The 112,789-nt window shown below is 68.2% G+C and carries 106 protein-coding genes (1 of these 106 cut by a window edge); 62 read left to right on the forward strand and 44 right to left on the reverse strand.

Annotation, left to right across the window (positions count from 1 at the left end):
• Positions 1 to 459 precede the first annotated feature (459 nt).
• Positions 460 to 1,218, forward strand: a complete 759-nt coding sequence (locus CH42_RS16085; RefSeq protein ID WP_075205391.1) for a carbonic anhydrase — start codon at positions 460 to 462, stop codon at positions 1,216 to 1,218.
• Between the two features lie 145 nt (positions 1,219 to 1,363).
• Here CH42_RS16085 and CH42_RS13000 read toward each other — a convergent pair whose 3' ends face one another.
• Positions 1,364 to 2,188, reverse strand: a complete 825-nt coding sequence (locus tag CH42_RS13000; RefSeq protein ID WP_053353642.1) for an aldo/keto reductase — start codon at positions 2,186 to 2,188, stop codon at positions 1,364 to 1,366.
• A 46-nt stretch (positions 2,189 to 2,234) separates the two neighbouring features.
• Positions 2,235 to 3,446, reverse strand: coding sequence for an MFS transporter (locus CH42_RS13005; RefSeq protein WP_053353643.1), 1,212 nt, complete (start codon positions 3,444 to 3,446; stop codon positions 2,235 to 2,237).
• Positions 3,447 to 3,615: 169 nt separating this feature from the next.
• Here CH42_RS13005 and CH42_RS13010 point away from each other — a divergent pair, with 169 nt between their 5' ends.
• Positions 3,616 to 4,077 (forward strand): MarR family winged helix-turn-helix transcriptional regulator, encoded by a 462-nt coding sequence (locus CH42_RS13010; RefSeq protein WP_053353751.1) that lies wholly within the window; start codon positions 3,616 to 3,618, stop codon positions 4,075 to 4,077.
• Positions 4,078 to 4,513: 436 nt separating this feature from the next.
• On the forward strand, positions 4,514 to 5,131 hold the full coding sequence (locus CH42_RS13015; RefSeq protein WP_053353644.1) for a TetR/AcrR family transcriptional regulator: 618 nt from the start codon (positions 4,514 to 4,516) through the stop codon (positions 5,129 to 5,131).
• Positions 5,132 to 5,175: 44 nt separating this feature from the next.
• On the opposite strand, the gene CH42_RS13020 is transcribed toward CH42_RS13015, so the two are convergent.
• On the reverse strand, positions 5,176 to 5,745 hold the full coding sequence (locus CH42_RS13020) for a helix-turn-helix domain-containing protein (protein ID WP_053353645.1): 570 nt from the start codon (positions 5,743 to 5,745) through the stop codon (positions 5,176 to 5,178).
• A 117-nt stretch (positions 5,746 to 5,862) separates the two neighbouring features.
• Between CH42_RS13020 and CH42_RS13025 the strand changes: the two genes are divergently transcribed.
• Positions 5,863 to 7,263 carry a DHA2 family efflux MFS transporter permease subunit gene (locus CH42_RS13025; RefSeq protein WP_053353646.1) on the forward strand — a complete coding sequence of 467 codons (1,401 nt, stop codon included), beginning with the start codon at positions 5,863 to 5,865 and terminating at the stop codon, positions 7,261 to 7,263.
• 36 nt (positions 7,264 to 7,299) lie between these two features.
• On the opposite strand, the gene CH42_RS13030 is transcribed toward CH42_RS13025, so the two are convergent.
• From CH42_RS13030 to CH42_RS13050, 5 genes are all read right to left on the reverse strand, one after another.
• Complete coding sequence (locus CH42_RS13030; protein ID WP_053353647.1) at positions 7,300 to 8,307, reverse strand: putative FMN-dependent luciferase-like monooxygenase; 1,008 nt, start codon at positions 8,305 to 8,307, stop codon at positions 7,300 to 7,302.
• 140 nt (positions 8,308 to 8,447) lie between these two features.
• Positions 8,448 to 9,656, reverse strand: a complete 1,209-nt coding sequence (locus CH42_RS13035) for an ABC transporter permease (protein ID WP_053353648.1) — start codon at positions 9,654 to 9,656, stop codon at positions 8,448 to 8,450.
• Positions 9,644 to 10,369 carry an ABC transporter ATP-binding protein gene (locus CH42_RS13040; protein ID WP_053353649.1) on the reverse strand — a complete coding sequence of 242 codons (726 nt, stop codon included), beginning with the start codon at positions 10,367 to 10,369 and terminating at the stop codon, positions 9,644 to 9,646. Before CH42_RS13040 ends, CH42_RS13035 begins: the two co-directional genes overlap by 13 nt.
• Entirely contained in the window at positions 10,366 to 11,430 is a 1,065-nt protein-coding gene (locus CH42_RS13045; protein WP_075205392.1) for a peptidoglycan-binding protein, read from the reverse strand. Before CH42_RS13045 ends, CH42_RS13040 begins: the two co-directional genes overlap by 4 nt.
• 40 nt (positions 11,431 to 11,470) lie before the next feature.
• Positions 11,471 to 11,953, reverse strand: coding sequence for a hypothetical protein (locus CH42_RS13050; RefSeq protein ID WP_053353651.1), 483 nt, complete (start codon positions 11,951 to 11,953; stop codon positions 11,471 to 11,473).
• 125 nt (positions 11,954 to 12,078) lie between these two features.
• Between CH42_RS13050 and CH42_RS13055 the strand changes: the two genes are divergently transcribed.
• The 3 genes from CH42_RS13055 (at position 12,079) to CH42_RS16615 (ending at position 14,689) form a co-directional block, all read left to right on the forward strand.
• Complete coding sequence (locus CH42_RS13055; protein WP_053353652.1) at positions 12,079 to 12,753, forward strand: response regulator transcription factor; 675 nt, start codon at positions 12,079 to 12,081, stop codon at positions 12,751 to 12,753.
• Positions 12,750 to 13,976, forward strand: coding sequence for a sensor histidine kinase (locus CH42_RS13060; RefSeq protein WP_204374551.1), 1,227 nt, complete (start codon positions 12,750 to 12,752; stop codon positions 13,974 to 13,976). The genes CH42_RS13055 and CH42_RS13060 overlap by 4 nt, the downstream gene beginning before the upstream one ends.
• 62 nt (positions 13,977 to 14,038) lie before the next feature.
• A complete protein-coding gene (locus CH42_RS16615; RefSeq protein WP_053353653.1) occupies positions 14,039 to 14,689 on the forward strand; it encodes a GntR family transcriptional regulator in 651 nt (216 codons plus the stop codon).
• Between the two features lie 34 nt (positions 14,690 to 14,723).
• Here CH42_RS16615 and CH42_RS13070 read toward each other — a convergent pair whose 3' ends face one another.
• From CH42_RS13070 to CH42_RS13085, 4 genes are all read right to left on the reverse strand, one after another.
• Positions 14,724 to 15,647, reverse strand: a complete 924-nt coding sequence (locus tag CH42_RS13070; RefSeq protein WP_053353654.1) for an ankyrin repeat domain-containing protein — start codon at positions 15,645 to 15,647, stop codon at positions 14,724 to 14,726.
• An 86-nt stretch (positions 15,648 to 15,733) separates the two neighbouring features.
• Positions 15,734 to 16,918 carry a MarP family serine protease gene (locus tag CH42_RS13075; protein WP_053353655.1) on the reverse strand — a complete coding sequence of 395 codons (1,185 nt, stop codon included), beginning with the start codon at positions 16,916 to 16,918 and terminating at the stop codon, positions 15,734 to 15,736.
• Positions 16,919 to 17,040: 122 nt separating this feature from the next.
• A complete protein-coding gene (locus tag CH42_RS13080; protein ID WP_053353656.1) occupies positions 17,041 to 19,287 on the reverse strand; it encodes a heavy metal translocating P-type ATPase in 2,247 nt (748 codons plus the stop codon).
• A gap of 2 nt (positions 19,288 to 19,289) precedes the next feature.
• Positions 19,290 to 19,502: a heavy-metal-associated domain-containing protein gene (locus tag CH42_RS13085; RefSeq protein ID WP_053353657.1), complete on the reverse strand. Its 213-nt coding sequence runs from the start codon at positions 19,500 to 19,502 to the stop codon at positions 19,290 to 19,292.
• A 305-nt stretch (positions 19,503 to 19,807) separates the two neighbouring features.
• Between CH42_RS13085 and CH42_RS13090 the strand changes: the two genes are divergently transcribed.
• Positions 19,808 to 20,617, forward strand: coding sequence for a hypothetical protein (locus CH42_RS13090; protein ID WP_156322564.1), 810 nt, complete (start codon positions 19,808 to 19,810; stop codon positions 20,615 to 20,617).
• A gap of 390 nt (positions 20,618 to 21,007) precedes the next feature.
• On the opposite strand, the gene CH42_RS13095 is transcribed toward CH42_RS13090, so the two are convergent.
• Positions 21,008 to 21,643 (reverse strand): Pr6Pr family membrane protein, encoded by a 636-nt coding sequence (locus tag CH42_RS13095; RefSeq protein ID WP_239684058.1) that lies wholly within the window; start codon positions 21,641 to 21,643, stop codon positions 21,008 to 21,010.
• The gene (locus CH42_RS13100) at positions 21,640 to 22,812 is read right to left on the reverse strand and encodes an AAA family ATPase (RefSeq protein WP_053353660.1); all 1,173 of its coding nucleotides are present in this window, start codon (positions 22,810 to 22,812) and stop codon (positions 21,640 to 21,642) included. The genes CH42_RS13095 and CH42_RS13100 overlap by 4 nt, the downstream gene beginning before the upstream one ends.
• Before the next feature lie 169 nt (positions 22,813 to 22,981).
• On the opposite strand from CH42_RS13100, the gene CH42_RS13105 reads away from it, so the two are divergent.
• The 7 genes from CH42_RS13105 (at position 22,982) to CH42_RS13135 (ending at position 31,008) form a co-directional block, all read left to right on the forward strand.
• Entirely contained in the window at positions 22,982 to 24,010 is a 1,029-nt protein-coding gene (locus CH42_RS13105) for an LLM class flavin-dependent oxidoreductase (RefSeq protein WP_053353661.1), read from the forward strand.
• Entirely contained in the window at positions 24,007 to 25,047 is a 1,041-nt protein-coding gene (locus CH42_RS13110; RefSeq protein WP_053353662.1) for an LLM class flavin-dependent oxidoreductase, read from the forward strand. The genes CH42_RS13105 and CH42_RS13110 overlap by 4 nt, the downstream gene beginning before the upstream one ends.
• Before the next feature lie 65 nt (positions 25,048 to 25,112).
• Positions 25,113 to 25,601: an Lrp/AsnC family transcriptional regulator gene (locus CH42_RS13115; RefSeq protein WP_053353663.1), complete on the forward strand. Its 489-nt coding sequence runs from the start codon at positions 25,113 to 25,115 to the stop codon at positions 25,599 to 25,601.
• Between the two features lie 146 nt (positions 25,602 to 25,747).
• Positions 25,748 to 26,863 carry a histidinol-phosphate transaminase gene (gene hisC, locus CH42_RS13120; RefSeq protein ID WP_053353664.1) on the forward strand — a complete coding sequence of 372 codons (1,116 nt, stop codon included), beginning with the start codon at positions 25,748 to 25,750 and terminating at the stop codon, positions 26,861 to 26,863.
• Positions 26,860 to 28,278, forward strand: coding sequence for an amino acid permease (locus tag CH42_RS13125; RefSeq protein ID WP_082309444.1), 1,419 nt, complete (start codon positions 26,860 to 26,862; stop codon positions 28,276 to 28,278). Before hisC ends, CH42_RS13125 begins: the two co-directional genes overlap by 4 nt.
• Positions 28,279 to 28,429: 151 nt before the next feature.
• Positions 28,430 to 29,830, forward strand: a complete 1,401-nt coding sequence (locus CH42_RS13130; RefSeq protein WP_075205393.1) for a M20/M25/M40 family metallo-hydrolase — start codon at positions 28,430 to 28,432, stop codon at positions 29,828 to 29,830.
• A 185-nt stretch (positions 29,831 to 30,015) separates the two neighbouring features.
• The gene (locus tag CH42_RS13135; RefSeq protein ID WP_053353665.1) at positions 30,016 to 31,008 is read left to right on the forward strand and encodes a PLP-dependent cysteine synthase family protein; all 993 of its coding nucleotides are present in this window, start codon (positions 30,016 to 30,018) and stop codon (positions 31,006 to 31,008) included.
• Between the two features lie 78 nt (positions 31,009 to 31,086).
• On the opposite strand, the gene CH42_RS13140 is transcribed toward CH42_RS13135, so the two are convergent.
• Positions 31,087 to 32,268, reverse strand: coding sequence for a MalY/PatB family protein (locus CH42_RS13140; RefSeq protein WP_053353666.1), 1,182 nt, complete (start codon positions 32,266 to 32,268; stop codon positions 31,087 to 31,089).
• On the reverse strand, positions 32,265 to 33,455 hold the full coding sequence (locus CH42_RS13145; protein WP_053353667.1) for a pyridoxal-phosphate dependent enzyme: 1,191 nt from the start codon (positions 33,453 to 33,455) through the stop codon (positions 32,265 to 32,267). The genes CH42_RS13140 and CH42_RS13145 overlap by 4 nt, the downstream gene beginning before the upstream one ends.
• 273 nt (positions 33,456 to 33,728) lie before the next feature.
• Here CH42_RS13145 and CH42_RS13150 point away from each other — a divergent pair, with 273 nt between their 5' ends.
• The 4 genes from CH42_RS13150 to CH42_RS13165 all read left to right on the forward strand — a co-directional run bounded on the left by CH42_RS13150 (position 33,729) and on the right by CH42_RS13165 (position 38,152).
• Complete coding sequence (locus CH42_RS13150) at positions 33,729 to 35,102, forward strand: MFS transporter (RefSeq protein WP_053353668.1); 1,374 nt, start codon at positions 33,729 to 33,731, stop codon at positions 35,100 to 35,102.
• Between the two features lie 316 nt (positions 35,103 to 35,418).
• Entirely contained in the window at positions 35,419 to 36,366 is a 948-nt protein-coding gene (locus CH42_RS13155; protein WP_239684059.1) for a proline iminopeptidase-family hydrolase, read from the forward strand.
• A 149-nt stretch (positions 36,367 to 36,515) separates the two neighbouring features.
• Positions 36,516 to 36,914, forward strand: a complete 399-nt coding sequence (locus tag CH42_RS13160; protein ID WP_053353669.1) for an ArsR/SmtB family transcription factor — start codon at positions 36,516 to 36,518, stop codon at positions 36,912 to 36,914.
• Positions 36,911 to 38,152 carry an MFS transporter gene (locus tag CH42_RS13165; RefSeq protein WP_053353670.1) on the forward strand — a complete coding sequence of 414 codons (1,242 nt, stop codon included), beginning with the start codon at positions 36,911 to 36,913 and terminating at the stop codon, positions 38,150 to 38,152. The genes CH42_RS13160 and CH42_RS13165 overlap by 4 nt, the downstream gene beginning before the upstream one ends.
• 62 nt (positions 38,153 to 38,214) lie before the next feature.
• On the opposite strand, the gene CH42_RS13170 is transcribed toward CH42_RS13165, so the two are convergent.
• Together CH42_RS13170 and CH42_RS13175 are read right to left on the reverse strand one after the other, a co-directional pair.
• Positions 38,215 to 39,504 carry an MFS transporter gene (locus CH42_RS13170; protein ID WP_053353671.1) on the reverse strand — a complete coding sequence of 430 codons (1,290 nt, stop codon included), beginning with the start codon at positions 39,502 to 39,504 and terminating at the stop codon, positions 38,215 to 38,217.
• Positions 39,501 to 40,283 (reverse strand): TetR/AcrR family transcriptional regulator, encoded by a 783-nt coding sequence (locus tag CH42_RS13175; protein ID WP_075205394.1) that lies wholly within the window; start codon positions 40,281 to 40,283, stop codon positions 39,501 to 39,503. The genes CH42_RS13170 and CH42_RS13175 overlap by 4 nt, the downstream gene beginning before the upstream one ends.
• A gap of 178 nt (positions 40,284 to 40,461) precedes the next feature.
• Here CH42_RS13175 and CH42_RS13180 point away from each other — a divergent pair, with 178 nt between their 5' ends.
• Genes CH42_RS13180 through CH42_RS13200 form a run of 5 tightly spaced genes read left to right on the forward strand, consistent with a single transcriptional unit; the run spans position 40,462 to position 46,939 of the window.
• Complete coding sequence (locus tag CH42_RS13180; protein WP_053353672.1) at positions 40,462 to 42,243, forward strand: ABC transporter ATP-binding protein; 1,782 nt, start codon at positions 40,462 to 40,464, stop codon at positions 42,241 to 42,243.
• Complete coding sequence (locus CH42_RS13185) at positions 42,240 to 44,018, forward strand: ABC transporter ATP-binding protein (protein WP_053353673.1); 1,779 nt, start codon at positions 42,240 to 42,242, stop codon at positions 44,016 to 44,018. Before CH42_RS13180 ends, CH42_RS13185 begins: the two co-directional genes overlap by 4 nt.
• Positions 44,015 to 44,707: an MptD family putative ECF transporter S component gene (locus tag CH42_RS13190; RefSeq protein ID WP_082309446.1), complete on the forward strand. Its 693-nt coding sequence runs from the start codon at positions 44,015 to 44,017 to the stop codon at positions 44,705 to 44,707. Before CH42_RS13185 ends, CH42_RS13190 begins: the two co-directional genes overlap by 4 nt.
• Entirely contained in the window at positions 44,700 to 45,470 is a 771-nt protein-coding gene (locus CH42_RS13195) for an energy-coupling factor transporter transmembrane component T (protein ID WP_239684060.1), read from the forward strand. The genes CH42_RS13190 and CH42_RS13195 overlap by 8 nt, the downstream gene beginning before the upstream one ends.
• A complete protein-coding gene (locus CH42_RS13200; RefSeq protein ID WP_053353674.1) occupies positions 45,467 to 46,939 on the forward strand; it encodes an ABC transporter ATP-binding protein in 1,473 nt (490 codons plus the stop codon). Before CH42_RS13195 ends, CH42_RS13200 begins: the two co-directional genes overlap by 4 nt.
• A gap of 115 nt (positions 46,940 to 47,054) precedes the next feature.
• On the opposite strand, the gene CH42_RS13205 is transcribed toward CH42_RS13200, so the two are convergent.
• Complete coding sequence (locus CH42_RS13205; RefSeq protein ID WP_053353675.1) at positions 47,055 to 47,636, reverse strand: TetR/AcrR family transcriptional regulator; 582 nt, start codon at positions 47,634 to 47,636, stop codon at positions 47,055 to 47,057.
• Positions 47,637 to 47,751: 115 nt separating this feature from the next.
• Here CH42_RS13205 and CH42_RS13210 point away from each other — a divergent pair, with 115 nt between their 5' ends.
• Positions 47,752 to 48,762, forward strand: a complete 1,011-nt coding sequence (locus CH42_RS13210) for an NADP-dependent oxidoreductase (RefSeq protein WP_053353676.1) — start codon at positions 47,752 to 47,754, stop codon at positions 48,760 to 48,762.
• A 197-nt stretch (positions 48,763 to 48,959) separates the two neighbouring features.
• Here the strand turns inward: CH42_RS13210 and CH42_RS13215 are convergent, their stop codons facing one another.
• A complete protein-coding gene (locus CH42_RS13215; RefSeq protein WP_053353677.1) occupies positions 48,960 to 49,634 on the reverse strand; it encodes a fasciclin domain-containing protein in 675 nt (224 codons plus the stop codon).
• Positions 49,635 to 49,899: 265 nt separating this feature from the next.
• Between CH42_RS13215 and CH42_RS13220 the strand changes: the two genes are divergently transcribed.
• The gene (locus CH42_RS13220) at positions 49,900 to 51,033 is read left to right on the forward strand and encodes a calcium:proton antiporter (RefSeq protein ID WP_204374552.1); all 1,134 of its coding nucleotides are present in this window, start codon (positions 49,900 to 49,902) and stop codon (positions 51,031 to 51,033) included.
• Positions 51,034 to 51,127: 94 nt separating this feature from the next.
• A complete protein-coding gene (locus CH42_RS13225) occupies positions 51,128 to 51,343 on the forward strand; it encodes a hypothetical protein (RefSeq protein ID WP_156322565.1) in 216 nt (71 codons plus the stop codon).
• Positions 51,344 to 51,408: 65 nt separating this feature from the next.
• On the opposite strand, the gene CH42_RS13230 is transcribed toward CH42_RS13225, so the two are convergent.
• Entirely contained in the window at positions 51,409 to 55,611 is a 4,203-nt protein-coding gene (locus CH42_RS13230) for a family 78 glycoside hydrolase catalytic domain (RefSeq protein ID WP_053353680.1), read from the reverse strand.
• Between the two features lie 213 nt (positions 55,612 to 55,824).
• Here CH42_RS13230 and CH42_RS13235 point away from each other — a divergent pair, with 213 nt between their 5' ends.
• From CH42_RS13235 to CH42_RS13255, 5 genes are all read left to right on the forward strand, one after another.
• The gene (locus CH42_RS13235) at positions 55,825 to 57,540 is read left to right on the forward strand and encodes a cytochrome c biogenesis protein DipZ (RefSeq protein WP_053353681.1); all 1,716 of its coding nucleotides are present in this window, start codon (positions 55,825 to 55,827) and stop codon (positions 57,538 to 57,540) included.
• 77 nt (positions 57,541 to 57,617) lie between these two features.
• Positions 57,618 to 58,217: an ECF RNA polymerase sigma factor SigK gene (sigK, locus tag CH42_RS13240; RefSeq protein ID WP_239684061.1), complete on the forward strand. Its 600-nt coding sequence runs from the start codon at positions 57,618 to 57,620 to the stop codon at positions 58,215 to 58,217.
• Positions 58,214 to 59,050: an anti-sigma factor gene (locus CH42_RS13245; protein ID WP_053353682.1), complete on the forward strand. Its 837-nt coding sequence runs from the start codon at positions 58,214 to 58,216 to the stop codon at positions 59,048 to 59,050. The genes sigK and CH42_RS13245 overlap by 4 nt, the downstream gene beginning before the upstream one ends.
• A gap of 180 nt (positions 59,051 to 59,230) precedes the next feature.
• Complete coding sequence (locus CH42_RS13250) at positions 59,231 to 59,788, forward strand: hypothetical protein (RefSeq protein WP_053353683.1); 558 nt, start codon at positions 59,231 to 59,233, stop codon at positions 59,786 to 59,788.
• A 2-nt stretch (positions 59,789 to 59,790) separates the two neighbouring features.
• Complete coding sequence (locus tag CH42_RS13255; RefSeq protein ID WP_053353684.1) at positions 59,791 to 60,384, forward strand: TetR/AcrR family transcriptional regulator; 594 nt, start codon at positions 59,791 to 59,793, stop codon at positions 60,382 to 60,384.
• 61 nt (positions 60,385 to 60,445) lie between these two features.
• Here CH42_RS13255 and CH42_RS13260 read toward each other — a convergent pair whose 3' ends face one another.
• The 3 genes from CH42_RS13260 to CH42_RS13270 all read right to left on the reverse strand — a co-directional run bounded on the left by CH42_RS13260 (position 60,446) and on the right by CH42_RS13270 (position 63,686).
• A complete protein-coding gene (locus tag CH42_RS13260) occupies positions 60,446 to 61,492 on the reverse strand; it encodes a hemolysin family protein (protein WP_053353685.1) in 1,047 nt (348 codons plus the stop codon).
• Positions 61,489 to 62,865, reverse strand: a complete 1,377-nt coding sequence (locus CH42_RS13265; protein ID WP_053353686.1) for a hemolysin family protein — start codon at positions 62,863 to 62,865, stop codon at positions 61,489 to 61,491. The genes CH42_RS13260 and CH42_RS13265 overlap by 4 nt, the downstream gene beginning before the upstream one ends.
• A gap of 119 nt (positions 62,866 to 62,984) precedes the next feature.
• Positions 62,985 to 63,686, reverse strand: coding sequence for a GntR family transcriptional regulator (locus CH42_RS13270; RefSeq protein ID WP_053353687.1), 702 nt, complete (start codon positions 63,684 to 63,686; stop codon positions 62,985 to 62,987).
• A 67-nt stretch (positions 63,687 to 63,753) separates the two neighbouring features.
• Here CH42_RS13270 and CH42_RS13275 point away from each other — a divergent pair, with 67 nt between their 5' ends.
• From CH42_RS13275 to CH42_RS13310, 8 genes are all read left to right on the forward strand, one after another.
• Positions 63,754 to 64,527, forward strand: a complete 774-nt coding sequence (locus CH42_RS13275; RefSeq protein WP_053353688.1) for a DsbA family protein — start codon at positions 63,754 to 63,756, stop codon at positions 64,525 to 64,527.
• A 2-nt stretch (positions 64,528 to 64,529) separates the two neighbouring features.
• A complete protein-coding gene (locus CH42_RS13280; protein WP_053353689.1) occupies positions 64,530 to 65,378 on the forward strand; it encodes a cytochrome c biogenesis CcdA family protein in 849 nt (282 codons plus the stop codon).
• 171 nt (positions 65,379 to 65,549) lie between these two features.
• The gene (locus CH42_RS13285) at positions 65,550 to 66,143 is read left to right on the forward strand and encodes a short chain dehydrogenase (RefSeq protein WP_053353759.1); all 594 of its coding nucleotides are present in this window, start codon (positions 65,550 to 65,552) and stop codon (positions 66,141 to 66,143) included.
• A 126-nt stretch (positions 66,144 to 66,269) separates the two neighbouring features.
• Positions 66,270 to 67,646, forward strand: coding sequence for an NAD-dependent succinate-semialdehyde dehydrogenase (locus CH42_RS13290; protein WP_053353690.1), 1,377 nt, complete (start codon positions 66,270 to 66,272; stop codon positions 67,644 to 67,646).
• Between the two features lie 194 nt (positions 67,647 to 67,840).
• Positions 67,841 to 69,286 carry an APC family permease gene (locus CH42_RS13295; RefSeq protein ID WP_075205398.1) on the forward strand — a complete coding sequence of 482 codons (1,446 nt, stop codon included), beginning with the start codon at positions 67,841 to 67,843 and terminating at the stop codon, positions 69,284 to 69,286.
• Between the two features lie 80 nt (positions 69,287 to 69,366).
• The gene (locus CH42_RS13300; RefSeq protein WP_053353692.1) at positions 69,367 to 71,064 is read left to right on the forward strand and encodes an amidohydrolase; all 1,698 of its coding nucleotides are present in this window, start codon (positions 69,367 to 69,369) and stop codon (positions 71,062 to 71,064) included.
• Between the two features lie 55 nt (positions 71,065 to 71,119).
• On the forward strand, positions 71,120 to 72,454 hold the full coding sequence (locus tag CH42_RS13305; protein ID WP_162231093.1) for a helix-turn-helix transcriptional regulator: 1,335 nt from the start codon (positions 71,120 to 71,122) through the stop codon (positions 72,452 to 72,454).
• A gap of 24 nt (positions 72,455 to 72,478) precedes the next feature.
• Complete coding sequence (locus CH42_RS13310; protein ID WP_053353694.1) at positions 72,479 to 72,955, forward strand: hypothetical protein; 477 nt, start codon at positions 72,479 to 72,481, stop codon at positions 72,953 to 72,955.
• Positions 72,956 to 73,228: 273 nt separating this feature from the next.
• Here CH42_RS13310 and CH42_RS13315 read toward each other — a convergent pair whose 3' ends face one another.
• Positions 73,229 to 74,197, reverse strand: a complete 969-nt coding sequence (locus CH42_RS13315; protein ID WP_053353695.1) for an NADP-dependent oxidoreductase — start codon at positions 74,195 to 74,197, stop codon at positions 73,229 to 73,231.
• A gap of 189 nt (positions 74,198 to 74,386) precedes the next feature.
• Here CH42_RS13315 and CH42_RS13320 point away from each other — a divergent pair, with 189 nt between their 5' ends.
• A complete protein-coding gene (locus CH42_RS13320; RefSeq protein WP_053353696.1) occupies positions 74,387 to 75,166 on the forward strand; it encodes an alpha/beta fold hydrolase in 780 nt (259 codons plus the stop codon).
• Between the two features lie 223 nt (positions 75,167 to 75,389).
• On the opposite strand, the gene CH42_RS13325 is transcribed toward CH42_RS13320, so the two are convergent.
• Genes CH42_RS13325 through CH42_RS13335 form a run of 3 tightly spaced genes read right to left on the reverse strand, consistent with a single transcriptional unit; the run spans position 75,390 to position 79,521 of the window.
• Positions 75,390 to 77,540, reverse strand: coding sequence for an iron ABC transporter permease (locus tag CH42_RS13325; RefSeq protein WP_075205395.1), 2,151 nt, complete (start codon positions 77,538 to 77,540; stop codon positions 75,390 to 75,392).
• Between the two features lie 17 nt (positions 77,541 to 77,557).
• Positions 77,558 to 78,616, reverse strand: a complete 1,059-nt coding sequence (locus CH42_RS13330) for an iron-siderophore ABC transporter substrate-binding protein (RefSeq protein ID WP_053353697.1) — start codon at positions 78,614 to 78,616, stop codon at positions 77,558 to 77,560.
• Positions 78,613 to 79,521 (reverse strand): ABC transporter ATP-binding protein, encoded by a 909-nt coding sequence (locus CH42_RS13335; RefSeq protein ID WP_082309450.1) that lies wholly within the window; start codon positions 79,519 to 79,521, stop codon positions 78,613 to 78,615. The genes CH42_RS13330 and CH42_RS13335 overlap by 4 nt, the downstream gene beginning before the upstream one ends.
• Positions 79,522 to 79,895: 374 nt before the next feature.
• Here CH42_RS13335 and CH42_RS13340 point away from each other — a divergent pair, with 374 nt between their 5' ends.
• Entirely contained in the window at positions 79,896 to 80,291 is a 396-nt protein-coding gene (locus tag CH42_RS13340; RefSeq protein ID WP_053353698.1) for an MmcQ/YjbR family DNA-binding protein, read from the forward strand.
• Between the two features lie 346 nt (positions 80,292 to 80,637).
• On the opposite strand, the gene CH42_RS13345 is transcribed toward CH42_RS13340, so the two are convergent.
• The 4 genes from CH42_RS13345 to CH42_RS13360 all read right to left on the reverse strand — a co-directional run bounded on the left by CH42_RS13345 (position 80,638) and on the right by CH42_RS13360 (position 87,300).
• Entirely contained in the window at positions 80,638 to 81,165 is a 528-nt protein-coding gene (locus tag CH42_RS13345) for a hypothetical protein (protein ID WP_053353761.1), read from the reverse strand.
• Positions 81,166 to 81,280: 115 nt separating this feature from the next.
• Positions 81,281 to 83,479 (reverse strand): HtaA domain-containing protein, encoded by a 2,199-nt coding sequence (locus tag CH42_RS13350; protein ID WP_053353699.1) that lies wholly within the window; start codon positions 83,477 to 83,479, stop codon positions 81,281 to 81,283.
• Between the two features lie 334 nt (positions 83,480 to 83,813).
• Positions 83,814 to 84,743 (reverse strand): methyltransferase family protein, encoded by a 930-nt coding sequence (locus tag CH42_RS13355; RefSeq protein ID WP_239684062.1) that lies wholly within the window; start codon positions 84,741 to 84,743, stop codon positions 83,814 to 83,816.
• Between the two features lie 7 nt (positions 84,744 to 84,750).
• Positions 84,751 to 87,300 (reverse strand): helix-turn-helix transcriptional regulator, encoded by a 2,550-nt coding sequence (locus CH42_RS13360; protein ID WP_053353700.1) that lies wholly within the window; start codon positions 87,298 to 87,300, stop codon positions 84,751 to 84,753.
• 285 nt (positions 87,301 to 87,585) lie between these two features.
• Between CH42_RS13360 and CH42_RS13365 the strand changes: the two genes are divergently transcribed.
• Genes CH42_RS13365 through CH42_RS13375 form a run of 3 tightly spaced genes read left to right on the forward strand, consistent with a single transcriptional unit; the run spans position 87,586 to position 90,301 of the window.
• Positions 87,586 to 88,485, forward strand: a complete 900-nt coding sequence (locus CH42_RS13365; protein ID WP_053353701.1) for an ABC transporter substrate-binding protein — start codon at positions 87,586 to 87,588, stop codon at positions 88,483 to 88,485.
• 11 nt (positions 88,486 to 88,496) lie between these two features.
• The gene (locus tag CH42_RS13370) at positions 88,497 to 89,525 is read left to right on the forward strand and encodes an amino acid ABC transporter permease (RefSeq protein WP_053353702.1); all 1,029 of its coding nucleotides are present in this window, start codon (positions 88,497 to 88,499) and stop codon (positions 89,523 to 89,525) included.
• The gene (locus CH42_RS13375) at positions 89,522 to 90,301 is read left to right on the forward strand and encodes an amino acid ABC transporter ATP-binding protein (RefSeq protein WP_053353703.1); all 780 of its coding nucleotides are present in this window, start codon (positions 89,522 to 89,524) and stop codon (positions 90,299 to 90,301) included. Before CH42_RS13370 ends, CH42_RS13375 begins: the two co-directional genes overlap by 4 nt.
• Positions 90,302 to 90,491: 190 nt before the next feature.
• Here the strand turns inward: CH42_RS13375 and tagD are convergent, their stop codons facing one another.
• Positions 90,492 to 90,890, reverse strand: a complete 399-nt coding sequence (tagD, locus tag CH42_RS13380; protein WP_053353704.1) for a glycerol-3-phosphate cytidylyltransferase — start codon at positions 90,888 to 90,890, stop codon at positions 90,492 to 90,494.
• On the reverse strand, positions 90,887 to 91,459 hold the full coding sequence (locus CH42_RS13385; RefSeq protein WP_053353705.1) for a TetR/AcrR family transcriptional regulator: 573 nt from the start codon (positions 91,457 to 91,459) through the stop codon (positions 90,887 to 90,889). The genes tagD and CH42_RS13385 overlap by 4 nt, the downstream gene beginning before the upstream one ends.
• A gap of 58 nt (positions 91,460 to 91,517) precedes the next feature.
• On the opposite strand from CH42_RS13385, the gene CH42_RS13390 reads away from it, so the two are divergent.
• Entirely contained in the window at positions 91,518 to 92,348 is an 831-nt protein-coding gene (locus CH42_RS13390) for an SDR family NAD(P)-dependent oxidoreductase (RefSeq protein WP_053353706.1), read from the forward strand.
• A 135-nt stretch (positions 92,349 to 92,483) separates the two neighbouring features.
• On the forward strand, positions 92,484 to 92,648 hold the full coding sequence (locus CH42_RS16400; protein WP_156322566.1) for a hypothetical protein: 165 nt from the start codon (positions 92,484 to 92,486) through the stop codon (positions 92,646 to 92,648).
• A gap of 67 nt (positions 92,649 to 92,715) precedes the next feature.
• Here CH42_RS16400 and CH42_RS13395 read toward each other — a convergent pair whose 3' ends face one another.
• Genes CH42_RS13395 through CH42_RS13405 form a run of 3 tightly spaced genes read right to left on the reverse strand, consistent with a single transcriptional unit; the run spans position 92,716 to position 94,798 of the window.
• Entirely contained in the window at positions 92,716 to 92,931 is a 216-nt protein-coding gene (locus CH42_RS13395; RefSeq protein ID WP_053353707.1) for an SCO4848 family membrane protein, read from the reverse strand.
• 9 nt (positions 92,932 to 92,940) lie between these two features.
• The gene (locus CH42_RS13400) at positions 92,941 to 94,128 is read right to left on the reverse strand and encodes an MFS transporter (RefSeq protein ID WP_053353708.1); all 1,188 of its coding nucleotides are present in this window, start codon (positions 94,126 to 94,128) and stop codon (positions 92,941 to 92,943) included.
• Positions 94,115 to 94,798: a FadR/GntR family transcriptional regulator gene (locus CH42_RS13405; protein WP_053353709.1), complete on the reverse strand. Its 684-nt coding sequence runs from the start codon at positions 94,796 to 94,798 to the stop codon at positions 94,115 to 94,117. Before CH42_RS13405 ends, CH42_RS13400 begins: the two co-directional genes overlap by 14 nt.
• 110 nt (positions 94,799 to 94,908) lie before the next feature.
• Here CH42_RS13405 and CH42_RS13410 point away from each other — a divergent pair, with 110 nt between their 5' ends.
• From CH42_RS13410 to CH42_RS13440, 7 genes are all read left to right on the forward strand, one after another.
• A complete protein-coding gene (locus CH42_RS13410) occupies positions 94,909 to 95,961 on the forward strand; it encodes an amidohydrolase family protein (protein WP_053353710.1) in 1,053 nt (350 codons plus the stop codon).
• Positions 95,962 to 96,080: 119 nt separating this feature from the next.
• Positions 96,081 to 97,733 (forward strand): ABC transporter substrate-binding protein, encoded by a 1,653-nt coding sequence (locus tag CH42_RS13415; RefSeq protein ID WP_053353711.1) that lies wholly within the window; start codon positions 96,081 to 96,083, stop codon positions 97,731 to 97,733.
• A gap of 4 nt (positions 97,734 to 97,737) precedes the next feature.
• Complete coding sequence (locus tag CH42_RS13420) at positions 97,738 to 98,688, forward strand: ABC transporter permease (RefSeq protein WP_239684063.1); 951 nt, start codon at positions 97,738 to 97,740, stop codon at positions 98,686 to 98,688.
• On the forward strand, positions 98,685 to 99,569 hold the full coding sequence (locus tag CH42_RS13425; RefSeq protein ID WP_082309454.1) for an ABC transporter permease: 885 nt from the start codon (positions 98,685 to 98,687) through the stop codon (positions 99,567 to 99,569). Before CH42_RS13420 ends, CH42_RS13425 begins: the two co-directional genes overlap by 4 nt.
• Positions 99,566 to 100,423, forward strand: coding sequence for an ABC transporter ATP-binding protein (locus CH42_RS13430; protein ID WP_239684064.1), 858 nt, complete (start codon positions 99,566 to 99,568; stop codon positions 100,421 to 100,423). Before CH42_RS13425 ends, CH42_RS13430 begins: the two co-directional genes overlap by 4 nt.
• Positions 100,420 to 101,241, forward strand: a complete 822-nt coding sequence (locus CH42_RS13435; protein WP_053353712.1) for an ATP-binding cassette domain-containing protein — start codon at positions 100,420 to 100,422, stop codon at positions 101,239 to 101,241. Before CH42_RS13430 ends, CH42_RS13435 begins: the two co-directional genes overlap by 4 nt.
• On the forward strand, positions 101,238 to 102,803 hold the full coding sequence (locus CH42_RS13440; protein ID WP_239684065.1) for a chlorohydrolase family protein: 1,566 nt from the start codon (positions 101,238 to 101,240) through the stop codon (positions 102,801 to 102,803). The genes CH42_RS13435 and CH42_RS13440 overlap by 4 nt, the downstream gene beginning before the upstream one ends.
• A gap of 37 nt (positions 102,804 to 102,840) precedes the next feature.
• Here the strand turns inward: CH42_RS13440 and CH42_RS13445 are convergent, their stop codons facing one another.
• Positions 102,841 to 104,262 carry an APC family permease gene (locus CH42_RS13445; RefSeq protein WP_082309455.1) on the reverse strand — a complete coding sequence of 474 codons (1,422 nt, stop codon included), beginning with the start codon at positions 104,260 to 104,262 and terminating at the stop codon, positions 102,841 to 102,843.
• Positions 104,263 to 104,508: 246 nt separating this feature from the next.
• Here CH42_RS13445 and CH42_RS13450 point away from each other — a divergent pair, with 246 nt between their 5' ends.
• Positions 104,509 to 105,192: a GntR family transcriptional regulator gene (locus CH42_RS13450; RefSeq protein ID WP_053353713.1), complete on the forward strand. Its 684-nt coding sequence runs from the start codon at positions 104,509 to 104,511 to the stop codon at positions 105,190 to 105,192.
• A gap of 30 nt (positions 105,193 to 105,222) precedes the next feature.
• Entirely contained in the window at positions 105,223 to 105,624 is a 402-nt protein-coding gene (locus tag CH42_RS13455; RefSeq protein ID WP_053353714.1) for an acyl-CoA thioesterase, read from the forward strand.
• 24 nt (positions 105,625 to 105,648) lie between these two features.
• Here the strand turns inward: CH42_RS13455 and CH42_RS13460 are convergent, their stop codons facing one another.
• Together CH42_RS13460 and CH42_RS13465 are read right to left on the reverse strand one after the other, a co-directional pair.
• Entirely contained in the window at positions 105,649 to 106,101 is a 453-nt protein-coding gene (locus CH42_RS13460) for a GNAT family N-acetyltransferase (RefSeq protein WP_053353715.1), read from the reverse strand.
• Complete coding sequence (locus CH42_RS13465; protein WP_053353716.1) at positions 106,098 to 106,433, reverse strand: cupin domain-containing protein; 336 nt, start codon at positions 106,431 to 106,433, stop codon at positions 106,098 to 106,100. The genes CH42_RS13460 and CH42_RS13465 overlap by 4 nt, the downstream gene beginning before the upstream one ends.
• 188 nt (positions 106,434 to 106,621) lie before the next feature.
• Here CH42_RS13465 and CH42_RS13470 point away from each other — a divergent pair, with 188 nt between their 5' ends.
• Both CH42_RS13470 and CH42_RS13475 read left to right on the forward strand, forming a co-directional pair.
• Complete coding sequence (locus CH42_RS13470) at positions 106,622 to 107,200, forward strand: HdeD family acid-resistance protein (RefSeq protein WP_053353717.1); 579 nt, start codon at positions 106,622 to 106,624, stop codon at positions 107,198 to 107,200.
• Between the two features lie 72 nt (positions 107,201 to 107,272).
• Complete coding sequence (locus CH42_RS13475) at positions 107,273 to 107,911, forward strand: hypothetical protein (RefSeq protein WP_053353718.1); 639 nt, start codon at positions 107,273 to 107,275, stop codon at positions 107,909 to 107,911.
• A 22-nt stretch (positions 107,912 to 107,933) separates the two neighbouring features.
• Here CH42_RS13475 and CH42_RS13480 read toward each other — a convergent pair whose 3' ends face one another.
• The 4 genes from CH42_RS13480 to CH42_RS13495 are packed head-to-tail and all read right to left on the reverse strand — an operon-like array spanning position 107,934 to position 110,571.
• Entirely contained in the window at positions 107,934 to 108,395 is a 462-nt protein-coding gene (locus tag CH42_RS13480; RefSeq protein WP_053353719.1) for an SseB family protein, read from the reverse strand.
• Between the two features lie 9 nt (positions 108,396 to 108,404).
• Positions 108,405 to 109,166: an energy-coupling factor transporter transmembrane component T family protein gene (locus CH42_RS13485; protein WP_075205396.1), complete on the reverse strand. Its 762-nt coding sequence runs from the start codon at positions 109,164 to 109,166 to the stop codon at positions 108,405 to 108,407.
• Positions 109,163 to 109,903, reverse strand: coding sequence for an energy-coupling factor ABC transporter ATP-binding protein (locus tag CH42_RS13490; RefSeq protein WP_053353720.1), 741 nt, complete (start codon positions 109,901 to 109,903; stop codon positions 109,163 to 109,165). The genes CH42_RS13485 and CH42_RS13490 overlap by 4 nt, the downstream gene beginning before the upstream one ends.
• A 53-nt stretch (positions 109,904 to 109,956) precedes the next feature.
• On the reverse strand, positions 109,957 to 110,571 hold the full coding sequence (locus CH42_RS13495) for a biotin transporter BioY (RefSeq protein WP_053353721.1): 615 nt from the start codon (positions 110,569 to 110,571) through the stop codon (positions 109,957 to 109,959).
• Positions 110,572 to 110,681: 110 nt separating this feature from the next.
• On the opposite strand from CH42_RS13495, the gene CH42_RS13500 reads away from it, so the two are divergent.
• The 4 genes in view from CH42_RS13500 to CH42_RS13515 are tightly spaced (at most 49 nt apart) and all read left to right on the forward strand, a layout consistent with a single transcriptional unit that may run on beyond the window.
• Positions 110,682 to 111,305, forward strand: a complete 624-nt coding sequence (locus tag CH42_RS13500) for a TetR family transcriptional regulator (RefSeq protein WP_053353722.1) — start codon at positions 110,682 to 110,684, stop codon at positions 111,303 to 111,305.
• A gap of 9 nt (positions 111,306 to 111,314) precedes the next feature.
• A complete protein-coding gene (locus tag CH42_RS13505; RefSeq protein WP_053353723.1) occupies positions 111,315 to 112,103 on the forward strand; it encodes an alpha/beta fold hydrolase in 789 nt (262 codons plus the stop codon).
• A gap of 49 nt (positions 112,104 to 112,152) precedes the next feature.
• Complete coding sequence (locus CH42_RS13510; protein WP_053353724.1) at positions 112,153 to 112,449, forward strand: hypothetical protein; 297 nt, start codon at positions 112,153 to 112,155, stop codon at positions 112,447 to 112,449.
• On the forward strand, positions 112,446 to 112,789 hold the 5' portion of the coding sequence (locus CH42_RS13515) for an SRPBCC family protein (protein ID WP_053353725.1). The gene runs 100 nt beyond the window's last position; the window shows 344 of its 444 coding nt (coding positions 1-344); its start codon is at positions 112,446 to 112,448; the stop codon falls past the right edge of the window. Before CH42_RS13510 ends, CH42_RS13515 begins: the two co-directional genes overlap by 4 nt.

Consider the following 112,789-nt stretch of genomic DNA (forward strand, 5'->3'; position numbering starts at 1 on the left):
TGCGGCTACGGCTGATGCGTCTTCGGATGCAAACACAGCGGCGCAGGCGAGCGCTTCGGCTGAGGGCAGCGCCTCAAGCACCGGCGGACATAAGTGGAACGGTGCGAAGGGATTGGCAGTGACAGGTGCCAATGGTGCGATGAGTATCACTGCCGCTCTTGCTGCGACTGTACTCGCTGCATTTGGGGGGCTCCTGGCCTTCACGGCGCGTCGCCGTAAGCGAGACGTCGAAGAAACGCCATTCAACAACTAGACCGGTTGTAAAAGCAGAGCGCGGGCTCGGACTATGGAGTCCGCGCTCTGCTTCCCCCGCGAAGTCCTTGTTTTTCTTTCTGGCGAGTAACTGATCCATGTCGCCACGTATAGATGGTTTCGCCAAGACGATGGCCAACAACATGATTTGTGGACACTGCTAAAAATATGAAATTCAGACGACGTCGTGCTTCGCTTACTGCCGCGATGCTCATTGCCCTTATAGGGGTGGGGGGTTGCTCTCTGCCCCACACTCAACCAGATTCGACGATAGCCCGAGAACCACATTGGGACTATGGCAAAACTGATGGGCCTGACAAGTGGTCGAGCCTTTCCAGCGACTTTTCAGCTTGTTCGGCAGGGAAGCAGGAGTCACCCATCGATCTCCCAGAAGCAGTTCCGACATCCACTGAGGGAGTCGCCCTTGAAATCGATAGCGCCACAAGGGGCACCGTGACCGATTCAGGGCATGCGATGCAGTTCACTGCAGAGATCAGCACAACAACGACAGTATTTGATAACAAGAGCTTTGGCTTCGTTCAAATGCATTCTCATATGCCGTCGGAGCATACAGTTGCTGGTGTTCATTCCGCCGCGGAATTTCACTTTGTTTTTCAGTCACAAGATAAGGAACACCTCGTCGTCAGCGTCTTTGCTAACGTTGGCCCTGCTTCAGAAGCCTGGGAGAATACAGCTCAGGCTTTTGAACAGGGCAATGAAACGCCCTTGTCAATCGATATCGCGGCTCTGATGCCTTCGAGTCTCAACTTCTATGGCTATGACGGTAGTTTGACAACGCCTCCCTGTACCGAAGACGTGAAATGGGCCGTGTTCTCTACCCCGATCACCATCTCACAAGAGCAACTTGACGATCTCGCGTCATTGCACTCTGGAAATGACCGCCCAACGCAGCCGCTTGAGGGTCGAACGATTCACGGTGGGCGACTGACAATACTCGGTGAGTGATTTCTTGAGTTGAATGGGCGACTTCACACCGCAAGCCCCTTGGAATCTGAACTGCAATTTTAGCGCGGTGCTGAATTGCCGGCGATTGAAGATCTCCGTGCGCACGGGAGGTCCGAGCCGACTGCAACCCTGGCTCGACCCCGCCTCAGCCGTTGAACTGATCCGGGTGCGGACCCGTGCGACCGTCGCGCTCCAGCCCGTCGATCGCCGCGAGATCTTCGCCCGACAGTGCGAACCCGAACACGTCAAAGTTCTCGGCGATGCGCGCGGGCGTCGTCGACTTCGGAATCACCACGCGGCCCTGCTGCAGGTGCCAGCGCAGCACGACCTGGGCGGGGGTCTTGCCGTGCCGGGCGGCGATGTCGAGAATCGCCGGATCTCGGAGCACGGCCCCTTGAGCGAGGGGGCTCCAGGCCTCGGTCGCGATCCCGCGCGCCGAGTTCGCGGCGACGACGGCGCGATTCTGCAGCGCCGGGTGCAGTTCGACCTGGTTCACGGAGGGCACGATGCCGTGCGCGCTTGCGATGCGGTCGAGATGATCCGGCTCGAAATTGGAGACGCCGATGGCCCGCACGCGACCTTCGGCGAGCAGCCGTTCGAGCGCGTGCCAGGTATCGGCGTAGGTGCCGCGCGCCGGCGTCGGCCAGTGAATGAGGTAGAGGTCGAGCGCGTCGAGGCCGAGTCGCTCGAGCGTCGCGTCGTAGGCGCGCAAGGCGGCGTCGGTGCCGTGGTCGTCGATCCAGACCTTCGAGGTGACGAACAGTTCGTCGCGGGCGATGCCCGACGCGGCGAGGGCCCGGCCGACGCCGACCTCGTTGCCGTAGATCGCGGCGGTGTCGATGCTGCGGTACCCGGTCTCGAGCGCCGCGGTGACGGCGGCGGTCGTCTCATCGTCGGGAACCTGGAAGACGCCGAAGCCGAGCTGCGGCATTTCGATGCCCGAGTTGAGGGTGATAGTGGGAATGGTCATGGGGTCTCCTGAAGTTGGGGTGGTGAGTTGCGAGTTCGCGAAACGATCAGCCGACGAGCGCCGGATCAGCGGGCGCAGCCGTGCTCGACGCGTTGGGCTGGGATCGGTCGGCCGAGCGCCGCGCGGCCGCTGCCGCCGCGATGATCACGACGAGTGCGATGGCGGTGAGAGCCGCGCCGATCCAGATGGGTGCGGTGTAGCCGAGGCCGAGCGTGATGCCGACGCCGCCTGCCCAGGCGCCGAGTGCGTTGCCGACGTTGAACGCGCCGATGTTGGCGCCCGATGCGAGGGTCGGCGCTCCACCGGCGTACTGCATGACGCGGCTTTGCAGGCCGGGCACGGTGCCGAATCCGAAGCCGCCCATCAGTACGAGAACCGCGATGGTTGCGGCCGGCGACGACGCGAGCATGCCGAAGAGCACGAGCACCACGGTGAGTGCGGCGATGAAACCGATCAGGCTGCCGTCGATCGACCGATCGGCGAGGCGACCGCCGGCCCAGTTGCCGACGACGAGCCCGAGGCCGAAGAGCACGAGCAGCCAGGGCACGGTCGAGCTCGCGAAGCCCGTCACCTCGGTGAGGGTGTAGGCGATGTAGGTGAATGCGCCGAACATGCCGCCGTAGCCGAGCACGGTGACGGCGAGCGAGAGCCAGACCTGGCCCGAGCGGAATGCTCCGAGCTCGGTGCGGAGGCTGACGGCCGGCGCGTGGTCGCGCGGTGCGCGGACGAGGATCGCGATTCCCGCGAAGGCGACGACCCCGATGGCCGAGATGATCCAGAACGTGGCTCTCCAGCCGAACTGCTGACCGATGAACGTGCCGAAAGGAACGCCGAACACATTCGCGGCGGTGAGGCCGGTGAACATGATCGCGATCGCCCTGGCCTGCTTGCCCGGCGCGACGAGGGAGGCCGCGACGACCGAACCGATGCCGAAGAAGGCGCCGTGGCTCAGCGCGGCGATGATGCGGCCGATCATGGCGAGCTCGTAGTCGCTCGCGAGGGCCGTGGTCGCGTTGCCGATGATGAAGAGCACGATGAGGCCGAGCAGCACGGGCTTGCGGGGCAGACGCGTGGTGGCGGCGGTCAGGCCGAGCGCGCCGACGACGACGGACAGTGCGTAGCCTGAGATGAGCCACCCGGCGGCCGCTTCCGAGACCCCGAAGTCGGTGGCGACCTCAGGGAGCAGGCCCATGATGACGAATTCGGTGAGCCCGATTCCGAATGCTCCAAGTGCGAGGGCGATGAGTCCCAATGGCATGTGGTGTTCCTGAGCTTTCCGAGTAAACTAGTTGCAGACGCGGGATATTGCGTCAGCGCAGATAATGATTGCACACGCAATTAATCGGCGCAAGCAACGAATGCGCTCGCGCTCCGTGCACGCTGCAGTGCGTGTCGGATCGCCTGTGCGCCGAGCACCGGGAGACATCATGGGCATTGCCGACGACGCCGTCGAAATTCGCGCGCACGGGTGGCGCACGCTCGCCGCGCTGCACACGCTAATCGAGGCCGAGCTGGAGCGCGCGCTCGCCGCAGCGGTTGAGCTCTCGGTGGTCGAGTACACCGTGCTCGACGCGCTCAATCGTCAAGACGGGTGGCACATGCGCATGCAGCAGCTCGCCCGGGCGACGGCCCTCAGCGCTAGCGCCACCACCCGCCTCGTCACGCGCCTCGAAGACCGCGGCTTGCTCACGCGCATTCTCTGCGCCGACGACCGCCGCGGCATCTACACCGAGCTCACCGCGGCCGGCCATCAGCTCTACGATCGAGCGCACCCGCTGCACGACGCAACACTCGAGCGGGCGCTCGCCGAGGCGTCTGAGCAGCCCGAACTCGCACCCGTCGTGCGGGCGCTGCAGGAGTCGCACGCGGGGGTTGCGCCGGTCGCCTGACCGTCGCACCAACCGTCGTGCGGGCGCCGCGCCGCCTGCTTGTCGCTGCCCGGTGGGTGGGGGCGGGGTTTGGCGTGCGCACTTTCTTCCGTCGCGCCGGAGAAATTCAGTCACGCGGGCGAAATCGCCGGTTTGGTGCCGCGCTGCGCAATTTCTCCTGCTCGACGGATGGCTCCACGGGTGGCCTCGGTGGCTCGGAGGAGCGGCGGGCATTGCCGCGAGCAAAATTGAGCCAAGCTCACTCAAGGCTGGCACAAAATGCGACAGGTGTTTCACAGGGGATTGGGAATGTGTGAGCACATGTGCACAAAATGCGATAAATTCGAACGGATTGTGCGCCATTGCGCCAATGTGCGGCGAAAACCAAAACTGGGCCGTTATCTTTGACCTATGCCCACCAGAACCGGTTGGGACGAGACGTTCCGAGGAGTCGCCGATGGCACCACATATTGAGGGCGCTGGCACGAAGCAGCAGCGCGGAATCGAGACCCGACTGGCGCTGCTCGAGGCATCGGGTCGCGTGTTTTCGCGGCTCACCTACGACCAGGCGAAGTTGAAAGACATTTCTGACGAGGCCGGCGCGAGCCAGGGCTCGATCTACTTCCACTTCGGCAACAAGTACGACATTGCCGAGGCGGTGCTCACCGTGCAGCAGGATCGCATGAGCGCACTTCTCGAAGAAGAGGTCAAAGTCGGCCGCGCGGCGTACGACACCATCATGGTGATGCTGCCGCGCCTCGCTGAGCTCATGGCGGGCGACACGCTCGTGCAGGCGGGCCTGCAGTTGGTCGACTCGCTTCCCGAAGAGCTCAAGGAGCACGGGCACAACTCGTACACCCGTTGGCAGCAGGCCACGCTCGAGTTGATCGAGCAGGGTGTGGCCGATGGGTCGATCACGACCACCGAGGCTCCCGAGCTGCTCGCGGAGATCATCACAGAGATCTACATCGGTGCGCAGATGATGTCGGGCATGGCCGACCGGTGGGCTTCCTTGCCCGCACGCATCGAACGTGCGCTGCCACTCGTGCAGCGGTTGCTGCGCCCCGCTCAGTAACGGCGAGCCGGGAGCGGCAAGCGACGCTCCGCTCCAAGTACGGCCTATCCGGCGGCGATGCGCGCCACCGCGCGCTCCCCGCGCGGCCCGTACAGGTGCAAGATCTCGACGGCGCGATCATCGGCCGGGCCGAACCAGTGTGGCGTCAGCGATGAGAATTCGGCGGTCTCTCCGGGGGCAACGCGATGCTCGACGTCGTCCAAGATGAGCCGCAGTGTGCCGGCGAGCACGTAGAGCCACGCGTGCCCGGCGTGCGAGCGCATCCGTACCTCCCGTGGTCCGAGTACCTGCTTGAAGACTCTGACGTTGCCCGGTGACTCGGTGAGCGGCACGATCACGCCGCCGCTCTGTGACCGCCGCGGCGAGAGGTGCACGCGCGCGTCGCCGGTCGCCGGCGCCGAGACCAGGTGGTCGAGGGCGATGGCGAATGCAGCGGCGAGCGGCAGCAGCAGGTCGAGCGTCGGCTGGCGGTGGCCGGTCTCGAGCCGCGAGAGTGCGCTGATCGAGAGCCCCGTGCGGGCGGCGAGCTCGGCGAGCGTCCAGTGCCGCGCGCGGCGCAGTTCGCGCACTCGGGGGCCGATTGCCGCGATGGTGTGGTCGACGTTGCAGTCCATGCAGATATTTTTGCAGAATCTGCAAAAACCCTCGGCGCGACGGCAGCGCCCGGGAGACACTGACTGCTGTTCGGTGCGTGATCGCGTGCCGTCGAGCCAGAAAGACCGGTACCGTCGATGACCGCGACCCGCACCCCACTGCCCACGTCCGCAGCAGCCACCACCAGCCGCCAACGCTGGACGATCCTGGCGATCTGCGCGTCAGCGCTCTTCCTGGTCGGTCTCGATACGACGATCGTGACGGTCGGGCTGCCCGCGATCGGCGCCGGGCTCGGGGTCGGGAGCGGCAGCCTCGCCTGGGTGGTCGACGCCTACACGGTGCCGTTCGCAAGCCTGCTCATGACGGCCGGGGCGCTGGCAGATCGGTTCGGCCGACGGCGCGTCTTCCAGATCGGGTTGCTCGTGTTCGGTGCGGCGTCGATCGTGTGTGCGTGCGTGTCGGAACCCGCGGCCCTCATCGCCGCGCGCGTGCTGCAGGGAGTGGGGGCGTCGATGCTCACCCCGGTGGCGCTGTCGATCGTGGTGCAGGTGATGACCGACCCGACCGAGCGCGCGCGGGCGATCGGAGTCTGGGGCTCGGTGTTCGGAGTGAGCATGGCCGCCGGGCCGCTCGTCGGCGGCGCGCTGATCGCCGCATTCGACTGGCGCGCAGTGTTCTGGATCAACGCCCCGATGATCGCCGTTGCGATGATCCTCGTCGCCATCTTCGTGCCTGAGTCGCGCGGACAGCGCGCCCGCAAACTCGATGTGCCAGGTCAGGTGCTGCTCATGCTCATGATCGGCACCGGCGTCGCATTGCTCATCGAGGGGCCGCGCGTGGGGTGGCTCCACCCCGGTGTGCTCGGCGGTGCGGTCGCACTCATCGCGCTGCTGGTGGCCTTCGTGCTGGTCGAACGCCGCACGGCGCAGCCGCTGATCGACCTCGCGCTGTTTCGTGTGCCGAGCTTCGTCGGAGCGGTCGTCGGAGCGATCGCGGTGTTCGTGGGCTTCAGCATCACCCTGCTGACGACGACGCTTCTGCTGCAGGAGTCATTCGGCTGGACCCCGCTCGCGGCCGGGGCGGCCTCGCTGCCGATGGCGATCGCCTCGACGGTGTGCGCGCCGGTCGCCGGGTATCTCGTGGGTCGCTCGGGTGCGCGTCTGCCCCTGGTGATCGCCGCGATCGCCCTGACGCTGGGTGGGGCGCTCTTTCTCGGCGTTGTGTGGGGCGTCGGCCCGGTGTGGTGGGCTCCGGCCTACCTGGCAGTGGGCATCGGGGTGGGGTTCGCGAACGCGCCGATCACGAACACTGCGGTGAACGGGCTTGCACCGGATCGCGCAGGCGTCGCGAGCGGCACCGCATCGACCGCGCGACAGGTCGGCACCGCGATCGGCATCGCGCTCGCGGCGAGCTTCGTCGCGCACGCCTCAGGGCCGCACCTCGTCGCAGCATCGCTGCCGGCATGGATCACCGTGGTGGCGTGCGGGCTCGTGCTGCTCGGCGTCGCCGGCACCGCGGCGCGATCACGACAGGAGTGAGTGTCGCGCCGGGCGTGCGCGAGGCGGGGTGAGTGGTCAGGCGGAGTGCACCTGCCACCCGAGAGCGGGCGCGATCTCGGTTGCGAGCAGCTCGATCGAGCGCAGCGTGAGCTCGTGGGTCGCATCGATCGAGTGCACCTGCGCGGTGACATCGGTCGCCTGCCCCAGAATCTCGTCGGCGCGCAGCGAGGCGATCACTTCGTCGGGAGTGCCCACCTGGGTGTCGGTGATGCGTGCGAGCTCCTCGATCGAGAGCGCATCCGCGTCGGCCCCGTGCATCTGCTGAGCGAGGCGGCGCAGCCCCGCGTCGGCGAGCTCGAGCGCGCGATCCCGATCTGCGGCGTCGACGACAAGGATGGTGCGTGATGCGAGCACGCGCTCGGGGGCTCCGTCGGGGAGTGCCGCGCGGTACGCATCAACGATGGGCTGCTGAATCTCGTGCAGCGGCGCATTCGGTCGCTCGGCCGTGCGCGGCTGAGTGCGCGACAGCATGAGCCCATCGCCCCGGCGCCCCGCACGCGCGGCGCCCTCGGCCGAGAAGGTGCCCTGCCAGATGCGACGTCCGAGGTTGCCGGCCGCCGGGTAGATGCGCGCATCGGTGCCGCGCACCCCGTCGCCCGCGAGCGCGGCGTCGAGCACGGCGAGGTGCTCGTCGAAGATCTCCCGGCGCCGTGCGAAGTCGTGACCGAACGGTGCGAACGAGCTCGGCGTGCCGCCCGAGGCGATGCCGAGCTGCACGCGCCCGCCGCTCAAGGCGTCGAGTACGGCTGCATCTTCGGCCACGCGCAGCGGGTCGTCGATGGGCAGTGTCACGACTCCGGTTCCGAGCTCGATGCGCGTCGTGCCGCGGGCCGCCGCCGCGAGGAGTACGAACGGCGACGGCAGGCCGCCCTCGTGCTCCCCGAAGTGGTGTTGCGCCACCCAGGCCGAGGCGAATCCGTGGGCCTCCGCCGCATCGATCTGCTCGAGCGCGAAGCGGTAGCGGTCTGCGGCCGAGACGGGTTCGAGCAGGCGGGTGAAGAGCCCGAGGCGGGCAGCGGTCATGATGCGACTCCTTGGGTGGCGATCCTGCGTCCAGGCTACTGGTGCGCCGAGTGTGCATGTCGCTCCATGACCTCGGGCGACCACGGCGCTCGGGCGACCTCGGCACGCACAGTGAGCCTGGCTCAGCCCGTGAGCGCGACTCAGCCCGCGAGCGCCGCGGTCGGCGGAGTGCGCGCGGCGCGCACCGCCGGGTACAGCCCGGCGACGGCGCCGATGGCGAGGGTCGAGCCGATCCCGACTGCGATGATGGCGGGGGAAATCGCTACCGGCCAGCCATTCGCGAACGCCATCACTGCGGTGACCCCCACACCGAGCACGGCGCCGAGGATGCCGCCCAGCAGTGAGAGCAGAAGCGACTCGGACAGGAACTGGCGGCGAATATGCGCACGCGTCGCGCCCAGTGCGCGCCGCAGCCCGATCTCGCGCTTACGCTCGAGCACCGAGATGATCATTGTGTTGGCCACGCCGATACCGCCCACCAGCAGAGCGATCGAGCCGAGCCCGACGAGCAAACCAGAGAATGCTTGGTCTGCTGCGTGCTTCGCCGCAAGTGCGTCGGACGGGCGAGAAACCTCGACCTCGGAAGGAGACTGCGGGTTGAGCGTTGGAGCGAGCTTCGACTGCACCTCTCCCACGACGGAGTCCTCAGAACGTTCGTACACAGTGGTCGGGCTGCCGTCGTAATCCAACAGGGAGGTGGCAACCGGTTCGCCGATGAGCGCTGCAGCGTCGAGCTCTGGTGCGAGGGCGACCGGCTCAAGGATGCCGACCACGGTGAACCACTGCTCACCGAGCCACACCTGCGTTCCCGGCGTTGTGACGCCGAGCCGCTCAGCCGCAGTCGTCCCCAGCACCACCGCGGGGTACTCAGCGGTCGCCGGATTCAGCCAATCACCCGAACGAACCTCTCCGCCGGTGACGTCGAGGAGTGAGAGATGCGACGCCAGAACGCTGATGCCGCTCGTCGCACCCGGGTCGGCGAGCTGATTGCGATACACGAATACACGATCGAGCAGCGCCGTGCTTCCCACCTCGTCCACACCTTCGATGAGGGCGACCCTGCCCACCGCATCTTTCGGCAGCGGCACGGGCTTGCCGGCGAAATCGGTGCCGGTTTGAGCCGTGAGCATGTTGGTACCCAGGGACGCGAGTTCATCGTTCAGCCGCGCTTGGCTCGATGCGGAGATGCCGACGACGGAGAGCATCGCGGCAATGCCGATGGCGATCCCGAGCGCCGAGAGTATTGCCCGCACCGGTCGGGCACGCAGCCCAGTCGAACCGAGGCGAAGTACATCTCGCCAGAGCAAACGGGAACGAGGTGGTGCGGAGCCCGGGGTCACGGTGTGCATGGGATCTCCTCGGATCTGGGATCGGTACGGGTATCTGCAACCACTTGGCCGTCGCGAATGGCGATCTGGCGTGGCAGTTCGGCGGCGAGTTCGGCGTCGTGTGTAATCACCACGACCGTGGTGCCCTGACGGTTGAGCTCGTAGAGCAGCTCGATGACCGCGGCTCCCGACGCGCTGTCGAGGTTGCCCGTGGGTTCGTCGGCGAGCAGCAGGGGCGGGCGGGCGACCACGGCGCGGGCAATGGCCACGCGCTGCCGTTCGCCGCCCGACATCTGGTGCGGCTTGTGATCGAGCCGGTGTGCGAGACCGACGCGCTCGAGCGCAATGCGGGCTGCAGCACGACGCTCGCGCATTGGTACACCTGAATAGAGCAGCCCGTCGGCGACGTTGTCGACCGCAGTGACACCCTCTGCGAGGTGGAACTGCTGGAAGACGAATCCGATGCGGGATCCCCGCACCGCAGACAACTCGACGTCGGAGAGGCGCTGCACGTCGAGCCCGTCGATGCGAGCCGACCCTGCGGTGGGGCGGTCGAGGGTGCCGATGAGATTCAGCAGCGTAGACTTGCCCGACCCGCTCGGGCCCACGATCGCAACGAGTTCACCCGTCTCGATCGTGAGAGTGACGCCGGCGCACGCGCGCACCGGGGGCTCCCCGTAACTACGTTCTACCCCATCGAGCTCGATGATGGCGTTCGTCGTCTGCCGGCTCATGACTCGGGCACCGTCACTGTGTCGCCCGCGGCGATGCCATCACCCGTGATCTCTACTCGTCCGCCGGCGAACAAACCGGTTTCGACGGGCACTTGCGCTGTGGTGCCGTCTGCATCGACACGTTCGACACCGAACCCCCCGTCGGGCAGTGCGAGCAGAGCGCTGACCGGCACCGACAAAACGTTCTCACGTCGCTCTGAGGGAAATTGCACCGTGACCATCGCCTCTTGCACCTCGCCTGCGGCGGCCGGGTCGTCGAGGGCGACGATGACGGGAATCACCGTCTTCTTCTCTCCCTGTGCGTCTTCGCGCTCGGTGGGCACGCCAACTGAGCGTACGGTGCCCGTGGCAGTCTCGCCGCCGGGCAACTCGATACTCACGGCCGCACCCACGGTCGCCAGTTTCTGATCGGAGAGCCCGAGGTCGACCAGAACTTGCTGTGCAAGGTCCGTGATTTTGAGCACGGGCTTCTCCGCCACTGCGGCCGAACCGACCGGAGCCGGCACGTCGGCGACGCGCACGTTGCCGGCTTCGAACACGACTTCACCGAGTGCGATCGTTCCGGTGCGTTTCTGATCCGTGGCGTCTTGCCACTCGCGAATCGATTCCCGGGTTACCCAGTCGAAGACCTCATCGGGTTCATCTCCGAAGTAGCCCATCGCCCGCAGGCTTTCTTCGAGTTGCAGTACGTCGGGGCCGCTCTGCATGCCGGTTGTGAACTCGCGCCAGGCGGGCGTTGATCCGTGCATCAGAAAGACGCGGTCGTTGTTCACCGCGTAGAGCGGCTGACCGAGGGCGACTTGGGCACCGGGCTCCGGTGCCCAAGTCAGTACTCCCACAAGGGTCGGGCTGAGCTCTCGCGGGGTGCCGTATCCCAACGAACCGGGGGCGCTGCTCGTGCCCTCGAGCGTGCCTTGCTCGACCTCGGCCGTTCCGGCGTCTGCCTGCTGCTGCTCCGGTGCGGGCGGCGCCGGGCGCATCGAAAGAGCCGCAGCAGCGCCACCGCCGACGAGCGCGAGGCCGAGGATCCATGCCACCACTATGACGATTCTGCGCTTCATGCGAGGTCTCCTTCAGATTGTGTGTGGGGTGGGATTCGGGTTAGTTGCCGCTTGCGGCGAGGCACTCGTCGATCACGTTCTGGGGCGCATCAGGGATCTGGCCTGCCTGCCCCGGCTGCGGATCGGCAACGTCGTAGCCCTTCTCGCGGTAGCACTGCGCCATCTTGCGCATCGCTTCGTTGTTCTCCTCCTCGCTGCCGGCATCACGTCCTGGTGCTGCCCCCACCTTCTCGGTGCACTCCTCGCTTGCCTTGATGTACGGGGCATCCGCAGAGATCGACATGCTCGACTCGGGGGTGTCAGGCACATCGATGCCTTTCTCGCGCATGCACTTCGCGAAGCCGAGGTACCACTTTTCGTACTCTCCCGATGCGTTCGGGCCCGAGCCGGTGCTGCTCGACGAGTTCGGGGTGTTGCTTGACGCATTTTCGTCGGCGGAGGGGCTGCAGCCCGCAAGGCCCGCGAGCAGCAGCGGAATGGCGGCGAGCGCAGCGATCTTGGCGAACTTCTTGGTGTGGTTCATCAGTGTCTCCTGTTCGTGTGGCCGCTCGGTGCGGCGGTGATGCCAGTTCACTCGAACACCCGATTTCGGTGCTCTATCGCCGGCGGATATGGTTTCGACACACCCCCACCGGCGAGAATGGGGCCATGCGCGTACTGGTGGTGGAAGACGAGGAGTTTCTGGCGGAGATGATCGCCGAGGGGCTGCGCGCCGCCGCGATTGCGGTTGACGTCGCCCACGACGGTCTTGCGGCGAAGCGGATGCTGCAACTCGGCGAGTACGACGTCGCCGTGCTCGATCGCGACCTCCCCGGGTTGCGCGGCGATGATGTCTGCCGGTGGATCATCGATGAGCGGTTGCTCACTCGCGTGCTCATGCTGACGGCGGCGACGTCCATTCAGGATCGCGTCGGCGGGCTCGCGCTCGGCGCCGACGACTATCTCTCGAAGCCGTTCGCGCACCAAGAGTTGCTCGCACGCGTGCTCGCGCTCGGGCGACGGGTGCACCCCGCGCAGCCGCCGACGCTGCGCCGCGGCGACGTCTCCGTCGACACGGTCGCACGATCTGCCGCCCGTGCCGGCAGGCAGCTGCAGCTCTCGCCCAAGGAGTTCGCGGTGCTCGAGGCACTCGCTCGCGCCGACGGCGGGGTGGTGAGCAACGAAGACCTTATCGAGCAGGTGTGGGAGTCGGGCACCAGCTACGACACCAACGCCGTGCGCATCACGATGAGCAAGCTGCGCAAGAAGCTCGGCGAACCCGCAGTCATCGAAACCGTGCCCGCGGTTGGGTACCGCATGGTGGTCGACGAGGAGCCATCGTGAAACGGGTGCGAGGGGCCGCCTTCGGCGAACGCGGCAAGCTCACCCTTGTCTACGGCGGGCTGCTGATCGCCGTCTGCGCGATCCTCGTCGTCTCGATGTACGTAGTCTTCCGCTCATCGCTCCCCGATGCGATCTTCGTCGCGCTCGATGATCCCGCTGGATCCGTTGCGCTGATCGACCCCTCAGAGTCGGCGGCGGCGCAACCGTTGCCGACCGACAGCGACGAGGTGCTCGGCACCGGGCCGGGGGAGTTCTCGGCGACGCGAGACATTTCGGGGGTCGCCACGCAAGCCGTGCTCAATCAGTACCTCATCACCGCGATCGCGCTGCTCGTGGTGCTCGGCGCGCTCTCGATGTGGCTCGCCTGGTGGCTCGCCGGGCGCGTGCTCAAGCCCGTCGGCCAGATGGCGAGCGCCGCCCGCTCGATGGCGGTCACCGACCTCTCGCGTCGCATCGAGCTCGACGCCCCGCCCGGCGAGTTGAAGCAGCTCGCCGATACCTTCGACGAACTACTCGACCGCATCGACACGCTCGTCGGGTCGCAGCAGCGCTTCGTCGCGAATGCCGCGCACGAACTGCGCACGCAGCTCGCCGTGCAGCGCAGTGCCGCCGAGATCGGGCTCGCCGACCCGACGCCCGAGAAGGTGGCGCGTATCCGCGAGAAGCTGATCCACGCCGCGGTCGACAACGAGCAGCTGCTCGAAGGGTTGCTGCTGCTCGCCTCGAGCGATCAAGGTTTGCAGCACGAGAAGCCCGTGCCGCTTGACGAAGTGGTGCGCGGCGTGGCCGCTGAGGCTGCTCCGCTCGCCGCCGATCGCGGCATCGCGCTGACGGTATCCGCCCCCGCGGGCCCGACGCAGGTGGTCGGTGACGCTGTGCTGCTGAAGCACCTCGCGCGCAACCTCGTCGAGAACGCGATCTCCTACAACCGGGAGGTCGACGGGTCGGTGTCGGTGACGCTGGTGCCGGCCGGATCGACGACCGCCGGCGCATCACTTGTGGTTTCGAACACGGGTGCCGAGATCGACCCCGCGCTCGTGGAGGGCCTCTTCGAGCCGTTCCGTCGACTGCATCCGCGCCAGCACCGCCCCGGCGAGGGTGCGGGGCTCGGGCTCGCGATCGTCGCGTCGATCACTCGAGCGCATCGCGCGACCGTCTCCGCACGCGCCCTCCCGGGCGGGGGTCTCGAAGTGAAAGTGAAATTTCCCAACCTGAGTTCGTAGACGGTCGGCGTTACCATTGCCATATCCAAATTTCACTGACATAAGTTCGAGAAGGGTGTGCCATGCCGGTTCCCGTCCCCCTGACGCCGACGAAGAAACGACGCACCCTGCGCGGCAAGGCGTACGACTCGCTGAAGGCGGCGATTCTCGACGGCACGTTTACGCCCGGGGAGCGTCTTGACGATGCGGCGCTGCAGGAGTGGCTCGGTGTGTCTCGCACCCCGATTCGCGAATCCATCGCGCTGCTTACCGCTGCAGGGCTGATCGAAACCGAGGCGCAGCGTCACACCCGAGTGGTGCTGCCCGACCCGGATCTCGCGATCGAAGAGATTCAGGCGGTCGGCGCGCTCTCGGCCGGAGTCATCGGACTCGTCGTGCCCGTGATCGATCGCGAGGCGCGAGCACACCTGCAGAGCCGAATCGGCGAGGTCGGCCGGGCGGCGGCGTCCGAAGACGCGGATCGAACAATACCTGCACTGCAGCGGCTGCACGAGATGCTCGTTGAGCTCTGCCCGAACGCGACCCTGCGCCGCATCGTCGGTGAGTCGGTCATCTCGCTGGGATTTCACCTCAGCATCACGGTCACCGGGCAGCTCATCGAGTGGGAGCGCCTGCGCGACACCGCTGCCGCGCTGAGCGATGCGATCGACATGCGCGACGCGGTTGCCGCGCAGCGACTCATCGAACAGATGCACTTCATCGCGGTCGAGTAGCGCTTGCTCGGCACCGACCCGGCTGATGCGCTGCCTACTGCGCGCCGAGTGCGGCGAGCAGCGTGATGGTGACCGGGTGGTTGTTCGCGGCTGCGAGTGCGAGCGCGGTCTGGCCGTTGGTGTCGGGTGTTGAAATGGCAGCGCCGGCGCGCAGCGCGAGCGCCGTGAGATCGGGGTCGCCGGTCGAGGCGGCCCGGAAGAGCATCGCCTGCGCTTCGGCGCCCGGAATCGGGGAGTGAATGGCGCGCGCGATGAGCGACGCCTGACGGCCGAGCCTGTACTGCTCGGCGAGCATCGAGGGGGTCTGGCCGGTGTTGCCGGTCGCGATGCTGAGGTCGGCACCTGCAGCGATGAGCACGCGCGCCGTGTCTTGGTACTGCTGCACCTGATCGGGCTTCGCGTAAATGAGCGCTTCGTGCAGGGCGACGTAGCCGTAGTTGTTGATGTGGTCGATGCTGATGCCCTGCTGAATGAGGGTGCCGACGACGGTGGTGTGCCCGCGCTCCGCCGCGCGAATGAGCCCGGTGCCGTGGTACGAATCGAGACTCGCGAGGTCTGCGCCGTGCGCCAGCGTCAGCGCGAGCAGATCGTCGTACCCCTCGCTCGTCGCGATCAGGTAGGCGCTCTGCACGGTCTCGTCTTGCGCGTTCACATCGGCGCCGGCGGTGATCAGGTCGGTTGCCTCGGCGACGTCGTTGGCCCACGCCGCTGCGATGAGACGGGTGTTCAGTTCAGCGGTGCTGAGGCCCTGCAGGTCTGCGCGTACCTCGGGTGCGGGGTCGGGGGTGGGTTCGGGTGCAGCAGTCGAGGTCGCGGGCGGGGTGCTCGTTTCGCTCGTGGGAGTCGGATCAACCAGAGCCTCGGGCTCGGGGGCGCACCCCGAGAGGGCGATCGCGGCAATCGCGGCTGCGGCGATCGTGGAGGTGAGGCGGGCGGGGAATCGGCTGGGAGCAGGCATGATTCCACGGTAGAAACCCCGGGAGCGAGGTGCGTCAACCGATCGGTTGAACTGCGATCGTGCAAGGAGCAGGCCGCTCCCCGACGTCAGCCCGGAATGCAGGCGCCGGTCGAGACGGGCGAGGTGGCCGAGTCGAGCGTGGCGAGCACCGGCAGCAGCTCGGCGACGGTCATCGCGTATCCCACGTTCTCGCGCTGCGTATCGCGCGCGAAGACGACACCCGCGACCCCGCCCTCGGCAGTGAGCAGCGGGCCCCCCGAGTTGCCGGGGCGCACATTTGCCGAGAGCACGTGAATCGAACGCGGCGACGTGCTCGAGTTGTAGATATCGGCGATCGGAGCGTCGCGCGTCGCCAGCACGCCGGCCGCCACGGTCGTGAACGGCCCGCCGTAGGGGTAGCCCTCGACGGCGCCGGCACTGCCGGGAACCAACGTGTCATCGATGGGCAGCGGCGCGGCATCGACGTCGACGGCGATGACGGCGAGGTCGTCGATGGGATCGAAGTACACGACCTGCCCGTCTCGGGCGGGTTCCCCCGGCAGTTCGACCAGCGGGGTGTCGACGCCGGCGACGACGTGCGCGTTCGTGACCACGCGATCCTCCGCGACGACGAACCCCGTGCCGGTCGGCATCGTCGAGCACCCGTACGCGACGCCTGAAATGCGCGCGACCGACTGCGCGGCCTGCGCGAGCGCGGGGTCATCGGTGTCGATGGCGGCGACGTCGGGGGAGACGCCGAGGTCGCCATCGAGCAGGGCATCGACGGTCGGGATCACCGTGTCGTCGAGCACCGCAGCCTGCAAGCGTGCGGCCGCGTCAGTCAGGGGTGCCGGCGTCCACTGCTGCAGTGTGCGCAGCACCGATGAAGACGCGACTGCCGAAGACACCACGGGTACCCCCGACGAGGCGATGCCGGCGCCGATCAGCGAGACCGCGACGACCGATGCGACGAGGCCGAGCGCCCCACCGAGCAGGCGTTCGGCGAAGCGGAGCTTGAGGCGATCCGCACCGCGCCTGAACCACGACCCGACCAGCGACCCGAGCCCGGCCCCGACCGCGAGCAGCAGCACCGCTGAGCCGACTACGGCCGCACTGCGCCACGCGTTCTCGGGGATCTCGCGCGCAATGATGGGCAGTAGCCAGGGCGACAGCGCGGCCCCGACGACGAGCCCGGCGAGCGCGCCGAGCACCGAGAAGAAGCCGGAGCGGAAGCCCGAGATCGTGGCAGCGATCAGCACCACCAGCATGATGATGTCAGCGATCGGAAGCATCGGGTCTCCTGGGCGGTCGTGCACGGGCCCGCCGCCCGGTGCTTCCCGGAACTGTAGCGAGCGGGCCTGGGAGGGCGGCGCAGGCTCGATGTGAGAACGTCGGTCTTCCGGGAGGAAGCTGACTACACCGCCCGGCTGCGGAACGAGCGCAGGCGCAGGCTGTTGCCCACCACGAAGACGCTCGAGAATGCCATGGCTGCCCCGGCGAGCATCGGGTTCAGCAGACCGAGTGCGGCGAGCGGAATCGCGGCGACGTTGTAGGCGAAGGCCCAGAACAGGTTGACCTTGATCGTAGAAAGCGTGCGCCGCGAGAGCCGAATCGCGTCGGCCGCGCTGCGCAGGTCGCCGCGCACGAGCGTGATGTCGGAGGCCTCGATCGCGGCGTCCGTGCCCGTGCCCATGGCGAGCCCGAGATCGGCCTGCGCGAGCGCTGCCGAATCGTTGACGCCGTCGCCCACCATCGCCACAACCCGACCCTCGCGTTGCAGCCGCGAGATCACGTCGGCCTTGTCTCGCGGCAGCACTTCGGCGATCACCTCGGTGATGCCCACTTCGGCGGCGATCTGTTCGGCCACCGTGCGGTGGTCGCCGGTGAGCAGCATCGGCGTGAGGCCGAGATCGGTGAGCTGGCGGATCGCCTCGGCGCTCGTCGGCTTCACCGCGTCGGCAACGGAGAGGACGCCGCGCACCTCGCCGTCCCATGCCACGAGCACGGCGGTGCGGCCGGCGCTCTCGGCAGTCGCCATCGCCTCGACGAGTGTCGCATCGGGGGTGATTGCCCAGCTCTCCATGAGCGCGCGCCGACCGACGAGCACTGCGTGCCCGTCGACGACGCCGCTGACGCCGAGGCCCTCCAGGTTCTGGAAACCCTCGACGGGCGGGAGCACTGCCCCGAGCTCGGACGTCGCACCGGCCGCGATGGCCTGGGCGATCGGGTGCTCTGAGGCATCTTCGAGCGCGCCGGCGAGGCGCAGCAGCTCGGCGCGATCGGTGCCCGCGCCGGGGATGACGTCGGCGAGTGACATGCGACCGGTGGTCACCGTGCCGGTCTTGTCGAGCACGACGGTGTCGACGCGGCGGGTCGACTCGAGCACCTCGGGGCCGGTGATGAGCACGCCGATCTGCGCCCCGCGCCCGGTGCCGACGAGCAGCGCCGTCGGGGTGGCGAGCCCCAGCGCGCACGGGCAGGCGATGATGAGCACCGCAACGGCGGCCGTGAACGCGCTCGCCGCCGGGAAACCGAGCGCGAACCAGGTCACGAGCGTGCCGATCGCGATGACGAGCACGATGGGTACGAAGACGCCCGAGATGCGATCGGCCAGACGCTGCACCTCGGCCTTGCCCGACTGCGCGTCTTCGACCAGGCGGGCCATCTGTGCGAGCTGCGTGTCCGAGCCGACGCGCGTGGCGCGCACGACGAGGCGACCGCTCGTGTTCACGGTTGCGCCGGTCACGGTGTCGCCCGGGGCCGCCTCGACGGGTACGGATTCGCCGGTGAGCATGGAGGCGTCGATCGCGGAGTGACCCGAAACGATGACGCCGTCGGTGGCGATCTTCTCGCCGGGGCGCACCACGAAGGTGTCGCCGACGGCGAGGTCGCCGATGCCGATGGAGGTCTCGACGCCATCGCGCAGCAGGGCGACGTCTTTCGCGCCGAGCTCGAGCAGGGCCCGCAGCGCGGCGCCGGCTTGGCGCTTCGAGCGCTGTTCGAAGTAGCGGCCCGCGAGCAGAAACATCGTGACCCCGGCCGCGACCTCGAGGTAGATGTTGTTCGCCCCGTCGCTCGGCTGCACGGTGAATTCGAACGCGTGCACCATGCCGGGCATGCCCGCCATGCCGAAGAAGAGCGCGTAGAGCGACCACAGGTAGGCGGCTGACGTGCCGACCGACACCAGGGTGTCCATGGTGGCGGCGCCGTGGCGCAGGTTGATCCAGGCGGCGCGGTGGAACGGCCAGGCACCCCAGACGATGACGGGCGAGGCGAGCGCGAGCGATGCCCACTGCCAGTAGGTGAACTGCAGAGCAGGAATCATGGCGAGCAGGATCACCGGGACCGACAGCACAATCGCGCCGATGAGTCGGTGGCGCAGCGCCGTGAGTTCGGGGTCTGGCTGCTCGGCGGACTGTTCAGCGGATTCGGGGGCCGGCGGCTTCGGGAGTGCTGCGGTGTAGCCGGTCTTCTCGACTTCGGCGATGAGCAGCGCGGGATCGAAGTCCGCGGGCACCTGTACGCGAGCCTTCTCGGTGGCGTAGTTGACCGTCGCCTCGACCCCGTCGAGCTTGTTCAGCTTCTTCTCGATGCGCATGGCGCAGGATGCGCAGGTCATGCCCCCGATCTCGAGTTCGTAGGGGTGCGTGGTCGACGGCATGATCAGGCCGCCTGCGCGGTGTACCCGGCCTCTTCGACGGCGGCGAGCACTGCGGCTGCATCGACGGGGCCTTCGGTGGTGGTGACGGCGAGGTGTCCGGTGGATGCGCTGACGGTGACCTCAGTGACCCCGGTGATTTCGGAGACCTCGGATCGCACCGCGCGCTCACAGTGCCCGCAGGTCATGCCGGTGACGGTGAATTCGGTGGTGGTCATGAGTGTCGCCCTTCGCTGTGGTGCACGATGGAGGTGTTCCATCGCTGCCACCATATACCCATGGGGGGTATCTTTCAAGGGGTCGCGATGCTCTGGCTGTTGACCTGGGGTCTGGGTAAAGGTGGTGATTGGCGTGGCTCATGCGCGCCGAGATTTGGCGGCGATCTGAGTGGGAGCCCTTTTTCGCGGGCGATAAGGAAAAACGCACCCTTATTAATATTTTTGTGTTTTAGGGTTCTTGTGCTTTAGTCTGGCGTTCCTGATTCAATCAACAATGGCCAATGGCGGCCAGGTAGGAAATCTCAATGTCGAGAATTCGATCTGTAATCGCAGGTTCCGCAGCTACTGCGACTTTGGTGCTGAGCAGCTTTACACCGGCATTTGCCCAAGCGGAGCTCGACCTGACATCGGTCGAAGATGTCACCACGCTGGTTGAGGCTGCTGAATTCGCAGCGCTGGGTGAGAACCACGTCGACGCGGAGGGGCAACTCGAAATCGTTGACGCTGATGACGTTCACGAAGTCGGGGAAATCACGATGTCGCCGGAGGAGACGACTGGTGACACTGTGTACACGGCCCAGACTCTTGACGAGACGAGCACCCGATTCACCGCAGTACTTACCGATGGCTCTGAGACCCCATCCTGGGGCTTCGACGGGGCCGACCTGTTTGTCTTGCCTGACGGGCGTGTGTCCATCGCTGATTCCGAGGGCAACTTCCTCGGAGGCATTGATGCTCCGTGGGCGGTCGATGCGAATGGAAACGAGGTGGCGACGAGTTACCGCGTCGAAGGTGATCGACTGATTCAGGACGTCGACGTCACAGAAAGTACGGCTTTTCCGGTCGTCGCTGACCCTCGAGTGCAGGTGTTCCCGGGGTACTACAAGATCATCTTCAACAAGTCAGAGTCAATCACTGTGACAAGCACCGTCGGAGCTTGCGCAACACTTCTGAGCAAGTCAAAGCACCCGGCAGGAAAGGCGTTCTCGATTGGCTGCGGAACACTTGCTGCAATTAGCGCTGCAAACCTTGCGGGAGGCAAATGTTTGACTGCTCATATCGTTGCGGTTCCCCCTGCAATTGGTGGATGGTGGCCGACGTTTCCGAAGTGCTAAGTCCGCTTGAATGACTCGTGTGAAAGGCACCTGATGATCCTGTTCGGTTTTCTACTGGGAATGATCTGCGGAGCAACATCTCGATTGCTCCCGAAGATATCCGGCGCAATTGTTGCCACAATTCCGGTTGCCTGCTGGGTGGCGTATGTGTGTGTTCTTGGGCCCAAAGCTTCTGACGCGATGGTCGGAGGCTCCCTCCTGGGTGCGCTCATGGGTTTGGTCGTGGGTGGAGCAGTCATTGCGATGGGAAGCGTATTCCGTCGTAAGCGGGCTGAGTTCGATCACAAGTCGGAGTAGCTCGGCGGTGAGAGGTGCGAGTGAGGGTGCACGCACCCTCACTCGCACCTGGACGACGATACGTGACGCATCGACGTCCACTGAGTTGGCGTTTCACTGCAAGGCATCGCGCGGAGCGCGGCAGATCGTCCCGCCGAATCGGCTCAGCCCCCACACGCCGGCACCGCTCACCGCCAGCGCGACGAGCAGCCCGACGCACGTGGCCGCCAGCGCGCCCGCTCCGCGTGCGGGCAGCAGAAAGCCGTAGGGCACCCAGCCGTCGGTTGCACCGCGCACGAGCACCACGCCGAGCCAGAGCAGCGGGTACGGCAACACCGCCCACCCGTGTCGCCACGGCAGCACGCCGCGATCGCCGACACAGACCCAGTCGAGCAGCACGATCGCCGGCATAACGATATGCAGCGTCACGCTGACCCAGGGTGGCGCCGAGCCGGTGCCCGGCACCACCACGTTGTAGATCACGCCGACGATGAGCATGCACGCGACGGCGACACCACGAGCTGTGCGCAACCAGAGCGGTGCGGGCCCCGCGGGGCGCCCCAATGTCAGGAGCCCGGTCGTTATCAGCACGATGGCGGTGAACAGGTTCGTCAGGTTGGTGAAGTAGCCCAAGAAGTCGAACGGGTTGACCCCACCCGTGCCGAGCGCATACGTGTAGGCGAGAACCAGGATGACTACGGTGCCGATCGTGAGGCGCGCCCACGCGATTCGGGTGCTGGCTCCAGTCACCGTTTCGGCCATTCCCAGCGGGGCACATCGAGCAGCCCCTGCCCGGCGACCCGAGTGCCCAGGCCGTCTGAGGTCAGTTCGATCATCGATAGTGCCTCACCGCCGGCCGCGGATGCCGCACCAATGCCTGCCTCAGCAAGCGAGCGCTGCAGCACGCGTGAGTGGGTGACGACGATCACTTGCGTGCGCCGAGCGGCCGTCGCGATGAGCTGCCCGAGGGCCGGAATCAGGCTTTCGTGCAAGGACGCTTCGGGCTCGTTGACGACGATGAGGGGCGGCGGGTCAGCCGGCAGCAGCGCCGCGCACAGCAGTAGGTAGCGCAGCGTGCCGTCTGAAAGCTCAGCCGTGGCCATCGGGCGCAGCAGGCCCGGCTGCTCGAGTTGCATGCGAAAGACGCCGTGCGACACCTCGACGGAAACACGTGAGCCGGGGAATGCGTCTGCGACGGCCCCGTTCAGGTCGCGATCTTGCCCCGATTCGATCGCGGTCGCCCACACGGCAGCGAGATCGGAGCCGTCGTCGCTGAGCCACCGTGTGCGCGTGCCCACCTGCGGTGCGCGTGAGGGGGCTTCGGGATCGGTGCGGAAGTGATCGTAGAAGCGCCACTGCGCCATGCGGTGCCGCACGCGCAGGGTGTCGGGCAGCGCGGTCGCGTCTTCGAGATCGAGCAGCACGCTTTGACCGGGGCCGAGCGTCTGCGGCAGCGCACGCCAACCGATGTCGTTGTCGCGCACGCGCACCGCAGCGCGCGTGCGGTCGACCAGCACGGAGGCCGGCCGTGCGAACGGGCCCACGAAGACTTGCTCACGCTTCACCTCCGGGTCTTGCCGGAAAAAGCTGCGCTGGGGGTCGACCTGCGGCAAACCGAGGTCGGTGAGGTAGCCGTACTCGTCCGAGCTGTACCCGAGACGCAGCGATATGGGCCGCGAGCGCGGGCCGCCCTGCCCGCCCGGCACCTCCGGGCCCGCCCAGAGCGCGCTCTCGAGACCGCCCTCGCGCGCAATGGCCCCGACGATGCGGCCCTCCCCGGCCGCGGCGAGCAGCCGAAGCGCGCGATACAGATTCGACTTTCCGGTGCCGTTGGCGCCGGAGACGACCGTGAGCTGAGAGAGCGGCACGATGACGTCGACCAGCGACCGGTACCCGGCGACGGCGAAGGTGGAGAGCATGCGGGCATTCTGACAGTTGCCGCCGACAATGTGCGGTGATCCCGAATCGTCGCCCCTGCGTCACGGGAGGTCACACATCCATTCGGGAATGGGAGAAGCCGCGCGGCGTTTCATACGCTGAGTACCGCGTCGGCTGTGACGACGCCCGGTCGATCCGAAGGAGCACCCCATGACCACTGCACGCCGGCCGCTGCGGCATCTTGGCTTCATCCATCTCGTTCCATTCGACGCGGATGCGCCGGAGGGTGGGTTCCGCGACGCGATCGAGCTCTTCCGCTATGCCGAGGAGCTCGGACTCGATGGCGGGTGGGTGCGCACCCGCCATCTGCAGCGCGGACTCCCGTCGCCGGCGGTCTTCTTCGGTGCGCTGTCGCAGGCGACCGAGCGGATCGCCCTCGGTACGGCGGTGATTCCGGTCGGGCACGAGAACCCGTTCCGCCTCGCCGAAGACCTCGCGACCGCCGACGTGCTCTCGGGCGGCCGCGTGCACGCGGGGCTGAGCGTGCACCCGCCCAAGCCGGGTGACGACGCCGTGAACGACCTCGTGCACGACTCCGGGTGGCGCGAAGAGGATTACGGGTACGGTCGCATCGAGCGGCTGCGGTCGTTCCTCGCGGGTGACGCGGTGCGCGAGGTCGAGGCGTACACCGGCATCGGCGGCGACTTCGATTCGCCGCGGGTCGAGCCCTTCAGTGCGGGGCTAACGGAGCGCCTCTGGTACGGCGGCGGATCGTTGCGTTCGGCAGAGTGGGCCGGGCAGGCCGACCTCAACTGGCTCGTGAGCAACATCAGCTCGACCGAGAACGGCGTCACCGACTTCTCGCAGGCGCAGCGCAATCAGATCGACGCGTTCCGTGCGGCGAGCCCGCGTGGTGATGACGCTCGGGTCTCCGTTGCGCGCGTCATCGTGCCGACCGACGGCGCCACCCCCGAGCAGGCGGCGAAATACCGCGCCTACGCCGAGGCGCGCACCCCGCGCACGAAACAGGTGCACGGTAAGAACACCATCATCGCGCTCGACGTGCTCGGCTCGCTTGACGAGATCGTCGACTTCATCGAGCACGACATCGCGTTCCAGGCGGCCGACGACTACCTGTTCGAATTGCCGTTCGAGTTCGGGCTGGACGACTGGAAGCAGATCCTGCACCAGCTCGCGACCCGCATCGGCCCCGCCCTCGGCTGGAGCCCGGCGGCATGACCGCCGTCGCCCCGCGCCCGCTGCAGCGCCTGAGCTTCAATCACCTCGTCCCGTTCTCGCACACGACCCCGGCGGCAGCGTTCGCCGACGGGATCAAACTGTTCACGATCGCCGAATCGGTCGGGCTCGACGACGGTTGGCTGCGCACGCGGCACCTGCAGACCGGGCTCGGCGCCTCCACGGTGTACTTCGGTGCGCTCTCGCAGGCGACGTCGCGCATCGGCCTCGGCACCGCGGTGACGCCGCTCGAGTTCGAGAACCCGTTCCGCCTTGCTGAAGACCTGGGCACTGCCGACGTGCTCTCGGGCGGGCGGTTGCATCCCGGCTTCAGCCTGCACGCCCCGGGGTATGCCGACGCCGTCAACGACCTGGTGCATGACGCCGGTTGGCGCGTCGAAGACTACGGCCGCGGTCGAGTGGAACTGCTGCGGTCGCTCGTTTCGGGGGCACCCGTGCGCGAGGTCGCCGCGTACGGCGGCTTCGGTGGCGACATCGATTCCCCGCGCGTGGAACCGCACAGCCCGGGTCTTGCGAGCCGCCTCTGGTACGGCGCAGGATCGCTCGAGTCGGTGACCTGGGCCGGCGAAGCGGGTTTCCAGTTGCTGCTCGGCAACATCTCATCGACGCACGACGGCGGCACCGACTTCGCGCGCGAGCAGAGTCTGCAGATCGATGCCTTTCGTGCGGCGCACCCCCTCGGCGACGCGGCGCGGGTCAACGTGTCTCGGGTGATTCTGCCCCTCGACCGGGCCACGCCCAGCCAGGTCGCGAAGTACCGCGAGTACATCGCAGGTCGCGCGCATCGGGTCGGCCGGGTGCACGGCGCGAAGACGATCATCTCGAACGACCTCATCGGCACGGTCGACGAGCTCGTCGACGAGATTCGCGCCGACGCCTCGTTCCAGCGCGCCGACGACTATCAGGTGCATCTGCCGTTCGAGTTCGAGTTCGCCGATTGGAAGCACCTCGTCGAGACCCTCGCCACGCGACTCGGGCCCGCACTGGGGTGGACGCCGGCGGCCGAAAGAGTGATCTGACGCACGCGACATCCGCGTTCTCGCTCGTCGCGTGAGGCAGGCGCGCCAGATCTATGATGGTGCCGATGAACATCGACTCGCTTGACGTGCGCCTGATTACGCTGCTGTGCACCGACACCGGCATCTCAGTGATCGAGAGCGCGCGGCGACTCGGGGTAGCGCGCGCGACGGTGCAGAGTCGGCTCGACAAGCTGCGTGCCAGTGGCGTGATCTCGTCGGAGGCGCCCTCGATCGACCCTTCCGCGCTCGGCTTCGTGCTCCGCACCTTCTGCACGATCCAGGTGCGGCAAGACGTGAGCCACACCACCATTGCCGAGGGGCTCGCGCGCATTCCCGAGATCACGGAACTGCACACGATCACCGGTGACTTCGACATGATGGCGTCGTTCGTGTCGCGATCCACCATCGATCTGCAACGCGTGCTCGACCTCATCTCGAACACCGACGGGGTGATTCGCGTCTCCACGCGCATCGCGCTCGCGACTCATTTCACCAACCGCACGCTCCCGCTCGTGCACAGCGCGCCGCAGTCATCGAGCGCGCCATCTGCGTAATACTGCACAAGTTGTGAGGTGAAAGCGGCGTCGCGGCGACATTTCTGCACAACACGTACAGTCAAAATGAGTGCGATTGTCTAGCGCTCTGCGATTCCCTAACGTGTGTTTGGTCGCATCCGACCGCTCATGTTCACAGGAGAATCATGTCGCTACATCGTCGTACGAGCCTCGCCGCAGTGCCGCCATATCGCCAGGGGCGACCGGCCCCCGCAGGCGCCAGCAAGCTGTCGTCCAATGAGTCCCCGCACCCGCCGCTGCCCTCTGTCGTAGCGGCTGTCGCAGCGGAGCTCGATCGGGTGCAGATCTACCCCGATATGGGCGCGAGCGCGGTGCGCGACGCACTCGCCGAGCGGCACGGGGTGCCCGTCGAGAGCGTGACCGTCGGTGCCGGATCCGTCGAGGTCGCGTCGCAGCTGATCCACGCCACTGCGGGCGAGGGCGATGAGGTCGTCTTCGCGTGGCGATCCTTCGAGGCCTACCCGTCGCTCGTGCGCATCGCAGGCGCGACGCCCGTCGAGGTGCCGCTCGACGCGCACGCGCGCCACGACCTCGACGCGATGCTCGCCGCCATCACCCCGCGCACGCGCCTCATCTTCGTCTGCAACCCCAACAACCCGACCGGCACCGTCGTTCCGGCGGAGGCGCTGCGCGCGTTCGTCGACGCGGTGCCGCGCGACGTACTCGTGGTGATCGACGAAGCGTACGTGCACTTCGATCGCACCCCGAACCGGGCGAATGGGCTCGAGCTGTTCTGCGAGTTTCCGCACGTCGCCGTACTGCATACGTTCTCCAAGGCTTACGGGCTGGCCGGCCTGCGCATCGGATACGCGGTTTCGCCCGTCGAGATCGCCGAGGAGCTGCGCAAAGTGGCCGTGCCGTTCGGCGTGACGAATCTCGCGCAGGCGGCCGCAGTCGCATCGCTCGCGGCCGAGGAGGAGCTCGCCGCGCGCATCACCGAGGTGACCGACCAGCGCGAGCGGCTCTTCGTGGCGCTCGACGCCTGGGGCTACGACCCGGCGCGCTCGCAGGCGAACTTCGTGTGGGTCGCGGCCGGGGCCACGAACGGGCGCACACCCGAAGAAATCGGTGACCTGCTCGAGTCGGGCGGCGTCATTGCGCGCGTCTTTCCGGGCGAGGGGGTGCGCATCTCGTGTGGCATCCCCAGCGACACGGATCGGGTGCTCGCCGCGCTCGCGCCGGCAGGCACGAAGAGTCAGGACGCTGCAGCGCAGCTCGACGCCGAGGCGGTGGCGCGATGAGCGCGCAGGATCTCGGCGTTCGGGCAACGGAGGCGGACGACCGCGAGTTCCTCGACACGGGAACGCTGCGCACCACGCTCACGAGGCGCCAAGTCTCCATGATGGGCCTCGGCGGCGCCATCGGCGCCGGCCTGTTCGTCGGCTCGGGCAGCGCGATCAACATCGCCGGCCCCGCCGTGCTGATCAGCTACATCGTCGCCGGCATCATCGTGGTGCTCGTCATGGCGATGCTCGCCGAGCAGGTGGCGGCGTACCCGAGCTCAGGGGCGTTCAGCACCTTCGCGCACCGGGCGCTCGGGCGCACCGCGGGGGCGACCGTGGGGTGGCTGTACTGGATCCAGCTCGTCGTCGTCATCGCCGCCGAAGCGACGGGCGCCGCGGCAATCGTGGCCGCCTGGTTCCCGGTGGTGCCGCAGTGGGTATGGGTGCTCGTCTTCATCGTGGCGCTCACCACCATCAACCTGCTGGGCGTCGCGAACTACGGCAAGTTCGAGTACTGGTTCGCGTTCATCAAGGTCGGCGCGATCCTTCTCTTTCTCGTCGTCGGCATCCTCGCGATCGTCGGCCTGCTTCCCGGAAATGAGCCGCTCGGCCTGCAGAATCTCGTCGCCCACGGCGGCTTCGCACCGACCGGCTTCGTCGGCATCGCCGGCGCGCTGCTCATCGTGATGTTCGCCTTCGGCGGCACCGAGGTCGTGTCGATCGCGGCGGCCGAATCCGAAGACCCGAGCGGCAACATCCGTCGCACGATGCGCTCCGTCATGGTGCGCATCCTGATCTTCTACATCGGTTCCATCTTTGTCATCGTGTCCGTGCTGCCCTGGGACGACGCCGCCGTGCAATCGGGGCCGTTCGCCGCCGTGCTCGGCGCACTCAAACTGCCCGGCGTCGACCTCGCGATGTCGATCATCGTGGTGGTGGCCCTGCTCTCGGCGATGAACGCCAACATCTACGGGGCCTCGCGCATGGCGTTCTCGCTCGGCGAGCGCGGCATGGCTCCGCGGGTCGTGCGCTCGATCACGCGCAACGGGGTGCCGTGGGCTGCCGTCTCGGGGTCGGTGCTGTTCAGCTTCGTCACCGTCGGCCTCAACTGGGCGTGGCCCGACGCGGTGCTGCCGGCGCTGCTCAACGTGGTCGGGTCGACGCTGCTCATCGTGTGGACGTCCATCGCGGTGTCGCAGATCGTGCTGCGACGCCGGGCCGATCGCGAGGGCCGCGAACTGCCTATCCATTTCTGGGGGTTCCCGTGGCTGTCGTACACGACGCTCGCGCTGCTGCTCGCGGTCATGGTGCTCGTGATGTTCGATACCGCAGCGCGCACCCAGCTGCTGCTGACCTTCGGGCTCACGGCGCTGCTCGCCGTCATCGCGGCGCTGACGCAGCGGGGCGGGCGGGTGTCGGAGCCCGCTGCGTAGCGTGTGTGCGCGGCGGCGCCCCGGCGCCGGGTGATCCGGCACCGTCTCGGCCGATCGTGCCGGTGTCGCATCTCTCCGTGTGACGCCCGCACGACCGGCCGTGCTCGTCGGTTGCCAGAATGAGAGTGCCCCGAGCGAAAGGACCCCGCGCATGACGACGTCCGAACACCAGGCAGAACCGCAGGCCACCGAGCCCGCTCAGCCTGCCGCACCTTCCACCCTCGAAGCCGAGGCGCTGGAGTATGCGCGCGAGCTGATTCGCATCGACAGCGTCAACACCGGTGACCCGTCGACGATCGGCGACGGCGAGACTCGCGCCGCCGAGTTCATTCGCGACCGCCTCGCCGAAGTCGGTATCGCGGGCGAGCTCATCGAGCCGAAGTCCGGTCGCGGATCGTTCGTCGTGCGCATTCCGGGCACGGACCCGACGGCGGGTGCGCTGCTTGTGCACGCCCACCACGACGTCGTGCCGGTCGTGGGGCAAGACTGGACGCACCCGCCGTTCGGCGCCGAGATTCACGACGGCATGCTCTACGGGCGCGGAGCCGTCGACATGAAGCCGTTCGGCGGCGCCGTCGTCGCGGTGCTGCGGCACTTCGCACGTGAGGGGATCCGGCCGCGGCGCGACCTGGTCGTCGCGTTCCTGGCCGACGAAGAGAACGGCGGCCGCTGGGGCGCCGGATGGCTGGTGCAGCACCGCCCAGAACTGTTCGCCGGGGTCACCGAGTCGGTGGGCGAAGTCGGCGGGTTCTCTGCACCGCTGCCCGTGCGCGACGCGAGCGGTGCAGTTGCGTCGGGTGACGCCCGGCGTGCGTACCTCGTGGCCGTAGGCGAGAAGGGCGTCGCATCGGCGACGCTCACCGCGCGCAGCCGCGCCGGTCACGGTTCGCGCCCCGAACCCGACCACGCCGTGCTGGCTCTGGCCCGCGCGGTGACGCGCATCGGCGAGTACCGTTTTCCGCTCGTGCGGAGCGAGGCGCTCGAGGCGTTTCTGGAGGCGTTTGGCATCGCCGGCGAAGCGACCGCGACCGAAGACGGGCTGACGCGGGCACTCGCCGAGCTCGGGTTCGTGGGTGAGACCGTCGCGGCCAGCTCACGCAGCACCGCGACGCCGACCGTGCTGCAGGCCGGATCGAAGGTGAACATCATTCCCGGCATCGCGCAGGCGCAGCTCGACATCCGCATCGCACCCGGGCAGGGCGACGAGGTGCGGGCGCGTCTGGCCGAACTCGCCGGACCCGACGTCGAGGTGACGGAAGGGCCGTGGTGGCCGGCGAACACGGCACCGGTCGTCGGCCCGCTCGTCGGCGCGATTCGCGCGGCGCTTGCGGTGCAGGATCCGGCTGCCGTCGCCGTGCCCTACCTGCTGCCCGCGAGCACCGACAACAAGCACTTCTCATCGATCGGCATCGCCGGCTACGGATTCTTCCCGCTGCGCGTGCCCCTCGACTTCGACGTGTACGGGCAGTTCCACGCCGCCGACGAGCACGTGCCGGTCAGCGCGATCCACTTCTGCGCGCGCGTGACCGCCGATCTGCTGCGCGACGCGTAGGTGCGGGTGCCGGGCGATGTCGATGGCGGCGCCCTGCGGATGGCCCCGCGTTCATCACGATTCATGATGTTGCCGGGTGTGACGCCGCGTGAATCCGCGTGACGCCGACGCTCGCGGGGCCTGGGCGAGGCCTCGTAGTGTGGGCCCACCGCGGAGCCCCGCGGGGCACACCGTGAGGAGCACAGATGACCGCGATCGAGACCGCCGATTCCGTTGACACCGTCGCCAGCCCGATCGCGCACGACATCACGGAGCTCATCGGAAACACGCCACTGCTCGAACTGCATCGCTTCGCCGAGCGCGGGGGAGCGCAGGCGCGCATTCTGGCGAAGGTCGAATTCTTCAACCCGTTGTCGAGTGTGAAGGACCGCATCGCGTGGGCCATCGTTCGCGATGCCGAGGCTCAGGGCGATCTGCGGCCGGGGAAGACGATCGTCGACATCACGAGTGGCAACACCGGGATCGCGCTCGCCGCCATCGCCGCCGCGCGCGGCTACCCGACGAAGTTCACCCTCGGCGACAACACGAGCCCCGACAAGCGCAAGATTTTGGAGGCGCTCGGCGTCGAACTCGTCTCGGTGTCGAACGGCATCTTCATCGACCCCGATGGGCTCGCCGAACTGTTCGAGAAAATCGAGCAAGAGAACCCGGACGCATACATCACGAACCAGCTCTCGAACCCGGTCAATCCGCAGACCCACTACGAGACGACGGGGCCAGAGATCTGGCGCGATACCCGCGGTGAGATCGACGTGTTCGTCGCCGGTGTCGGCACCGGGGGCACCGTCTCGGGCGCCGGTCGGTACTTGAAAGAGCAGAACCCCTCCGTTCGCGTGGTGGTCGCGGAGCCGGGGGAGGCGTCGCTGCCGAGCGAGGAGCAGACCCACCCCGCCGAGATCGACGGGGTGCACCAGGTCGAGGGGCTCGACGAAGATCAGCTGCCCCCGAACTACGACGCGACCGTGCCTGACGAGATTCAGCAGGTCGAGGCCGAGGAGGCGTATGCGACCGCGCGCACCGTGCTGCGCGAAGAGGGGCTCTTCGTCGGCTCGTCGGCCGGTGCGACGCTCACTGTGGCGCTGCGCCTCGCGCGCCTCCCCGAGTACGCGCGGAAGACGATCGTCGCGGTGATCCCGGACACGGGTGAGCGATATTTGTCGGCCGGAGTGTTCGGGTAACCCGAGCCGGTCGACCTCAGGTTCTCACCCATCCCCTCTGCGCAAGCAGCACGTGGGGTGTGGGGATGGGTGAGTCATTCATGGAGGTGCGGGCCCCGCGGGGAGCGCGGCCGCGATGCGCGCGAAAGTGTCGTCGAGGATCGCGCCCGGCGTCGCGAAGTTGAGGCGCAGGAAGCCCCGGAAATCGCGCCCGCAATGCCGGCCGTCGGTCGCGGCCACGTTCGCGTCGCGCAGCAGCAGCCGCTGCAGACTCTCGCGCACCTCGTAGGTGCGGAGGTCGAGCCAGCCGAGGTAGGTCGCCTGCGCCGGCACGAGACGGGCGAGTGGCAGGTGCTCGGCCGCGAGCCGGGTGAAGCGGTCGCGATGCCCCTGGAGGTGGGTCACGAGGTCGTCGAGCCAGTCGCGACCCTCGTCAAATGCGGCGATCGTGCCGAGCACGCCCAGATGGCCGGTGGTGTGCGACGGCCACCTCCCGATCTGCGGCCAAGCCTTCGCGTCGGCAGGGTTCGAGAAGATGACCTGCGAGCACTTGATGCCCGGAATGTTCCACCCCTTGGATGCGGAGGTCGCGGTGATGGTGTGCGCGGCCGCTTCGGGTGACAGGGTGGCGTAAGGAATGTGCTCACGCCCGTCGTAGATGATGGGGGCGTGGATCTCATCGGCCCACACGCGCCCGCCGTGCCGCTCGACGATGTCGACGAGCGGCAGGAGCTGTTCGCGGGTGAACACCGTGCCGGTGGGGTTCGCCGGGTTCACGAGGATCAGCAGGCGCGCGCCCGCTGCGAAGGCGTCGTCGATGCGCTCGTAGTCAAACTCCCAGGTGTCGTCGCGCTGCAGCAGTGGCGTCTCGATGACCTCGCGACCGTGATCGCGCAGCAGTGTGAAGAACGGCATGTAGTTCGGAGTTGGCACGACGACGGGGGTGCCGGGTTCGGTGTAGTGATCGAGCGTGATCTCAAGGGCGGTGAGCACCTCGGGCAGCACGCCGATCTGCTCTGTCGGCACCTCCCAGCCGTGCCGGTGCTGCAGCCACCGAGACAGGGATTCGGCGACGAGTTCTTTCTCGCGCTTCGTCGAGTAGCCGAGCGTGCCGTGCGCGACGCGCTCCTGCAGCACCCGGGTGACGGCGGGGGCGGTGCCGAAGTCACTCTCGGCGATGAACGATCCGATCGCTCCGGGGTGGGTGGTCCACTTCGAGGAGCCGCGCGCGAGGAGCTCGTTGGCGGTGAGCTGCTCGAACGCGGCGAACGTCTCGCTCACGCGCCCGCTCCGGTATCGACGGGCGCGAGGCTCGCGCGGGGCAGATCTTCGGCGTACGCGAAGAGCCCGGGAGCCCCGCCGGTGTGCAGAAACAGCACGTCGGCATCGCCGGGGTGCGCCCCTGCGCGCACCCCGGCGACGAGCGCGGCGGCCGCCTTCGCCGTGTACACCGGATCGAGGAGCACGCCCTCGGTGCGCGCGAACAACTCGATCGCCTCGATGGCGGCAGGCGTCAGCGCTCCGTAGGCGTCGCCCACCTGATCGGGGCTCAGGATCGCCGGGTCTGTCGACGGTACCTCCACGCTCGCAGCGGTAGAGCCAGCGACAGCCGCACCAGCACCCGCACCGAAGCGAGCGAGCACCTCGTCGCGGTGCGCCTCGACCCCGGCCGCGAGCTCGGGAGCGCCGGGCGACACGGCGACACCGTGCACGCGAGGCCGGCCCGCCTCCGGAAACAGCTCGCGCCCGGCCAGAAGCCCGGCCTGGGTGCCGCCACTGCCCGACGCGACCACGATCTCGTGGAATGTGAGGCCGCGCCCAGCGAGCGCGGCGATCTCGGCAAACGACTCGACGTAGCCGAGTGCGCCGGTCGAGGTCGACCCGCCGCTCGGAATGAAGAACGGGGTGCGCCCGGCCGCGCGCAGTCGCTCGAGTGCTGCTGCAGCGGCAGCGCGCTCGGGGTGCGGGTCTTCGGGGGTCTCGTCGACGTACTCGACCGCGGCGCCGAGCAGCTCGTTGAGCAGCACGTTGCCCGAGCGGCGACGCCCCACCGAGATGCCGGCCGGCACGCGCAGCACGAGCAGCGCGTCGAGGCCGGCGCGAGCTGCCGCCGCAGCGGTCTGCCGGGCATGATTCGACTGCACTGCGCCGACCGTCACGAGGGTGTCGGCGCCCGCCGCGCGCGCCTCGGCGACGAGGTACTCGAGTTTGCGCGCCTTGTTGCCGCCGAGGGCGAGGCCGGTCTGATCGTCGCGTTTAATCCAGAGGCGCGGCCCGCCCCCGAGCGCCTCGCGCAGCCGATCGAGCCGGTGCACCGGGGTGGGGCCGAACACGAGTGGCTCGCGATGCCGGCGCAGGTGCGGCAGGGCCGGGTCGGTCGCCGCCGCGAACCAGGGTTCGAGCAGCGTATCGACGGCCCGGTGATCCGGCACCAGCACGAACGGGTGCCGCGAGAGCGATTCGGTCATGCGAGAACTCCGTTCAGGTGAGCGCGGGGACGTGCGCACGATGCTACTGAGCGCCATCGACAATCGCCGGAGTGCTGCGGCGCTCGCGTCACACGGCGTCGCACACCGTCACGAACGGTCATGCTCGCCCGCGAACTTGGGGGCCCGTCTAACCTCGACATCATCGCGGCGATCCGGATGGTTCCGGTGCGCGGGTCATACCGAGGAGTAGCGGGTTCGAATCCCGCCGTCGCGTCGAATGGAACCGGCCGCCTGGAGTCGGAAAGGGAGCCCGTGGAACACCGCAAGGCCGCCCTGCTCAGCTGCGTGGGAGCGGGGTTCGCCACGCTGCTCGACGCCGCCGTCATCGCCTACACCGCGCCGGCACTCGTCTCGGGATCCGGCGCCTCAGCCGCCACCGTGCAGTGGTTTCTCGCCGTGTACTCGCTGACGTTCGGCCTCGGGCTCGTGCCGGGCGGGCGCATCGGCGATGTTCTCGGCCGCCGTCGGCCGCTGCTGCTCGGCCTCGCGCTAATTCTCGTCGGGGCGAGCACCTCGGCCCTCGGCCCCGTCGCCGTTACGCTCATCGCCGGGCGCCTCGTGCAGGGGCTCGGCGCCGGGCTGGTGAGCGCTCAGGTGCTCGGCCTGATCCAAGATCACTTCCACGGCACCGAGCGCATTCGCGCCTTCGGGGCGTACACCGCAGCCGGTGCGGCGGCGGGTATGGCGGGTCCGCTGCTGGCCGGGGCGGTGCTGCTGCTGGCCGCGCCCGACCCCGCCTGGCGCATTGTGCTGCTGCTGCCGGTGCCCGCCATTTTCGCAACGATCTGGATCGTCTGGCGTCACCTGCCCGCCGACCCGGTACGGGCGCGCGGCCCCATCGCGCTCGATCTGCCCGGCATCGCCCTGCTCGGCGGCATCGTCGTACTCATCACGCTGCCGGTGATCGACCCCGGGCTGCCCGTCGCGCTCACCGCCGGGATCTTCGCGATCGTCGTCGTGCTCGCCATCGCGCTCATACTCTGGGAACGTCGCTACGGCCGCCGCGGTCGATTGCCGCTCTTCGCCCCGGCGCTCATGCGCGAGCGCGGCTTCCTCGCGGGCAATGCAGTCGCGATGCTCTGGTTCGGTTCGCTGCTCGGCTCGAGCACGGTGCTCACCATTTATGTGCTGCAGCACCTCGGCACCCCGGCCCTCCTGCTTGCCGCGCTGATGCTGCCCGGAGCCGCCGCGCGCCTCGTCGCCGCCCGGTTCAGCGCCCGGGCGTTCGCCCGGTGGGGAGCGCCGCTGGTGACGGGCGGGGTCGGTGCGGAGAGCGTGGGCATGCTGCTGCTCGCGGGCGGTGCGTTGGTGCTGGATCCCGCACCATTGCTCGTGCTCATCGTCGTGGTGCAGGTCGGCCTCGGCATCTGCAGCGGCGTCTCCGAGCCCATGATTCGTGTGCTCGCCCTCGCCCGAGCGCCGCAGGGCATGGCGGGGGTGGCCGCATCGTTTCTGCAGCTCACCCAGCGTTTGGCGGCAACGCTCGCGGTCGCGCTCGGCACAGGCATTCTGCTCGCCGGCGGCACGTCTGCGGCGTCGCTCGCTACCGCGCTGATCATCTTTGCCGGATGCGCGCTGGTTGCCGCGCTCGCGACGCGGCAACGGGAGTTTCGCACCGCGGTGTGAGGCGGGTGCACGGCCGCCATGGCCCGCGAGTCACCGCCGAGGAGCCGAGTCACCGTCGACGTTGCTGATCTCGGCGGTCGATCGCGAGGTCGACGGTCACTCGGCGGGTGGACGCGGCCGGGACTGGTCGGCGGGGGCTGTTCAGCGTCGCGGCGCGGGGTGCACACGAGCGAGCACGCGTTCACGCAAAAGTGATCGCGGGTGGGCGCGATCCTTCTCTACCGTTGACCCCAGACCGGTCGCGACATTGCGCCGCGCACCGGCCCCGCCATCGGCGCATCGGAGCCCGAGGGCCGTCTGCGAGCAAGGGAGTACCGTGACTGATCTGAACCCGACCGACGCGACCACGACCGCGACCGACGTGACGGTCGCCGAGGGCACCTGCGCGTGGCGGGAGGGCAGCACCTACTTTCGCATCGCCCGGGGCGCCGGCGCCACCGGGTCTGGCGCACGCATTGCGCCGGGTGAGGTGCCGCTCATCGCTGTGCACGGCGGGCCCGGGTGCACGCACGACTACTTGCTGAGCCTGGATGATCTCGCGCAGGATCGCCCGGTCGTCTACTACGACCAGCTCGGCAGCGGGCGCTCCACCCACCTGCCCGAAGCGCCCCGCGACTTCTGGACGATCGAGCTGTTTCTCGAGGAGCTCGACACCTTGCTCGCGCACCTCGGTGTCGAGCAGTACGACCTGCTCGGGCAGTCGTGGGGCGGCATGCTCGGATCGGAGCACGCGGTGCGCCGGCCGCGCGGGCTGCGCCGCCTGGTGATCGCCGACTCGCCTGCATCGATGCCGCTCTGGCGCGAGGCGGCGCTCGGGCTGCGCGCCGAGCTGCCGGAAGCGGCGCGCGACGCGATCGCGCACTTCGAATCCATCGGCGACTTCACGGCGCCCGAGTACCTTGCCGCCTCAGACGTGTTCTACGCCCGCCACGTCTGCCGCGTGCAGCCGCTGCCCGCGCCGGTGCAGCGCACCTTCGATCTGCTCGACGCTGATCCGACGGTCTATCACGCGATGAACGGGCCGAGCGAGTTCATGGTGATCGGCTCGCTTCGCGACTGGAGTGTGATCGACCGGCTCGACCGCATTGAGGTGCCGACGCTCGTGCTCAACGGCGCCCACGACGAGGCGACCGACGCCGTGGTGCAGCCGTTCGTCGAGCGGATTCCGCAGGTGGGGTGGGTGCGCTTCGAAGCGTCGAGCCACATGCCCCACTGGGAGGAGCGCGAGGAGTTCATGCGCGTGGTGGGGGAATTTCTCGGCTGAGAGTCACGTAGCTGCCGAGTGACCGGCCCCGTGCCGAGTCACCGTGCCGTTGAGGATCTGCGGCGGTCACTCGCGAGTTGGGCAGTCACTCACGAGCCGGCGCTCTGGCCCCCTGGCGCCCTCGGGACCGCGAGTGTTACTATCTGCGTATGAACGCGGATAAGAAAGTATGTGGCTTGAACCCCAGCTCGGAGTTCGTCGACCTCGCCGCCGAGGTGCTGGGGCTGCTGGCTGATCCCACGCGCATCCGCATCATTCTCGCCTTGCGGGGCGCGGATGAGCTTCCGGTCAACGCGCTCGCCGAAGCGGTCGGCAAGAAGCCGTCGGGGGTCTCGCAGCACCTCGCCCGACTGCGCATGGCGCGCATGGTCACGACCCGGCAAGAGGGCACCAGCGTGTACTACCGGCTCACCGACGAGCACGCGCTCGCGCTCGTCACCGAAGCCATCAAGCAGGCCGAGCACGCGGTGTCGAACGGCCAACTGCCCCCGCACCATCACGCGCCGCAGGGCGAGGCGATCCCGCACACGGAAGACGGCCGCGCTTGATTGCGGTGCTGCGCAACGCGACCTACGCCAAGCTGTTCGCGGCGCAGATCATCGCGCTGCTCGGCACCGGCCTGCTCACTGTGGCACTCGGCCTGCTCGCATTCGAGATCGCCGGCGGCGATGCCGGCATCGTGCTCGGGATCGCCATGACCATCAAGATGGTCGCCTACGTGGCGGTCGCGCCGGTCATCACCGCGCTGGTGTCGCGTCTGCCGCGACGGCCGGTGCTCATCGCCTCCGATCTGCTGCGCGCCGGCGTCGCGGTGTCGTTGCCATTCGTCACTGAGGCGTGGCACATCTACGTGCTCATTTTCGTGCTGCAGTCGGCGTCGGCGACCTTCACGCCGACGTTCCAGGCGGTGATTCCGTCGGTGCTGCCCGACGAACGCGACTACACCCGGGCGCTCTCGCTGTCGCGGCTCGCCTACGATCTCGAATCGCTGGTGAGCCCCGTGCTGGCTGCGGCGCTGCTCACGGTCGTGGCGTATCACGACCTGTTCGTCGGCACGGTGATCGGCTTCCTGGTATCGGCGGTGCTCGTGATGCTGTCGCGATTCCCGGTAATCGTTGCGCCTGCGCCGGCACCGTTCATCGATCGGCTGACGCGCGGTGTTCGCGCGTTCTGGGCGAGCGCCGAGCTGCGCGGACTCATGGGCCTGAACCTCGTCGTCGCCACGACGACGGCGATGGTCATCGTGAACACGGTCGTCGTGGTACGCGGTGAGCTCGGTCGCAGCCAAGCCGATGTCGCGCTGCTGCTCGCGGCGTACGGTGCGGGGTCGATGATCATTGCGCTCGGCATGCCGAAGCTGCTCGAGTCGCTGCCTGACCGCCGCGTGATGCTCGGCGGAGGCATGGCGTTGCCCGTGCTGTTGCTCGGGGTCGTGGGGGTGCTCGCGGTGCCGGTCGGCGGCGATGCCGCGTGGCGCTGGATCGCGCTGCTCGTGCTGTGGCTGATGCTGGGAGCCGCGACCTCCACGATTCTGACGCCTTCAGCGCGCTTGCTGCGCCGCGCGAGCGACGAGGCGCACCGCCCGGCCGTGTTCGCAGCGCAGTTCTCGCTCTCGCACGCCTGCTTCTTGGTCACCTACCCGCTGGCCGGCGTAGCCGGCGCGGCGTTCGGGCTCCCAGTGGTGGGCGGTGCGCTCGTGGTGCTGGGCGCCGTCGGGGCACTCTTCGCGCGGAGCCAGTGGCGGTCGCAGCGCGTAGGGCGCGCGCACCTGGTGCGATTGGGGTAATTTCGGACCAGTGCGCGGCCCGATAATCCGCGCAGCACTGGTCCGAAGTTACCCCGATCCGATTAAGCGCGCGCGGGGCCAGCGGCAGCGGTCGCGCGGAAGCGCGGGTGCAGCAGCACGAACACGGCGACCACCGCCATGACGCCGGCCCCGAGGATCACCGGCAGCGGCGCCCACACGCCGTAGAGCGCGGTGCCGAGCGTCGGTGCGATCACGAAGGTGAGGCCGTTCGTCGCGCCGATGAGCCCGGCGAGGCCGCCCTGCTCGTCGCGCGCCATGAGCAGTGACGGGCCGGCGGTGTACCCCGGCATCGCGATGCCGAGGCCGAGCCCGATGAGCAAAATCGAGACGAACAGCAGCACCGCCCCCGCGTCGGCGATGAGTGCGCCGAACCCGATGAGTGCGATCAGCGACCCGACGCGCAGCAGGGTGCGCGGCTGCCAGCCGGTGCGCGGCACGATCACGGCCTGAGCGACGACCATGCCGAGGCCGGCCGCGAGCAGCGCCCCGCCGGTGACCAGCCCGGTGGTGCGGGCGTCGAGGTGCAGGCGATCTTGCACGATGAAGCCGGTGATCACCTGGATGAATCCGAGTGCCGTGAACATGCCGAAGCCGGCGAGCAGAAATGGCCAGACGCGTGTGTCGAAGGCACGCACGTGCACGGGCTCGTCGATCAGCGCGGTGCGCGGCTCGCGGCGCAGACGGAATGCGACGAGGATCAGCCCGGCCGTGAGTAGCAGCGGCACGGCGATGAGGGGAGCCATGAGCCCGGCCGTGGCCAGCACGCCGCCGAGCACGGCGCCCGCAACCATGGCGACGCCCTGCACGGCACCGACCCCCGCCATGCCCTTCACGCGAGCGGCCTCGTCGGTGGTGACGTCGGCGATGTAGGCCTGCGCCGTGGGTGGTACGGCGGCCATCGCGGTGCCGAATCCGATGCCGCGCAGCACGATGAAGAGCACGAACAGCGTGGCTCCGGTGACGATGCCGGCCATGCCGAGCTGCGCCAGGCCGGCGAACAGTGCCATGGTCGACGCGGCGATCGCGCTGGCCGCGACGAGCACGGGCTTGCGGCCCCACGACTGCGACCGACGGCCCCAGAACTGGCTGGTGAGCACGACCATGAGCGCGGCGGTGCTGATGGTCACGCCGATCTGCCACTCGGCGAGCCCGACCTCTCGCGAAAGCGGAGCGATGATCGGGTTGAGGGTCATCTGGCCGAGGTAGATGAGAAACACCGAGCCGAGCACGAGCGGAATCTGCGGCTTCGGCGCGGGTGCAGGTGCGGGTGCAGCGTCGGCAACGACGGCATTCTGGCCGGTGGCGGGGTCGACGGCGGGCGTCGCGGTCATGCGCGGGATCCTTCGGGTTCGGTGGCGTCAAGTTCGGCCGAGGGGCTCGCGGCGAGGTGGTCGGCGAGGCGCACGGCGAGGCCGGCGATCGCCGTGTCGACGGCAAAGCGGTAGTACTCGTTGCGTACCTGTTCCGCGGCAGCACCGCCCTCGGCGAATGGGCGCATGAACTCCTGGCCCATCTCGCGCACGGCGCGACTGGCCTGCGGCATCGTTTCGAACTCCTGCATCATGCTCGCGTGATCCCGCGGCCCGTCGCCCTCGTGCTGCAGGCGGTCGTCGGCGATCGAGACGGTGAGCGTGGCGGTGTTGAGTAGTACGGCATAGGCGGAAGGGGCGAGGGGGCCGAAGCCCGCCCGATGCAGGTGAGCCATGCCGCGCTCAAGAATGGGCAGCATGACCGGCAGTGTCGGCCCGTGCATCAGCGCCCACTTCGCTACTCCGGGGAACTCGTGGGCAAGGGGCCCAAGGTCGTAGAGGAGCTCCCGGAACCAGGCTTCCCAATCGAGCGCGTCATTGGGCAGCGGGGCGCGCTCGAGCACGCGCTCGACGACGCGGCGGCACAGCAGATCCTTGCCGCCGACGTGGTGGTAGACGACCGATTGCGAGACGCCGACGCGTCGCGCAAGGTCGCGGATCGACCACACGAAGAGGTGCGACTCGCGGGTCAGTTCGGTAGCGGCGTCGATGACGGCCTCGGGGGTGAGGCCGACGTGGAAGGCGGGCGCGGCGGCCGGCGCGAAGGCGTCGGGGCCGGCACTCGCGGTGGGTTGTGGCATGGTTCTCCTGCGAAATTTCGTACTCGTCCTGCGCGAACGGCAAACATCTGATTAAACTCAGGGTGGCCTAACTTGAGATGCAGATGCGCTCGATTCGAACAGCGTTCGCATCTCCATTAGAACACCGTTCGCTTGAGTATGTGATAATCATTCTCATTAAAGAACTGAAAGGTCTGGGATGAGCCAGAATTCCGATGCCGCGCCCGCGGCGAACCCACCCTCGTTCTTCGCACCCGTGCGCGGCAGCCTCGCGGCGATCATCGCGCTGAGCGTCGTCGGCGCCGTCGGCAGCGTGGTGCCCTACATCGCCATCGTCGAACTCGCCCGCACCCTGATGCCGGCACTCGACGGCAACTCCGTCGACGCGGCCCGCGTGTGGCTCATTGTGGTCATCGCCGGGATCGCGCTCTTCGCGAGCTTCATCGCCGCGTTCCTCTCGGCGCTGGTGAGTCACTTCGCGGATGCCGAGCTGCAGCTCTCGCTGCGGCGCCGCATCATCGGGCATCTGCGGCGTCTGCCGCTCGGATGGTTCGACCAGAAATCTTCGGGCACGGTGCGCAAGCTCGTCGAGAACGACGTCGTCGCCCTGCACCAGCTCGTTGCCCACGCGATCCAAGACGTGATCACCGCGGTGCTCGTGCCGGTGATCTGCGTCGTCTACCTCTGGACGGTGCAGTGGCAGCTCGCGGTCGCCGCACTCGTTCCGCTGATCCTGACCCTCGTCATCTACCCGATCATGATGCGCGGCGGCGCCGAGAAGTTCGCGCAGTACGACGCGGCGACGTCGGCACTTGCGGGCGCGACGGTGGAGTTCGTGCACGGCATCGCCGTGGTGAAGCGCTTCGGTCAGGTCGGCCGCAGCCATGCGCGATATCGCGATGCGACGGGTGCGTACGTGCGCTTCGTCGGCGAATGGACCCGCCAGACGGGACTGCTGTTCACCGTGATCGAGGTCATCACCTCACCGGTGATCGTGCTGCTCTGGATTCTCGCCGTGGGGCTGTGGCTCGTCGGCGCCGGAGTGTCGCAGCCGATCGACATGCTGCCCGGCATTCTGCTCGGGCTCAGCCTGACCGGCCCGCTCATGAAGCTCGGCTCGTCGGGCCAGTTCCTGCGCAACGCAACGAAGGCGCAGCAGTCGCTCGCCGATTTCTTTGCGCTGCCGACCGTGACGCAGCCGGCGGCCCCGCAGCAGGTGCAGGGCAACGGCGTCAACTTTGACGATGTCACCTTCGGCTACGACCCCGAACACCCCGTGCTGCACGAGATCGCCGCGCAGTGCGCCCCGGGAACGGTCTCGGCGCTCGTCGGGGCATCGGGATCGGGCAAGTCGACGCTCGCGAAGCTCGTGCCTCGCTTCTACGACGCCGACGCCGGCACCGTCGCCATCGGCGGCGCCGACGTGCAGCAGGTCGAGATGACCGCGCTCTACCGTGAGGTCGGGTTCGTGTTCCAGGAGGTGCAGACGCTGCGCGCGAGCCTGCGCGACAACATTCGACTGACCCGCCCCGATGCGACGGATGCGGAGGTGGAGGCCGCAGCGCGCGCCGCGCAGATCCACGACCGCATTCTGCGCTTCGAGCGTGGCTACGACGCCGTGGTTGGCGACGACGCGAACCTCTCGGGCGGTGAGGCGCAGCGCGTCACCATCGCGCGGGCGCTGCTCGCCGACGCGCCGATTCTCGTGCTCGACGAGGCCACCGCGTTCGCCGACCCCGACTCGGAGGCGGCGATCCAGCGCGCCCTCAGCACGCTCGCCGCGGGGCGCAGCGTGCTCGTCGTGGCGCACCGACTGCACACCATCGTCGGCGCCGACCAGATCTTGGTGCTCGACGAGGGCCGCGTCATCGAGCGCGGCACGCACGCCGAGCTCGTCGCCCAGGGCGGCCGGTTCGCGACCATGTGGCACGACTACCAGCAGAACCACGACCGCTCACTGCCCGAAGGAGCCCTCGCATGATCCGCCGCCTCTGGAGCTACGCCTCCCCAACAGCGCGCCGCCTCCTCGTCGTCGAGCTGAGCTGCATCGTCGCCACGGCGATTCTGCAGGGCGTCGCCTTCCTCGTGCTCGTGCCGCTGCTGCGCGCACTCTTCGGCGGCGACACGGATACCGCCGGCCGCTGGCTGGTCGGGCTCGCCGGCATCGCGGTGGCGTACGCCGCAGTCTTCTGGGCGGCGAGCCAGGTCGCGATGCGCGCCAGCACCGAGATTCTCGATTCACTCTTGGGTTCGCTGGGCCAGCGCCTCGTCGAAATTCCGGTCGCCTGGTTCGCCGGTAGCCGCACCGGGCTGGTCTCGGGCATCGCCACGCAGGGTGCGATGTTCGTCTCGAACACGCCCTACTCGTTCATTCGCCCCGTGATCACCGGGTTCCTGACCCCGGGCACCGTGCTCGTCGGCATGTACTTCTTCGACTGGCGGCTCGCACTGGCGATGACCGTGATGGTGCCCGTGCTTGTCATCGGGTACCGCTGGCTGAGCGCGCGCATCGGTCGCAGCGATGCGGTGCACAGTGACGCCGTCGCCGACGCGTCGAACCGGGTCATCGAGTTCGCGCGGGTGCAGCCGGCGCTGCGCACGGCGGGCGATGATTCGATTGCTGAGCGATTGGTCGAGACGGCGTTGCAAGATCAGCATCGCGCGTATCGGGGCATGCTCATCTCGGGCGGTGCCGGCATCGCGACCTTCGCCGGCCTCGTGCAGCTCTCACTCACGGTGCTGTTGATCGTCGGTGCGACGCTCGCGATCGGCGGCACGATCGACGTAGCCACACTGCTCGCGCTGCTCGTGCTGGGGGTGCGCTTCAACGAGCCCATCGTCACGGCGGGCGACCTCGGCGGTGGCATCGCCGTCGCGCGTACGACGCTGCAGCAGCTCGACGATCTCGCGTTGCAGGCCCGACTGCCCGAGCCGGCCTCGCCCGCCGTTCCTGCCGACTGGGGGTTCGCGTTCGACGACGTCACCTTCGGGTATGGCGGATCGCCGGTGCTCGACGGCCTCACCTTCACGGCAGAACCGGGCCAGATGACTGCGATCATCGGGCCGTCGGGGTCGGGGAAGACGACGATCACCAAGCTCATGGCGCGCTTCTACGACGCGGAATCGGGCACCGTGTCGATCGGCGGCGTGCCCATTCCCGAACTCGGCACCGCCACCGTCGAGGCCGCGGTCGCCCCGGTATTTCAAGACGTGTACCTGTTCGATGACACGATTCTCAACAACGTCTGGGTCGGCAACCCCGACCTGTCGCGCGACGAGGTGATCGCGGCCGCGTCTCGAGCGCGCGTCGACGAGATCGTCGAGCGGTTGCCCGGCGGGTGGGATGCGCGCGTCGGAGAGGGCGGCACCAACCTGTCGGGCGGTGAGCGCCAGCGCGTGTCGATCGCGCGCGCCCTGCTCAAAGACGCGCCGATCGTGCTGCTCGATGAGGCGACCGCGGCCCTCGACATCGGCAACGAGATCGCGATCGGCGAGGCTATCGACTCGATTCGTCCAGGCCGCACCCTCGTCGTCGTCGCGCATCGTCTGCAGACCATCATGACCGCCGACCGCATTGTCATGCTCGACGGCGCGGGTGGCATCGGCGAGACCGGCACGCACGCCGAACTGCTCGAGGCCGGCGGGGCGTACGCGCGCTATTGGAACGAGCGCGTTGACGCCTCGGGATGGCAGCTCGCCGGCGATCCCGCGCCAGATTCAGACCCCATCACCGCTCACCAGAAAGCGACTCCATGACCGAACCCATCTCATCCACCGCTGCAGCGTCTGCGGCGCAGCCTGCCGCGGAAACGCAGCCCGCCGCGGCGGCCCCGGATCGCCCGGCCGCCGCACGCCGCACCGGCGCCCGCTTCTCGGCGCGCGACCTGCTCAACGTGGCGATCTTCGTCGTGATCTACTTCATCGTGATCGTCGCGATCACGATGATCGGAGCGATCAGCCCGCTCGTAATGCTCATCATCGTGCCGCTCTGCGCGCTCGCCGGGGGCATCCCGTACATGCTGTTCCTGACGCGCGTGAAGCACGCCGGCATGGTGACGCTTTTCGGCACGGTCAACGCGCTCATCTACTTCATGATGGGGCACCCGTGGCAGAGCCTGCTCTTCACGATTCTGTGCTCGGTCGCCGCCGAGTTCGTGCTCGCCGCGGGCAAGTACCGCTCGAAGTGGGCCGCGATCGGCACCTACACCGTGTTCTCGGCCTGGTTCTTGGGTCCGTGGATCCCGCTCATTCTCGACCGTGCCGCGTACCTGCAGTCGGCGGGCCTCACCGAGATGGGCCCCGAGTTCGTCGCCGCGTTCGACCAGATCGTGTCGCTGCCGGCCCTCTTCATCATGTGGGGCGCCACCGTGGTGCTCGGGTTCTTCGGCGGGCTGCTCGGCAGTGCCGTGCTGCGCAAGCACTTCCGCAAGGCCGGTCTTGCCTGAGCTGCGCACCTCGCCGCCGGTCGCGGTCGACCCGTCGCTTGATCGAGCCACCGGGCGCGGCGAGCGACGGGGCCTCGACCCGCGCATGAAAATCCTGCTGGTCGTCGCCGTGAGCATCACCGCGATGAGCCCGGCCGGCCTGCGCTTCGTGCCCGTGTTTCTTGCGCTCGGCGTCGGCCTCGCTCTCTGGGAGGGCGCGCGGCGACGCGCACTCAGCCTCATGGTGACCGCCGCCGTGCTCGCGGTGCTCGGCTGGGGGTTGCCCGCGTGGTGGCCGAACGGGGTCACCGCCATCTTCGCCTTCGGCGGTACGTACTTCCTGCGCTTCACGGTGATCGCTGGCATCGGCATGCACCTGATCGCGACCACCTCGCCGACCGAGCTGTCTGCCGCACTCCGCGCCTGGCACGCGCCGCGCGCGTTGGCCGTCACGCTCGCCGTCATGCTGCGGTTCTTCCCGCTCGTCGCTGCCGAAGCGCGCGCCGTGCTCGACGCGATGCGCCTGCGCGGGCTCGCCGGGGCCGCAGGTTTCGTGCGCCACCCGGTGCGCGCCGTTGAACGGTTCACGGTGCCGATGATCGCCGCGAGTCTGCGGGCGAGTGAAGACCTGTCGGCGTCGGCGATCCTGCGCGGCCTCGGTTCGCGTCGTGCGCCGACAGCGATGCACCCGCCGCGGTTCGGCATCGCGGATGCGGTGCTGGTGCTGGTGGTCGCAGCTCTCGTCGCGGCGACGCTCGTCGGCCTTCCGGGAGGTGCGCGATGAGCGCGCCCGCTTCGGGAGTCGCGTCGGCCGCCGAGGTCACCGAGGCGACGTGGACGTACCCGCACGCCGACACCCCCTCGCTCGACCGGCTCTCGCTGCAGATCGCCCCGGGCGAGTTCGTGGTGCTCTGCGGCGCCAGCGGATCAGGCAAGTCGACCGCGCTGCGCCTGCTCAACGGGCTCGTGCCCCACTTCCACGACGAGGGCGCGCTGACCGGCGAGGTCACCGTGCAGGGCCTCGATACCGTCGCCGTCGAGCTCGACGCGATCGGCCTCGTGACCGGCACCGTGCTGCAGCACCCGCGCCGCCAGTTCTTCACCGACTCCGCGCCCGAAGAGATCGCGTTCGCCATGGAGAACTTCGGCTTTCCGCCCGCCGAGATTCGCACGCGTGTCGGCCGCGCCCTCGCGCGCATCGACGGGTTCGTACCCGTCGGCGAACGCCTGCAGCGACTCTCCGGAGGTCAGCAGCAGCAGGTCGCCGTCGTCGCCGCCACCGCGCACGCGCCGCAGATGCTGCTGCTCGACGAACCCAGCGCGAACCTCTCGACCGACGCGGTGTCGCGCCTCGCGGCAACCCTCGCCGAGCTGAAGCAGCGCGGGGTCACGATCGTTGTCGCCGAGCACCGGCTGCGCTATCTCGAAGAGCTGGTGGATCGCGTCGTCGTCATGCGATCCGGACGCATCGACGCGCAGTGGAGCGCCACAGAGTTTCGCGCCGTCTCCGACGAGACCCTCGCCGCGGAGGGCCTGCGGGGGCGCGTGCGCTTCGCCGAGGTTCCGGTGCTTGAGGCGTCAGGTCGGAGCGTCGCGACGACTTCGATGGGCGCGGATACTCCCGAATCAGAGGGCGCGCTCGTGCTCGACGACGTGCGCGTGCGCTTCGGCGCGCGTACCGTGCTCGACATCGACCGGCTCGCGATTCCGGCGGGATCGGTCACCGCGTTCCGCGGCATCAACGGCTCGGGCAAGTCGACGCTCGTGCGCGCCATCGTCGGGCTGCAGCGGGCCAGCGGCAGCATCTCGCTCGATGGGCGGGTGCTCAGTGCTCGAGCCCGGCAGCGGGCGAGTGCGATCGTCATGCAAGACGTGCAGCGGCAACTCTTCACCGAAAGCGTCTCCGCCGAGCTCGAACTGGCCGCGCAGCTGCGCGACGGCTCCCCGCCCGACGCCGCCGAGCTCGACGCGCTGCTGCGATCCCTCGATCTCGACGCACTCGCCGATCGCCACCCGCTTTCGCTCTCGGGCGGGCAGCAGCAGCGGCTCGTCATCGCGGCGGCGCGTGTCGCCGGGCGGCGCGTGGTGGTGTTCGACGAGCCCAGCTCGGGCGTCGACCGCCGGCACCTGCAGTCGATCGCCGAGCACATTCGTGCCGTGGCGGCGGAGGGGGCGGTAGTGATCCTCATCAGTCACGACGAAGATCTGCTCGCGCTCGCCGCCGACCAGCAGGTGACGCTGCGGCCGCTGTAGGTCGCTCGTCCCATGGCAGCGGGGTCACTTTCGGACAGTGCGGCGCCAACAACACCCTCCAGAAGTGACCCCGCTCGCAGGGGTGCGGGGCTGGGCCGGAGGCCGACCGCCGTCCCTACGCCGCGTCGATGAGCGCGAGTGCCGTGGCGATCGCTGCCCCCGCGCTTGGCGCGTCGATGCGGGCCAGGGCGAGTGCTGCCACGACCTGGCCGGTGCAGGCATCGGCCAGGCGATCCGCCGCCGCTGTTGCGAGCTGGGGCAGTCGTGCGCCGATGCCGCGCGCAATCGCTGCCCGTAACTCGGCGCGGTAGCTCGCGATGGTCGCTGCGACCGCGGTGTCTTCACCGATCGGCGAGCCGGCCGAGTTGATCAGCAGGCACCCGCTGCGGGCCGCGAGCGTGGCGCGGTCGGCCAGGGCGTCGCGGAGCCCGGTGAGGTACTCGGTGATGGCGTCGGGGGCGGCGGGGTCGGCGAGCAGCGGCTGCAGGCGCGGCCGAATGACCGTGTCGAGGTACTGCTGCACCGCGGCGTCGAAGAGCCCGCGTTTCGACCCGAAGCTGTTGTAGATGCTGGATCGGCTCAGCCCCGTCGCCTGCTCGAGGTCGGGGATGGCGGCAGCCTCGTACCCGACGTTCCAGAACACATCCATGGCGGCACCCACGACGGCGTCGCGGTCGAACGAAGCTGTGCGTGCCATGGATGCGCCTTTCGGGAATGGTCGTTCCAGTATATATTGGAACGATCGTTCCCGAAAGCTCGACCACGAGTCGATCGCCGGGGCGCAGGATCGCCCATACCCCAGGAGGACACCCATGACCGCAGCCACCAGCACCCAGATTCACCTCGCCGCCCGCCCGAGCGGCTGGCCGACGCACGACGACTTTCGTACGGTGCAGGTCGAGCTCGGTGAATTGCAGCCGGGTGAGGTGCGCGTGCGCAACGAGTTCGTGTCGGTCGACCCCTACATGCGCGGCCGCATGAACGACGTGCGCAGCTATGTCGCGCCGTACGCGCTCGGCGCGCAGATTCAGGGCGGCGCGATCGGCCGCGTCATCGCCTCGGCTTCTGACGAGGTGCCCGAGGGGGCCGTCGTGCTGCACCAGCACGGCTGGTCAGATCTCGTCCAGGCTGACGCCACGACCTTCCGTGTGGTGCCCGAGATCGAAGGGGTACCGCTGTCGTTGCGCCTGCACATCATGGGCATGACCGGGCTCACCGCGTACGCCGGCCTCACCGCCATCGCCGCACTGCAGCCCGGCGAGACGGTGTTCATCTCGGGCGCCGCCGGCGCCGTGGGCACGGCCGCCGGTCAGATCGCGAAACTCCTGGGGGCGGGCCGCGTCATCGGGTCTGCGGGATCCGCCGAGAAAGTCGCGCTGCTCACCGAGAAGTACGGCTACGACGCGGCGTTCAACTACAAGGATGGCGACGTGCGCGGGCAGCTCGCCGCCGCAGCACCCGAGGGCATCGATGTCTTCTTCGACAACGTTGGCGGCGACCACCTCGAAGCCGCGCTCGACGCCTTCAACGACGGCGGGCGGGCGGCGCTCTGCGGCGCCATCGTCGGCTACAACACCTCGGCGCCGGTGCCCGGCCCCGACAACATGGCCAACCTGATCACGCGCGGGCTCAAGCTCGAGGGCTTCACGATCGGCAAGCACCTGCAGCTCGCCCCCGCGTTCCAGCAGCACATGGGCGAATGGTTCGCCGCCGGCAAGATCGCGTACGACGAGACCATCGTCGACGGCATCGAGCACACCGTTGACGCGTTCCTCGACATGATGCGCGGCGCTAACACGGGCAAGATGCTCGTACGCGTCTGAGTTGGGGGCGTCGTGCGATCCCGCACCTGACGCGCCCTGCACAGCGAAACACCCGCGACCCTCATCCGAGTGAAGTCGCGGGTGTTCCGGTATAGCAACGTGCCCGCCACCCCTGTGCGAGTGACGGACACGTTGGTCGTGCGGGCGATCGGCCGCTGCGATGCGGGGGAGATCGCCGGGTTTTTCAGCCGGTGAGATTACTCAGCCGGGGGCATCAGCACCGAGTCGACCAGGTAGACGGTCGCGTTGGCGGTCTGCACGCCACCGCAGATGACGTTGGCGTCGTTGACCTTCAGGTTGTCGCCCGAACCGGTGACCTCGAGGTCCTGGCCCTCAACGGTGGTGTGCATGCCGTCGATGTCAGCCGGCTCGATCTGGCCGGGGACCACGTGGTAGGTCAGGATCTTGGTGAGCAGATCGCTGTCGGTCTTCAGCGTGTCGATCGTCGCGGCGTCGATCTTGCCGAAGGCGTCATCGACCGGGGCGAAGACGGTGAACTCGTCACCGTTCAGGGTGTCGACGAGGTTGACGTCAGGGTTGAGCTGGCCGCTCACTGCCGAGACGAGGGTCTTGAGCAGCGGGTTGTTCGATGCGGCGACCGCAACCGGATCCTGCGACATGCCCTGCACCGAGCCAGCGCCATCCGGCACTGCTTCAGCGTAGGCCGCGCAACCGGGGCCGACGAGGTTCGCTGCCGGATCGGTCGTCTCCATTGCCGAATCGTCGCTGGGCGTCGTCTCCTGCGTCTCGGTCGTCTGATCCTCAGCAGCCGAGTCGTCAGTGTTGGCGCCCATCGAGCAACCGGTGAGCATGGCGGCGCCGACCAGCGTCAGTGCGAATGCGGCGCCGAGGGTCTTCTTCTTGGTGAACATGGGGTTCCTCCTCAGATGATGTTCCGCAGATTCCCGCGGCTTGTGAACGTCTTCGGAGCCGTCTGCGAGGCGGATGGGAAATTGCTCGAAAAAGTTTTCGCGGGCACCGACTTCCGCGGAATCATGCGGATCCACTCGCCAAAAAATGCAGCGTCGGATAGCATGATGAGGTCTGAACGTGCCGCCTGGACGACCTGTGCGACATCACTTCACAAGCCGGGACGGCCCTGCAGAACTGGTCTCTTCTGTGCCACACACGTCTTCATTGCGAACGGTACTCACCCCCGCGGTCGTCTTCCGCATCGTGCTTGGCTGGGCGGCCTTCCTCGCGCTGACGCTCGCCCAACCGCTTCTGGGTGGGCATCTGCCCACTCCGGTGCTCTTCCTCGTGCTCGCGGCGATTGTCGCGGTGATCATCGTCTGCGCCGGTGGTGTGGTCACCCAGGCCGAGCATCTTGCGCACCGGCTCGGCGACCCCTACGGCACGCTCGTGCTCACTCTCTCGATCGTGCTCATCGAGGTCATCCTGATCTCCGCGGTGATGCTCGGCCCGGGGGAGCACGCTACGATCGCCCGCGACTCGGTCATGGCGGCCACGATGATCGTGCTCACCCTCGTGATCGGCGCCGCGCTGCTCGTCGGTGGCCTTCGACACCACACCCTGCGCGTCAATCGCACCGGTGTCTCGTCGTACCTCTCTCTGCTGGTCGTGCTCATCGCAGTCGCCTTCGCGTTCCCCGCCGTCATCGGCGAGGGCGGGGCGTACACACCCGGCCAGGCGGTACCGATCCTCGTGCTCACGATCCTGCTCTACGCCTTCTTCCTGGTTCGGCAGACCGGCGCCCAGAGCGCCGACTTCCAGGAGGTCGCCGGGTCTGAGTCAACTGCCGGTGCGGTCGGTGCGGTCGAAACGCGTGCGGGCATTGGGAGCGTGCTGCGAGCGCACCGCACGGAAGTCATCACGCGCGTGCTCGTTTTGCTCGTCACGGTCGCCCCGATCGTGCTGCTCTCGCACGACATGGCGGTATTTCTCGATGATGCCCTCGATCGCCTGGGCGCCCCGGTCGCTCTCTCAGGCATCATCATCGCGCTGATCGTCTTTCTGCCCGAAGCGATCACGACGGTCAGGGCCGCATGGCTGGGCGAAGCACAGCGGGTGACCAACCTCGCTCACGGTGCGCTGGTGTCGTGCGTGGGGCTCACCCTGCCAGTCGTGCTCGCGATCGGGCTGTTCACGGGGCAGACAGTGGTGCTCGCTGAAAGCCCGGTGAATCTGCTGCTGCTCGGGGTCAGCCTGCTGCTCAGCCTGACAACCTTCAGCGCCCGGCGCGTGACTGCGCTCCACGGGGCCGCGCACCTCTTTGTGTTCGTGCTCTACGGTCTCAGCGTCTTCTCGTAGCGGCTTTCGGCTTCGGGCAGCTCTGCGGGCACCAGTGCGTCAATGTCGGTGGCTGCCCGTAGCGTGGGCCTCCCCGGAGAAAGAGGTGCTGCTCATGCAAGAGACGAACATCGAGGCCCGCTGGCCAGAACTCTTCACCCCGCTCACGCGTGCAGAGCGTGACGTGGTGCTCGACGGGTGCTGGCAGCTGGTGCGACAGGGGCGTCCGCTCACACGTGCGGCGGTCGTGGAGCTGGTGCGCGGGGTGCATCAGGGCAACGCTCCACGTCGGGCCGGCGGGGTGATGGGCAGGATCGCGCGCGCGGCGTAAACCGAGCGAACGGGCCAACCGGGAGCATACGACTTGCGCTCCCGGTTGGCTTGCTCAACGCGCGCCTAGTGGCGGCGGGCGCCCCGAGTGCGATGCAGTGCACCCAGGCCGGCGACGATGAGCACGAGTGCGAGCGCCCCGACTCCCCATACGGTGCTGCTGCCGGTGCGGCTCAAGGCATTGCCGCGATTCTCGCCGCCTGCTTCACCGGCGGTATCCGTTGCGGTGGAGTCAGGGCCATCCGCGCCGCTCACCGCACCTGCGTCGGCAGCATTCGCATTGGCGCCGTCCGCATCGATGCCATCGGCGCCGGATCCGCCAGCGGCGGTGCCGTTCGAGCCTCCGGTGGCACCGGCTTCCGCACCGGTCGCCGCGCCGTCCGCGCCAGCTCCCGAGCCGTCAGCGCTCGTTGCGCCAGCTCCCGCGTTGCCGTCGGTCGAAGCGCCCGCGGCATCGGCGTCTGCGGTGGCCGCACTCTCTGATTCGGCTTCAGCGTCGTTCACCAGTGTCGGGGTGCACAGCGCAGTGAGATTCGTGTCCGCGAGTGCAGACTTCCCATCATCAAGCGTGACGAGATGGCACCCTGCGGTCACCGAAGGTACGGTCACGTACCCTCCCGATTCTTCGACCTCGCGGGCGACGCCGTCCAGGTATACGGTCGTCGTGCCGGCCGGGGCTTGGATCGAGAGGTCGGCGCGCGTGTTGCCCGGCACCTGCGCGACCAGACGCATCGACGACGCGTCGTCAGTCGCGTGGCTGAAAGCGGCGCCGATGCTGCCCTTCACCGTCGGCACGGTGATGCGAGCGAAGTCGACGCCGCCCGGCGCTGGGCGTACAGAATACGTCGCGTACCCCGCATCGATCGGCTTGATGCCGAAGAGCCCCGATGGAACGTGGAACGCAGGAGAGGCAGCCCACGGGTGCGAGTAGGTCAGATTCGACTTCTGCGACGGATCCCAGGCCTCCGCAGTTGACCCCGCACCGAGGGCGATCATGTTCATCCAGCTTGATGTACCCGTATCTGTGAGCTGCGCCACGGCGGCGTTATCGGCGCCGCCGTTGAAGAGGCCGGTGATCGAGAAGCCAGCGCAGTAGACACTGCACGCCATGCCCTTTGGCGCAACGTATTCGGCGACCCGCGACTGCTGATCGGCCTCGGGGATGCCGAAGGCGAGGGCGAATGCGCTCGCGTGCAGCGCGGAGTGGCCGGTCAGCGTGCCGTCGGCGGCCATGCCGTCGTCATACGCGCCAGTCTCGGCGTTGTACAGTCGCTCATTCATTGCGTCGCGCAGACGATCGGCCTGGGCCGTGTAGGCGGCTGCACGATCGTCGCGACCGATCTCCGCGGCCATCGCGGCCATGTCGCGCATCGCGCGATACGAGAGCGCGTTCACCACGGTGTTCACCTGCCGAAACTGGTACCCGTCACGCTGGCTCGTCGGCCAATCGACGATGTCGCAGTCGGTTTGGCTCGAGCAGCCGTTCGAGCCGCTCGTCTTGCGCACGAGCCCGGTGGCGTCGTCGATCCACTTCGTCGGCATCTTGGTTTCAAGATTGTCGAAGTAGGCCTCGACCTGCTCGGTGTCGCCCGTCTGGCGCCAGGCGTCGTGCACCGCGAGCACCACGTAGAACGGCCACTCCGTGGGCCACGTGCGGTTTGCCTCGAAATAGTTCATCGAGTAACGACCGAGTGAGAGATCGTCCATCAAGTAGAGCGTCGACATCAGCTGCAGATACGCGTCCGCCTCGTAGTTGGTGCGTTCACGGGTCCACGAGTCGGTGTAGAAGTTCACATTTAGCGACTCGATGGTGTTCTTCGAGAGCTTGTACACCTGGTTGAGGTTCGTATCCGACGACACGAAGGTCGAATCCTCGGCGTCGAACGGGTACACCAGCGCGAGCGCCGAGAGGTTCTCAAGAGTGACAGGTTCCGGCGCCCCGACGATCTCGACGTACCGGAACACGCGCATGCCCCACGTTTCCAGGGTCTGCTGCCCATCAGTGAGGGTGGCGACGTCTTGGTAGACGTTGCCGGTATTGAGCTGGTACTTGACGGAGTTTTCCGCCGAGGGCACCTCGCCGAATCTGATGTCGACCTTCGCGCCCGACACACCGTTCGCGATGTCGTAGCGCACGCCGCCGACCCAGGTGCGGCCGAAGTCGACGAAGTAGTTGCCGTTCCCCTTATCGACGATCGACACTGGTGCGGGAGTCTGTTCCACCACCTTCGCCATCGGCGTGGCCTGCAGGTCAGCGAAGGCCGCCGTGGGTACCGCCGTCGCCCAGCTCGAGTCGTCGAACCCGACCTCGGTGAAACCGTGGGGGTAGGCGCGCGCGTCCAAGTTCTCTTTCGGAGCCGAGAAGTACCCGGTGCCGATGCTGCCGGCTGCCGGGAAGGCGAGTGCACCGGGCATCGCCTTCCACGAGTCGTCTGAGCCGAAGACATCGGTGGAGCCGTCGGTGTACTCCACCCGCAACTGCGCAATGAAGCGTTGGCGGCTCGACCCGCTCGTGTAGGCGAGCGCCGACACCGCGTTCGCCTCGCCCGCGGTGACCAGTGAGGTGACGTCGAACCCGTCGTAGCGGTTCTCGGAGTGGATGCGATTGGTGGGGCCGAGCCCGACGAATGCGCCGTTCACGTAGGCCTTGTAGGCGTACTGCAGGTGCGCGCGGAAGTCACCCGCGGTGGCGAAGAGCGTCGCCGAAGCGATCTCTTTCGCCGGGAGCGAGATCTCGGTGCGGAGGAACGCCCAGTCCGTCGAGACGCTGGCGTCGGTCGCGATGACGCAGGATTGGGCGGTGCCCACGATATAGGCACCGTTGTTCAGTGTGCCGCAGGGGAATGGATGCGTTGCAGAGAAATCGTTGGCCAATACAACGCCGCCGCCAGCGCGGGTGATCGTCATGTCGTGCACCCACCCGCTCTCGGAATTGCCGGTGCGGAATCCGACAGTACCGGCGGCGAAGTTTGAGAGGGTGCGCGTGTCGACCTGCACGCCGCCGATTGCGGTCGTCACCGTATTTCCAGTCGCCGAGATGCGAATGGCCGTCTGCTTGCCGGTCTGCAGCGTGCCGGACGGAAGAGTCACGGACGGCAGCGCAGTGAATGTTCCGTTGATGCGGGTGTGCGGCACGAGCGTGTTCGTGTCGGCGCGGAATTGCCACATGTAGGCGTTCTGGTCACTCGCCGCGCGGAAGTACACGCCGAGCGCCGTGCGGTCGATGGTGATGTTCGCGTCGAGCGCGTAATCGGCCCAGGGGTCGGCGGGGAGTGCGCAATCGGTCGAATTGCCGACCTGGAGTACGCCGGCGGCAACGGTGCCGCAGCGGAACGGGTTAGCCCCGGTGAGTGGATCCGAGAAGAGCGCGGTGCCGTCGGCGCCGACGACCGAGAGGTGGGTCACTGAGCCGCTTTCGGACCGGCCGGTGCGGAACCCGATCGTGCCGGTGGCGTGGTCGGAGAGTTCGCGGCGGTCGACCTCGGTGCCGTTGATCGACGTGGTGATCGCGGATCCCGACGTTGAGATTGCGAGGGCGAACGGGACGCCCGTGCGCACCGCATCCGCGGGCAGAGCGATCGGGTCGAGCTGCGTAAACGCTCCGCCGGTCCAGATGTGCGGACGCAGTTCGTTGGTATCGGCACGGAACTGCCACATGTAGCTTTCGCCGGTGCCGGTTGCGCGGAAGTACACCCCAAGAGCGGTCTGTGTCACCGTCACGTCAGCGGTGAGGGTGTAATCGGTCCACGGGTTCGGGGTCGACTCATCATCTGAGCCCGGAAGTTGATTCGAGGTCCAGATCGCTTGCGAGCCTTCCCACGCCGCCCCTGGTGCGGTTCCGAACCAGGTGACTTCCGACCGTGCGGAGGCGATGCCGAGGCCATCGAACGTCTGTACCGTCCAGAAGTAGCGCTTGCCGGCTGCAAGCGCGGGGCCGGCGTACGGAACGCCGCTCTGCTCACTACTCTCGACACGCTCCGAATCCCACACGTCGCCGTCGCCGGCCTCGGCTGCCTGCTCGGAGGTGCTGACGAGCACGCGGTAGGCGCTCTGCTCGGCGCTCGGCACGTACCACGACAGCGCCGGTGATTCGAGATCATCAAGATCGGCCGGACGGTCGAGCCCGTTAATGCGTAGGCCGCTGGGGGCGGCTTCAGCCGCTTGGGCCGGCGCCACGGCGACCGCGCCGAAGCCCGAAACGGCCAGCACGGCGACGAGTGCCATGCCGATGAGTGCGGCGATACGCCGAGAGGTATGCAGAGGCTTCATTGTCTCTTCCCGTGGGGTCGCGTGTCGGCTGCCGACACTGCCCACGAGTATATGAAACGATTCAACCGGTTCGCAATGCTCTCGTCATCGTTCAGACGCATTCGCGTTATCGGCGTGGGGATGATGACCGGTGCGGAAATGCGCAACCGCCCCGCTCCGCTCCCATCCGAACCGGGCTCCGCTCCGAAGACCTCTGCAACAGGAGGGCTTCTCATGGATATTGTGCTCATCGGTCTGCTCGGCGGACTCATCACGGGTATCTCGCCGTGCATTCTTCCGGTGCTGCCGGTCATCTTCCTGACCGCGGGCACGCAGCCCACGGTCGCAGGCAAACTTCCCGAAGTGATTCAGGCGAAGCGCAGCAGACCCTTCTGGATCATCGCGGGGCTCGTGTTGAGCTTCTCTGTGGTGACGCTGCTCGGCTCGGTATTGCTCGGTCTGCTGAACATTCCGCAGAGCGCCATCCGCTGGGCGGGTGTTGCCGTGCTGCTGATCATCGGTGTCGGCATGCTCTTCCCGGGTTTCGAACAGATTCTCGAAAAGCCCTTCCAGCGTCTGCCGCGCCGCAAGGTCGGCGAGGGCGGCAACGGTTTCGGCATGGGTCTCGCGCTGGGCACGGTCTTTGTGCCGTGCGCGGGCCCGGTGCTCGCCGCCATCATCGTGGCCGGCGCCACCGGCCAGATCGGCCCCGAGACCGTGCTGCTCACGGTGTCGTTCGCCATCGGCGTCGCGGTGCCCCTGCTGGTTTTCGCACTCGCCGGCCGCAGCGTCGCGCAGCGCATCCGCGGCTTCCGTAAGCGCGAGCGCACCATCCGCATCGTCGGTGGTGTCGCGCTGATCGCGCTCGCAGTGGGCCTCGCGTTCAATGTGCCCCAGGCGCTGCAGCGACTGCTCCCCGATTACACGGCCGGGTTCCAGAAAGATCTGGCCGAGAGCGACGCGGGCAAGAGCGCCTTGAACCTCGGCGGACTCGTCACCGACGAGAACCGCGACCTCGACAAGTGCACGAACGACGCGACCGAGCTCGAGTCGTGCGGCACCGCCCCTTCGATCAAGGGCATCGACGGTTGGCTCAATACTCCCAATGGTGAAGGCATCGACCTGAAGAGCCTCAAGGGCAAGGTCGTGCTGATCGACTTCTGGGCGTACTCCTGCATCAACTGCCAGCGCTCGATCCCTCACGTGGTCGCCTGGGACAAGGCATATGCCGACGCGGGGCTGCAGGTGATCGGCGTGCACTCTCCCGAGTACGCGTTCGAGAAGGATCGCAGCAACGTCGAGGCAGGGGCCAAAGACTTCGGCATTACGTACCCGGTGGCGATCGACAACAACCTGTCGACCTGGACCAACTACCGCAACCGCTATTGGCCCGCGCACTACCTCATCGATGCCGAGGGCACGGTGCGACACATCTCGTTCGGTGAGGGCAACTACGAGACCACGGAGAAGCTCATCCGTGAGCTGCTGAAGGACGCGAATCCCGACGCGCAGCTCCCTGGCGAGACCGATGTCGAGGATGTGACGCCTGAGATCGGCAGCACCACTCCCGAAACCTTCCTCGGCTCGTCGAAGGATCGCAACTTCGCGGGTGACGAATACCGCGCGGGTGATGGCGACTTCACCTTCCCGAAGCAGCAGAAGGAAGACACCTTCGCGCTCGACGGCAAGTGGACGATCGAAACCCAGTACGCCGAACCCACCACGGACTCCGGCAAGATCCGTCTCGAGTACCGCGGCCAGGAGGTGCGCGCGGTCATCGCGGGCAGCGGCACCATCGACGTCAAGGTGAAGGGCGGAGGCACCCGCTCGGTCGACATTGACGGCACCCCGCGCTCGTACCGACTCGTCGAGGCCGACGACCCCGACTCCGGCACCCTCGAGGTGCAGGTGCCGAAGGGCGTGCAGGTCTACTCGTTCACCTTCGGGTAACCGAAACAACCCGGAAGATCGGCAGGATCATGCGACTCGCACGCAGCAAACGGACGCAGAATGGAGGTGAATGGGGCATGCTGGACACGATGGTCATCGATGGAATCGAAATAGCGGACGACGGCTCGACTGCCGACCCGGCTGACGTGGCGCTTGCGCGCGCGGCCCAGGGCGACCAGCGCGCATTCGCCGAGTTGTACGATCTGCTCTCTGCGCGAGTGTTCGGCCTCATCTTGCGAGTGCTCGTCGATCGGTCGCAGAGCGAGGAAGTGCTGCAGGAGGTCTTCTTGGAGGCCTGGCAGTCGGCAACCTCGTTTGATCCGGATCGTGGCCGGGCGCGCACGTGGCTGCTCACGATCGCGCACCGTCGGGCCGTGGATCGGGTGCGGGCCTCGCAGGCTTCGCGTCGGCGCGATCTCACGGTCGGGGTGCGCGATCTGGCCGAACCTCAGGCCGGGGTCGATGACGAGGTGGAGCTGATGATCGACGGCGCCCGTGCCGTGCAGGGGCTGAACGAGCTCCCTGAACCTCAGCGCCGCGCCATCGTACTCGCCTACTTCGGCGGGTACAGCCAGAGCGAAATCTCGGTGCTCCTCGGAGCCCCGCTCGGCACCATCAAAACAAGAATTCGAGACGGGCTCACCCGACTCAGGAAAGAATTGGAGGCGACGCGATGAATGAGCAACTGTTCCGCGAGCTCTCCGCTGCTCGCGCCCTGCACGTGCTCTCCCCGGAAGAGGAGCAGACGTTCTCGGAGGCGTTGGCAGCGCACCCCGAGTGGCTGCCCGTCGCAGATGAAGATCGAGAGACGGTCGCCCGTCTCAGCGCGTCGATCGCAGAGGTCGCACCGCCGGCAGGCGCGCGCACTGCGATGCTCGATCTCATCGCACGCACTCCGCAGTTCGAAGCTCCCGAGCCCCCGTCCGCGCTGGGTGTGGCTGATCTCGCGCCGGTCGTTGACGAGCCGGTTCGCGCACCCGAGCCCACCCTGCCCCCCGAATTGCTCGGAGCAGATGACGATCAGGATGACGCCGAAGAGTCGTTCACCCGCTCGCGTCGGCGCGCGGGCTGGTTTGGGCTGGCTGCTTCGGTTGCGGTGCTGTTGGCGATCGCCCTCGCGCTTCCGGTTACGGGCATGCTCGCTCCGAAAGATCCGGTGTCGATCGCGCTGCAGCAGGTGGAATCCTCGAACGACGCGCGCACCGAAACCGTTGCGCTTGCCGATGGCGGTCAGGCGACGCTGCACTGGTCGAATTCGTCGCAGCAGGCCGTGTTCGTTGCTGAGGGCATGCGCGCGGCGCCGGCCGACCGCGACTACGAGCTCTGGATCGTGCGCGGTGACGAGCCCATTTCGCTCGGGGTGATGCGCGCGAACAACGCAGGTGGCGCAGCGGTGCTGGCACAGGGCTTCGAGCCCGGCGATGCGCTCGCGGTCACCGTCGAAGATCGTGGTGGATCGCGCTCGGGCCTGCCGACCACCGACCCGATCGCGGTGATCGCCTCGGCCTGACCCTGTCAGGCTCACACGCCACACGTCATTCGGCCCCGGCTCGGATTCCACTGGATCCGAGCCGGGGCCGAGTGCATTGCGCCCGCTGCTCGCCGACTGCCGAGGCGCGCTCGGCGCCGGGCCAGTGACGCAATGCAGTTTTATGAGTACACTCGTACTCATAAACGAGGGGAGTCGGGCATGATCCTGGTGGCAATTGTGGGGTGCGAGGTCGCGTTCTGGGTGGCGATCCTCTTGGGGCTCGCGGCCCGGTACCTGCTGCGCCGACCGCGTCTGGGCGCCGCGCTCCTCCTGCTCGCGCCGGTCATCGATGCGGTGCTGTTGCTGCTGGTCGTGGTCGACCTGCTCGGCGGGGGCACGGCCTCCTGGCACCACGGCCTCGCAGCGATCTACATCGGCGTCTCCATCGCCTACGGCAAGCGCATGGTCGCCTGGGCCGACATCCGATTCAAGCAACGATTCGCGGGCGGCCCGGCTCCGGAACGGCTCTTCGGCGCGCGTTACGCGGCCAAGTGCTGGAAAGACGCGGGGCGCACGTTGATCGCCGTCGCCATCGCAGCGGCAATTCTGGGGGCGATCATCGCGGTGGTCGACGATGCCGCCCGCACTGCAGCCCTCTCCGGTTTCTTCCGCATCCTCGGAATCATCGTCGTGATCGAGTGCATCTGGGCAGTGAGCTACACGCTTTGGCCGAAGAAGCCCAGCGCGTCGCAGCACCCAGCAGAAGTGCGTGCCTGATCATGCCGCGCAGAATCGATGCCGAGCTGCGCATTGAGCAGATCGGCGCAGCAGCGCTGCGCGTGCTCGAGCGCGACGGGTTGAGCGGGCTCTCGGTTCGCGGAGTCGCCACCGAGGCGGCAATCGCTGCGGCCTCGCTGAGGCGTCTGTTTCCCAGTCAGCACGCATTGCGCGTGTATTGCCTGGAACGCATCGAAGCGCGTGCGACGGCGAGAATCGCGGCGCTCGACCTGGAAGGGCGGGAGCTCGCCGAGGGGGTCCTGGCGCAACTCCTGCCGCTCGACGACGTGCGCCGCGCAGAGCTGATCGCTCAAGTGCAGCTCGGCGTGCTCGCGCTGACGGATGACTCGCTGCGGCCCGCCGCGATCAGGCTCAGTGCGGGAGTCGATCGCGCCTGCGCCTCAGCCATTGAGATCATCGCGCACGCGGGAGAGCTGGGCGAGGGGCGCGATCCCTTGGCGGAAGCGCGGCGTCTGCGGGCGCTGCTCGACGGGCTCGCGATGCACGATCTGTGGGGCGGCAACGCCGAGACGTCGACGCAGACGCTGCAGATTCTCGCGCACCACTTCGACGAGCTCGCGCGGCCCGTGGGCTGAACGCGAACGGCCCCGGCCGATTCCCAAGGAACCAGGTCGGGGCCGTTGGCGTGCCTGGAGGCTACAGCGCGTGCGCGGTGTCTTCCACCTCGCCGACGAGCTCCTCGACGATGTCTTCCAAGAAGAGCACGCCGGTAAAGCCGGCCTCGTCTGAGCCGACGCGGGCGATGTGCGCCCCGCGCTCGCGCAGCAGGTCGAGTGCCTCCTCGACCTCGGCGTCGCCCATCACGGTCGGCAGCTCGCGCATGCGGTCGAGCGGGATGGGGGCGTCGATCTCATCTGCGGACGAGAGGTCGAGGATGTCTTTCAGGTGCAGGTAGCGCTCGGGGGTGCCGTCTGCCGACTGCAGCACGTAGCGCGAGTACCCGTGCTCAGACACGGCTTGCTGTACCTGGCGCGGGGTCGCGTCGAGGGGCAGGCGCACGAGCGACGCGAGCGGAACCTCGACGTCGGCGACGCGCTTCTCGGTGAATTCGAACGCCGCCGTGATGGTGCCGCTCGTGTCTTCGAGGGTGCCCTCGCGCGTCGACTGCTCGACGATTGATGCCACCTGGTCGATGGTGAACGCCGTGTTGGCTTCGTCGCGCGGCTGCACGCCGCACATGCGCAGGAAGCCGTTCGCGATCCAGTTCAGCGACTTGATGAGCGGGCCGACGACCTTCGACACGAACACGAGCGGCGGGGCGAGCAACAGGGCGGCGCGATCCGGCACCGAGAATGCGAGGTTCTTGGGCACCATCTCGCCGAACACCACGTGCAGGAAGGTGACGAGCACGAGCGCGACGATGAACGCCGTGATCGAGACGGCCTGGGCAGTGAGCCCGGTCCAGGCGAGCAGCGGAATCTCGAGCAGGTGGTGAATCGCCGGCTCGGAGACGTTCAGGATGACCAGCGAGCAGACGGTGATGCCGAGCTGGCTGGTCGCCAGCATGAGCGTCGCGTGCTCCATCGCCCACAGCGTGGTCTTCGCGGCCTTGCTGCCGGCGGCGGCACGCGGCTCGATCTGCGAGCGGCGGGCGGAGATGACGGCGAACTCGGCGCCCACGAAGAACGCGTTCACCACCAGGAGGACGACGAGCCAGATGAGGCCGGGCAGGTACTCGTTCATCGTGCGGCCTCCTGGTCGATGCCTCGTTCAAAGGTTTCGATCACCCGATCGCGGGTCGCGAAAGCGGGGTCGGTGGTCACATCGTGCGATGCGTAGCGCAGGCGCGTGATGCGGGCGCCCTCAAACTCTTCGACGCGCAGGGTGCCGTGTTCGAGCGGCAGCTCTTCGCCGAGATCGGGGATGCGCTCGAGCGTTTCGAGCACATAGCCGGCGACGGTCTCGTACTCTTCGCTCTCGGGCACGCGAATTGCAAGGCGATCCCACAGCTCGTCGGGGCGCAGTGACGCGGGGAACAGGATCGCATCGCCGTCGATCACCACCTCTTCGTCGAGCTCATCGTGCTCGTCGCGCACTTCGCCGAGCAACTCCTCGACCAGGTCTTCGAGCGTCACGACACCCGCGGTGCCGCCGTGCTCATCGACGACGACCGCGAACTGGTAGCCGCGCTGGCGCAGCACCTCGAGCAGCGACTCGACGCCGGCGGCCTCGGGCACGCGCACGGGCTCCGACATGATCTCGGAGACCGAGGTGTACTCGCGGCGCACGAAGTCGACCCCGTAGGCCGACTTCACGTGCACGATGCCGACGATGTCGTCGACGCTGTCGCCGAACACCGGGAACCGCGAGTGCCCCGTCTCGACGCTGCGCGCTACGACGTCGGCGGCGGTCGAGGTGCGGGGCAGCATCTCGGCGACGACGCGCGGCGTCATCACGTCTTCCGCGGTGCGCGAGGAGAACGAGAGCGTGCGGTGCAGCATGGTGGCGTCGTCGTGGTCGAGGGATCCCTCGAGCGCCGAGCGGCGCACGAGGAAGCTGAGCTCCTCGGCCGTGCGGGCACCCGAAAGCTCTTCCTTCGGTTCGATGCCCATCGAGCGGATCAGACGGTTCGCCGTGCCGTTGAGCAGCGAGACGACCGGCCGGAACAAGAAGGTGAAGCCGATTTGCAGCGGAATCACGACCTTCGAGGTCGCGAGCGGCACGGCGAGTGCGAAGTTCTTCGGGATCAGCTCGCCGAAGATCATCGAGAAGAGCGTGGCGAGCACGATCGCGACGACCGCGCCGACACCGACGACACCCGCCTCGGGCACGCCGATGCTCATGAGCGGCCCGCGCAGCAACGAGCTGATTGCGGGCTCGAACGTGTAGCCGGCGAGCAGCGTCGTCAGTGTGATGCCGAGCTGTGCCGCCGAGAGGTGGGTCGACGTGATCTTGAGCGCCGAGATCGTCGGCCCCAGTCGCCGCTCACCGCGGGCGCGGCGCTGCTCGAGCTCGGGGCGATCCAAGTTCACCAGTGCGAACTCGGACGCCACGAAGACGCCCGTGCCGAGCGTCAAGAGGACCCCCGCAAGGAGGCCCCAGATTTCCCCTGTCATCGCTCACCTCCAACCAACGCTGAAAAGGTGAGCTTCGTACTATGACCGGGTCTGTCGTCCATAGTCATCGAAATTACTGAGGAAAACCGTGAAAGTGCCGTGACGCGCCGTGCGGGTCGTCACGGGTCGAGTCGGTACGTCTCATTGAGGTGATGTCGGAGCAGCGCATCGAATCGCGCGAGCGATGCCTCGACGCTCGCCGCAGCATCGGAATCGAGTGGCGCGTGCGGTGCATCGGAGTGCGCACCCGCGGCCTCGAGGGCGTCGAGCATGGCCGAGTGCTCGGCCAGAATCTCGTCGCTGCGATCAAAGAGTCGCTGCCCGTAACTGAAGAGCAGGAAGCGTTGGCGATCCGCCAATCGGTCGTAGAGCTCGGTGAGCACGGCGTTGCGCGCTGCGGTGACGAATGAGCGATGAAAGTCGATGCTGAGTTCCACGAACGCCGGCAGGTCGCGCGCCTCGAGGCGCTCGCGCTGAGCCGGCAACTGCTCACGAAGTGCCACAGCCGTGCGGCGGCGCAGCGTCGGGCACGCCGAACGCACCGCGCCCGACTCGAGCAGCACCTTCGACTGCGCCAGATCGGCGACCGACTGCGCACTCACCTCGCGCACGAGTGCGCCCCGCTTGGGATAGATGGTGAGCCAGCCCTCGTCTTGCAGCCGGATGAGTGCCGCGCGCACGGGGGTTCTGCTCACGCCCACCGATGCGGCGATGGTGGACTCGCTGAGCATGGTGCCGCCGACATATGCGCCCGTGAGGATGTCGTCGAGCACGGTGCGGTACGCGCGGTCGGCGGCGGAGTCCGTGGAGGCAACGTGCATGGTGACTATTCTCCGCCCTCCCAGATCGAACTCAGTCCGCTCAGGATACATCTTGTATCCTAGATGCGTGTCGCAGCAATCATCCTCCTCACGCACCGCCAACCGTCGCCTGAAATCGTGGCTCTTCCTCGCAGCCGCCGTCATCGTCTTCCTCGGTGTCGTCATCTTCGCTCAAGCGTCAATGAACAACGGCACCGGGTCGTTCGGGGCTGGGGCGAAGCAAGGCAAATCCGCCTCAGACGGAAGCGGCGCGAGCGCGGAAGACGCCGCATCGCCCGCCGGGTTCGAGACCCGAGACCCGGCCGACCCGATGGCGATCGGTGACGTCGATGCGCCCGTCGTGCTCGTCGAGTGGACCGACATGCGCTGCCCCTACTGCGCCGTGTTCAACCAGGAGACGCTGCCGACCATCGTCGATGAGTACGTCGAATCGGGCCAGGTGCGCATTGAAGTGCGCGACGTCGCGTTCTTCGGCGAGGAGTCGGAGATCGCATCGGTTGCCGCCCGCGCCGCCGGCGAACAGGGCAAGTTCATCGAGTACCTCGACGCCGTCTATGCGGCGGCGCCCGCCGAGGGGCACCCCGACCTGCCGGTCGGTCAGCTCATCGGCTTCGCGAAAGAGGTCGGGGTGCCCGATATCGCGAAGTTCAAAGCCGACCTCGCAGATCCGGCACTGCGCGCCGCGGTGCAGCAGAGCACGTCGACCGCGCAGCAACTCGGAGTCACCGGGGTGCCGTTCTTCGCCGTCGGCACCAACGCGCTGTCGGGTGCGCAGCCGATCGACGCGTTCCGCGACTTCCTCGACACCGCCATCGAAGCGGCTCCCGACTCGGCCGCCTGATCGTGGAACTCGGTCTGCTCGGAGCGTTTCTCGGCGGCGTGCTCACGCTGCTGAGCCCCTGCTCGGTGATGCTGCTGCCGGCGTTCTTCTCGTACGCGTTCACCTCACCGGGGGCGATGGTCGCCCGCACCGGCGTGTTCTACCTTGGGCTCATCACCACGCTCGTGCCGCTCGGCGTGCTGGCCGGCACGCTCGGTGCGTTCGTCAACGCGCACCGCGACGGCTTCGTGCTGGTCGCCTCGATCGTCGTCATCGCGCTCGGCGCACTGCTGCTGCTGAACGTGCCGCTGCCGTTCATTCGGGGCCGCGAGGGTGACGGTGGCGGCACGACCGCGCTCTCCGTCTACGCGCTCGGCACGATCTACGGCCTCGCGGGGGTCTGCGCCGGCCCGCTGCTCGGCGCCGTGCTCACGGTCGCCGCGGTCTCGGGCAACGCGCTGCTCGGCGGGGTGACGCTGCTCGTCTTCGCGGCGGGCATGGCCCTGCCGCTGCTGCTGCTGAGCCTTTTGTGGACGCGCCTGCCGTTCGTGCGCCGCATCGTGCGGCCCCGCGAGGTGCGCATCGGGTGGTGGCGCAACACCTGGACCGGCATCATCGGCGGCGTGCTCACCATCGGCATCGGCGTGTTCATGCTGGTGACGCGCGGCACCACGAGCCTCGGCGGGGTGCTCGGCGCCTCCGATCAGGTGCGCCTCGAAGGGTGGGTGCTCGAGCAGTCGCGATCCGTACCCGACTTCGTTGTCGTCGGCGTCGTGCTCGCGATTGCGGCTATCGCGCTGTGGTGGTCGCGGCGTCGTGCGCGGCTCGTGCGGCAGCGCGCTGAGCCCGCTGCGCCCGCATCGCTACGTTGATGCGCTTCGCATTCAGTGCGACGACCGCCGAAGCGATAACGCCGGGGAGCGTCATGGTCAGGATGATGATGGCTTGAGGTTCCATGTGTTCCAGCGTAGAAAATGGACGATGAGGCGGCATCCGCCGCAGGAATGAATCCGATCCGCCGCGAGGCGGAGAGAGCGAGCATCATGCGCATCTTGATCGTTGGAGCTTCGGGCCACGTGGGATCGGCCGCAGCGCGGGCGCTGAGCGCCAAGCACGAGGTCGTCGGGCTCAGCCGCAGCACCGACCCCGCAATTGATCTGCTTGATCCCGAGTCGATTCGCGCCGTCTTCGATCGTCTCGGTCGCTTCGACGCCGTGGTCTCGGCGTTCGGCTCCGCGCCATTCAAGCCGGCGCCCGAGCTGACCACCGAAGACCTCGAGTCTGCCTTCCGGGGCAAGGTGCTCAGCCAGCTCTCGCTCGTGCGCATCGGCCTCGAATTCGTCGAGGATCACGGGTCGTTCACGCTCACCACGGGCATTCTGGCGCGCGAGTCGCTGCCTGCCGGGGCCGCTGCCGCGATGGCGAACGGTGCGGTCGAATCGTACGTGCGCTCGGCGGGCAACGAGCTGCCGCGCGGGATCCGCCTGAACGTCGTCAGCCCGAACGTGCTCGCGTCGGCGACCGGGTACCACGAGGCGTTCGCGGGGTTCGAGCCGGTCTCCGATGAACGCGTGGGTCTTGCTTACGTGCGCTCGGTCGAGGGCAACGACACTGGCCGTACCTACCCCGTCGGCTGAAGCGGGTCGCTCGCCGATCGCCGTGTCGGCTGCGAAGCACCCGGGCGCAGTGGATTTCGGGGCTGGTTGCAGGCATGCTGTTCGTGGTGCACAGCAGCACCATCCCTAACTGAAGGAACGATATTCATGTCCAAGTACCGGGTGCAGAATCCTGCCACGGGTGAGGTTCTCGAGACGTTCGAGGCCGCCACCGATGTGCAGATCGAGGAGGCGCTCGCAAGCGCCGACGCCGTATACCGGGAATGGCGGGAGCGGAGCGTGCAAGAGCGCGCCGCGGTCGTCAAACGGGTCGCCGAGATCTTCATCGAGCGCAAAGACGAGCTCGCTCGTCTGATTGCGCTCGAGATGGGTAAGTCGATCGCGGAGTCGATCGATGAGGTCGAGTTTGCGGCGCAGATCATCGACTATTACGCGGTGTACGGCCCGAGCCTCATCACGGATGCCGAGATCCCGAGCACCATTCCGGGCAAGGCCATCATCGAGCACCTGCCTGTCGGCACGCTGCTCGGCGTGATGCCGTGGAACTTCCCGTACTATCAGGTCGCCCGCTTCGCGGCACCGAACCTGGTGCTCGGTAACACGATCTTGCTGAAGCACGCCGACGTCTGCGCGCGGTCGGCGCTGACGATCCAGGAGATCATGGAAGAGGCTGGCGTTCCCGTCGGCGGCTACCAGAACGTCTTCGCGTCGCACGACCAGATCGCGACGATCATCGCTGACTCACGCGTGCAGGGCGTCTCGCTCACCGGCTCCGAGCGTGCCGGCGCGATCATCGGTGCGCAGGCCGGTTCGAACCTGAAGAAGGCTGTGCTCGAGCTCGGCGGCATCGACGCGATGGTCGTGCTCGACTCCGACGACGTGGCCGACGTCGCGAAGCAGGCCTGGGACTTCCGCGTCTACAACGCGGGGCAGGTGTGCAACTCGAACAAGCGCCTCATCGTGATGGATGACATCTACGACGAGTTCGTCGCCGAGCTCGTGAAGCTCGCCGAGGGCCTCGTGCCGGGCGATCAGCTCGACCTGCAGGAGGGGCAGTTCGTGCCCCTCTCGTCGCGTGCGGCGGCTGAGACCGTTGATGCTCAGGTGCAGAAGGCGGTGTCCGAGGGGGCGAAGCTGCTCGCCGGCGGCGTGCTCTCCGATGGACCTGCGGCGTACTACTCGCCCGCGGTGCTCGTTGATGTGCCGCGCGATTCCGAGTCGTACGGGGTCGAGATCTTCGGCCCGGTTGCCACGGTCTACAAGGTGTCGAGCGACGAGGAAGCGCTTGAGCTCGCCAACGACTGCGCGTTGGGTCTCGGCGGCTCGGTGTTCTCGACCGATGAGGCGCGCGCTGCGCGCGTCGCGTCGAAGCTCGAGACCGGTATGAGCCACGTGAACATCATCGCGGCGGAGTCGGCCGAGTTGCCGTTCGGTGGTGTGAAGCACTCGGGCTTCGGTCGCGAGATGGGCCCGATCGGTATCGGGGAGTTCGCGAACAAGCGCTTGTACTTCGTCGCGAAGTAGGCGTTCGTCGCTGATCAGCGGGCCGCGGGGTGGAAAGCCACCTCGTGGCCCGCTTGTCGTTGGTGGCACGGAACGCAGCGCCGGCGCTCACGCCCGCGTCATGCGACTCGGCCCGAATCGTCATGTTGTCGCGAGCTCAGCCGCCGTACCTTGGCACTGGCGCGATCGTTGCGCCACTCAGCGAGGAGGATCACATGGGCGAGCGCACGGGCAGTTTCAAGCGGGTGCTTTCCCTGCGGCACCTGGTCGCGTTCGGTCTCGCGTATCTCGCCCCGACGGTGGTCTTCAACTATTACGGCATCGCCACGAGCCTGACCGGCGGCATGATGGCGCTCGCGTATCTCGTGACGATGGCCGCGATGTTCTTCACCGCCTATTCGTACGCGCAGATGGTCAAAGCTTTTCCGATTTCGGGATCGGCGTACACCTACGTGCAGCGAGCGGTGAACCCGTGGGCCGGCTTCGCTGCGGGCTGGGTGCTGCTGCTCGACTATCTGCTGCTGCCGATGATTTGCTACCTGCTCTTCGGCGTCTACATGAACGAGTACGTGCCGCAGGTGCCCGTGTTCGTCTGGGTGATCCTCGCCGCCGTCTTCGGCATGGGCATCAACATTCTGGGCGCTCGGGTGTCGGGCCGCGTGAACGTCGTGCTGGTGACGGCGCAGGTGCTGTTCTGCGTGGTGCTGGTCGGCCTCATTATCGGGTTCGTGCTCGGCGGGGGCGGCAGCGGCCACCTCTTCGTGCCCGAGGCCATTCTCGATCTGGCCCGGTTCGACGGCGGCAACCTGCTGTGGGCGAGCTCGATTCTCGCGGTCTCGTTCCTCGGGTTCGATGCCGTCTCGACGCTTGCCGAAGAAGCGCACGAGCCCCAGCGCACGCTGCCCCGCGCCATCATGATCGTGTGCATCGGCGCCGGCATCGCCTTTGCGGTGATCGCCTACTTCCTGCAGATCGCCTGGCCGAACGCCTACGCCGAGATCGTTGACGCCGACACGGGAATCTTCGAGCTCCTGCCGCAGATCGGCGGCGAACCGCTGGCGTTCTCGTTCTTCCTCACCGATCAGCTCGCGAGCATCCTCGCGGGCACCGCAGCGATCACCGCGGTGTCGCGCGTGCTCTACAGCATGGGCCGCGACGGCATCCTGCCGCGGCGGTTCTTCGGGCGCCTGTCGCCTCGCTTCGGCACCCCCGTCGGCAACATCGTGCTCACGGGCCTCATCTCGCTGACCGCGATCTTCTACGCCGAGAACCTGTTCGGAGCGGCGTCGCTCACGAGCTTCGGCGCGATCACCGGGTTCATCATGGTCAACTACGCGGTCTTCAACCATTACTTCGTGCGCGAGGGGCGTCGCGCACTGGCCGACATCGGCAGGTACCTGGTGCTCCCGGCGGTCGGCATCGCGGTCAATGCTGTGCTCTGGTTTAACATCGATGCGCACGCCAAGATTCTGGGCGGCATCTGGCTCGCGATCGGCGTCGTCTACCTCGCGTTCGCGACGCGCGGGTTCAAGACCCCACCCGCCGGCATTCAGTTCGACGAGGCCGCAGACGGTGACGACGACAGCGGCAGTGGTGCGGCTCGTGCAGAGGTGACCAACGTCGACCCAGCTTCGGTGAATGCCCCGGGCGGGCCGCGCTGATCCGGCACCCGCCGCCCGCTACCTCGTTGTCGCGCTGCCCCACGCCACCTCGTCACGTTCGATCGATCGGAGATCTTCCCGTGCTCACCGTGCTCACCAACGCCCGCATCCGCACCCTCGACCCGCAGCGGCCTGAAGCCGACACCCTCGTGATCGACGGCGACACGATCGCGTTCGTCGGCCCCGCTGCCGAGCGGCCCGAACACCCCGGTGCCGCCGTCGTCGACCTCGGGGGGCGCACGGTGATTCCGGGCTTCATCGACAGCCACACGCACCCCGAGATGGTGACGAAGAGCGCCTGGCACGTGCGGTTGCCGTGGACGCACGACGTCGACGAGTTGCTCGACTTCATCCGCGCATACGCGGCGGAGCATCCGAAAGAGGAAGCGCCGTTTCTGTACTTCGAGTACTACCCGAGCACGCTCTTCGCCGGCAGCGCGCCCACGAAAGAACTGCTCGATACCGCGGTCAGCGACCGGCCGGTGCTGTGCCAAGACTTCAGCGAGCACGAGCACTGGGTCAACAGCAAGATGCTCGAACTCATGGAGGTGACGCGCGAGACGCCCGACCCGGTGCCGGGCCTCGAGATGTTTGTGCGCGACGACGAGGGCGAACCCACCGGCCTGCTGCGCGAGATGGTGCACGCGCGCTTCATCGACACGATGTACGCGACGCTCGGGTGGGCACCGCCCGAAGAGATCACGCCTGAGCGCCTGCAAGCGGGCTTCCTCGACTTCATGGCCGAGCGCGGCGTCACAGCCCTGTTCGACGCCATGCTCATGGACGACGACGTAGTGCGCTCGCTCGCAGAGCTCGAAGAGCGCGGCGAACTGCACCTGCAGTATTCGGGCGCCGTGCGGTTCCGCACCCTCGCCGACCTCCCCGAAGCGATCGCGCGGGCGCAGCGACTCGACGCCGAATACGGCAGCGACCGCATCCGAGTGAACGCACTCAAACTCTTTCTCGACGGCACGAACGAGAGCGGCAACAGTGCGGTGCTTGAGTCGCTCTGCGGATCCCATCGGGCCGACGACCGCGGCGAGATCCAAATGGAGACCGCCGAGCTGCAGGCGTGCTTCGAGCTCTGCAGCCGCGAGCGCATCGACGTGCACATCCACCTGGTCGGCGACCGGGCCTTCCGCACCGCCTGCGACGCAGCCGAGGCCGCTCAGCGGGCGCTCGCCGCAGCGGGTGAGGAGTGGGGCACCCGCATCACGCTCGCGCACTGCGAGCTGGTCGACCCCGCAGACATGCATCGCCCCGCCGAACTCGGCATCTTTGTGAACTGGACGCCCCACTGGTCGGGCGCCTATTTCGGTGAGGGGGCCATCGAGCACCTCGGCGAGGAGCGCTGGAACCGCATGTACGATTTCACCGCGATCGCCCGCCACGGTGCCACGGTGACGTTCGCGAGCGACGTCGTCACGGCCTACGAGCTGCACCGGGGCGACCCGCTCTTCGGCATACAGGTCGCGCACACGCGCGTGGATCCGGAATACCCGCTCGCCCCCGAACGCTTTCCGGGCAGCGCCCGCCCGCAGCCCGGGGCACGGCTACCCCTCGAACTGCTGCTCGAGGGCTACACGATCAACGGCGCACGACAGTTGCGCATCGATGATCGCGCGGGATCACTCGAGGCCGGCAAGCGGGCGACCCTGAATGTGCTCAGCGCAGACCCGGCAGACGTCGAGCCGTCGGCGCTCGCCGGGATTCGCTGCGATGCCGTGCTCTTCGAAGGTCGCGTCATTTCGGGATCGCTCGACGCGCGTTCGCAGTAGCGTGCGGTGCGGGGCCGAGCTCGCTGACCGGTTCGGGCGGTCTATGCTGACTGCCATGCGCGCGCACCGAGGAATCGACGGAATCGCCGTCGAAGCCGCCTCGGTGCGCCGCACCTCGGTGCACCGGCACCCCGAAATCATCGAGTTCGTGTACGCGCTGCGGGGCGAGCTCGACGTGCAGGTGAGCAGTGAGCAGTACCTGCTCGAAGAGGGCGATTTCGCGCTGCTGAACGCCGGCGATACGCACGCCTTCGAGGGGCGCCGCGAGTGCACCGTCGTGACGCTGCAGATCGACGTCGCTGCGTTCGCCGATGAGTTCCCTGAGCTGCCGAGCAAGATCTTCGCCTGCGAGTCGTTCGATCTGCCCCGATATTTGGGCACTGAGGCCTACCTGCGCGATGCGTTGCTCACGATTTTCGCGGCGCCGCCCGCAGACCGTCGGCCGCTCGTCTCGGCGCTGCTGCACGACCTGATCGAGTTCTACGGGGTCGAGCAGTACTACGACCGTCGCCGAGTCATCAATCACACCCGCCGTGCGCTGCTGCGCACCATGCTCACGCTGCTGCGCACGCACGCATCCGAGCGCAATGTGCTCGAGCGCATCAGCGACGAGATGAACTACAGCAAGGGCGCGCTCTCCCGGCTGACCCGCGACGCGATGGGCATGAGCTTCAGCGACATCCTCACGAACCTGCGCCTCACGCGGGCCGAGGTGCTGCTGCTCGAGGGCGACGACACGATGGTGTCGATCGCGCACGCCTGCGGGTTCTCGGACGTCAAGTACTTCACGCGCGCGTTCCGCGCCTGGTTCGGGTGCACGCCCGCGGCCTGCCGCACCGCGCACCGCGGCAGAGTGCACGGCGGCGACGACCTCGACCCGCTGGGCGAGCCCCTGCCGCAGCTCGTCGAGCAGCACCGCGCCGTGGCGCTGCCGACCGGCCGCCCGACGCGGCGCAGCGCGACCCCCATCGCGGTCGTCACTTCGGCGGCGGCACCTGACACCTTCGACTCGGGGTCTGCGCTGCCGCAGATCGCCGGGCCCTCTGGGGGGCGGGATCGCCCAACGTTCAACAACGGACCGGCGCCCGCGGAAGCGCCGCACCTGCTGCCGATCCGGGTGCTCGACGATGCTGCGGAGGCCGATGCGGCCGACCGCTGGCGCGACATCTGGAGTGGGGTCGACCGCGAGCTGTACCGCCCAGTGCTCATCGTGCCGGCCGATCGCGGCGCCGACGCAGCGCGTATCGTCGCCGAACTCCGGGAGCACGGCGACGAAACGATCGAGCTCTGGGTGTCGTACCGCTTCGGCGATGCCGGCCTCGCGGAGTCGGTCGCCGCCGACCTGCGCGCGCTGCCCGGAGTCACCGCGACTCCCATGCTCGCGGCCTGAGCCGGTACGCGGCACACTGGGGGCATGCGTATCCGCACCGAGTTCGAAGCCCCCTGCACCGCCGAAGCCGCCTGGCGGGCGCTGCACGACCCCCTCGTGGTCGGCGCGCTCTACGCCCCGCTGCTCGCGATGACGCCGCGCGGCGAGTTTCCGGAGGCGCTGACCACCGGCAGCGAGGTGCGCGTGCGGCTCGCGGCGTTCGGCGTCGTGCCGGTGGGGGAGCAGGCGATCCGGATCACCGATCTCATGCCGACCGACCCCGACGGGTGGCCCCGCACCATGCGCGACCACGGCGAGGCGCTCTCGGGCCCGCTGTCAGGGCTCACCGAGTGGCGGCACGCGATGACGATCTCGCGCTCGCGCGCATCAGCCCACCGCGCCGTCTGGACCGATGAGCTACACATCGCGGGGCCGACCGCGCCGCTCATTCGGCCGGGACTGGCGCTGATGTGGCGCTGGCGCGGCCGCAAGCTGCGCCGCCTCGCCGCCGACTGGCGGTAGGCGGGGTCGGCGCCCGGCCGCCCCGCCCGGCCGCGCCGTGCCCACGCCGCCCGCCCACGCCGCCCTATCTTCCGCCGAGCGCCTCCTTTCTCGCCGAGCCCCTGCGAAATGCGCGCACACATTGGAGGGATTCGGCGAGAAAGGAGGCGCTCGGCGAGGTCGGGGCCGCCCCGGCCCGCCGAGTGACTGCCCAGATCATGAGCCACCGTCGCCACACGCGATATCGGCGGTCATTCGCGACCTGGGCGGTCACTCGACGTGGTCGGAGGTGCTCTACCCCGCCGGGTCGAGCAGCGCCGAGCGCTGCTCCGCGGTCAGCGGCGTCGCGGGGAACTGCAGCACGACCTTGCCGACCGGGTGCTCCTCGATCAAGAAGCGGTAGGCCTCGTGCACCTCGGCGACGTCGAACACCCGCTCGACGGGGGCCTGGATGTGCCCGTACGCGATCGCCTTCGCCAACCAGTCGAGGTCGCCGTGCTTCGCGACGCCGCTGCCGGCAGTGTGCACGCCGTGGCTCTCGGCGGCACCTGGACCGGCCCCGATCGAGTTCGTGCGGTCGGCCGGTACGCCGAGCGACGCGAACAGGTCGAGCTCGTCGGGCCCCTGCGTCGCGAACGCTGCGTGAATGCCGTCGGGCGCGGAGGCGCGGAGGCGATCCGCCAGCCCCTCGCCGTAGGCGATCGGTTCGATACCGAGCGACCGGAGTGCGGCCGCGTTGCGTTCGCTCGAGATGCCGAGCACGCGCGCACCGAGGTTGAGCGCGAGCTGGGCGGCGAGCACGCCGACTCCGCCGGACGCACCCGACACGACGACGGTCTCGCCCTCGGCGGGGCGGATCGCGCGGATACCCGCGATCGCGGTGCGGCCGGTGATGTGCAGGGCGCCAGCGGTGTCGAGCCCGAGGCCGCGCGGTACGAGGTGGAGAGTCGCCGCCGGGTCGGTGACGAGCAGGGACGCGGTCTGCGCCTGCTGCGAGAGCCCGCCGAACACGAGATCGCCGGGCTTGAAGCCTTCGACGCCGTCGCCGACCTGATCGACGATGCCCGCGAAGTCGGTGCCGTTGCCCGATGCGCCATCAACGGGGCCGAACGCGCCGCTCACGATCTTCCAGTCGACCGGGTTGAGCCCGGCATAGCGCACCTGCACCCGCACCTGCCCGGGCCCGGCCTCGGGGGCCGCGATGTCGACGAGCTGCAGCTGCTCGACGCCGCCGTTTGCGCGGTACTGAACGGTCGTGCTCATGTGGTGCTCCTTCGGGTCTGCGTGCGAGCCGCGCCGGTCGGCGGGTTCACCAGCACCAACGACCCCGCCGCCCGCGCTCTTCCCGTGAGGTTGCCGAGCGCGTCACATTCGGCAACCTGCCTCGCAGGTCGCGGATCGCGGCCTGAGCGAGCGCCCCCCCCGCTACCCTGAACCGAGAAGGGTGGGCGCATGGCAACCGTGAGTATCAACGGCATCGAACTGTACGAGCAGGTGTCGGGGTCGGGCGAACCCGTCGTGGTGCTCCACGGCGGGTTCTGCTCGCTCGAATCGCTGGAGCCGATCGCCGACGCGCTCGCCGCAGTGGCCCGAGTGCACGCCTATGAGCGCCCGGGCCACGGTCGCACCGCCGACCTGCCGGGCGACTACTCGTACGAGCGCGGCGTCACCGAGGCGCTCGCCTACCTCGACGCGCACGGACTCACCGATGCCCACATCGTCGGGTACAGCGACGGGGCGATCATCGGACTCATGCTCGCCATGGCGCATCCCAGCCGGGTGCGCTCGCTCACCGCGATCAGCGCGAACCTCGATCCGTCGGCGTACGACCGCGATCTGCCGGCGAACGGCCCGGTGCTGCCCGATCTGCCGCGGCCGTTTGCGGCGGGCGGTCCGGCGCCGGATCACATCACCCCCGAGCGCCGCGCCTACGAGCGCCTGTCGCCCGACGGGCCCGAGCACGCCGACGTCGTCTTCGACAAGTGTCTGCGGCTCTGGATGTCCGAACCCCACATCGCCGCCGCCGAACTCGCCCGCGCGACGTCGCCAACGCTGGTGGTCGGTGGTGACCGCGACACGGTGCGGCCCGCGCACTCGCTGCACATCGCGGCGAGTCTGCCGAACGCGCGCCTCGCGATCGTGCCGGGAACCACGCACGGGCTCGTCGATCAAAAGCCCGAGCTCATCACCGCGCTGATCCTCGACTTCTGGGCCGAGGTCGCGGAGGCCTGAGCGCGGGCACGGTGCTGCCGCACCTGCGCCGACTGCCCCGCCCCTTCCCGCCCCTTCCTGCCCCGCGCTGGGTGCCCTGCCCCGCTGCCCACCACCCCGCCCCGAGTGCACCCTTTTCGCGCGAGTGCACCGGTAAGTGAGGGGTGCTTTCGCGCAAAAGGGGTGCATTCGAGGGGAAAGTTGGGACGCTGCGTGGGCGCGGTCGCGCGCCCGGCAAGAACCCCTACGCCGACCGGCGCAGCAGCCACACGAAGTAGGGCGCCCCGATCAGCGTGAGCATGAGCCCGGCGGGCAACTGCGCGGGCGAGATCAGGGTGCGTCCGAGGGTGTCGGCGACGCAGACGAGCAGCCCGCCGAGCAGCATCGCGACCGGGATGATGCGCGCGTGCCGCGCTCCAACGATCGCGCGGGCGAGGTGCGGGGCGACGAGGCCCACGAATCCGATGACGCCGACGGCGACGACGCTGACGGCGGCGAGCACGGCCGCGATCGCGAGCATCGAGAAGCGCGTCTTCTCAAGCCCGATGCCGAGAATGCGGGGCGTGTCTTCGTCGATGGCGAGCAGGTCGAGGTGGCGGCGCAATCCGATGAGGATCGGCAGCGCGACGACCAGCGCGATCGCCACGGGCAGCACATCGGGCATCGACCGCCCGTAGGTGGTGCCCGAGAGCCAGGTCAGAATGCGGGGGGTGTTCCAGGCGTCGGCGCGCAGCAGCAGGAATGTGGTGAGCGCGCTGAGGCCGTACCCGCAGCCGATGCCGATGAGCACGAAGCGGTCGGGCAGCATGCCGCCGCGCCACGACAGCAGTGCGATGAGCGCGAACGTGGCGAGTCCCATCGCGACGGCGAGGGTGATGAGCAGGGGGCGGCCGCCGCCCGAGGTGACGGCGATGACCGCGCCGAGGCCGGCGCCGGCGGTGATGCCGAGCAGTCCTGGTTCGGCGAGCGGGTTGCGCACGGTCGACTGCACCACGCTGCCCGAGAGGGCGAGTGCGGCTCCGGCGAGCACGGCTGCAGCGACGCGGGGCACGCGCTCGTCGATGGCGCGCGCGACGAGGCCGGGGGCGAGGCCGCGGGCCCAGAGCGCGAGGTCGCCGGTCTGTAACCATAGGCTGCCCGCGAGCAGGCCGACGACGGCCGCCGCGGCGAGCAGCACGGCGGCGATCGCGATGATCACGCCGAGGCGCAGCCGCGTGCGGCGGCCCGGTCGGGCCTGTGGCGGGGTGCGCACCCCGCCGGCGTCGCGCATGCGCAGCGCGAGCACGACGATGACGACGGCGCCGAGCAGGGCGGTGGGAATGCCGGTGGGCACGGAGGTGGCGCCCTCGGCGGTGAGCAGGGCGCGGAGGCCGGCATCGGCGAGCAGGATCAGCAGCGCGCCCAGCAGCCCCGACACCGGAATCAGCAGCAGGTGTCGGGTGACCGGCCGCACGCGCGACGCGATGAGGCGGGCGAGCACGGGGGCGCCGAGTCCGACGAATGCGATGGGACCGGCGAGCATGACGGCGGTGCTCGTGAGCACGACGGCGCAGACCACGGCGATGAGGCGGGTGGAGCGGATCGGCACGCCGAGCGCCGAGGCGGTGTCGTCGCCGAGCCCGAGCACGTCGAGCCGGCGGGTAAGCAGCAGTGCCGCGAGGAGGGCGACGACGATGAGGGGGAGGGCCCGCAGCGAGGCGTCGATGTTGAGCTGCGCCAGCGATCCCGAACCCCAGGCGAAGAGCCCGGTGGTGTTCTCCTTGAACAGGATCAGCAGCATCGCCGTGCCCGCGTCGAGGGCCATCGCGAGCGCTGATCCGGCGAGGATGAGGCGTGTGGTGCCCGCACCGGCGGTGCTGCCGGCGAGCGCGAGAACGAGTGCGGCGGCGAGCAGGCCGCCGATGAACGCGACCGATCCCGAGGCCCAGAGCGGCAGCGAGAGCCCGAACGCGGCGACCGCTGACAGCGCGAAGTAGGAGCCGGCGGTGACGGCGAGGGTGTCAGGCGAGGCCAACTGGTTGCGGGTGATCGACTGCAGCAGTGCGCCGGCAGCGCCCAGCGCGAACCCGACGGCGACGCCCGCGGCGAGGCGCGGCAGGCGGGAGCCGGTGAGCACATCGCCCACCGGCACGCCGCCGACCGATTCACGGGCACCGCCTGCGTAGCGCACGAGGTCCCAGACCCCGACGCCCGAGGTACCTTGGGTGAGGTGCCACGCCCCGACCGCCACGACCGCGATGAGCAGCCCGACGAGCACCGCGATCCCGCTGGCGCGCCCGCGCAACCCGAGGTCGCCGGCGGCGTGCTCGGGCGCCTCGGGCGCGTCAGGCGCACTGAGTGCGGGCCGGGTCGAAGTCGGCGCGACTGCGGGCGTCGCGGTGCTGGTCGGGGTCATGGCGATCCTGCGCGGCGTTACTTCTGGAGAATGACGTCGACGAACGCGTCGACGGCCTGCTCACCCGACAGCGGGCCGCCTGCACCCCAGACGCCCGCGGGGAACGCGTGCGCGCGGCCCTCCTTGACGGCGGGCAGCGAGGTCCAGATCGCGCTCTTCTCGAGCTCGGCGGTGTACCCGCCCTCCTCGTCCTTCGAGTAGAAGAGGTTCGCGTCGCCGACGGCGGTGAGGCCCTCGAGGTCGGTCTGCGCGAGGCCGTACGCGGGGTCCACGCCGCCATTGCCGTAGGCCTTGTCGATGTCGTTCGTCCAGGCCGGGGTCAGCCCGAGCTGCTCGCCGAACGCGGTGAAGAGGGCGCCCTCGCCGTAGGGGCGGATCACGAGGTTGCTGCCCTCGACCCAGCCGTCGAAGAACACGAAGTCCTTCGTGGGCAGGTCGACGGTCGCAACCTCGTCCTTCGCGTCGGCGAGGTGCTGATCGAAATCGGCGAGCACCTGATCGGCGCGCTCGGTGCGGCCGGTCGCCTCGGCGATCAACGTGAACACGTTCTTCATGTTGCCGATCGGATCTTTCGTGTCGGCGCCCACGGTGACGAGCACCGGAACATCGCTCTCCTTCTCAAGCGTCTTCACGATGTCGGCGTCGGCCTCGAACGCTTCGACCACGATCAGGTCGGGCTTCGCGCCGTAGAGGGCATCGAGGTCGGGCTCGCCGCGGGTGCCGAGATCGACGACGCCCTCCGGCAGTGTCTCCGCGCTGACCCAGGTGCCGTAGCCCTCGGGGTCGGAGACGGCGACCGGCGCCACGCAGAGCGTCAGCGCATCTTCGATCTGCTGCCACTCGAGCACCGCGACGCGCTTCGCCGGCTGATCGAGCTTCACCGTGCGGCCGACGCCATCGGTGATCTCGACCGGGCCGGTCGACGTGGTCGTCGTGTCGTTCTGGCACGCCTCCGAGGTGGCCTGCGGCACGTCGCCGCTTCCGGCCTCGACGGTGGTGGTGCCGCAGCCGGCCGCGGTGAACGCGACGGCGGTGACGAGCGCAGCGGCGGCTGCGGTGCGGAGGGAGCGGGTCATGCGTGGGTCCTCTCGGAGGGGTCGGTGGTCTGGTGCGAACGTTCGGAGCCGGGCGCTCGGTGCGCGAGCGGTGCGTGGCGCCCGATCGGGTCGATGCGCACGCGGCCGCTGCGCGGGTGCACCTCGACCTCCGCTTCGATGCCGTAGACCTCGCGGAGGTGCTCGGCGGTGAGCACCTCGGCCGGGATCCCTGCGGCGTGCACGCGCCCGGCATGCATCAGAATCAGCTCGTCGGCGACCCTCGCCGCGTGGTCGAGGTCGTGCAGCACGATGCCGACCGCGACTCCGGTCTCTTCGACGAGATCGCGCACGAGGTCGAGTGTTTCGATCTGGTAGCGCAGGTCGAGGTGGTTCGTCGGTTCGTCGAGCAGAACGACCCCGGTCTCTTGTGCGACGCAGGCGGCAAGCCAGACGCGCTGCATCTCGCCGCCCGACAGCTCACCGACGGGACGCGTCGCCATATCGCGCACGCCCGTCGCGAGCATCGCGTGGTCGATCGCGCGGCGATCATCGTCGGTGAGGCCGGCGAATCGGCGGCGGTGCGGGTGGCGCCCGAACGCGACCACTTCGCCGACCGAGAGGCCCTGTGGGGCGGGGCGCGACTGCGAGAAGAGGGTCACCTCGTGCGCGAATGCGCGAGCGGTCAGCAGCGAGACGGGGCGATCTTCGCGGTCGGCGCCGCCGATGGTGACGGCGTTGCGGGGAGCCGGGTGCAGTCGGGCGAGCGCGCGCAGCAGTGTCGATTTGCCGCTGCCGTTGGGGCCGATGAGCGCCGTGGCGCGGCCGGGCTCGAGTGCGATGGAAACGTCGTGCACGACGGCGCGGGCGCCGTAGGAGAGGTCGAGCCGTGTGCCGCGCAGTGAGGCGGGCACGCGGGAAGAACCGGTGGGGGCTGCTGGGGGCATGCGGAGTTTCTGGTTCGGCGGGCTCGTGGCGGCGGCTGTTCCTCGGGTGCGCATCACGCTGCACGCGTCGCAAGTGAGGGTAGCCTTGCTTACATCAGATTAGTTCGGGATCGCCGACCTCTGCAATTTCCATGAACCCCCTGACCGGGGCGGAGGTGCGAGGGCAGAGCTCCGCCCCTCGCTGCATCACCTCCCGTCGCGCAGGAAAAATCTGCCCCAGCGGTCACGCCCTGGGCATCTCGCCCGCGCGACGCAATTTCTCCTGCGCGACGAGAGACGGCGAGGTGCGAGCGGCCCGGGCAGCGACGCAGTCGCGGGATCGCCCGGCCCCGACCACCCGCGCGATTGTCGGCGGCATGCGTCACAATCGATGCATGGACGCCTACGAGTTGCAGCAGCGCGCCGCCGCGCGCGCCGATGAATTGCCCGGCGCGGTGCTCGAGCACCCGTTCGGGCCCGATGCCGACGTCTACAAGGTGCACGGCAAGGTCTTCATGCTGATCTCGGCGCTGCGCGGCGACGGCATCGTCACGCTGAAGTCGGCCCCGGCCGACGCGAACGTGCTGCGCGAGGCCTACGCCGACATCGCGCCCGGGTACCACATGAACAAGAAGCACTGGATCACGGTGTCGGGTGGCGGGGCGCTCGAAGCTGAGCTGCTCGATGATCTCGTCACTGAGTCATATCTGCTCGTTGTCGAGACCCTGCCAAAGCACGCCCGCCCTGTCGACCCGGCGCAGTTCGGGCGTCGCGCAGAAGAGGTGCGCTGAGCCGGAGTGCGCAGTACTCTGGCTCTGATGATGACCAGTCAGGCCCACGCGGGCCGCTCCCGGATCGGCGACCTGGTTGCTCTCTCATCCGCGCCCCTCCTGGCGCGAGTGTCACTTCACCCACTCGCATCGACCCAGGAGCATCATGACCGCACGTTTCAACCACACCATCATCGCCTCGCGCGATGCGGCCGAAATGGCCGATTTCTACGCGACGCTGCTCGAAGCCGAGCGCGCGCCCGGCTGAGGCCCGACCCGCAGCGTCAGCGAGCCGGCGAGATCAATGACGAGCACGGGGGACGCGGGGTCTACTTGCTCGACCCGTCGGGGCACTACCTCGAGTTAATCACGCGCCCGTATCTGTAGGGCGAGAGATTCCCTGCGAGTCGTCGGTCGACACCACCCGGAACACGTCGCTCAGGTGCTCACCGCGCAGAAAGTCGCCGATGCCGATCATGATGAGGCTGAAGATGATCTGTTCGGTGATCATCCATCCGGGGTAGAGCCCGGGAATCGCCGCCATGACGAGCGTGATGACCGGGAAGATCTGCGCGAAGAGTCGCAGTCGGCGGTACGCCCAGTACCAGCCGCGAGCGGCTCTCCAGGCGAAGTAGCAGAGGGTCGCGGTCATCGCGAGCACCACGAACGAGCGCATCCACACGGCGAGCGGCACGGTGCCACCTGCGGCGGTGATCCACACCGCGGCGACCGCGGCGGCAAGGCCGATCAGCAGCTCGAGCACGAGCAGCCAGGTGATCCAGCGGAATGCGCGGCGCGTCTTCGGGTGCGAGAGGCCGGCGGCGGCCACGCGCACACCGGCCTGACGCCCGCCGGCGATGCGGTCGAGACGGAGCAGCAGCGCGTCGAGTGCCATGCCGTCAGCGTACCGAATCGCGCTGACGTCGCAGGGCGATCGGCGATCGGGGTGCAACGGTCAACATCTGGGTGCAGGATCGGGGTGCGCGGAATGCTCCGCGCACCCCAGACCGTTAGTCCTGCGTGCTTGCGTGCGCGCGGGCGCGCTGCAGGCGGCGCGCACCGCACGCGAGGCCGCCGAGCACGATCAGCGCGGCACCCCCGATAACCCACGGGGTGAGCGACGTGCCACCGGTGGTCGCGAGGCCCGACGCGCTCGTCGCTGCGGGCTGTGCGGCCTCGGTTGCCGAAGATGCCTCGGCGCTCGAGCCCGCTGCTGCCGATGAGCCGGAACCGTTCGCGGCCCCCGACGCGTTCGTGCCCTCGGCGGTGGCCGATCCGGCGCCGGCTGATCCCGAGCCGCCGTCGGCGCTTGCGCTCGCATCGGCGCCCGCTCCATCAGTTCCCGACTCGGCGGTCGCCCCACCGTCCGCGTCACTGACCGGCGTCGTCGCCGCGAGGGTGGCGGCGAATGCGAACGGCAGCGGCGGCTTTTCGGCGTCCATCGACGCGCCCGTCGTCAACCACCAGGCCTGCAGCTGGGGGTCGAGCCACTGCACGAAGTCGGCGGGGTACGAGTTGGGGTACGTGCGCGACTCGAGGGTCAGTGCGCGGTCGAAGAAGTCGGGCTGTGCGGTGAGCGCGTACGCATCGCCCTCGCTCGTCACCGACGCGTTCGAGAACGTGGCGAGCGTGACGCGGCGGTAGCCGTCGCTCTGCAGCGCACCGCTGACCTTCCACGAGACGTCGAAGCTCAGCGACCCGGTTCCGTCGGCGTCGATCTGCAGGCGGGGGTTGCCGAGGATCGTCGTCACCTCGGGTGCGAGGGCCGGATAGTGCTGAATGAAGATGCCGCCCTCCCAGACCAGATCCGCGGCTCCGCTCGCGCGGTCGACCCAGCCGGTGCCGTTCGAGAACCCGTAGTCGGTGCCGGTCTTCACCGCGTCGCCCAGTGCGCGCGGACCCCAGGCCTGCATGTACGTGTTGATCGCCCAGGTGAGTGCACCGTCAGTCGTTGCGCTGGCGCCCGCGGGGGTCGCGCTGGCAGTCGGAGCAGCGGGGCCCTCCCACGGGTCGTTCACCGTCGGCTCTTCGGGGCCGGCCTCTTGGCCGGGAGTGACCTCGCGCTCCGTGACGACGGGGGTGTCGCCGGCCCGCGAGATCTCGCTCAGTCGGTCGGAGTAGGGGTGGCTCGCGAAGATGCGCGACCCGTCGGCGCTGATGCCGAGGCCCCAGGTATCGGCGTAGGGCGATCCGGTGCCGTGGGTGACGCCCGCGGCGGTGAAATCGACTGCGGTTTCCGCCGTCCAGGTGTCGGGGCGGATCACCGAAACCGTATTGGTGAAGCCGTCGGTGGTGACGACCTCGTGCGTCGCGGGGTTGACCGCCATCTCGTAGACGTTCTCGCCGACCTCGACGGGCGTGCCGACGAACCGGCCGTCGGCGACGCGCAGGCTCACGACCTTCGTGCGATCCCACGAATCGCTGATGGTCGGATTGACGGCGATGTGCAGCTCGCCGAGGGTCTCATCCATGGCGAGAGCGGCGGCGCGGCCGCCGACCGGGGTGCCGTCGACGACGAGCGCCGAGACCGGGAACGCGAGCGAATCAACCCACGCGCCGGTGATGGTGCTGTAGCCGGTGATGACCTTCGCGCGGCCCTCGGCGATCCACACCATGTGGTTCGTGGCGTCGTACACCGCATCCTTGATCAGCGGGTAGCGTTCGGTGCTGATCGCGATGGGGGTCGAGACCTCTCCCGTGTTTGGATCGACGCGGGTGAGCGCCGTCGAGTCGAAGACGTAGACCACGCCGCTGTCGGTGTCTTCGACGAGCCCGCTCGGGTATGACGGCGTGCCCGCGAGTTCGCGGGTCTCGAATGTCGGCGACGTGAGGTCGACGATCGCGAGGGTCTGCGACGTGTTGAAGACGACGTAGAGGCGGTTGCCGTCAGCGCTGAGCGCGATGTCGGTCGGGTCGCTCTGCGGCAGCGTGATGGTGCTGCCCGACGGGGCGCCCGTGGCGATGTCGAACCAGGTGATCTGGCCCGGGCCGGAGCTCGGGTCGACGGTGACGTACACCCGACCGCGGGCGTCGTCGACGACCGCATCACGACTGGTCTCGCCCACGGTGGCGGTCGTGGTCAGCGAGAACTGAGAGCTGTCAGCGTGCGCTGAGAGCGGGGTGAGGATGAGCGCGAGACCGGCGAGCAGCAGCGCAACGAGCGCTCCCGCCGCGGCGCGCGCGGAGACGGATGGGTGGAAAGCAGGCACAGCAAAGCCCCTCAATGGCAGGCGGATACAATAAACAATCCATCATACTTAGGATTGCCTTGCCTAAATCGGCCCAATGTGGTCCGCGCGAGTGTCAGGGGAAACGCACAGGCGTGACCCGGAATGCGAGTCGATGGCGCAAGACGGATGTGACTCAGGCTGACCTATACAACATCAGATGTATGGGGCGCAATCGATCATTTCACATGTTGCGTTCGTACATTCAGAGTCAGGAACCGGTCGTTGTCACCGCATGGTCGGCTCCTTGACTCATGAAGTTCGGCTCCTGTCGGGTGTGCGCCCGCCAGGAGCCGAGCTGGTTCTCCGGCCGATGTCAGCCGCGCGGCAGGCGCGGCACCCAGCAGGCGACGCGGGCCGCGTATGCGTCGAACTCCGCGCCGAAGCGGGCGCGCAGGTCGGCTTCTTCGTGCGGGCGCACGACCCAGTTCCAGAACAGCGACCCCGCGACTGCGTAGGCGACGACGAGCCATGATCCGAGTATCAGCCCGACGGCGATTCCCTGCATGACTCCCGCGACCGCCATGGGATTGCGCACCCAGCGATACGGGCCGGCGACGACGAGACGGGTGGCAGTCTGTGACGGGAGCGGGGTGCCGGCTCCGCGGGTCGACATGGTGAACCCCGACCACAGCCCCAGCGCGCTCGCCGCGGTCAGCAGCACGGCGCCGACGATCGGCACGGCGATGGGAACGCCGACGCGCAGACCCCACCGCGACTCGATCACCGTGATGATGACGGGGAGCACAAGCAGAAAGCTGCCCCAGAATACGACGATCTGCTGCGCGGTGCGCGCCACGTGCCGACCCGCGGGCGCGGCGGGGGCCTCGCGGAACGCGAACGGGCCAACGAGCACCCACTCGGTGGGGAGCCGACCGCGCCAGACGAGCAGCCCGGCGCCCACACTGCCGGCGGCGGCGAGCACCATCGCGAGCGCGCCCCAACCGGCGAGCCCGGTAAGCGTCGCGTACCCGCACATGCCCGCGGCGACGAGTGCGGTCCAGGGCACGGCGATCCAGATCGCCCACCGCACCCCGCACGCGACCAGCGCCGAGGCGACCACGAACAGGGGAATGTCGAGTGCGGCAGTCAGCGCGGGATCAAGCCCGCCGAGCGTCGCCGTGCGCACCGAGGGCAGGCTGAACACGCTGATCCACCATGCGGAGCCCGCAATCGCCTGCACCGCGAAGTACGCGCGGCCGAGTGCGGGAGTGAACATGCGATGCGTCGCCGGGTGCGCCGTCATCGTCGGACTAGACCAGCCCCATCTGGCGCGCACGCGCGAGCGCTTCGGTGCGGCTCGACACCTTCAACTTTCGGTAGATGCTGCGCGTCTGCGTCTTGATGGTGTTCGACGAGACGTGGAGGTCGCCGGCGATGTCATCGATCGATCCGCCGCGCGCGAGTTCGACGAGCACGAGCGCTTCGCGCTTCGAGAGCTCCTCGAGCATCACCTCGTCGCCTGCGAACGGGGTGCCCGGGGGCTGGCGCCAGATGTCGGTCGGCACGAGCGAACGCAGCACGGCGATGTCGCCTGCCGGCAGCCACGACAGCGGCAGCCGGTTGTCGAGTCGATCGAGCGTGAGCAGCGCCTGCGTGGCGAGCGTGGTCGCGAACTCGGTGTTGCCGAGGCGAGCGTGGGTGGCAGCGCGCAGTAGCTGGTGCTGCACCGCCTGAGACGGGAAGAGTTCGGACTCGTCGATGGCTTCGAGCTGTGCGAGCGCCTCGTTGGGCTGTGACGAGAGCAGCGCCAGCCGGGTGCGCGCCAGCAGCGTTGCCGTGTTGTCGCCATCGTGGGTCAGCGCAGCACGGGCGCGGATCAGGTCGCCGGTAGCCAACAAGAACTCGCCGCGTAGCGATTGCAACTGTTCGGCCCAGCCGTCGCTGATCGGGAAGTGCTGGCGCTGCGCGAGCGCGGCGTCGAACTCGTGCAGCCCACGAGCGGCCTGGTCGGCCATGAGCCGCGTCGCCCCGCGGGTCCACACGATCGCGGGCCACAGCTCGAATTCGTCGATGCGATCGATCACGGGCTGCAGGGCGTCGAATGCGGCTTCGTGGCGACCGAGGCTCGACGCACGCATCGCGGTCGCGAGGTGCCACCCGATGCTTTGCTGCGACCCCTGCCAGTCGGGGCGCGAGCTGTCGATGGCGCTCAGCTCGCGCTTGGCCGCGCGCAGGTCGCCGAGGCGGCCGTGCGCGAACGCCAGCACCGCATGCAGGTGCGCTCGGCGCCCCGAGTGTGCGTCGTCGCTTGACTCCGCCGCCAACTCGATGGCCGCGGGAATGCGGGCGGCCAGAATCTCAGTGATGATCACCTGCATGCGCGCGGCGAACATGCCGGATCGCCAGCTCGGCGAACCCATCGGCCCGAGACGCAAGAACTCCTCGCCGACCTCGGCGGCCTCGGTGTATTCGCGGTTCACCCGCAGGCCGGCGAATCGCGCCAGCAGCAGCAGGCGCCCGGCGGCCCCCTGCACATCTGCAGCGCGCGAGGCGAGGGTCGGCATGCCGATCTGCAGCAGCTCGCGAATGCGCGGCGTCGGAATCGTCGCCGTTTCGCTCAGCGCAACCGCGATCATGATCGGAATCGTGCCCTCGCGCGACATCCGTTCCGGTGAGATGGTCTCGGCGATCGTGATCAGCTCTTGCGTGCGGCGGCCACTGATCTCCGAGTAGTTCCGCACGAAGTGCGGGAAGATGGCGCGGTCCATGTGGCCGTCAATGAGCAGCTCGAGTATTTCAATCGGATCGGCGAGCTCGTAGAGCTGCTCGAAGGCGAGGCGGCGAATCTCGGCCACGCGATCCTCCGAGAATTCACGCAGTGCGCGAGGGCGCAGCGCCGTGCTCATCAGCGTATGCAGGCGGAAGGTCTTGCGCCCCGCCGCCATCGCGATGCGGCCGATGCCGGCCTGATCGAATCGCTCGAACCACGACCACGCGGCGGCACCGCCGAGTTGTTCAGCCAGGCGCTCATCGACCTCGGGGCTGAGTGCCGAGGCGAGTGCGAGGTCGGTGGCGGCACCACTCTCGAAGGTCGGGGCGAAGTCTGCGAGCAGGCCTTCGACGCCGCTTGCGACCTCGTCGGTCGACGGACGACGCGTGCCCCCGCGCGAGAGCTGCTGCATCACCGACAGCGCGAGGCGCACCGCCAGCGGATGCCCTCGGGTCGCGCGGCGCAGTGCCGTGACCTCAGAATCGGTGAGCCGGTAGGGGAGCGAGCGTGCGACCGCTGCGAGCTCGGTCGCGCTGAACGCCAGGTCGTGCGAGCCCAACACGGTGACGTCAAGGCCGGCGGCGGTCAGCGGAACTTCGAAACGCGTCGTCGACCGTGACGTCGCGAACAGCTGGAGATGCGGCGATCGGCGCAGCAGTGAGACCAACTGATCTTGCAGATCGGCACCGATGAAGTGGAGACCGTCGATCGCGAGCGTGATGGGGAAGGGATCGCGCATCGTCGCGGAGATGACGAGCGAGAGAGCTTCCTGCGGAGGGATGCGCCCACTCATATAGTCGTTGGTCAAGCCGCCGAAGGTCTCTGGGCGGGCCGCAGACAGGGCTTGCAGCATCCGCAGCCAGAAGCTCCGGGGTTCTCCGGCACCCTCGTCGAGTGCGATCCAGGCGACCTGCCGCTCGGCTTGCGTCGAGAGCCACTGCGAGATCAGCTCAGTCTTGCCGGCGCCCTGCTCGGCATTGAGCACGACAATGCGGCCGGCTGCGGCGAGTTGCGCGAGCAGCTCGGCACGCCGCAACTGACCGTTCGCATCGAACGAAGAAACGCCGTCGTCGGCAACGTCTCCCGGCACCGCGCTCTCCTTGTTCCCCCGTGACCGAACCGGGTGCTGTGCGCGAGCACAAGCGCCTTCCGGGTTCAGCCGGCCCTGTGTGGACCCCATGTCAGCTTAACCGGAATGTTATGTCTGGTGCTCGACGTGTTGACGCGGCGACATTCCGCGGCAGCACGGTGCCAGCAACAGTCTGCCTCTGGACCGGGGGAGAGACTCTGTCACAGATTCGACACACGAGCGCAGTATGCTCAGGGGCAAGATTCCGCCGGATCACCCGGCGCCTCAATCGACCTGGAGAAATCAATGAAGATTCGTTACGCGCTCCCCGCTCTTGCAGCGGCGGCCCTGCTCACGCTGACCGGTTGCGTCAACAACGCGGAGTCGGAGGGCGGCGGGTCGGGCAGCACCTCGGCTCCGTCGGCCGACATCACCGCAGACGACGCCGCGGTCGCGCTCCTGCCGAAAGACATCAAGGACTCGGGCGAACTGACGATCGGCACCGACGCCGAGTACCCGCCGAACGAGTTCAAGGATGCCGATGGCAACCCGACCGGCTGGGGCGTCACGCTCGCCGAAGCGGTCTCCGCGAAGCTCGGCCTCGAGCCCAAGTGGGAGATCCTCGGCTTCGACAGCATCATCCCCCGCATTCAGGAGGGCGCGCTAAACATGGGCTCGTCGTCGTTCACCGACAACCTCGAGCGTCAGAAGTCGGTCGACTTCGTCGACTTCCTGAACGCCGGCACGCAGTGGGCATCGGCCAAGGGTGAGAACGTCGACCCCGACGACGCCTGCGGTCTGGTCGTCTCGGTGCAGGCGGGCACCGTGCAAGACACCGATGAGCTGCCCGCGAAGTCGAAGGCCTGCACCGACGCCGGCAAGGAAGCGATTCAGATCCTTCGCTTCGACGGCCAGCCCGAGGTCACCCAGGCCGTCGTCGACGGCCGCGCCGCGGCATTCTCGGCCGATCTGCCCGTGACCGGCGACGCCGTCGCCAAGCTCGGCGATCAGTTGCAGATCACCGGCGAGGTCTTCGATGCTGCACCGTACGGTTTCGCCACGCAGAAGGGCAGCGACACCACCAAGGCCGTGCAGGCGGCGCTGCAGTCGCTGATCGACGACGGCACGTACCTCGACATCCTCAAGGAAGCTGGGATCGAGTCGGGAGCCGTCACCTCCGCCGAGATCAACGCCGGCACGGAGTGATCGCGTAGATCATGACCACCAGCACCACTCCCGGTGCGGGGCCGAACGCCCCGCACCCCGAGTCGGAGGCCATTGAGGCCATCCGACTTCGGCACCCCTGGCGCACCGTCTTCGCCGTCGCACTCATCGTGCTCGCCGGGCTGTTCATCTACGACACCGCCGTCAACCGCCCGGTCTACAACTGGGGAGAAGTCGGCAAGTACCTCTTCGATGTGCGCATCGTCGAGGGGGCCTGGTACACCCTGCAACTGACGGTGTACTCGATGATCATCGCGGTCGTGCTCGGTGTCACCGTCGCCGTGATGCGGCAGTCGCCGAACCCCGTCGTCAAGGCCGTCGCCTGGGTCTATCTCTGGCTCTTCCGCGGCACCCCGGTGTACGTGCAGCTCGTGTTCTGGGGCCTGATCCCGACGATCTACAAGTCGATCAGCCTGGGCATTCCGTTCACCGACGCCGTCGCGACGCTGAACACCAAGGACCTGCTGAGCTACTTCACGCTCGCCGTGATCGGCCTGGCGCTGAACGAGGCCGCCTACATGGCCGAGATCGTGCGCGCCGGCCTGCTCTCGGTCGACAAGGGGCAAGATGAGGCGGCGACTGCGCTCGGTCTCGGATGGTGGCACACCATGAGCCGCGTCATTCTGCCGCAGGCCATGCGCGTCATCATTCCCCCGACCGGCAACGAGGTGATCTCGATGCTCAAGACGACGTCGCTCGTGACCGCGGTGCCGTTCACGCTCGACCTCTACGGTCGTGCACGCGATATCTCAGCGGTCACCTACCAGCCCGTGCCGATGCTGATCTGCGCGTCGATCTGGTACCTGACGGTCACATCGATCCTGATGGTCGGGCAGTACTTCCTCGAGAAGAAGTTCGCGAAGGGCGTCTCGCAGCGCCCCGACGTGATGAAGCCGACCGTTGAAACGCAGTCGGTGCGCGTGATCGGCCTCACGGATGACACCCACCCGACCTACCCCAGTGCTGGTGGAGGCGAGAACATCGTGCCGCCGCACGAGCGACCCGGAGGGGGAGGCGCATGAGCGTCCACGCGACCGATACGCCCATGGTGCTCGCCCAGGGGGTGTCGAAGGCCTACGGCTCGAACCTCGTGCTCAAGTCGATCTCGCTCGAGGTGCAGCGCGGCGAAGTGCTCTGCCTCGTCGGGCCGTCGGGCTCGGGCAAGTCCACGTTCCTGCGCTGTATCAATCACCTTGAAACGGTCAACTCGGGCCGACTGTCGGTCGATGGCGAACTCGTCGGGTACAAGCAGAAGGGCGACAAGCTCTACGAGATGCACCCGCGTGAAGCGGCGGCGCAGCGACGCGACATCGGCATGGTGTTTCAACGCTTCAACCTGTTTCCGCACATGACCGCGCTCGAGAACGTGATGATCGCGCCGACGCTGCTCAAAAAGGGCGATCGGGCGAAGCTGAAGGCGCGCGCGATGGAGTTGCTCGCACGCGTCGGGCTCGCCGAACGCCACGACTACTACCCGGCGCATCTCTCGGGCGGTCAGCAGCAGCGCGTCGCCATCGCGCGCGCGCTCGCCATGGAACCGAAGCTGATGCTCTTCGACGAGCCCACCTCGGCGCTCGACCCCGAGCTCGTCGGTGAAGTGCTCGATGTCATGAAGGGGCTCGCCGAAAGCGGTATGACGATGATCGTCGTGACCCACGAGATGGGCTTCGCCCGCGAAGTCGCCGACAAGCTCGTCTTCATGGACGGCGGCGTCGTCGTCGAGGAGGGCGACCCCACTGAAGTGCTCACCAACCCGCAGCGGGAGCGCACCAAAGCGTTCCTCTCGAAGGTGCTGTAGGGCCTTCTGCGGTGCGTAGGCGAAAGCCCCGTGCCGGCGTTCATTGCGTGATCGCGGTGTGCAAAATCGCACACCGACTCACCCGCAAATACGCCGGCACGGGGCTTTCGCCTGCGCACCGCGCCCACGATCAACCTTCGTTCGGTCGGCGCTCAGGGGTCAGCGCGTGACGAGCGTCAGCGATTCGACGCTATGCGCCCTCGCCAAGGTCGTTCTTGATCTTCGTCGTCGACACGCCTTCGGTGCGATCGAGGTAGATGACCTCGCAGTAGGGGCGCAAGATCTCGAAGCGCTCGTCGCCCTCCCAGTCGCCACCCATCACCACGGCGTCGATCTCGTACTTCTGCACGTCGCGGATCTTCTGATCCCACGCCTCTTCGGGGATGACGAGGTCGACGTAGCGCACCGCTTCGAGCATGTTTTTGCGCGTCTCGAAGTCGTGATACGTCTTCTTGCCCTTGCCGGCGTTGAATTCCTCGGACGACGCGGCGACGACGAGGTAGTCACCGAGTGCCCGCGCGCGACGCAGCAGACGGATGTGGCCCCAGTGCAGCAGGTCAAACGTTCCGTAGGTCAGAATCCGCTTCATCCCTCCAGTGTACGGTTCGCGCCGTGGTGCGTCAGTCCGTGCAGCACGCGTTCCACATGCGCTACGGCCCAGGCGTCGTCGAACGGTCGGCTGCGCAGAAGCCAACGGTGCAGAATTGGGCCGACGAACAGCTCAGCCGCGTCTTCCGGTTCGGTGACCCCGGCTTGGCGAAAACGCTGCGCGATCGCGTCCATTTGCGGGTTTAGCAAGTATTCGCGGTACTGGGCGGCGAGAGCGTCATCGAATTGCAGCTCAGCGGTGACGGTTCGCAGGAGTCGCGACTGCTGAAGATCGGTGAGTTCGGCGATCATGCCCCGAGCGAGTGCGATGAGATCTGCAGACAACTCATCCGTGTGCGGAAGCACGATCCGTCCGTTCGGGTCTGCGCTTCGAGATCGAAGCGCATCGAACAGTATCTCCCCGGTCGAAGACCAGGTGCGGTAGAGCGTCTGCTTGCTCACGGCAGCCCGCGAGGCGATGCCTTCCATCGTCAGCGCGCGCATGCGGCCCTCGGTCATGAGTGCGAGCGCGGCTGCGTGAACCTTGCGGCGGGTGTTTTCTCGGGCCATTCCTCCAAAGTACCCGATAGAACGAGACGTTGCGTCCAGTTTGGGGTATGGTCAAGTGATGACTGAGAAGCAGGTGTGGTTCATCACGGGAGCGAATCGTGGGCTCGGTCGAGCCTTGACGATGGCCGCCCTCGACGCGGGTCATGCGGTCGTCGCGACGGTCAGAGGTTCGCATTCCCTCCCGGATCACCCGCACCTCGAGGTGATGCTCCTCGATGTGCGCGAGCGTGCGAATGCCCAGGCCGCTGTCGCGCAGGTGGTTGAGCGTCACGGACGGCTCGACGTGCTGGTGAACAACGCCGGCGTGGGGCTCGTCGGCGGTATCGAGGAGGTCTCCGAAGCCGACGTCCGTTCGACCGTCGAGACGAATTTGTATGGGCCGCTCTGGTTCAGCCAAGCCGTCATTCCCGTCATGCGACAGCAGCGCGCCGGTCGCATCGTGCAGATCTCGACGGTGGGGGCTGCGGGTACGATGCCGCTGCTGGGCGTGTACAACGCGACGAAATGGGCGCTCGAGGCCTTCAGCGAATCGATGGCCGCAGAGGTGGCTTCGCACGGCATTCGAGTGCTGCTGATCGAGCCCGGATCGCTGGACACGGATTGGGCGGGGTCGAGCATGCGATTCAGCGATCCGATCGATGCGTACGATGCGTTGCGCACCGACGTGTTCGGCGTCGCCGACGTTCCCTGGCCCGAGAGCGACGGTGGTTGGGGGCTGCCGCCCGATGAGGCGGCAGCAGAAATACTCGCCCGCGTCGCCGACGTTGACGATGACCGCCTGCGCGTGCTCATCGGGGACGATGCGCCGGTGCAGGTCGCCACAGCGCTCGAGCAGCGCCGGCGCGACTACGCTCGAGATCCGCGCTGGGAATCTGCGCCGAGAGACTGAGGCTCGAGCGCTCGTTCGCCGCGGTGCTGCCGCAGAGCGGCCACGTCGATCAAGCCCCTGCCCATTGTCACCGGCCAGGCGTACCCTCGAAGCGTGGCCGAAGGGCCACGAGACTCACCTGAACGAGGAGGCACCATGACGCTGACGAACGAGCACCGCACGCCCGATCACGAGTCGGACCCGGCCCACAACGTCGAGGTCGGCCAGGAGTGGACCGACGAGGGCGGCGCATCGCACCTCGGGCCCGCAACGCACACGAAGGCGTCCGACCCCGAGGCGGGCGGAGACGACGAAGAGTAGCCCCGTCGGGGGCGAGTCGCCTGGCCTGCAGCAGATCCCCGCTGCGGGCCGGGCGTTCGAGCGTGAATTACGCGACGAGCACCCAGATGCCCGCGATCGCGGAGACGAGCGCGATGAGCAGGGCGATGCCGATGAGCACCGCGTGCACCTTCAAGAACGTGGTCGCGCGGCCCTGCTCATCGCGTGCGCGGGAGTCTTTCGCCACCCGCGTCCAGAATCGCGGCCACACGACCACGTTGTAAACGGCGTTGATGAGCAGCAGAATTCCTGCGAAGACGGTCATGGCTCCAGTTTAGGCGGCGGCCCCACGCGAGGCCCGCGCACTCGTGACGCCGAAAATCAGCTCGATGACGGCGACGCCGGCGAGCATCAGCAGCACGGCGGGCCATCCGACGCCGGCCTCCACGAGCAGGCCGGGCACCAGGGGCCCGGCTGCAGCGGCGCCGTACCCGATGCCCTGGCTGATCGCGGAGAACGCGGCCGTCTGCGCCACGCTCGGCGCGGTGAAGACGATCAGCGCGATCGAGAGCCCGAAGGCCGAGCTCAAGGCGATGCCGAGCACCGCGATTGCGGCCGGCATGAATGCGACCGGGGCGAACGCGAGCCCGAGCAGTCCGGTGATCGCCAGGGTCGCCGTGACCGTCAGCAGGCCGATGCGCCAGTGCACGCGTGACGCGAGGCTGGGGGCGGCGAGCGATGCGGGCAGCCCGGCGATACTCATCCATGCGAGCAGCAGCCCGGCCTGCGCCGGGTCGGCGCCGCGGTCGACCGCGATCGTGGGCAGCCACGCCGTCAGCGAGAAGTAGATGAGCGCCTGGCAGCCGAAGAACCCGGTCACCGGCCACAGCCCGCGGGCGCGGAAGATCGATTCGCGGGGCGCATCGAGAGCCACGTTGCCGCCGCGCTCACCGCCGTCGATGCGTTTCCCGAAGACGAGTGCGAGGCCGAGGGCGACCAGCAGCGGTACCGCCCAGGCGGCCAGCGACGGGCCGACCCGATCGCCGAGCGCGTGGAAGAGCGGCACCGAGAGCGCGGCACCGGTTGCGGCGCTGACGCCGAACGACGTGGTGTAGACGCCGGTCCAGAACCCGCCACGCGCCGCGAGCGCATGCCGAATGATCTGCGGGGCGAGGATGCCGAGCAGTGCGATCGAGGCGCCCACGATCACGGTTCCGGCGAAGAGCGTGCCGGGTACGAACGGGCGCAGCAGCGTCGCGAGTGCGAGCGCGGCGAGCAGCGCGGCAATCGCGCGCGAGAGGCCGAGGCGCGACACGAGCCACGGGGCGAGCGGGGAGGCGAGGCCGAAGAGCAGCACCGGAATGGCGCTCAGGATCGCGATCGCGGTGTGCGACAGCTCGTAGCCGGCGCCGATCTCGCTGAGCAGCGGGGAGACGCTCGTGATCGGGTAGCGAACGCTCAGCCCGACGGCGATCGTGAGGATTCCTGCGGCGACTCCCTGACGGCGGTCAGGGCTGTTCATCGAGCAGCTGCTCTTGCTGCGACAGTACCCCGAGGGCGGCGTCGCGCGCGAGATCGGCATCGCCTGCGGCGATCGCGCGAAGCAGTGCCTCATGCTGATCGGCCTGATCCGGATCGCTGCCCGCGGCCAGACACGACGCGTCCGAGATCGATTCGCGCAGGGAGGTGTCGAAGCTGGCGTAGATGTCCGAGAGGAGCCGGTTCCCCGAGGCGTCGGCGATGGCGAGGTGGAACGCGACGTCCGATTCGGTGAAGGCGGCGGTGTCGCGATCTCGAATCGCCTCTCGACGCTGCGCGAGCAGCGCTTCGAGGTGCTCCACGTCGCTGTCGTCGCGGGCGGTCGCGGCTTCGGATGCGGCGAGCGCGTCGAGTGCGCGCCGCACGCGGATGACCTCGCGACTGTCGGCGGAGTGCAGTGCTCGGCGCAGGGCGACCTGGGTGGGGTCGGTGGCGATGACGTAGGTGCCATCGCCCTGTCGGGCTTCGAGCAGGCCGAGCTGCACGAGTGCGCGCACGCCCTCGCGCACCGAGGGCCGGCTGACGCCGAGGGCGACGGTGAGCTCGGCTTCGGAGGGAATGCGGGTGCCCAGCACCCACCGCCCCTCGCTGATCTCGCGCTTCAGCTCATCGACAACAGTGTCGACCAGTGAGCGCCGTTGAATGTGTCGCACGTGACCATCCTTGCAGATTGCGGGAGTTGTATGGTTATCATATGTCTTACGTTTACCGGACGCCATCCCAGAGACCGGTTCGAGCGAGATCTTCCGAGAAAGGTTCACCAATGACGGCGACCCCTCCGCCCCTGCTGCGCACCCCCGGCCTCGTCGACGGCCACATTCACCCCGACAAGTCGTCGTGGGGTCGTCCGTGGATGTCGAGGCGCCCGGCGAGCACGCTCGCCGAACTCATCGAAAACGACCGCGCGACGCAGTTCGGCTACGACACCTCGGTCGAGGAGCGGGCCTTTGCGCTCTTCTCGAACGCGCTCGCGAACGGCACGCTCGCGCTGCGCGCGCACGTCGATGTCGCCTCCGAGCTCGGCACGGCAAACGTCGAAGGTGTGCGGGCCGCAGCGGAGCGGTTGCCCGATCTCACCGTGCAGATCGTCGCCTTTCCGCAGTTCGGTCTGCTCACGAACCCGGGCACACTCAAGGTCATGGCTGCGTCGCTCGACGCGGGCGCCGACTTGGTCGGCGGCATCGATCCGGGCGGCATCGAGGGAGACCTGCACGGTCACCTCGATGCGGTGTTCGGGCTCGCTGATCGCGCAGGCCGCGACCTCGACATTCACCTGCACGACGGCGGCGAAGACGGGCTCGCGCAGATCCGCGAGATCGCGCGGCGCACCGTCGCCGGTGGGCGCCAGGGGCGCGTCACCATCGGCCATGCGTTCGCGCTGTGCGATGCATCGCTGCCGAGTCTCGGCGAGACGCTCGACCGGGTCGCGGAGGCGGGCATCTGGATCGCCACGTGCGCGCTCGGGCCCGACCCCGTGCCCGATCTCGATCAGTTCGAACGCCACGGCGTGCGCGTCGTCGCCGGGTCCGATGGCGTTCGCGACTCGTGGAGCCCCTTCGGTACCGGCAGCATGGTCGATCGTGCGCATCTGCTCGCCTATCGCACCGGAGCGATCACCGACGCCGAGCTCGAACGGGCCTTCCGCATCGCTTCGACGCACGGCGGCGAGATGCTCGGCGTGGCCGAGATTGCCGAGTGGACGCCCGAGAGCGGCACCCGGCTCGAGTTCGCTGCCGAGAATGTGGCGCAGCTGGTGACGGATCGCCCGGCCCCGGTGCGCGTGCTGCGCGGCGGGCACGAGGTCGTCGCCCGCTGACTGGCTCGTGGGGTGCTGCGTGACAGCGTCTCCGCGATCCACCCCCCGCGTGTTCTTTACCCTGAACCACCCATCACCCATCACCACCTGATTCACCCCGCTGGAACAAAGGAGTCCCCGTGACCATCAGACGACCTCTCACGCTGATCGGTGCAGTCGCCGCCGCAGCGCTGACGCTCACCGCATGCTCGGGCGGAGGCGGCGGCAGCGCGGGCGGAGGCCAGGGCGGCGCCGCGTTCGATATCGACGCCGCGAGCCTCGCCACCACGACCGACCCGGGCACGCAGCCCGTCGACCGCGTGACCTGGAACCTGCCCTACGAGCCGCTGTCGCTCGACCCGATGCTGACGTTCAACTACGCGGAGAACACGGTCGATGCGAACCTCTGCGAGGGTCTCACCCGCATCACCCCCGACCTCACCATCGAGAACGCGCTCGCCGAGAAGGTCGAGTCGCCGAACGACACCACGTACGTGTACACGCTGCGCAGCGGGGTGACCTTCTGGGACGGCACGCCGTTGACCGCCGCCGACGTCGTGTTCTCGCTCGGGCGCCAGGTCGGCCCCGACTCGGCGACGTACTGGTCCGACTACTTCAAGAATGTGAGCTCGGTCGAGCAGACCGGCGATAATCAGGTCACCGTGACGCTCTCGCAGCCCGACGCGCTCTTCGAGCAGGGCATGTCGAGTGCGGCCGGCGCCATCGTCTCGAAGGCGGCCGCCGAATCCGCGGGCGAGCAGTTCGGCACCCCGAAGGGTGGGCTCATGTGCACCGGCCCGTTCTCGCTCGCGAGCTGGGAGCCCGGCAAGGCGATCACGCTCGCGAAGAACGCCGACTACTGGGATGCGAACCTCGTGCCGAAGGTCGAGGAGCTCTCGTTCAGCTTCATCGCCGACGAGTCGACCGCGGTGAACGCCCTGCGCACCGGTGACGTCGACGGCCAGTTCTTCTACCTGCCGCCGGCCGGGCTCACGCAGCTCGAGAACAGCGATGCGTCGATCACCTTCGGCAAGTCGTACATCTTCTGGTCGCTGCGCGCGATTCAGGAGACGGGCACCTTCTCGAACCCGAAGGTGCGCGAGGCGCTGCTCGCCGCGATCGACACGCAGGCCATCGCCGACGTGGTGTTCCAGGGCGCCGCGATTCCGTCGCCGGTGCTCACCGGGCCTGCCTACTACGGCGATGACGAGGCCGGCAAGCTGTTCCAGGAGGCGTTCGACAGCTACTCCGTGAAGCCCGACATCGAGAAGGCGAAGTCGTTGCTCGCCGAAGCCGGCGACGTCTCGGCTCCCATCGTGCTCGGCGTGCAGGGCTCATCGGCCGTGCATGAGCAGACGGCCAACCTGATCCAGGCCGCCGGCGAGGCTATCGGGCTCAAGATCGAGACCAAGGTGATTCCGGTCGAGCAGTTCGGCAACCTCTACTTCGACCCGAAGGCGCGCGAGGGCCTCGACGGCTTCTTCACGACCTACTACGGCAACGTGACCGACCCGCTCGACGTCTACACGACGTTCACGCCCGACAGCACCAACAACTTCATCAAGTACGACGGTGCGGCACAGGAGCTCGACGACGCTCGCAAGACGCTCGACCCGGTCGAGCGCGCGAAGTACACGATCGCCGCGCAGGAGAAGATCACGCGCGACCTGCCATGGCTGCCGATGGGTGACCTGCCGGTGATCCTGGTGCAGAACAACGGCATCTCGGGGGCGACGGCGTCGTCGGCCTACCTCGGCTACCCCTGGGCGGCCACTATCGGAGGCGTGGAGTAGCACCGTGTCGATTCCCTCATTCCTGCTGAGGCGCGCGGGCGGCCTGCTGCTCGTGCTGCTGGTGACCTCGTTCGTGGTCTTCGGCATGATGTACCTCGCCCCGGGGAGCCCGCTGAGCTTCGTGCTCGGCCCCCGGGGCGGCACGGCCGAGCAGATCGCCCGGGTCACCGCGCAGTACCACCTCGACGACCCGTTCTTCGTGCGCTACTTCGCCTGGATCGGTGATGTCGTGCAGGGCAACCTCGGCGACTCGGTGGTCTACCGCCAGCCCGTCGCCGACCTCATCGGCGGTCGCATCGGCACGACGGTGGCGCTCATCGCGCTCGCCACCGTCATCATCGCGGTCGTCGGCATCGGCCTCGGTCTCTTCGCCTCGCTCAAGGGCGGCTGGGCCGACCAGGTCGTCACCACGCTCGCGACGCTCGGCCTCGCGACACCCGCGTTCGTCGTCGGCGTCGCACTGATCAGCGTATTCGCGGTGGGGCTCGGCTGGTTCCCGACGAACGGCAGCGGCAGTGGCGGCGTCGACACGCTGTACCACCTGCTGCTGCCGGCGGTCGCGCTGGCGGTGGCGAGCGCGGCGTACCAGGCGCGCATCACCCGCGCCTCGGTGCTCGAGGAGCAGGGCCGCGAGCACGTGCAGACGGCGACGGCCCGCGGTCTGCGCTCCGGCATCATCATTCGACGGCACATCCTGCGCAACGCTCTGATCCCGATCACCACCGTGCTCGGACTCACCGTCGCGACGCTCATCGCCGGCGCAGTGGTCATCGAGAATGTGTTCGCGCTCGACGGCCTCGGGTCGCTGCTCGTGCGGGCGATCCTGCAGCGCGACTTCGCGGTCGTGCAGGCCGTGATTCTCGTGCTCGTCGTCGCCTTCGTCGTCATCAACGCGATCGTCGACTTCCTCTACACGATCATCGATCCGCGCATTCAGTTGGGGAGCAAGCAATGACCGCGCCGCGCACCACCCAGATCGCGCTCCGTCGAGCGCGCACCGATGACCCGGGCCGCTTCACGCTCGCGGGTCGCAAGCTCGGGCCGAGCGGCATCACCGCCGCGATCGTGCTCGCCATCATCGTGCTCGCCGCACTGCTGGCACCGTGGATCGCCCCCTACGATCCGGATGCTCCCGACCTGTTCGCCGCGCTCAGCGGTCCGAGCGCACAGCACCTGCTCGGGGCCGATGCCCTCGGCCGCGACCTGCTCTCGAGGCTCATGTACGGTGCGCGCATCACGCTGCTCGGCCCGACCTTCGTCATTCTCATCGCGACCGTCATCGGCACCGCGCTCGCGCTCGTCGCCGCCTGGAACCGGGGCCGCGTCGACACCGCGATCTCGTGGGTGCTCGACGTGCTCTTCTCGGTGCCGGGCATCGTGTTCGCCCTCATCGCTGTCGCGATCTTCGGGCCGAACCTGCCGACCGTCATCGTCGGCCTCTCGATCGGCTACATCCCCTACGTCGCGCGCGTCGTGCGCGGCGCCGCACTGCGCGAACGGGGCATGCCGTACGTGCAGGCCGCGTGGCTGCAGGGGCAGTCGGGCGTGGGCATCAGCCTGCGCCAGGTCTTCCCGAACGTGCAGCCCATCGTGGTCGCCCAGGCGGTGTCGTCGCTCGGCTTCGCCGTGATCGACCTCGCCGCGGTGTCATTCCTGGGGCTCGGCGTGCAGCCGCCCACGGCCGACCTCGGGCTCATGGTGAAGAGCGGGTTCGATTCGCTGCTGCGCGGCCAACCCCTTGAGGCCATTGCCGCGGGTCTCGCCATCGTCGTCATCGTGTGGGCGATCACCGTGCTCGGTGACCGACTCGCCTCGAACGCAAGGAGCATCCGATGAGCGCACCGCTGCTCGAGGTCGAAGACCTCCACGCCAGCCTCGTCACGAAATACCGTCAGCTCGACCTGCTGAACGGGGTCAGTTTCACGCTCGACCGCGGCGAGGCGCTCGGGCTCGTGGGTGAGTCGGGATCGGGCAAGTCGCTCACCACCCGCGCGATCACCCGCATGCTCGCCGAGGGCTTCCGCACCTCCGGTGCCGTGCGCTTCGACGGGGAGTCGGTGCTCGACATGAAGCGCGAGCGGTTGCGCCGATACCGTGCGAGCGATGTGGGCATGATCTTCCAGGATCCCCGTGCGCACGTGAACCCCGTGCACACGGTGGGCGACTTCCTCACCGAGGCGCTCGTGCGCGACCGCGGCGTGAAGCTCGACGAGGCGAAGCGCCGTGCCGTGCAGCTGCTCGACGAGGTCGGGGTGCGGCATGCCGAGCGCCGACTCGCGCAGTACCCGCACGAGCTGTCGGGCGGCCTGCTGCAGCGCGTCATGATCGCGAGCGTGCTGCTCGCCGAACCGCAGCTGATCCTCGCCGACGAACCCACGACCGCCCTCGACGTGACGGCTCAGTCCGACGTCATGGCGATCCTCGACGAACAGCGCAAAGCGCGTGGGCTCTCGCTGCTGTTCATCACCCACGATCTCGAGCTCGCCAACGCCTGCTGCGATCGACTCGCGGTGATGTACGCGGGCGAGATCGTCGAGCAGGGTGCGCACGTCTACACCGACCCGCAGCACCCGTACACGGTGGAGCTGCTGGGTGCGCGGCCCAGCATCGACGAGCGGCTCGACCGCCTGCCGGTGCTCGAATACAACCTGGAGATCCACGAGGCACTGAAAGCGAAGGCCGACGCATGAGCGCACCCATCATCACCGTCAGCGACCTGCGCAAGGTCTTCCCGGCCCCGCGCGGCACGAAGGGCGAAGACGTGGTCGCCGTCGACGGCGTCTCGTTCGACCTGCTCGCCGACGAGTGCCTCGCGATCGTGGGGGAGTCGGGGTCGGGCAAGACCACCGTCGCCCGCATGATCGTCGGGCTCGAAACCGTCACGTCGGGCACCGTCACGGTCGACGGGCAGGATCGCACCGCCGCTCCCCGCAGCCTCGCCGCCCGCCGGGAGCGCGCTCGCGAGGTGCAATACGTATTCCAAGATCCGTACTCGTCGCTCAACGGGCGCCAGCGCATCGGCGACGTCATCATGTCGAACCTGCGGCTGCACGGGCGCGGGCGAGGCGGCACCATTAAACAGCGCGCCCAGGCGATCCTCGACTCGGTGGGCCTGCCGCAGCGCTTCTTCGACCGCTACCCGCGCGAGCTCTCGGGTGGGCAGCGGCAGCGCGTCGCCATTGCGCGCGCGCTCGCCGCAGACCCGAAAGTGATCGTGCTCGACGAGGCCGTGGCAGCGCTCGACGTCTCGATTCAGGCGCAGATTCTGAATCTGCTGGCCGACATCAAGGCCGAGCGTCAGGTGAGCTACCTGTTCATCTCGCACGACCTCGCCGTCGTCAATCAGATCTCTGATCGCATGGTCGTCATGGAGAACGGCGTCATCGTCGACCAGGGCGTGACCGCCGAGCTGCTGGCGCACCCGACCCACCCCTATACGCGCGCGCTGCGCGCCGCGGTGCCCGGGCCGGGGTGGAAGCCGACGCGTCGCGACCAGCTCGCCTCGTGAGTGCGGAGCGAGTGCCGAGCAGCGCCGTGCTCGGTGGCGCTGCGCGCAGCAGTGCCGAGCCGACCACGGCGGTGCGGGCCGCGCACGCCATCGTGCACGACGCGGACCGCCCGGGCGGGCCCGGGTTCGTGCTGGTGCGCGACGCGACCGTGCTCGTGCGGGGCGAGCACGTTGCCGCCGTCGCGTCGGGCGTCGCCGGGGCCGAACTGGCCGCCGGCGCCGACGAGGTGATCGACCTCGGCGAGAGCCTGCTCATGCCGGGTCTCATCGATCTCGAGGGGCTCGTCGACATCGACCACCTGTTACTCGATTCGTGGTGGAGCCCGGAGCACGAGGCCCGTCTCGAGTGGTCGGCGGCCTACGCCGAGGCCCCGCGCGAGGTGCTGTCGCCAGCCGATCGCAGCCTGCTGCGGCGGTACGGTTTGGTGCAGCTGATCCTGCACGGCATCACCACCGCGATGCCGATCTCGACCGAGATCCACGGCGCCTGGGCCGAAACGCACGACGATCTCCTTGATACCGCGCGCACCGCGAGTGCGCTCGGGCTGCGCACGTTTCTCGGCCCGTCGTATCGCTCGGGCGTGCACGTGACGCACCCCGACGGGTCGGCCGGCATCCGCTGGGACGAGGCGCGCGGGGCGGCCGCGTTCGCCGACGCCGTGCGCTTTCTCGACACCGTCGACGAGCTGCGCGATCCGCTCGTCACCGGCGTGTTCGTGCCCTGCCGCATCGAGACGGTGAGCGACGCACTCCTCGCCGAGACCGGGCGCATCGCCGCCGAACGGGGCGTGCTCGTGCGCGCCCACGCGACGCAGGGTCTCGACTCCGAGATTGGGGTGCTCGCGCGCGAACGCGGCACCACGCCGCTCGACCTGCTCGACGCCTCCGGGCTGCTGAACGAGCGGCTGATTCTTGCGCACGGGGTCTACCTCGACGTGCACCCCGATGTGCACGGCGAGGATCGCGGCGACCTCGCCCGGCTCGCCGCCGCGGGCGTTTCCATCGCGCACTGCCCGCTGACGAACGCGCGCTACGCCTTCTGGCTTGAGCAGCTCTCGCAGTACCTCGACGCCGGAGTGAACGTGGGCCTCGGCACCGACTCGTTTCCGCCCGACCTCGTGCGCGCCATCGACACCGGGGTGCAACTCGCGAAGGCGCAGTACGACGACCTCGGCCGGGGCATGCTCGCCGAGTACGTCGAGGCGGCGACGCTCGGAGGATCCCGCGCACTGCATCGCCCCGACCTCGGCCGCATCGCCCCCGGTGCCGCTGCCGACCTCGTCGCATTCGCGCTCGACGACGTGCGCATGGGGGCGGTCGACGACCCGATTCGCACCCTCGTGCTCGCCGGTACCGGGCGCGATGCGACCTTCAGTATGGTTGCCGGGCGAGTGGTGATGCGGGGCGGGCAGATTCCCGGGGTCGACCTCGCCGAGCTGCGACGCGAGGGGCAGCGGGTCTTCGAGCTGCTGCGCGCCGCCTACCCCGAGCGCGATGCGCTGGCCGGGGCGGCGGGGTCGAGCGAGGCCGAGCTGTTTCCGCCGGTGTTCCCGCTGGGGTGAGGAGTCCGCGCGCTGCGCATTGCGCGGACGCCCCGACTCAGTCGCGGTAGGGGAGCGTCGGCATCGTCTCGGTGTCGGCGCCCTCCAGCTGCAGAGCGAGCGGCCCGCCGTGGCGCTTGCGGCGCGCGACGTACACGATCACGCCGATCACCAGCCAGGCGCCGCCGAGTGCGTAGGTGAAGGGTGCGAGTGAGGTCCACAGCCACGCGATCGAGACGAAGCCAATCACTGGCATGATGAGGTGGCGCACGACGCCCCAGCCGCTGCGCAGTCGCATGTCGAAGAACAGCACCTTGATGGTCGCGAGGTTGACCATCGCGAAGGCCACCAGAGCGCCGAAATTGATCATGTAGACGGCCTGGTCGAGCGTGATGAAGAGCGCCACGAGTGCGACGAGCGAGACGAGTGTCGCGGCCACGTAGGGCGTGCGGAAGCGGCGGTGCAGTTTCGAGAGCGCGGGTGGCAAAATGCCGTCGCGCCCCATCGCGAAGAGCACTCGGCTCACGCTCATCTGCGCCGCCGCGCCGCACAGCACGATGCCGACGACGTTGACGATGACGAATACGACCATGAGTACATCGCCGCCGGCGCGCTGCATCAGCTCAGTGCCTGCTGCGTCAAGGTTTTCGAGCTGTGTCCAGTCGGGGGCGATGAGGCTGCCGGCGATCGAGAATGCGAGGTAGCCGAGCCCGGCGAACAGGGTGGCGAGCACGATGCCCTTCGGCACGGTGCGGCGAGGATTGGTGGTCTCCTCGGCGAGCGTCGAGACGCCGTCGAAGCCGAGGAACGCGAAGGCGACGATCGCGGCAGCGGCGAGAATCGGCGCGATGCCGCCGGAGCCGATCGAGAGCGGCGTGGTGACCGAGTCGAGGGTGAGATCGGGGGCATTGAGCACGGCGAGCACGAGGAACGCGAGGATCACCAGGACCGACGCCGAGATGACGACCGTGTTCATGCGTTTGATCCAGTTCACGCCGACGATGCTGAGCGCCGCCACGATGGCGATGCAGATCAGAGTGCCGACCCACGACGGGATCGCGGTGAAGAGGCTGTTGAAGTAGAGGCCGAAGAGCAGGAAGTTGACCATCGGCAGGAAGAGGTAGTCGAGCAGCATCACCCAGCCGGTGAGAAAGCCCGTGACCGAGCCGAAACCGCGCGTGACGTAGGCGTAGGCGCCGCCAGTGATCGGCACGTGCGCAGCCATGCGCCCGTAGCTGTGTGCGGTGAAGAGCATGATGATGATCGCCGCGACGTAGGCCGCCGGCAGGTGCCCGTCGCTGAGCGCCGTTGCCGGGCCGTAGACCGACACCACCGAGAGCACGCCCATCGAGGTCAGGCCGTAGGCGATCAGTGCGGGGAGGCCGAGCTGGCGTTTCAGTGTGCGCGGGCGGTCGGATCCCGAGCCCGACGGGGCGTCGGGCGTCGAGGGGGCAGACGTGTTCGTTGCGGGTGCGGTCATGCGCAGACTCCTTTGCTCTGGTGAATGACCCAGGTCGGGCGCGAGCCCGATCAGCATGGATTGTATGCCAGAATCGCCGCAACTTCGAATCAGTGGGCGGGATTGTGGCGAATTGCGCGTGAGTGAATTACATTTGGAATACCAAGTCGGGCGCAACGCGGCGTCGCCTACACTGGCCGACGTGCCGCACGATGCGGCGGGAACCCCCGCGTCGCCGCTACGTGAGCGCAGAACGGATCGATCGAAATGACCACGAACCTCCCCGTTGCGACGGAGCCGAGCGCGACCCACGGCGATCGCGTCTACGCCTGGGTGCGTGATCGCATCATCGACGGTCGCATGCCCACCGGAAGCCGGGTGCGCGAGCGTGAGGTCGCCGAAGAGCTGGGCGTTTCGCGCATTCCCATTCGCGAGGCGCTGCCGAGGCTCGAAGCCGAGGGGTACATTCGCACGCTGCCGCGGCGCGGCGCCATCGTGGCTCCGATGGAACTCGCCGATATCGAGGAGCTGTTCGACGTGCGGGCCTCGCTCGAAGTGCTCGCCGCGCGCTTGGCCGCGACGCGATGCGCTGCTGGGGAATCGGGCGACTCGTTGATCGCGGCGCTCGATGCCGCAGAGCGCGCGGTCGACGCCTCGCGGGGCGGGGCGATCGCCGATGCGACCTCTGATTTTCATGACGTCGTCGTCGATCTGGCGGGCAATCGCTTGCTGCAAGACCTCATGCTGCCGGTGCGGGGCCGGGTGAAGCGACTTTTCCACATTGCGAGCGAGCGGAACGACCGCGATGTGCACCGCGAGCACCGCGATCTCTGCGATGCCATCGTGCGCGGGCAGGTCGAGCGCGCGGCCGCGTTGGCGCTCGCGCACGTGGAACACAGTCGGGCGGAGACCGTGCCGGTGATCCGCGGCGAGGTCGCCGCAGCCCGGTAAACGCATTGCGCCCGACAGTAGGCTGACCGCATGAGCAGCGACTACCGCCACATCGTCCGCAAGTGGGTCAAGCCCGAAGACCTCAACCAGCACGGCGCCCTGTTCGGTGGCCGTCTGCTGCACTGGGTCGATGAGGAGGCGGCGATCGTGGCCGTCACGCAGCTCGGCACCATCGATGTCGTGACGCGGCATATGTCGGCGATCGATTTCTCGGCGCGGGCCGATCGCGGCGATCTGCTCGAGCTCGAGTACCGCATCGAAGCGTTCGGGCGCACCTCGATCACGCTGAGCTGCCGCGTCGAGAATGCGGTGACGGGTGCCGAGATTCTGACGCTTGAGCGCATCGTGTTCGTGGCGGTCGACGCCGATGGGGCTCCCGTCGCGCACGGTCGCACGGCCGCGACGCCGGGCACCGAGCGCCTGCGCGACTGACGCGCGGCGCGGCGGTGCGTCGCCCTATTCGGCCGGCTTCAGGTCGTAGGTCACCCAAGCGGTCTGATCGGTGACGCGGTCGTAGAGGCGACGCGCGGTCTCGTTACTCTCCGCCGTGATCCAGCGCACCAGCGTGGCGCCCTCGTCGCGTGCGATCTCGGCAAGCCGGTGCAGGATCGCCGTGCCCGCGCCCGTTCCGCGGGCTTCGGCGGCGGTGAAGAGGTCGTCGAGGTAGAGCCCTGTACCGCCGTCGATCGGCCGCGCGAAGGTGCGGTAGTGGCCGATGCCGATCGGGGTGCCGTCGAGCTCGGCCACGAGGCCGCGGGTCTCATGCGTCGCGTCGTGCAGCCACTGCCACACGCGATCGTAGATGGCGTCGTCGTGCGGCTTGCCGTAGAAGTCGCGGTAGCCGCGGTAGAGGTTCTGCCAGGCGTCGCGGTCGCCGGGGGCGATATCGCGCACGATCACGGCGGTCATGCGAGGCGCTCCGTTTCGACGAAGACGATGTCGGAGTCGGATCCGCGGTTCTCGACGCGGTGCACCGCGCCGGCCGGCCGGGTGTAGCTCACGCCGAACTCGAGATCGGCCTGGATCTCGCTGCCGTCGGCGTTGACAACGTGCATGGTGCCGGTGACGAGCGGCACCACGACGTATGGGAAGTCGTGCCGGTGCTCGGGAATCGCGCCACCGGGCGCGATGGTCCAGCGGGTGACGCGGAACAGTTCGGTCTCAAGCTGTACGTCGCCCCGCGAGCCGGAGGCGTCGGTCGCGTTGGTCTCGGAGTCTGCGGGCTGCGGCGATTCGGTCATCGGTTCCCCTTCGGTGTGGCGCGCCTGGGCGGGTCGGCGCTGAGTCCCCTCGCCAGCCTACGCCCGCCCACCGACACCGAACGTTTGCTCGTGGGCCCGCACCCGCTCTCGTGTATTTCCTGAGAATCCGCCATGATAAGAGCAGGCGCGCATCGGCGCTGCCGCACGCACCTGAACAAGGAGTCGACATGGCGTCATCCGCACCCACAACCCCCGAGGCCGCGGCAAGCAGCAACGCGCTCCGCACCGCACTTGGCATCGGCGGCCTCATCGCGATCGTGCTCGGTCTGCTGATCGTTTTCTTCCCGGGTGCATCGGGCGCCGTGACCACCCAGATCATCGCCGCGCTCACCGCGGCGTACGCCCTTGTGGTCGGCGTCGTCTACGTCGGCTCGGCGCTCTTCGGGCGCACGGTTGGCGGTTGGGCGCGCACGGGGCACATCGTGCTCGGCCTGCTCTACGTCATCGGCGGGTTCGTCATGCTCGCGAACCTCAAAGCCACCGGCGCACTGCTCGCGCTCTTCCTGACCATCACCATCGGTGTGCTCTGGATCTTCGAGGCCGTGCTCGCGTTCAGCACGCTGAGCCAGGCGAAGAGCAAGGTGTGGGGCATCATCCACGGCGTCATCGGGCTGCTCGCCGGCCTCACCCTGATCTTCTCGCCCCTGCTCGGCGCGGTCACTCTGTGGCTGCTGCTCGGCATCTCGATGATCATCCTCGGCGTCGCGCAGGCCGTGCGTGCGTTCGGCATGAAGTCTGCGGAATAGCGTTCATCGGGGAGCGGGCGGCGGGCGTGCAGGCGCTAGCGGCAGGAGATTTTGGGCCCTAAAATCACTTTTGTGAGTGATGACATAGGGATCCTGATCTTTCTCGCCGTCGGTGTGCTGGTGCTCGCCGCCATCGTCTTCTTCGGAGTTCGCAGTTCTGCGAAGAAGAAGCGTGCCGACCGCCCCACGTGGCAGGTGAGCACGCAGTGGATCGTCGGGCAGCCGGTGATCGTGAGCAGCGATATCGAGCTTGCGGATCGGCGGCAGGAAGAGCTTTTCCGGCAGACGTATGACATCGGCGGCATCGTCGCGGGGGTGCTCGTGCCGGGCCCCGACGGCACGCCTACTCCAACCGATCTGCGGGTGTCTCGGGTCTCGCGCAGCCTGCGCGCCGGATGGCCGCAGGCGAAGCTGGGCCTCGCCGTCTACTTCGAGCCCTGGGAGCAGGCGGAGTTCCCCGCGAGCTACCCGATCTCGGGTTCGGCGAAGTCGGTGCGTCTGGAGCTCGACGCGAACGGAGTCACCGCCAGCGATGCGGCATCCGCGATGACCTGGGCGGCGCCATGGTCATCGATCCGGGTGTCAAACGGTAACGACATCATTCTCGCCGACGGCGAGAACCGTCGCGTGCAGTTTTCGGTGCCGGCGGAGCACGCCGAGCTCGAAGAGGTCCTCACGAAGTACGCCACCATGCAGCAGATGCACTTCTAGGCGTTGAGGAGCATCGCGCGCTCTAACGCATGCTCTCCAGCATCTCGGCGGTGATCTCGCCCTCGCCCGAGGCGAGCATCACGTATTTGCGCAGCATCACGAGCGCGGCCGACGCCTTGTCGAATTCGGCGGCGACGAACCGGTCGGTGCCGATGAGTGCGAGGGCAGCTCGAGCGGGCATCACTGCACCGCGCACCTCGTCGGCGCGCGAGCTCGGCGCGAGGGCGCGCAGCTCGGCCATCGACGTGAAGATGGGTAGCACGGGCTTTCCGGTGGTCGACCGGATGGTGCGCACCCGGTGCCCCTTCTTCTTTGTCGCCGCGCCGGTGACGTCGACGATGAGGTAGCCCTCGCGAAGCGCGTTCAGGAACGCGGCGAGGTGCGTGTAGTCAGGGGTCGCCTGCAGTGCGTCGAGTGCGGCGCGGGCCGCCTCGTTCACGTAGTCGGCGTGCACGTCTTCAGGGATCGGCGGCTGCTCCGTCATGCTCCCAGACTACGCGGCCGCCGCGCCCCGACCGCGCGTGTGCCCCGAACCACCGGGCTGATCCACATCCTCGTCCTCTTCACCGATGCCCCGCGCCGCGAGCGCCTCGCCGGTGAGCTGTGCCTGGGCGACGGTGCGGATCACCAGCGGCACGACGCGGGCGCGCGGGCTGCGTTCGAGCCCTCGGGCCCGTGCGGCGTCACGGGTCTCGCGTGAGATGCCGATGACATTCGGAATCGCGCGGATGACGAGTGAGAACGCGAGCGCGACGCGCTCGGGCTTGACGCCGAAGCGGTGCAGTGGCCCGATCGCCCAGGTCACGGTGTCGGTCATGTCTTCGATCGCGGTGCTCGCGGTGACGGCGCTGGCGGCGAGGATCAGCGCGAAGAGGCTGCCGACCACCACGTATCCGCGCACTGCGCCGGCGGCCCAGGCCTCGCCACCGGGGAATGCTGCCCCGGCCGCGCCGATGCCGCCCACCGCGGCAAACGCGTCACTCGCGGCGGTGAAGATAAAGAGCAGCACCGCAACGATGGCGAAGCCGCGGGCGACCCGGCCGAAGTCGCGACCGCGCATGCCCGAGAGGATGGCGAGCGCGATCGCGATCCCGAGCCACAGTGTGGTCGTCCAGAACACGGCGACGCCCGTGCCGCGCAGGGCCATGACGACGATTGCGAAGAGGAACAGCCCGAGCAGCTTCGCCCCCGGTCGCACCGCGTGCAGCGGGCCGCGGCGGGTGATGTAGCTGCCGAGCGGAGACGCCTCACTCACCGAAGTGCTCGCTCTCGGTAGTGCGCGATCGCCTCGGCGGGTGGGCCGTCGAACACGACGCGAGCGTCGTCGACCACGAGCGTGCGGCCGGCGCGCGCGGCGAGGTCGAGGTCGTGCGTGACGACGAGCAGTTGCTGCGGCAGCGACATCAGCAGATCGCCGATGGTGCGGGCGTTGCGCAGGTCGAGCAGGGTGGTCGGTTCGTCGGCGACCAGGATCGCCGGGTCGCCCGCGAGCACCGACGCGATGGCGAGCAACTGCTTCTGCCCGCCCGAGAGCGTGTGCACGCTCTGGTCGGCGCGCTCGGCCAGCCCGAAGCGCTCGAGCACGGCGAGGGCCGCCGCGTGACGCTCGCGCTTGTCGGGGTGGCTGCGGCGCAGCGAGAGCGAGACGTCTTCGACGACCGTCGGCATGATGAGCTGCGCCGATGGGTCGGTGAAGACGAACCCCACTGCGCGGCGCACTGCGGCTCCGTCGCGGCGGGTATCGAGCAGGGTGCCGTTCGTTGCACCCGCGTCGGCGCCAATGCCCGAGTCAGAGACGGCGCCGATGTGCACCGACCCCGAACTCGGCGCGATCAGACCGTTCACGAGCCGGGCGAGCGTCGACTTGCCCGAGCCGTTGCCGCCGATCACCGAGATGCGGTGCTCGGCGAGCGTCAGCGAGGTGGGCTGCAGAATCGTCCGATCGCCGTCGGGGCCTGGGGCGACCACGGTGGCGGAGCGGAGTTCGATCACGCGGAGATCCTACTCGGGTGCGGGTGCGGGTGCGGGGCGGTGCCGACGTGCGCTCAACGGGTGCGGGTCGGCAGCAGTGCGGGGAAGGCGCGGTGCACGGCAGTCGCGACGAGCGCCATGAGGATGTTCTTCACAATGTCGCCCGGAATGAACGCGAGGTCGAAGAGGAAGGCGTCGCCGACGCTCATGCCGCCGCGCCACGCGAGGCCGAGTGCGCCGAGCGGGTGAATGAAGATGAGGCTGCTGGCAAAGCCGGCGACGAAGATGAGCGGGATGCTCGCCGCGATCTTGCGGCGGGGCAGGCGTTCAACGATGAAGCCGGTGAGCAGCGCGGCGAGCGGGAACGCGACGAGGTAGCCGACCGTGGGCCCGGCGAACGGTGCAAGGCCGGCCGATCCGCCGGAGAACACCGGCAGGCCGATCGCGCCGACGGCGAGGTACAGCAGCACGGCCAAGAATCCGCGTCGCGCCCCGAGCACGGCGCCCGAGAGCATCACGGCGAAGGTCTGCAGCGTGATGGGTACGAGGCCGCCGATGCTGATGGCGGGAAGCAGTGCGCAGGCGGCGATCAGGGCGGCGAACGCGGCGATGAGCGCAAGATCGGTGGCGACGCGATTGCGGCGCGGGGCGGCGGCGGTCTCGAGCGCGGGGGTGGCGTCGGTGGTCATGGGGGCTCCTCGGTGAGTCGGGCGCTGCGGCGGGGTAATGCCCCGGCCCGGCAGGCCAACCTGAACAGTGTTCTGGTGAACGGTGTTCAGGTTAGCGCTAGGCTGGGGAAATGCGCAACACGCTCGCCGATGTCGTCTCCACGGCGTTGGAGGTACTCGACGATCAGGGGCTCGAGGGCTGCTCGATGCGCCGGGTCGCCGCGGCGCTCGACGTGCAGCCCAGCGCGCTCTACCACCACGTGCCCAATAAGCAGAGCCTGCTTGCGCTCATGGCCGATGAGATCGCCGGCGGGGTGCTGCAGGTCGAAGCGGGCGCGGTGCTCACACGCGACGGTGCTCCGGTCGGGCCGGCCGACCGCGCGCGCTTCATCTGTCTCGCCCTCCGCGGCGCCATGCTCGACATTCGTGACGGTGCCGACGTGGTCGCGACGGCGGCGGCGTTTCGACTCGGCGATTCGGCGGTGGAGGATCGCCTGGCCGAGCTCATCGGAGCCGACGGCGCGCGCACCATCCTGCTCTTCACCTTCGGCCACACGCAGTCCACGCAGACGCACCGGCAGGCCGCAGCGTTGGGCGCCCTCGGGTCGCTGGTCGGCCGGGCCGACGCCGGAGCCGCTCACGGTGCCGGCTCGGATCGGGGCGCGGGCGATGACGCGGCGGCGGATCCCGCACTCGACCTCGATGCCTCGTTCGAGCGCGGGCTCGACATCATTCTCGCGGGGCTCGAGCGCTAGTCTGCTGAGATGGAACCGCGCGATCTGACCTACGAGCACGGGCCGGTCGAGATGGCCTACACCGAGACCGCGGGCCCGACCGATGCGGGCGATCGCGTCTACGTGCTGATCCACGGCATCGGCATGGGGCGCGTCGTGTACGCCGGGGTCGGCGAAGAGCTCTCGGGCAATGGTCGCGTGCTCGCGGTCGACCTGCCGGGCTTCGGTGATTCACCGGAGCCCGGATCCGCCGCAACGCTGGAGCAGACCGCCGAGGTGATCGCCCAGTTCATCCGCGACCGCGTGCCCGACACCGCCGTGCTCGTCGGGCACTCGATGGGCACGCAGATCGTCGCCGAGGTCGCCCACCGGTACCCCGAGCTCGTCGAGGCGCTCGTACTCATCGCGCCCACGGTGAATCGCCACGAGCGCACGGCGATCCGGCAGGGCATGCGCATGGTGCAAGACCTCTGGGGCGAAACCCCGAAGGTGCTGCTGCTCGGGCTCTGGCAGTACGCGAAGACCAGCCCGATCTGGTTTCTCAACAAGCTGCGATTCATGCTCGGGCATCGTATCGAGGCGATCTGCCCGACGATCACGACGCCGACCCTCGTGCTCACCGGTGAAGATGATCGCGTCTGCCCGCCCGACTGGGTGCGCGAGGTCGCCGACGCGCTGCCCGACGGCGTCATGGAGTTGATTCCGGATCGCGGCCATGAAGCCATCATTCGCAGCCCGGAGCCGGTCGCGTCGATGATCCTCGATTTCGCGCAGCGTCGCTCGACGGGTTTTGGAAATGCTACGAACTCGTTAGCGTAGGGGCAACCGGGCGCACTTCTGCTCGCGCCCGGCGCGAAGGAGGGCGACGATGCGCAAGAACCTCAAGATACTGATGTGGAGTGGCCTCGGGCTGGTCGTTGTTTCGTTTCTCACGCAATACGCCCAGCTGATCCCGCAGCCCACCGTGGGCGCGAACGACCTCTACTGGGCGTTCATGGGGTCGCTGAATCTCGTGTCGTATGCCGGCAACATGATCGGCGCGATCCTCTTCGCCGGAGCGCTGCTGATTCACGTCGGCCTCGATCGACGGGGTGCCGACCCGGTGCGTGGTGCGCAGCGAGCCGACGCCGACCTGCCCGAACCCGAAGCGGGAGGGATTGCGTGACGCGATCCTTCACGATCGAAACCTTTGCGGCGGTGCCGCCCGAAGACCTCTTCGCGATCTCTCTCGACATCGATCAGCACGTCGCCTCGATGGCGCAGTCGCAGGAGCGGGCCGTGGGCGGCGTCACGGCGGGGCCCATTGGCCTCGGCGAAACCGTGACGTGGCGGGCCCGGCACTTCGGCATCTGGTTCACCCTGACCTCGCGCATCACCGCGCTCGACGCACCGCGGCGCTTCGTCGACGAACAGGTTCGCGGGCCGTTTCGCATCTTTCACCATGAGCACGTGTTCGTCGCCGAGGGCACGGGCACCCGCATGACCGACACCATCACGCTTGCATC

Source organism: Leucobacter musarum subsp. musarum (assembly GCF_001273845.1).
GTDB classification, from domain to species: domain Bacteria; phylum Actinomycetota; class Actinomycetes; order Actinomycetales; family Microbacteriaceae; genus Leucobacter; species Leucobacter musarum.

Coding starts and splice junctions, on each gene's coding strand:
- CH42_RS16085 (WP_075205391.1), top strand. CDS start 460: ATGCTCATTGCCCTTATAGGGGTGGGGGGTTGCTCTCTGCCCCACACT.
- CH42_RS13000 (WP_053353642.1), bottom strand. CDS start 2,188: ATGACCATTCCCACTATCACCCTCAACTCGGGCATCGAAATGCCGCAG.
- CH42_RS13005 (WP_053353643.1), bottom strand. CDS start 3,446: ATGCCATTGGGACTCATCGCCCTCGCACTTGGAGCATTCGGAATCGGG.
- CH42_RS13010 (WP_053353751.1), top strand. CDS start 3,616: ATGGGCATTGCCGACGACGCCGTCGAAATTCGCGCGCACGGGTGGCGC.
- CH42_RS13015 (WP_053353644.1), top strand. CDS start 4,514: ATGGCACCACATATTGAGGGCGCTGGCACGAAGCAGCAGCGCGGAATC.
- CH42_RS13020 (WP_053353645.1), bottom strand. CDS start 5,745: ATGGACTGCAACGTCGACCACACCATCGCGGCAATCGGCCCCCGAGTG.
- CH42_RS13025 (WP_053353646.1), top strand. CDS start 5,863: ATGACCGCGACCCGCACCCCACTGCCCACGTCCGCAGCAGCCACCACC.
- CH42_RS13030 (WP_053353647.1), bottom strand. CDS start 8,307: ATGACCGCTGCCCGCCTCGGGCTCTTCACCCGCCTGCTCGAACCCGTC.
- CH42_RS13035 (WP_053353648.1), bottom strand. CDS start 9,656: ATGCACACCGTGACCCCGGGCTCCGCACCACCTCGTTCCCGTTTGCTC.
- CH42_RS13040 (WP_053353649.1), bottom strand. CDS start 10,369: ATGAGCCGGCAGACGACGAACGCCATCATCGAGCTCGATGGGGTAGAA.
- CH42_RS13045 (WP_075205392.1), bottom strand. CDS start 11,430: ATGAAGCGCAGAATCGTCATAGTGGTGGCATGGATCCTCGGCCTCGCG.
- CH42_RS13050 (WP_053353651.1), bottom strand. CDS start 11,953: ATGAACCACACCAAGAAGTTCGCCAAGATCGCTGCGCTCGCCGCCATT.
- CH42_RS13055 (WP_053353652.1), top strand. CDS start 12,079: ATGCGCGTACTGGTGGTGGAAGACGAGGAGTTTCTGGCGGAGATGATC.
- CH42_RS16615 (WP_053353653.1), top strand. CDS start 14,039: ATGCCGGTTCCCGTCCCCCTGACGCCGACGAAGAAACGACGCACCCTG.
- CH42_RS13070 (WP_053353654.1), bottom strand. CDS start 15,647: ATGCCTGCTCCCAGCCGATTCCCCGCCCGCCTCACCTCCACGATCGCC.
- CH42_RS13075 (WP_053353655.1), bottom strand. CDS start 16,918: ATGCTTCCGATCGCTGACATCATCATGCTGGTGGTGCTGATCGCTGCC.
- CH42_RS13080 (WP_053353656.1), bottom strand. CDS start 19,287: ATGCCGTCGACCACGCACCCCTACGAACTCGAGATCGGGGGCATGACC.
- CH42_RS13085 (WP_053353657.1), bottom strand. CDS start 19,502: ATGACCACCACCGAATTCACCGTCACCGGCATGACCTGCGGGCACTGT.
- CH42_RS13090 (WP_156322564.1), top strand. CDS start 19,808: ATGTCGAGAATTCGATCTGTAATCGCAGGTTCCGCAGCTACTGCGACT.
- CH42_RS13100 (WP_053353660.1), bottom strand. CDS start 22,812: ATGCTCTCCACCTTCGCCGTCGCCGGGTACCGGTCGCTGGTCGACGTC.
- CH42_RS13105 (WP_053353661.1), top strand. CDS start 22,982: ATGACCACTGCACGCCGGCCGCTGCGGCATCTTGGCTTCATCCATCTC.
- CH42_RS13110 (WP_053353662.1), top strand. CDS start 24,007: ATGACCGCCGTCGCCCCGCGCCCGCTGCAGCGCCTGAGCTTCAATCAC.
- CH42_RS13115 (WP_053353663.1), top strand. CDS start 25,113: ATGAACATCGACTCGCTTGACGTGCGCCTGATTACGCTGCTGTGCACC.
- hisC (WP_053353664.1), top strand. CDS start 25,748: ATGTCGCTACATCGTCGTACGAGCCTCGCCGCAGTGCCGCCATATCGC.
- CH42_RS13125 (WP_082309444.1), top strand. CDS start 26,860: ATGAGCGCGCAGGATCTCGGCGTTCGGGCAACGGAGGCGGACGACCGC.
- CH42_RS13130 (WP_075205393.1), top strand. CDS start 28,430: ATGACGACGTCCGAACACCAGGCAGAACCGCAGGCCACCGAGCCCGCT.
- CH42_RS13135 (WP_053353665.1), top strand. CDS start 30,016: ATGACCGCGATCGAGACCGCCGATTCCGTTGACACCGTCGCCAGCCCG.
- CH42_RS13145 (WP_053353667.1), bottom strand. CDS start 33,455: ATGACCGAATCGCTCTCGCGGCACCCGTTCGTGCTGGTGCCGGATCAC.
- CH42_RS13160 (WP_053353669.1), top strand. CDS start 36,516: ATGAACGCGGATAAGAAAGTATGTGGCTTGAACCCCAGCTCGGAGTTC.
- CH42_RS13170 (WP_053353671.1), bottom strand. CDS start 39,504: ATGACCGCGACGCCCGCCGTCGACCCCGCCACCGGCCAGAATGCCGTC.
- CH42_RS13175 (WP_075205394.1), bottom strand. CDS start 40,283: ATGCCACAACCCACCGCGAGTGCCGGCCCCGACGCCTTCGCGCCGGCC.
- CH42_RS13180 (WP_053353672.1), top strand. CDS start 40,462: ATGAGCCAGAATTCCGATGCCGCGCCCGCGGCGAACCCACCCTCGTTC.
- CH42_RS13185 (WP_053353673.1), top strand. CDS start 42,240: ATGATCCGCCGCCTCTGGAGCTACGCCTCCCCAACAGCGCGCCGCCTC.
- CH42_RS13190 (WP_082309446.1), top strand. CDS start 44,015: ATGACCGAACCCATCTCATCCACCGCTGCAGCGTCTGCGGCGCAGCCT.
- CH42_RS13200 (WP_053353674.1), top strand. CDS start 45,467: ATGAGCGCGCCCGCTTCGGGAGTCGCGTCGGCCGCCGAGGTCACCGAG.
- CH42_RS13205 (WP_053353675.1), bottom strand. CDS start 47,636: ATGGCACGCACAGCTTCGTTCGACCGCGACGCCGTCGTGGGTGCCGCC.
- CH42_RS13210 (WP_053353676.1), top strand. CDS start 47,752: ATGACCGCAGCCACCAGCACCCAGATTCACCTCGCCGCCCGCCCGAGC.
- CH42_RS13215 (WP_053353677.1), bottom strand. CDS start 49,634: ATGTTCACCAAGAAGAAGACCCTCGGCGCCGCATTCGCACTGACGCTG.
- CH42_RS13225 (WP_156322565.1), top strand. CDS start 51,128: ATGCAAGAGACGAACATCGAGGCCCGCTGGCCAGAACTCTTCACCCCG.
- CH42_RS13230 (WP_053353680.1), bottom strand. CDS start 55,611: ATGAAGCCTCTGCATACCTCTCGGCGTATCGCCGCACTCATCGGCATG.
- CH42_RS13235 (WP_053353681.1), top strand. CDS start 55,825: ATGGATATTGTGCTCATCGGTCTGCTCGGCGGACTCATCACGGGTATC.
- sigK (WP_239684061.1), top strand. CDS start 57,618: ATGCTGGACACGATGGTCATCGATGGAATCGAAATAGCGGACGACGGC.
- CH42_RS13245 (WP_053353682.1), top strand. CDS start 58,214: ATGAATGAGCAACTGTTCCGCGAGCTCTCCGCTGCTCGCGCCCTGCAC.
- CH42_RS13250 (WP_053353683.1), top strand. CDS start 59,231: ATGATCCTGGTGGCAATTGTGGGGTGCGAGGTCGCGTTCTGGGTGGCG.
- CH42_RS13255 (WP_053353684.1), top strand. CDS start 59,791: ATGCCGCGCAGAATCGATGCCGAGCTGCGCATTGAGCAGATCGGCGCA.
- CH42_RS13260 (WP_053353685.1), bottom strand. CDS start 61,492: ATGAACGAGTACCTGCCCGGCCTCATCTGGCTCGTCGTCCTCCTGGTG.
- CH42_RS13265 (WP_053353686.1), bottom strand. CDS start 62,865: ATGACAGGGGAAATCTGGGGCCTCCTTGCGGGGGTCCTCTTGACGCTC.
- CH42_RS13270 (WP_053353687.1), bottom strand. CDS start 63,686: ATGCACGTTGCCTCCACGGACTCCGCCGCCGACCGCGCGTACCGCACC.
- CH42_RS13285 (WP_053353759.1), top strand. CDS start 65,550: ATGCGCATCTTGATCGTTGGAGCTTCGGGCCACGTGGGATCGGCCGCA.
- CH42_RS13290 (WP_053353690.1), top strand. CDS start 66,270: ATGTCCAAGTACCGGGTGCAGAATCCTGCCACGGGTGAGGTTCTCGAG.
- CH42_RS13295 (WP_075205398.1), top strand. CDS start 67,841: ATGGGCGAGCGCACGGGCAGTTTCAAGCGGGTGCTTTCCCTGCGGCAC.
- CH42_RS13305 (WP_162231093.1), top strand. CDS start 71,120: ATGCGCGCGCACCGAGGAATCGACGGAATCGCCGTCGAAGCCGCCTCG.
- CH42_RS13310 (WP_053353694.1), top strand. CDS start 72,479: ATGCGTATCCGCACCGAGTTCGAAGCCCCCTGCACCGCCGAAGCCGCC.
- CH42_RS13315 (WP_053353695.1), bottom strand. CDS start 74,197: ATGAGCACGACCGTTCAGTACCGCGCAAACGGCGGCGTCGAGCAGCTG.
- CH42_RS13320 (WP_053353696.1), top strand. CDS start 74,387: ATGGCAACCGTGAGTATCAACGGCATCGAACTGTACGAGCAGGTGTCG.
- CH42_RS13325 (WP_075205395.1), bottom strand. CDS start 77,540: ATGACCCCGACCAGCACCGCGACGCCCGCAGTCGCGCCGACTTCGACC.
- CH42_RS13330 (WP_053353697.1), bottom strand. CDS start 78,616: ATGACCCGCTCCCTCCGCACCGCAGCCGCCGCTGCGCTCGTCACCGCC.
- CH42_RS13335 (WP_082309450.1), bottom strand. CDS start 79,521: ATGCCCCCAGCAGCCCCCACCGGTTCTTCCCGCGTGCCCGCCTCACTG.
- CH42_RS13340 (WP_053353698.1), top strand. CDS start 79,896: ATGGACGCCTACGAGTTGCAGCAGCGCGCCGCCGCGCGCGCCGATGAA.
- CH42_RS13345 (WP_053353761.1), bottom strand. CDS start 81,165: ATGGCACTCGACGCGCTGCTGCTCCGTCTCGACCGCATCGCCGGCGGG.
- CH42_RS13355 (WP_239684062.1), bottom strand. CDS start 84,743: ATGACGGCGCACCCGGCGACGCATCGCATGTTCACTCCCGCACTCGGC.
- CH42_RS13365 (WP_053353701.1), top strand. CDS start 87,586: ATGAAGATTCGTTACGCGCTCCCCGCTCTTGCAGCGGCGGCCCTGCTC.
- CH42_RS13370 (WP_053353702.1), top strand. CDS start 88,497: ATGACCACCAGCACCACTCCCGGTGCGGGGCCGAACGCCCCGCACCCC.
- CH42_RS13375 (WP_053353703.1), top strand. CDS start 89,522: ATGAGCGTCCACGCGACCGATACGCCCATGGTGCTCGCCCAGGGGGTG.
- tagD (WP_053353704.1), bottom strand. CDS start 90,890: ATGAAGCGGATTCTGACCTACGGAACGTTTGACCTGCTGCACTGGGGC.
- CH42_RS13385 (WP_053353705.1), bottom strand. CDS start 91,459: ATGGCCCGAGAAAACACCCGCCGCAAGGTTCACGCAGCCGCGCTCGCA.
- CH42_RS13390 (WP_053353706.1), top strand. CDS start 91,518: ATGACTGAGAAGCAGGTGTGGTTCATCACGGGAGCGAATCGTGGGCTC.
- CH42_RS16400 (WP_156322566.1), top strand. CDS start 92,484: ATGACGCTGACGAACGAGCACCGCACGCCCGATCACGAGTCGGACCCG.
- CH42_RS13395 (WP_053353707.1), bottom strand. CDS start 92,931: ATGACCGTCTTCGCAGGAATTCTGCTGCTCATCAACGCCGTTTACAAC.
- CH42_RS13400 (WP_053353708.1), bottom strand. CDS start 94,128: ATGAACAGCCCTGACCGCCGTCAGGGAGTCGCCGCAGGAATCCTCACG.
- CH42_RS13410 (WP_053353710.1), top strand. CDS start 94,909: ATGACGGCGACCCCTCCGCCCCTGCTGCGCACCCCCGGCCTCGTCGAC.
- CH42_RS13425 (WP_082309454.1), top strand. CDS start 98,685: ATGACCGCGCCGCGCACCACCCAGATCGCGCTCCGTCGAGCGCGCACC.
- CH42_RS13430 (WP_239684064.1), top strand. CDS start 99,566: ATGAGCGCACCGCTGCTCGAGGTCGAAGACCTCCACGCCAGCCTCGTC.
- CH42_RS13435 (WP_053353712.1), top strand. CDS start 100,420: ATGAGCGCACCCATCATCACCGTCAGCGACCTGCGCAAGGTCTTCCCG.
- CH42_RS13445 (WP_082309455.1), bottom strand. CDS start 104,262: ATGACCGCACCCGCAACGAACACGTCTGCCCCCTCGACGCCCGACGCC.
- CH42_RS13450 (WP_053353713.1), top strand. CDS start 104,509: ATGACCACGAACCTCCCCGTTGCGACGGAGCCGAGCGCGACCCACGGC.
- CH42_RS13455 (WP_053353714.1), top strand. CDS start 105,223: ATGAGCAGCGACTACCGCCACATCGTCCGCAAGTGGGTCAAGCCCGAA.
- CH42_RS13460 (WP_053353715.1), bottom strand. CDS start 106,101: ATGACCGCCGTGATCGTGCGCGATATCGCCCCCGGCGACCGCGACGCC.
- CH42_RS13465 (WP_053353716.1), bottom strand. CDS start 106,433: ATGACCGAATCGCCGCAGCCCGCAGACTCCGAGACCAACGCGACCGAC.
- CH42_RS13470 (WP_053353717.1), top strand. CDS start 106,622: ATGGCGTCATCCGCACCCACAACCCCCGAGGCCGCGGCAAGCAGCAAC.
- CH42_RS13480 (WP_053353719.1), bottom strand. CDS start 108,395: ATGACGGAGCAGCCGCCGATCCCTGAAGACGTGCACGCCGACTACGTG.
- CH42_RS13495 (WP_053353721.1), bottom strand. CDS start 110,571: ATGACCACCGACGCCACCCCCGCGCTCGAGACCGCCGCCGCCCCGCGC.
- CH42_RS13500 (WP_053353722.1), top strand. CDS start 110,682: ATGCGCAACACGCTCGCCGATGTCGTCTCCACGGCGTTGGAGGTACTC.
- CH42_RS13505 (WP_053353723.1), top strand. CDS start 111,315: ATGGAACCGCGCGATCTGACCTACGAGCACGGGCCGGTCGAGATGGCC.
- CH42_RS13510 (WP_053353724.1), top strand. CDS start 112,153: ATGCGCAAGAACCTCAAGATACTGATGTGGAGTGGCCTCGGGCTGGTC.